This window comes from Paraburkholderia aromaticivorans, assembly GCF_012689525.1.
Classification (GTDB): domain Bacteria; phylum Pseudomonadota; class Gammaproteobacteria; order Burkholderiales; family Burkholderiaceae; genus Paraburkholderia; species Paraburkholderia aromaticivorans_A.
In genome coordinates this window covers 2,003,129-2,118,471 of sequence record NZ_CP051516.1, presented here as the reverse complement: position 1 = coordinate 2,118,471, position 115,343 = coordinate 2,003,129, and the positions used below count along the sequence as shown (strand labels likewise).

Annotated in this window: 95 protein-coding genes, 3 tRNA genes and 3 pseudogenes (2 of these 101 running past the window's edge); 37 read left to right on the top strand and 64 right to left on the bottom strand. The window is 63.3% G+C overall.

All coding sequences use genetic code 11. The features are described from left to right. The 8 genes from HF916_RS37620 to HF916_RS37585 form a co-directional block, all read right to left on the bottom strand. On the bottom strand, positions 1 to 633 hold the start of the coding sequence (locus tag HF916_RS37620) for a glucose-6-phosphate isomerase (protein WP_168793818.1). 837 nt of this gene lie to the left of the window's left edge; 633 of the gene's 1,470 nt are visible here — the first part of the coding sequence; its start codon is at positions 631 to 633; its stop codon lies beyond the left edge, outside the window. Between the two features lie 3 nt (positions 634 to 636). Continuing rightward, entirely contained in the window at positions 637 to 1,812 is a 1,176-nt protein-coding gene (locus HF916_RS37615; protein WP_168793817.1) for a glycosyltransferase, read from the bottom strand. Between the two features lie 106 nt (positions 1,813 to 1,918). Beyond that, on the bottom strand, positions 1,919 to 2,851 hold the full coding sequence (locus HF916_RS37610; protein ID WP_168793816.1) for a glycosyltransferase family 2 protein: 933 nt from the start codon (positions 2,849 to 2,851) through the stop codon (positions 1,919 to 1,921). Between the two features lie 50 nt (positions 2,852 to 2,901). After that, a complete protein-coding gene (locus HF916_RS37605; RefSeq protein WP_168795776.1) occupies positions 2,902 to 5,100 on the bottom strand; it encodes a polysaccharide biosynthesis tyrosine autokinase in 2,199 nt (732 codons plus the stop codon). 133 nt (positions 5,101 to 5,233) lie between these two features. Beyond that, on the bottom strand, positions 5,234 to 6,463 hold the full coding sequence (locus tag HF916_RS37600; RefSeq protein ID WP_168795775.1) for a polysaccharide biosynthesis/export family protein: 1,230 nt from the start codon (positions 6,461 to 6,463) through the stop codon (positions 5,234 to 5,236). Further along, positions 6,457 to 6,912: a low molecular weight phosphotyrosine protein phosphatase gene (locus tag HF916_RS37595; protein WP_168793815.1), complete on the bottom strand. Its 456-nt coding sequence runs from the start codon at positions 6,910 to 6,912 to the stop codon at positions 6,457 to 6,459. Before HF916_RS37595 ends, HF916_RS37600 begins: the two co-directional genes overlap by 7 nt. Positions 6,913 to 6,955: 43 nt before the next feature. Next, a complete protein-coding gene (locus tag HF916_RS37590; RefSeq protein WP_168793814.1) occupies positions 6,956 to 8,404 on the bottom strand; it encodes a UDP-glucose dehydrogenase family protein in 1,449 nt (482 codons plus the stop codon). 135 nt (positions 8,405 to 8,539) lie between these two features. Next, entirely contained in the window at positions 8,540 to 9,937 is a 1,398-nt protein-coding gene (locus tag HF916_RS37585) for an undecaprenyl-phosphate glucose phosphotransferase (RefSeq protein WP_168793813.1), read from the bottom strand. Between the two features lie 636 nt (positions 9,938 to 10,573). Here HF916_RS37585 and HF916_RS37580 point away from each other — a divergent pair. Further along, positions 10,574 to 12,127 (top strand): mannose-1-phosphate guanylyltransferase/mannose-6-phosphate isomerase, encoded by a 1,554-nt coding sequence (locus tag HF916_RS37580; RefSeq protein WP_168793812.1) that lies wholly within the window; start codon positions 10,574 to 10,576, stop codon positions 12,125 to 12,127. A gap of 141 nt (positions 12,128 to 12,268) precedes the next feature. Here HF916_RS37580 and HF916_RS37575 read toward each other — a convergent pair whose 3' ends face one another. Both HF916_RS37575 and HF916_RS37570 read right to left on the bottom strand, forming a co-directional pair. Continuing rightward, entirely contained in the window at positions 12,269 to 13,432 is a 1,164-nt protein-coding gene (locus HF916_RS37575; RefSeq protein WP_168793811.1) for a transposase, read from the bottom strand. A 592-nt stretch (positions 13,433 to 14,024) separates the two neighbouring features. Beyond that, positions 14,025 to 14,321 carry a YciI-like protein gene (locus tag HF916_RS37570; protein WP_168793810.1) on the bottom strand — a complete coding sequence of 99 codons (297 nt, stop codon included), beginning with the start codon at positions 14,319 to 14,321 and terminating at the stop codon, positions 14,025 to 14,027. Between the two features lie 447 nt (positions 14,322 to 14,768). Here HF916_RS37570 and HF916_RS37565 point away from each other — a divergent pair, with 447 nt between their 5' ends. The 3 genes from HF916_RS37565 (at position 14,769) to HF916_RS37555 (ending at position 16,774) form a co-directional block, all read left to right on the top strand. Next, positions 14,769 to 15,065, top strand: coding sequence for a PsiF family protein (locus HF916_RS37565; RefSeq protein WP_168793809.1), 297 nt, complete (start codon positions 14,769 to 14,771; stop codon positions 15,063 to 15,065). A 235-nt stretch (positions 15,066 to 15,300) separates the two neighbouring features. Next, complete coding sequence (locus HF916_RS37560; RefSeq protein ID WP_168793808.1) at positions 15,301 to 15,750, top strand: hypothetical protein; 450 nt, start codon at positions 15,301 to 15,303, stop codon at positions 15,748 to 15,750. A gap of 436 nt (positions 15,751 to 16,186) precedes the next feature. Next, complete coding sequence (locus HF916_RS37555; protein ID WP_168793807.1) at positions 16,187 to 16,774, top strand: BPSL1445 family SYLF domain-containing lipoprotein; 588 nt, start codon at positions 16,187 to 16,189, stop codon at positions 16,772 to 16,774. Positions 16,775 to 17,077: 303 nt separating this feature from the next. Here HF916_RS37555 and HF916_RS37550 read toward each other — a convergent pair whose 3' ends face one another. The 11 genes and pseudogenes from HF916_RS37550 to mltG all read right to left on the bottom strand — a co-directional run bounded on the left by HF916_RS37550 (position 17,078) and on the right by mltG (position 28,419). Further along, positions 17,078 to 18,145: a glycosyltransferase family 4 protein gene (locus HF916_RS37550; RefSeq protein WP_168793806.1), complete on the bottom strand. Its 1,068-nt coding sequence runs from the start codon at positions 18,143 to 18,145 to the stop codon at positions 17,078 to 17,080. Positions 18,146 to 18,427: 282 nt separating this feature from the next. Next, positions 18,428 to 19,195, bottom strand: a pseudogene (locus tag HF916_RS37545) (AAA family ATPase); the annotation flags it as partial. Between the two features lie 115 nt (positions 19,196 to 19,310). Further along, the gene (otsA, locus tag HF916_RS37540) at positions 19,311 to 20,723 is read right to left on the bottom strand and encodes an alpha,alpha-trehalose-phosphate synthase (UDP-forming) (RefSeq protein WP_168793805.1); all 1,413 of its coding nucleotides are present in this window, start codon (positions 20,721 to 20,723) and stop codon (positions 19,311 to 19,313) included. 212 nt (positions 20,724 to 20,935) lie between these two features. Continuing rightward, positions 20,936 to 22,159: a mechanosensitive ion channel family protein gene (locus tag HF916_RS37535; protein WP_168793804.1), complete on the bottom strand. Its 1,224-nt coding sequence runs from the start codon at positions 22,157 to 22,159 to the stop codon at positions 20,936 to 20,938. A gap of 400 nt (positions 22,160 to 22,559) precedes the next feature. Beyond that, a complete protein-coding gene (locus HF916_RS37530; protein ID WP_012432952.1) occupies positions 22,560 to 22,916 on the bottom strand; it encodes a Rap1a/Tai family immunity protein in 357 nt (118 codons plus the stop codon). 471 nt (positions 22,917 to 23,387) lie between these two features. Next, positions 23,388 to 24,113 (bottom strand): ankyrin repeat domain-containing protein, encoded by a 726-nt coding sequence (locus HF916_RS37525; protein WP_431311456.1) that lies wholly within the window; start codon positions 24,111 to 24,113, stop codon positions 23,388 to 23,390. A 67-nt stretch (positions 24,114 to 24,180) separates the two neighbouring features. Then, positions 24,181 to 24,972 (bottom strand): TatD family hydrolase, encoded by a 792-nt coding sequence (locus HF916_RS37520; RefSeq protein ID WP_168793802.1) that lies wholly within the window; start codon positions 24,970 to 24,972, stop codon positions 24,181 to 24,183. Positions 24,973 to 25,006: 34 nt separating this feature from the next. Then, positions 25,007 to 25,537 carry a GNAT family N-acetyltransferase gene (locus HF916_RS37515; RefSeq protein WP_168793801.1) on the bottom strand — a complete coding sequence of 177 codons (531 nt, stop codon included), beginning with the start codon at positions 25,535 to 25,537 and terminating at the stop codon, positions 25,007 to 25,009. A gap of 122 nt (positions 25,538 to 25,659) precedes the next feature. Then, on the bottom strand, positions 25,660 to 26,694 hold the full coding sequence (locus tag HF916_RS37510) for a DNA polymerase III subunit delta' (protein WP_168793800.1): 1,035 nt from the start codon (positions 26,692 to 26,694) through the stop codon (positions 25,660 to 25,662). A 94-nt stretch (positions 26,695 to 26,788) separates the two neighbouring features. Then, positions 26,789 to 27,409: a dTMP kinase gene (gene tmk / locus HF916_RS37505; protein ID WP_012432947.1), complete on the bottom strand. Its 621-nt coding sequence runs from the start codon at positions 27,407 to 27,409 to the stop codon at positions 26,789 to 26,791. Then, on the bottom strand, positions 27,409 to 28,419 hold the full coding sequence (gene mltG / locus HF916_RS37500; RefSeq protein ID WP_168795774.1) for an endolytic transglycosylase MltG: 1,011 nt from the start codon (positions 28,417 to 28,419) through the stop codon (positions 27,409 to 27,411). The genes tmk and mltG overlap by 1 nt, the downstream gene beginning before the upstream one ends. Before the next feature lie 78 nt (positions 28,420 to 28,497). Between mltG and HF916_RS37495 the strand changes: the two genes are divergently transcribed. Both HF916_RS37495 and HF916_RS37490 read left to right on the top strand, forming a co-directional pair. Next, a complete protein-coding gene (locus HF916_RS37495; RefSeq protein WP_168793799.1) occupies positions 28,498 to 29,571 on the top strand; it encodes a YgfZ/GcvT domain-containing protein in 1,074 nt (357 codons plus the stop codon). Positions 29,572 to 29,661: 90 nt separating this feature from the next. Next, positions 29,662 to 30,522 (top strand): NRDE family protein, encoded by an 861-nt coding sequence (locus HF916_RS37490; RefSeq protein ID WP_168793798.1) that lies wholly within the window; start codon positions 29,662 to 29,664, stop codon positions 30,520 to 30,522. Positions 30,523 to 30,664: 142 nt separating this feature from the next. On the opposite strand, the gene HF916_RS37485 is transcribed toward HF916_RS37490, so the two are convergent. The 6 genes from HF916_RS37485 to HF916_RS37460 all read right to left on the bottom strand — a co-directional run bounded on the left by HF916_RS37485 (position 30,665) and on the right by HF916_RS37460 (position 36,803). After that, entirely contained in the window at positions 30,665 to 31,624 is a 960-nt protein-coding gene (locus HF916_RS37485) for an alpha/beta hydrolase (protein ID WP_168793797.1), read from the bottom strand. Positions 31,625 to 31,705: 81 nt separating this feature from the next. Further along, the gene (locus HF916_RS37480; protein WP_168793796.1) at positions 31,706 to 32,599 is read right to left on the bottom strand and encodes an SDR family oxidoreductase; all 894 of its coding nucleotides are present in this window, start codon (positions 32,597 to 32,599) and stop codon (positions 31,706 to 31,708) included. Positions 32,600 to 32,656: 57 nt separating this feature from the next. Then, entirely contained in the window at positions 32,657 to 33,655 is a 999-nt protein-coding gene (locus HF916_RS37475; RefSeq protein WP_168793795.1) for an NADP-dependent oxidoreductase, read from the bottom strand. Between the two features lie 116 nt (positions 33,656 to 33,771). Next, positions 33,772 to 34,257: a PaaI family thioesterase gene (locus tag HF916_RS37470; protein WP_168793794.1), complete on the bottom strand. Its 486-nt coding sequence runs from the start codon at positions 34,255 to 34,257 to the stop codon at positions 33,772 to 33,774. Between the two features lie 408 nt (positions 34,258 to 34,665). After that, on the bottom strand, positions 34,666 to 35,055 hold the full coding sequence (locus tag HF916_RS37465; RefSeq protein WP_168795773.1) for a hypothetical protein: 390 nt from the start codon (positions 35,053 to 35,055) through the stop codon (positions 34,666 to 34,668). A gap of 251 nt (positions 35,056 to 35,306) precedes the next feature. Beyond that, positions 35,307 to 36,803: a PLP-dependent aminotransferase family protein gene (locus tag HF916_RS37460; RefSeq protein WP_168793793.1), complete on the bottom strand. Its 1,497-nt coding sequence runs from the start codon at positions 36,801 to 36,803 to the stop codon at positions 35,307 to 35,309. 178 nt (positions 36,804 to 36,981) lie between these two features. Here HF916_RS37460 and HF916_RS37455 point away from each other — a divergent pair, with 178 nt between their 5' ends. After that, positions 36,982 to 37,356, top strand: a complete 375-nt coding sequence (locus HF916_RS37455) for a hypothetical protein (RefSeq protein WP_168793792.1) — start codon at positions 36,982 to 36,984, stop codon at positions 37,354 to 37,356. 70 nt (positions 37,357 to 37,426) lie between these two features. Then, positions 37,427 to 37,930 carry an LEA type 2 family protein gene (locus HF916_RS37450; RefSeq protein WP_168793791.1) on the top strand — a complete coding sequence of 168 codons (504 nt, stop codon included), beginning with the start codon at positions 37,427 to 37,429 and terminating at the stop codon, positions 37,928 to 37,930. 111 nt (positions 37,931 to 38,041) lie between these two features. Here the strand turns inward: HF916_RS37450 and HF916_RS37445 are convergent, their stop codons facing one another. From HF916_RS37445 to HF916_RS37435, 3 genes are all read right to left on the bottom strand, one after another. Then, positions 38,042 to 39,220 (bottom strand): acetyl-CoA C-acyltransferase, encoded by a 1,179-nt coding sequence (locus HF916_RS37445; protein ID WP_168793790.1) that lies wholly within the window; start codon positions 39,218 to 39,220, stop codon positions 38,042 to 38,044. A 389-nt stretch (positions 39,221 to 39,609) separates the two neighbouring features. Further along, positions 39,610 to 41,694: a 3-hydroxyacyl-CoA dehydrogenase NAD-binding domain-containing protein gene (locus tag HF916_RS37440; RefSeq protein WP_168793789.1), complete on the bottom strand. Its 2,085-nt coding sequence runs from the start codon at positions 41,692 to 41,694 to the stop codon at positions 39,610 to 39,612. A 159-nt stretch (positions 41,695 to 41,853) separates the two neighbouring features. Beyond that, positions 41,854 to 43,539 (bottom strand): 3-(methylthio)propionyl-CoA ligase, encoded by a 1,686-nt coding sequence (locus HF916_RS37435; RefSeq protein WP_168793788.1) that lies wholly within the window; start codon positions 43,537 to 43,539, stop codon positions 41,854 to 41,856. Between the two features lie 191 nt (positions 43,540 to 43,730). Between HF916_RS37435 and HF916_RS37430 the strand changes: the two genes are divergently transcribed. The 5 genes from HF916_RS37430 to HF916_RS37410 all read left to right on the top strand — a co-directional run bounded on the left by HF916_RS37430 (position 43,731) and on the right by HF916_RS37410 (position 47,642). Then, a complete protein-coding gene (locus HF916_RS37430) occupies positions 43,731 to 45,287 on the top strand; it encodes a protein adenylyltransferase SelO (RefSeq protein WP_168793787.1) in 1,557 nt (518 codons plus the stop codon). A gap of 119 nt (positions 45,288 to 45,406) precedes the next feature. Further along, on the top strand, positions 45,407 to 45,829 hold the full coding sequence (msrB, locus tag HF916_RS37425) for a peptide-methionine (R)-S-oxide reductase MsrB (RefSeq protein WP_168793786.1): 423 nt from the start codon (positions 45,407 to 45,409) through the stop codon (positions 45,827 to 45,829). Between the two features lie 169 nt (positions 45,830 to 45,998). Beyond that, on the top strand, positions 45,999 to 46,529 hold the full coding sequence (locus HF916_RS37420) for a septation protein A (protein WP_091794362.1): 531 nt from the start codon (positions 45,999 to 46,001) through the stop codon (positions 46,527 to 46,529). A gap of 1 nt (position 46,530) precedes the next feature. Continuing rightward, positions 46,531 to 46,851 (top strand): BolA family protein, encoded by a 321-nt coding sequence (locus tag HF916_RS37415; RefSeq protein ID WP_106307434.1) that lies wholly within the window; start codon positions 46,531 to 46,533, stop codon positions 46,849 to 46,851. Positions 46,852 to 46,862: 11 nt separating this feature from the next. Next, positions 46,863 to 47,642 (top strand): peptidylprolyl isomerase, encoded by a 780-nt coding sequence (locus tag HF916_RS37410; RefSeq protein WP_168793785.1) that lies wholly within the window; start codon positions 46,863 to 46,865, stop codon positions 47,640 to 47,642. A gap of 143 nt (positions 47,643 to 47,785) precedes the next feature. Here HF916_RS37410 and HF916_RS37405 read toward each other — a convergent pair whose 3' ends face one another. The 3 genes from HF916_RS37405 to purL all read right to left on the bottom strand — a co-directional run bounded on the left by HF916_RS37405 (position 47,786) and on the right by purL (position 53,765). Then, on the bottom strand, positions 47,786 to 49,078 hold the full coding sequence (locus tag HF916_RS37405) for a HipA domain-containing protein (RefSeq protein WP_168793784.1): 1,293 nt from the start codon (positions 49,076 to 49,078) through the stop codon (positions 47,786 to 47,788). Next, a complete protein-coding gene (locus tag HF916_RS37400; protein WP_168793783.1) occupies positions 49,068 to 49,352 on the bottom strand; it encodes a helix-turn-helix domain-containing protein in 285 nt (94 codons plus the stop codon). The genes HF916_RS37405 and HF916_RS37400 overlap by 11 nt, the downstream gene beginning before the upstream one ends. Positions 49,353 to 49,685: 333 nt before the next feature. Further along, entirely contained in the window at positions 49,686 to 53,765 is a 4,080-nt protein-coding gene (gene purL, locus HF916_RS37395) for a phosphoribosylformylglycinamidine synthase (protein ID WP_168793782.1), read from the bottom strand. Between the two features lie 330 nt (positions 53,766 to 54,095). Between purL and HF916_RS37390 the strand changes: the two genes are divergently transcribed. From HF916_RS37390 to pgi, 4 genes are all read left to right on the top strand, one after another. Beyond that, a complete protein-coding gene (locus HF916_RS37390; RefSeq protein ID WP_168793781.1) occupies positions 54,096 to 55,640 on the top strand; it encodes a M35 family metallopeptidase in 1,545 nt (514 codons plus the stop codon). Positions 55,641 to 55,900: 260 nt separating this feature from the next. Continuing rightward, positions 55,901 to 57,199: an NAD(P)/FAD-dependent oxidoreductase gene (locus HF916_RS37385; RefSeq protein WP_168793780.1), complete on the top strand. Its 1,299-nt coding sequence runs from the start codon at positions 55,901 to 55,903 to the stop codon at positions 57,197 to 57,199. A gap of 119 nt (positions 57,200 to 57,318) precedes the next feature. Continuing rightward, entirely contained in the window at positions 57,319 to 58,908 is a 1,590-nt protein-coding gene (locus HF916_RS37380; RefSeq protein WP_168793779.1) for an NAD(P)H-hydrate dehydratase, read from the top strand. Between the two features lie 234 nt (positions 58,909 to 59,142). Continuing rightward, the gene (gene pgi / locus HF916_RS37375) at positions 59,143 to 60,765 is read left to right on the top strand and encodes a glucose-6-phosphate isomerase (RefSeq protein ID WP_168793778.1); all 1,623 of its coding nucleotides are present in this window, start codon (positions 59,143 to 59,145) and stop codon (positions 60,763 to 60,765) included. A gap of 132 nt (positions 60,766 to 60,897) precedes the next feature. On the opposite strand, the gene HF916_RS37370 is transcribed toward pgi, so the two are convergent. After that, complete coding sequence (locus tag HF916_RS37370) at positions 60,898 to 61,584, bottom strand: ABC transporter ATP-binding protein (protein WP_106307454.1); 687 nt, start codon at positions 61,582 to 61,584, stop codon at positions 60,898 to 60,900. 28 nt (positions 61,585 to 61,612) lie between these two features. On the opposite strand from HF916_RS37370, the gene HF916_RS37365 reads away from it, so the two are divergent. Next, entirely contained in the window at positions 61,613 to 62,287 is a 675-nt protein-coding gene (locus HF916_RS37365; RefSeq protein ID WP_206002043.1) for an arylesterase, read from the top strand. Positions 62,288 to 62,405: 118 nt separating this feature from the next. Continuing rightward, positions 62,406 to 62,750, top strand: coding sequence for a hypothetical protein (locus HF916_RS37360; RefSeq protein ID WP_168793776.1), 345 nt, complete (start codon positions 62,406 to 62,408; stop codon positions 62,748 to 62,750). A gap of 95 nt (positions 62,751 to 62,845) precedes the next feature. On the opposite strand, the gene HF916_RS37355 is transcribed toward HF916_RS37360, so the two are convergent. The 8 genes from HF916_RS37355 to tig all read right to left on the bottom strand — a co-directional run bounded on the left by HF916_RS37355 (position 62,846) and on the right by tig (position 72,030). Next, positions 62,846 to 64,783 (bottom strand): SurA N-terminal domain-containing protein, encoded by a 1,938-nt coding sequence (locus tag HF916_RS37355; protein WP_168793775.1) that lies wholly within the window; start codon positions 64,781 to 64,783, stop codon positions 62,846 to 62,848. An 86-nt stretch (positions 64,784 to 64,869) separates the two neighbouring features. Continuing rightward, positions 64,870 to 64,946 (bottom strand) — tRNA-Asp (locus tag HF916_RS37350). Between the two features lie 36 nt (positions 64,947 to 64,982). After that, positions 64,983 to 65,058, bottom strand: a tRNA-Val gene (locus HF916_RS37345). 85 nt (positions 65,059 to 65,143) lie between these two features. After that, positions 65,144 to 65,416 carry an HU family DNA-binding protein gene (locus tag HF916_RS37340; RefSeq protein WP_012432917.1) on the bottom strand — a complete coding sequence of 91 codons (273 nt, stop codon included), beginning with the start codon at positions 65,414 to 65,416 and terminating at the stop codon, positions 65,144 to 65,146. 341 nt (positions 65,417 to 65,757) lie between these two features. Then, the gene (gene lon, locus HF916_RS37335) at positions 65,758 to 68,181 is read right to left on the bottom strand and encodes an endopeptidase La (protein ID WP_168793774.1); all 2,424 of its coding nucleotides are present in this window, start codon (positions 68,179 to 68,181) and stop codon (positions 65,758 to 65,760) included. A gap of 202 nt (positions 68,182 to 68,383) precedes the next feature. Then, on the bottom strand, positions 68,384 to 69,655 hold the full coding sequence (clpX, locus tag HF916_RS37330) for an ATP-dependent Clp protease ATP-binding subunit ClpX (protein ID WP_007182009.1): 1,272 nt from the start codon (positions 69,653 to 69,655) through the stop codon (positions 68,384 to 68,386). A gap of 183 nt (positions 69,656 to 69,838) precedes the next feature. Next, positions 69,839 to 70,492 (bottom strand): ATP-dependent Clp endopeptidase proteolytic subunit ClpP, encoded by a 654-nt coding sequence (gene clpP / locus HF916_RS37325; protein ID WP_007182010.1) that lies wholly within the window; start codon positions 70,490 to 70,492, stop codon positions 69,839 to 69,841. Positions 70,493 to 70,683: 191 nt separating this feature from the next. After that, positions 70,684 to 72,030 (bottom strand): trigger factor, encoded by a 1,347-nt coding sequence (gene tig / locus HF916_RS37320; protein ID WP_168793773.1) that lies wholly within the window; start codon positions 72,028 to 72,030, stop codon positions 70,684 to 70,686. A 558-nt stretch (positions 72,031 to 72,588) separates the two neighbouring features. Between tig and HF916_RS37315 the strand changes: the two genes are divergently transcribed. Together HF916_RS37315 and HF916_RS37310 are read left to right on the top strand one after the other, a co-directional pair. After that, positions 72,589 to 73,734 (top strand): glycerate kinase, encoded by a 1,146-nt coding sequence (locus HF916_RS37315; RefSeq protein ID WP_168793772.1) that lies wholly within the window; start codon positions 72,589 to 72,591, stop codon positions 73,732 to 73,734. Positions 73,735 to 73,796: 62 nt separating this feature from the next. Then, a complete protein-coding gene (locus tag HF916_RS37310; RefSeq protein ID WP_168793771.1) occupies positions 73,797 to 74,246 on the top strand; it encodes a MarR family winged helix-turn-helix transcriptional regulator in 450 nt (149 codons plus the stop codon). Positions 74,247 to 74,272: 26 nt separating this feature from the next. On the opposite strand, the gene HF916_RS37305 is transcribed toward HF916_RS37310, so the two are convergent. Together HF916_RS37305 and HF916_RS37300 are read right to left on the bottom strand one after the other, a co-directional pair. Further along, a complete protein-coding gene (locus tag HF916_RS37305; protein ID WP_168793770.1) occupies positions 74,273 to 75,814 on the bottom strand; it encodes a DUF3999 domain-containing protein in 1,542 nt (513 codons plus the stop codon). Further along, complete coding sequence (locus tag HF916_RS37300) at positions 75,811 to 79,293, bottom strand: DUF2339 domain-containing protein (RefSeq protein ID WP_168793769.1); 3,483 nt, start codon at positions 79,291 to 79,293, stop codon at positions 75,811 to 75,813. The genes HF916_RS37305 and HF916_RS37300 overlap by 4 nt, the downstream gene beginning before the upstream one ends. Positions 79,294 to 79,743: 450 nt before the next feature. On the opposite strand from HF916_RS37300, the gene HF916_RS37295 reads away from it, so the two are divergent. Then, complete coding sequence (locus HF916_RS37295) at positions 79,744 to 80,031, top strand: hypothetical protein (RefSeq protein ID WP_012432910.1); 288 nt, start codon at positions 79,744 to 79,746, stop codon at positions 80,029 to 80,031. A 16-nt stretch (positions 80,032 to 80,047) separates the two neighbouring features. Here the strand turns inward: HF916_RS37295 and HF916_RS37290 are convergent, their stop codons facing one another. Beyond that, positions 80,048 to 80,728 carry an alpha/beta hydrolase gene (locus tag HF916_RS37290; protein WP_168793768.1) on the bottom strand — a complete coding sequence of 227 codons (681 nt, stop codon included), beginning with the start codon at positions 80,726 to 80,728 and terminating at the stop codon, positions 80,048 to 80,050. Positions 80,729 to 80,926: 198 nt separating this feature from the next. Then, positions 80,927 to 81,149 (bottom strand): annotated as a pseudogene (locus HF916_RS51180) (LysR family transcriptional regulator); the annotation flags it as partial. Here HF916_RS51180 and HF916_RS37285 point away from each other — a divergent pair. Beyond that, a pseudogene (locus tag HF916_RS37285) lies at positions 81,107 to 81,989 on the top strand ((2Fe-2S)-binding protein); the annotation flags it as partial. The pseudogenes HF916_RS51180 and HF916_RS37285 overlap by 43 nt on opposite strands. 92 nt (positions 81,990 to 82,081) lie before the next feature. Beyond that, positions 82,082 to 82,399, top strand: a complete 318-nt coding sequence (locus tag HF916_RS37275) for a RidA family protein (RefSeq protein ID WP_168793767.1) — start codon at positions 82,082 to 82,084, stop codon at positions 82,397 to 82,399. Between the two features lie 85 nt (positions 82,400 to 82,484). Here HF916_RS37275 and HF916_RS37270 read toward each other — a convergent pair whose 3' ends face one another. Next, the gene (locus HF916_RS37270) at positions 82,485 to 83,189 is read right to left on the bottom strand and encodes an SDR family NAD(P)-dependent oxidoreductase (RefSeq protein WP_168793766.1); all 705 of its coding nucleotides are present in this window, start codon (positions 83,187 to 83,189) and stop codon (positions 82,485 to 82,487) included. A 291-nt stretch (positions 83,190 to 83,480) separates the two neighbouring features. Then, complete coding sequence (locus HF916_RS37265) at positions 83,481 to 84,611, bottom strand: MBL fold metallo-hydrolase (protein ID WP_168793765.1); 1,131 nt, start codon at positions 84,609 to 84,611, stop codon at positions 83,481 to 83,483. Positions 84,612 to 84,696: 85 nt separating this feature from the next. On the opposite strand from HF916_RS37265, the gene HF916_RS37260 reads away from it, so the two are divergent. The 5 genes from HF916_RS37260 to HF916_RS37240 all read left to right on the top strand — a co-directional run bounded on the left by HF916_RS37260 (position 84,697) and on the right by HF916_RS37240 (position 88,520). Further along, positions 84,697 to 85,311: a TetR/AcrR family transcriptional regulator gene (locus HF916_RS37260; RefSeq protein WP_168793764.1), complete on the top strand. Its 615-nt coding sequence runs from the start codon at positions 84,697 to 84,699 to the stop codon at positions 85,309 to 85,311. 96 nt (positions 85,312 to 85,407) lie between these two features. Continuing rightward, the gene (locus HF916_RS37255; protein ID WP_168793763.1) at positions 85,408 to 86,094 is read left to right on the top strand and encodes an ureidoglycolate lyase; all 687 of its coding nucleotides are present in this window, start codon (positions 85,408 to 85,410) and stop codon (positions 86,092 to 86,094) included. A gap of 160 nt (positions 86,095 to 86,254) precedes the next feature. After that, positions 86,255 to 86,683, top strand: coding sequence for a cobalamin B12-binding domain-containing protein (locus HF916_RS37250; RefSeq protein ID WP_240975829.1), 429 nt, complete (start codon positions 86,255 to 86,257; stop codon positions 86,681 to 86,683). Between the two features lie 99 nt (positions 86,684 to 86,782). After that, entirely contained in the window at positions 86,783 to 88,039 is a 1,257-nt protein-coding gene (locus tag HF916_RS37245) for an aconitase X (RefSeq protein ID WP_168793762.1), read from the top strand. A 10-nt stretch (positions 88,040 to 88,049) separates the two neighbouring features. Further along, positions 88,050 to 88,520 carry an aconitase X swivel domain-containing protein gene (locus HF916_RS37240; RefSeq protein WP_168793761.1) on the top strand — a complete coding sequence of 157 codons (471 nt, stop codon included), beginning with the start codon at positions 88,050 to 88,052 and terminating at the stop codon, positions 88,518 to 88,520. Positions 88,521 to 88,588: 68 nt separating this feature from the next. Here HF916_RS37240 and HF916_RS37235 read toward each other — a convergent pair whose 3' ends face one another. The 11 genes from HF916_RS37235 to HF916_RS37185 all read right to left on the bottom strand — a co-directional run bounded on the left by HF916_RS37235 (position 88,589) and on the right by HF916_RS37185 (position 99,622). Then, positions 88,589 to 89,311 carry a GntR family transcriptional regulator gene (locus HF916_RS37235; RefSeq protein ID WP_168795772.1) on the bottom strand — a complete coding sequence of 241 codons (723 nt, stop codon included), beginning with the start codon at positions 89,309 to 89,311 and terminating at the stop codon, positions 88,589 to 88,591. An 88-nt stretch (positions 89,312 to 89,399) separates the two neighbouring features. Next, positions 89,400 to 90,635, bottom strand: coding sequence for a metal-dependent hydrolase family protein (locus tag HF916_RS37230; RefSeq protein WP_168793760.1), 1,236 nt, complete (start codon positions 90,633 to 90,635; stop codon positions 89,400 to 89,402). 46 nt (positions 90,636 to 90,681) lie between these two features. After that, a complete protein-coding gene (locus HF916_RS37225; RefSeq protein WP_168793759.1) occupies positions 90,682 to 91,680 on the bottom strand; it encodes a 4-hydroxyproline epimerase in 999 nt (332 codons plus the stop codon). Positions 91,681 to 91,737: 57 nt separating this feature from the next. Beyond that, complete coding sequence (locus HF916_RS37220; protein ID WP_168793758.1) at positions 91,738 to 92,640, bottom strand: dihydrodipicolinate synthase family protein; 903 nt, start codon at positions 92,638 to 92,640, stop codon at positions 91,738 to 91,740. 73 nt (positions 92,641 to 92,713) lie between these two features. Continuing rightward, complete coding sequence (locus HF916_RS37215) at positions 92,714 to 93,988, bottom strand: NAD(P)/FAD-dependent oxidoreductase (RefSeq protein WP_168793757.1); 1,275 nt, start codon at positions 93,986 to 93,988, stop codon at positions 92,714 to 92,716. A gap of 60 nt (positions 93,989 to 94,048) precedes the next feature. Further along, the gene (locus HF916_RS37210; RefSeq protein WP_168793756.1) at positions 94,049 to 95,197 is read right to left on the bottom strand and encodes a branched-chain amino acid ABC transporter substrate-binding protein; all 1,149 of its coding nucleotides are present in this window, start codon (positions 95,195 to 95,197) and stop codon (positions 94,049 to 94,051) included. Positions 95,198 to 95,359: 162 nt separating this feature from the next. Beyond that, a complete protein-coding gene (locus tag HF916_RS37205) occupies positions 95,360 to 95,881 on the bottom strand; it encodes a GAF domain-containing protein (protein WP_240975828.1) in 522 nt (173 codons plus the stop codon). 33 nt (positions 95,882 to 95,914) lie between these two features. After that, positions 95,915 to 97,324 (bottom strand): MFS transporter, encoded by a 1,410-nt coding sequence (locus HF916_RS37200; protein WP_168793755.1) that lies wholly within the window; start codon positions 97,322 to 97,324, stop codon positions 95,915 to 95,917. Between the two features lie 159 nt (positions 97,325 to 97,483). Further along, positions 97,484 to 98,098, bottom strand: a complete 615-nt coding sequence (locus HF916_RS37195; protein WP_240975827.1) for a porin — start codon at positions 98,096 to 98,098, stop codon at positions 97,484 to 97,486. A gap of 241 nt (positions 98,099 to 98,339) precedes the next feature. Further along, positions 98,340 to 99,353 (bottom strand): Ldh family oxidoreductase, encoded by a 1,014-nt coding sequence (locus HF916_RS37190; protein ID WP_168793754.1) that lies wholly within the window; start codon positions 99,351 to 99,353, stop codon positions 98,340 to 98,342. 182 nt (positions 99,354 to 99,535) lie between these two features. Continuing rightward, positions 99,536 to 99,622, bottom strand: a tRNA-Leu gene (locus HF916_RS37185). A gap of 402 nt (positions 99,623 to 100,024) precedes the next feature. On the opposite strand from HF916_RS37185, the gene HF916_RS37180 reads away from it, so the two are divergent. Then, positions 100,025 to 100,849 carry a squalene/phytoene synthase family protein gene (locus HF916_RS37180; protein WP_168793753.1) on the top strand — a complete coding sequence of 275 codons (825 nt, stop codon included), beginning with the start codon at positions 100,025 to 100,027 and terminating at the stop codon, positions 100,847 to 100,849. Positions 100,850 to 100,893: 44 nt separating this feature from the next. On the opposite strand, the gene HF916_RS37175 is transcribed toward HF916_RS37180, so the two are convergent. The 3 genes from HF916_RS37175 to HF916_RS37165 form a co-directional block, all read right to left on the bottom strand. Further along, a complete protein-coding gene (locus HF916_RS37175) occupies positions 100,894 to 102,138 on the bottom strand; it encodes a DUF1501 domain-containing protein (protein WP_168793752.1) in 1,245 nt (414 codons plus the stop codon). A gap of 92 nt (positions 102,139 to 102,230) precedes the next feature. Beyond that, complete coding sequence (locus HF916_RS37170; protein WP_240975826.1) at positions 102,231 to 103,868, bottom strand: DUF1800 domain-containing protein; 1,638 nt, start codon at positions 103,866 to 103,868, stop codon at positions 102,231 to 102,233. 180 nt (positions 103,869 to 104,048) lie between these two features. Continuing rightward, positions 104,049 to 104,378 (bottom strand): hypothetical protein, encoded by a 330-nt coding sequence (locus HF916_RS37165; RefSeq protein ID WP_168793751.1) that lies wholly within the window; start codon positions 104,376 to 104,378, stop codon positions 104,049 to 104,051. A 229-nt stretch (positions 104,379 to 104,607) separates the two neighbouring features. Between HF916_RS37165 and ompR the strand changes: the two genes are divergently transcribed. The 3 genes from ompR (at position 104,608) to HF916_RS37150 (ending at position 107,471) form a co-directional block, all read left to right on the top strand. After that, on the top strand, positions 104,608 to 105,342 hold the full coding sequence (gene ompR, locus HF916_RS37160; protein WP_006048917.1) for an osmolarity response regulator transcription factor OmpR: 735 nt from the start codon (positions 104,608 to 104,610) through the stop codon (positions 105,340 to 105,342). A 44-nt stretch (positions 105,343 to 105,386) separates the two neighbouring features. After that, complete coding sequence (locus HF916_RS37155; protein ID WP_054039512.1) at positions 105,387 to 106,736, top strand: ATP-binding protein; 1,350 nt, start codon at positions 105,387 to 105,389, stop codon at positions 106,734 to 106,736. Between the two features lie 186 nt (positions 106,737 to 106,922). Then, entirely contained in the window at positions 106,923 to 107,471 is a 549-nt protein-coding gene (locus HF916_RS37150) for a peroxiredoxin (RefSeq protein WP_168793750.1), read from the top strand. 83 nt (positions 107,472 to 107,554) lie between these two features. On the opposite strand, the gene ispF is transcribed toward HF916_RS37150, so the two are convergent. Together ispF and ispD are read right to left on the bottom strand one after the other, a co-directional pair. Beyond that, positions 107,555 to 108,034: a 2-C-methyl-D-erythritol 2,4-cyclodiphosphate synthase gene (ispF, locus tag HF916_RS37145; RefSeq protein WP_168793749.1), complete on the bottom strand. Its 480-nt coding sequence runs from the start codon at positions 108,032 to 108,034 to the stop codon at positions 107,555 to 107,557. A 51-nt stretch (positions 108,035 to 108,085) separates the two neighbouring features. After that, positions 108,086 to 108,802 (bottom strand): 2-C-methyl-D-erythritol 4-phosphate cytidylyltransferase, encoded by a 717-nt coding sequence (ispD, locus tag HF916_RS37140; protein ID WP_168793748.1) that lies wholly within the window; start codon positions 108,800 to 108,802, stop codon positions 108,086 to 108,088. A gap of 121 nt (positions 108,803 to 108,923) precedes the next feature. Here ispD and mfd point away from each other — a divergent pair, with 121 nt between their 5' ends. From mfd to mscL, 4 genes are all read left to right on the top strand, one after another. Further along, positions 108,924 to 112,406 carry a transcription-repair coupling factor gene (mfd, locus tag HF916_RS37135; RefSeq protein ID WP_168793747.1) on the top strand — a complete coding sequence of 1,161 codons (3,483 nt, stop codon included), beginning with the start codon at positions 108,924 to 108,926 and terminating at the stop codon, positions 112,404 to 112,406. A 153-nt stretch (positions 112,407 to 112,559) separates the two neighbouring features. Then, positions 112,560 to 113,786, top strand: a complete 1,227-nt coding sequence (gene argE, locus HF916_RS37130) for an acetylornithine deacetylase (RefSeq protein ID WP_168793746.1) — start codon at positions 112,560 to 112,562, stop codon at positions 113,784 to 113,786. Positions 113,787 to 113,840: 54 nt separating this feature from the next. Then, positions 113,841 to 114,863, top strand: coding sequence for a threonine/serine dehydratase (locus HF916_RS37125; protein ID WP_168793745.1), 1,023 nt, complete (start codon positions 113,841 to 113,843; stop codon positions 114,861 to 114,863). Between the two features lie 178 nt (positions 114,864 to 115,041). Beyond that, positions 115,042 to 115,343, top strand: the 5' portion of a protein-coding gene (mscL, locus tag HF916_RS37120) for a large conductance mechanosensitive channel protein MscL (protein WP_168793744.1). It continues 145 nt past the right edge of the window; only the first 302 of its 447 coding nucleotides appear in the window; it begins with the start codon at positions 115,042 to 115,044; its stop codon lies off the right edge, out of view.

The window sequence follows — 115,343 nt, the reverse complement described above, 5'->3', positions numbered from 1 at the left end:
GTCCCACTGCGGCATGATGAAGAACTGCACGAGGCCATAGCCGCCCATCACCAGCATGCCCCAGATGAACGTATTGACGATGGTGTCGCGGTACTTCGGATACTGGCGCGTGTGCGCCATGATGTGAAAGCCGATCAGGATCGGATACAGCCAGTTCGCGAGGTCGTAGGTGGCCGCGAGCGGCCCGCTCGACATTACGCCGACGAGGAACGCATAGATGAGGCCGAGCAGGACCAGCAGCACCGGCAGACCGCGCCGTTGCGCGAGCAGTTTGTAGTAGCGCAGCAGCGACAGCGCGCTGATCATCGTCACCGCGAGCGGCGCGACCTGAATCAGGCTGGTCGGCGTGAACGAACCCTTGGACCAGTCGGCCAGACGCCGCACTTCCGGGCTCAGGAACCACAGCCACCACATGAAGCCGATGTAGCGCGCCGGACTCTTGAAGTAGAGCCACAGGCCCGTCAGGATCGCGAGCACCGGAAACGCGAGCGTGAGCACGGTGCCCTGATGCGCGCCGATCAGCAGCGTCGTGACGAGCCACAGCAAAGCCTCCGGCAGCCATTCCTTGCGGGCGCGGGACGGTGCCCGTCCGGCGCCGTTCGCGCTAGCGGCGCTTCGCGGAATCGTCGACATCGTTCAGAGACCTCCGCGCGACTGGCGCGCCGGCCGCTCGGACTCGGACACGCTCGCCGCCGTCGCCATGCCGGTCGCCGAGCGCGCGCGCGCCGCAGCCCGCGCGCGCAGCATCTCCTGCGTGATCCGCACGTGCTGCATCGCGTAGTGCTGCGTCGTCAGATCGCGCGACAGCAGGCCGGCAGCGGCTGCCTGCGCCTGGCGCAGCGCGTCCAGCGGCGCGGCGGCGAGCTGATCGACCGCTTCACGCAACGCCTGCGGGTTGAACGGCGGGATATAGGACGCCTCGCCGGCCGGAAAATAATCCTGCAAGGCGCCGACATGGGTGACCACCATCGGCTTGCCGACCGCCGCCGCTTCGAGCATCACCGTAATGCCCGAAGCGTGCGAATTCGGCCGCAAAGGCACGACGATCACATCGGCCCAGTCGTACAGTTCGTGTTGCTTCTTGATGCCGGAAAACAATGCGATCTCGACATTGGGCGCGCGCAGCGACGCGGGAATCCGGCGACGTGTCGCGAGCTTGACGGTGTAGCGCGCGTCGTTGCCGAAGGCCTTGATGAGCGTCTCCCAATCGCGGTCGCGGTCGTTGCCGATTGCGGCGATGCGGATCGGCGTGTGCGGCGTCCATTCGGCCGGCGTCTTGACCGGGAAGTCGTGCGTGTTCAGGCCGTAGAGCAGCGGCTCGGCGTCGCGAGCGAAATAGCGCTGGCACAGTTCGGCGTTTTCGCTGGCGAGCGTGGTGAGCTGATCGGCGCGCGTCATCAGCTTGCGATACAGCCAGCTGCGCAACATGCCGTAGGAAGGCCATTTATCGAGCAGCCACACGCTTTGCGCGAGCAGCAAGGGCGCGGAGTCAGCGCCCGCCTTGCGGCCGCTCAGCAGCAGCATGAGGGCCGCTGACAGCCATTCCTGCTCCGTGTGCGTCCAGATCACGTCCGAGCGCAGCATCTCGGCGCGGTTGCGCCACGTATGGATGAAGTCGAACCCGAGCGCCGCCTTCAGCGCGCGGCGCAGCAGGCGCACCGGCTTGCCTTCGCGGGCATCCTGCGAATAGGTGAGCTTGAACGCGTCGGATTCCGCGTGGTGATAGCCGTACAGACAACCAATGTTGTCGCCCGGTCGATAAAAGCGCGGGTCAGCGCCGTAAAACAGATGAACGTGAACTTTCGTACTCATGCAGGCACTCCGCTCTGCCGGTGGAAAGGGGCATCAGCGGCCCGGACGCGGGCCGTGCACCGATGCGCGAACGTGCGGGACGTGGAGGATGCGGACGAGGTGGCGATCACGCGGCGCGTGACAGCGCGCGACGCGCCTCGTGTGCGCCGCCGCGCACGGCGCGCCAGCGTGTCAGCTTCAGGCCGGCCTTCTTCGAGAGCAGCGCGAGCGCCGCGTGCGTGAGGCCCGGATAGACCCGCGTGCCGACCAGCGTCCACCACCACCAGGCGGTTTCGCGATGCAGCGGCGGCAACTGGTCGCGCAGGATCAGATGGAAATTGAACGCGGCATTGCGCAAGGCGGCCATGGTTTGCGCGTCGCGCCGGTCGTCGTCGAAACGCTCGGCGGGGAAATGATCGACCGCCACGCGCGGGTCGTACATCAGCTTCCAGCCGGCGTTCTTCACGGCGAGGCTGAAAGCCATGTCGTTGTGGACCTGCGCGCCGGCGCCGCGCAGGCGCGCGTCGAAGCGGATGGTGCGCACCGCATCGCGGCGGTAGCTCATGTTGGCGCCCTTCAGAATGTCGACTTCGCGCGCGCCGCCGACACCCAGATGATGATTGCCGATGATCTTGCCGTGCGCCGTGACCTTGCCCACCAGCGGCCGCTCGCCGTCCAGCACGCGGCCTTTTTCATGCACCCAGTCGCGTCCGCCGAGGGCGCCGAGGCGCGCGTCGCCATCGAAGGCGGCCGCGATGCGCTCGACCCAGTCGGCGTGCGGCGCGGCGTCGTCATCGGTGATCGCGATCACGTCGCCGCGGGCCGCGTCCAGACCGCGATTCAGGGCCGCGACCTGGCCGGGCACCTCGACCAGCGCCACCGTGAGCGGCAGCGCGCCCGGCACGGCCGGATCGCGCAGGCACGCGTGGGTCGCTTCGTCGTCGGCGCGCGCCACCACCACCACTTCGTCAGGCCGCCGCGACTGCCGTTGCAGGGCTGCCAGGCAGCGCGCCAGATCGGCCGGGCGGCGGTAAGTCGGAACCAGTACCGTCACTTTCATCGTGATGTCCTTTGTTGTCGTCATTGCGCGAGGTTCGCTTCGCACCCGCCTCAGGTGCTCAAATATTCCTGCACCGCCGCGTAGCCACGGTCGTAGCCGCCGCGCGAGCGGGGCGGCATGCCGTTGAAAATACCGCCCTGCACGTGTACGCCGGCCGCGCGCAGACGCTTCAACGCATCGGCGATCTCGCCTTCGCTGTGCACCCCCGAGCGCATCACGAAGAAGGTCGAACCGGCATACGCGCCGATGATCGACGCATCGGTCACGGCCAGCACCGGCGGCGTGTCGATCATGATCACGTCGTAGCGCTTGGCGAGGCCTTCGAGGTACTGCGGCAGACGCGGCGACATCAGCAGTTCCGACGGATTCGGCGGACGGCGGCCGCACGAAATGAAGCTCAGGCCGTCGACCTGCGAATTGCGGATCGCTTCTTCCAGCGAGATCTGGCCGCTCAGCAATTCGGACAGGCCGTTATCCGGCGCGCCGCCCAGATAGCGTTCGAGCACGCCGCGGCGCATGTCGCCGTCGATCATCAGCACACGTTTGCCGGAATTCGCGAGCAGCACCGCGAGGTTGACCGTCAGGAAGCTCTTGCCGACGCCCGCCATCGGACCCGTCAGCATGACGATGCGGTTCTTCGCGTCCATCAACGTGAACTGCATGGAGGTGCGCAGACTACGCAGGCTTTCGACCGTGACGTCCTTCGGCCGCGCATTCGCCAGCACCGAGCGCAGACGTTCGCCGCCGCGCTGGAAGCTGGCTTCGAGCACGCCCTGCTCGGCGGAGAGCGGCACGAGGCCGAACACCGGCAGATGGAACGCGCGCTCGATGTGATCGGGGTCGTCGATACCCTTGAACATATTGCGGCGCAGGAACACGAAGCCAGTGCCCGCGATCAGCCCGAGAATCACCGCCGCCGACAGGATCAGCGCCTTCTTCGGCTTGACCGGCGCGCCCGGACGCAGCGCGGCGTCGACGATATGCACGTTGCCACCGGTGCCGGCCTTCTGCACGGACAGTTCCTGCACGCGGTTGAGCAGCAGCACGTAGATGTCTTCCGCCACCTTGGCGTCGCGCTGCAACTGCACCGCCTTCACTTCAGTGGCCGGCAGATCGCGGAAGCGGTCGGCGTATTTGGCGCGCTGCGCCTGCAATTCGGCCATCTGCTCGCGCGCGGCCACCAGCATCGGATGGTCGTCGCCGTAACGCTCGGTGAGCTGCGCCATCTGCAGGCGCAAACCGGCGATCTGCTGCTCGTACTGCACGCTGCCTTCAAGGTACACCTTGGCCTCGTCGCTCGCGTTGATCGAACCGGACTGGCGTTGATACGCGGTCAGGGCGGCCTCGGCGCGTTCCAGATCGGACTTCAGGCGCGGCTCCTCGCTCTTGAGGAAGTCGAGCATCTTGCTGGCGTCGGCCTGCTTGTTCAGCACGTGCTGGCGCACATACGACTGCGCGAGCGCGTTGGCGACCAGCGCGGCATGTTCGGGGCTCTTGTCTTCCAGCGAGATCTGGATCACGCCGGTCTGCTTGCCCTGCTCCTGCACCGTGATGGCCGACTGGAACGCGGAGATCGCGTCGAGGTCGTTGGCGCGCATCACCGTGAATTCCTCGCCCGGGCGCGCCACCAGTTTGTTGACCGTGATGGTCACGCCGCCGCCCTGCTCCTGCTGGCCGACGAGGCCGTGCAGCAGCAGCGAGCCGTTTTCGGCGTACAGGCTGTAGTGCTGGTCGTCGATCACCTTCATGGTCAGCTTCTGACCTTCCAGCGCGGGGATCACGTCGATCGAATCGACGTCGGCCTCTTCACCGCCCCATGCATACGACGACAGACCCAGCCACGGACGCGCCGGCTGACCCGGCGTCGCCATGCGCGCGGCGATGCTGCCGAGAAGCGGCAACGTCTTCGGCGTGACGCTGAAGTTCAGCTTCAGTTGCTGCACGACCGGGCCGACCACGCCGCGGCTCTTGATGATTTCGATCTCGGCGTCGGTCGGCAGCGAGGTCGAGCCGGTGGTGATGGCCGCGCCGGTCTGCGTCTGCGTGAGCGCCTGCGACGTGTTGTCGGATTGCTCGACCCGCACATGCGCATCGGCCGAATAGATCGGCTTGGCGAGAAAACAATAGGCGCCGGCGATCCCGACGATCACGGCGGCGATGGCGATGAGCCACCAGATGTCGTCGAGGATCACCTGCACCAGTTGTCCGAGGACGACGTCCTCTTCTTCGGTCTTGATCGGACCAGCCATGTGTGGAGAGATTTGGTTGCTCACGATTCGCTTCCCGTATCGGTTACAGCGGTATTTGCTTCGGTCCCGCGCCGCGTCCATCATGGACGGCGCGGCGCGGGCCTGACGACGGCCCAGACTGCGGTTCAGATGATCAACGCGTCAGCTGTTTCAGATAGAACAACGTCTGCACACTCGGCAACACCTGCTGCAACACACGGTTGAAGGTGGTCGACGCGGCGGTGCCCACATACACGACATCCAGCGGCTGCAACTGGAACTGCGAGGACAGCATGATGGCGTCCGGCTGCGTCATGTCGAGGCGATACACGTCCGGCGTGGTCGGGTGATCCTTCATGCCGCGCATCACGTAGATCTGGCGCGGATTGGCGTCGGTGTCGAGAATGCCGCCGCCTTGCGTCAGCGCGTCGGCGATCGTCATGCGGCCTCTGATGATCGGCAACTGGATCGGCGTCTTCACCTCGCCCATCACGAAGACGCGGCTGTCGGTGCGGTCCGGCACGTTGATCACGTCGCCGTTTTGCAGCATCACGTTCTGCGTGGTGTCGCCGCGATCGAGCATGCGGTCGGCGTCGAGCACGTAGAGTTTGTTGTTGCGCGTGAGACGCACGCGCTGAATGTCGGCGTCGGCGTTCGTGCCGCCCGAGCGCGTGATCGCGTCGACCAGCGTGAGCGGCACGTCGCTCATCGCGAGCGGGCCCGGCGTCTTCACTTCGCCGGTCACCTGCACCTTCTGGCCGCGATACGACAGCACGCGCACGTCGACCTGCGGATTGCGGATATAGCGCACGAGGCCGGTGCTCAACTGGTCGCGCACCTCGCCGACGGTTTTGCCGGCGGCCCTGATACGGCCGACGAACGGGAAAAAGATCGTGCCGTCGGCGGCGATGGTCTGGCCGTACGGATCGGCCTGGCCCGGCAGCGCGGCCGTGTACGGCTGCTGCAAGGCGCCGCCGATCGACTGCGTGGTGTTGCCGCCCGCCGACAGCGTGCTGCCCTGCGGCGTGGTCAATTCAGGGTGGTCCCACACGGTGATGCCGAGAATGTCCTGCGGCGAGAGCCGGTACACGTACTGCGACGGGTCGCTCAGGTTCGACGGCGGCAGCACTTGCGTCTTTGCGGCGGCGGCTTGCGCCTGCGCGGTCACGACGGCGGCATCGATCAGATGAACCGGATAGGTCTCGGCGGGCTGGCTGTCGTGCTGGCCGTCGTCTTTCAGACGGGACGTATCGAGGTAATTGCCAGGTGCGGTGGCGCAGGCCGACAGAAAGGACGTCAGCAAAAGCGTGGCGGCGAGCGTCGACTTGAAATTCGTGGACTTGCCGTTCGCGAATGAGTGTGCAGCGAGTTTTTTCATCAGCATATTTTCTTCAGCCATCCCATGACCAGATGTTCGATGAGCACGAGACTCTCCCTATAAGCGGTTTCCGCACCGCCGTGCGGATCGGCGACGTCGAAATCCGCTTCCCACTTGCCGAGCGGATAGACCTTGCCGCGTGAAGCCGGATCGAGCGCTTCGACGTCGCTCACCTGCGCGCGCTCGGTGACCAGCACCAGATCGGCCTTGCGTACGAGCTGCTTGTCGAGACGCCGCGAGTAGTGGATGCCCGAGGCAACGCCCTGCTCCGCGAGCAGGCGTTGCATGACCGGGTCCATGGCGTGGCCGTTCATCGCCCGCAAGCCCGCCGAATGAAACGCGATCGGCGCCGCCTGCGAACGCGACGCCGCGCGTTGCCGGGCCTTGAACAGCATTTCGGCGGCGGGCGAACGGCAGACATTTGCGTGGCAGACGATCAGAACGTTGGCGAACATGGCGGGCTCCGTGATGAAGGCTTGTCGGTACGTTAGTGACGGATCAGCGGCCGGCTTCGGCCGCGTCCGCCGTTTGCACTTGCGCGTGCGGCAAGCCACTCGTGCCGACCTTCGCCGGCGCGATGCGCAGCGCGTGCTGACGGCCGATCGCGTGATACTCGATACCGAGTTCGAGCAGCGCGTCCGGTTCGTACAGGTTGCGGCCGTCGAAAATCAGCGGCGTCTTGAGGATCCGCTTGAGCGAATCGAAGTCCGGGCTCTTGAACACCTTCCACTCGGTGAGGATCACCAGCGCGTCGGCGCCTTCGGCGGCGTCCATCTCTTCCTTCACGAATTCGAGGCGCGCGTGTTGCTGCGGCACGTCCTTCAGATCCAGCGCGAACACGCGCTTCGATTCGTCGATCGCGACCGGGTCGTATGCTTTCACGCGTGCGCCGCGGCGCAGCAGTTCGGCGATCAGCGGACGGCTCGGCGCTTCGCGCATGTCGTCGGTGTTCGGCTTGAAGGCGAGGCCCCACACGCCGAAGGTACGGTCCGACAGGTCTTCGCCCAGACGCGAGACGATCTTGTGCGCGAGCACTTTCTTCTGCGTGTCGTTGACCGCTTCGACCGCTTCGAGAATGCGTAGATTCGCCTTGTGGTCGGCCGCCGTGCGGATCAGCGCCTGCACGTCCTTCGGAAAGCACGAACCGCCGTAGCCGCAACCGGCGTACAGGAAGTCGTAGCCGATGCGCGGATCGGAACCGATGCCACGACGCACGGCCTCGATATCCGCGCCGACGCGATCGGCCAGATTCGCGAGCTCGTTCATGTACGAAATGCGCGTGGCGAGCATCGCGTTGGCCGCGTACTTGGTGAATTCGGCCGAGCGCACGTCCATGTACAGCGTACGTTCGCGATTGCGGTTGAACGGCGCGTAGAGGCGTTTCATCAGGTCGCGCGCTTTCTCGCCCGGCACGTCCTCGTCGCAACCGAGCACGATGCGATCGGGCCGCGTGAAGTCTTCCACCGCGGCGCCTTCTTTCAGGAACTCGGGATTCGATACCACCGAGAACATGTGCGTGGCGTTACGTTCGGCGAGTTCGGCGGCGATCACTTCGCGCACGCGCGAGGCCGTGCCGACCGGCACCGTCGATTTGTCGACGATCACCTTGAAGCCGGTCATATGGCGGCCGATATTGCGCGCGGCGGCGAGCACGTATTGCAGGTCGGCGGAACCGTCCTCGTCGGACGGCGTGCCGACCGCGACGAACTGGATATCGCCATGCGCGACGGCGGCTTCGACGTCGGTCGAGAACTTCAGGCGACCGGCCTTGCGATTGCGCGCGATGATCTCCTGCAGACCCGGTTCATGGATCGGCACGCCGCCGTTGTTGAGCACGTCGATCTTGCGCTGATCGACGTCGAGACAGAACACATCGTGGCCGATGTCAGCCAGACAAGCGCCCGTCACGAGGCCTACGTAGCCACTACCGATGATCGTCAGGTTCATGTATTACACCTCGCAGAATTGAGTTCGACAAAATAAGTCACTATGCGTGAACGGAGCCCGCAAGAAAACGCCGGGCCGCCCCAAGTTTTCTTGCACCCCCTCGGGGGGCTGGCGCGAAGCGACAGGTGGGGGCCGTCAATAGGCGTTGCTGCCCACGAAACCTTTCCACAGCGTCAGCACGACGATCTTGATGTCGAGCCAGAAGGTCCAGTGCTGCATGTAGTACAGATCGAGCTTGACGCGGCCCATCATCTTTTCGATGCGGTCGGTTTCGCCGCGATAGCCGTTGATCTGCGCCCACCCGGTGATGCCCGGCTTGATCCGGTAGCGGTGCATGTAGCCCTTCACCAGATCCTTGTAGATGTCGTCGTGTTCGAGCGCATGCGGACGCGGACCGACCACCGACATCTCGCCGCGCAGCACGTTGATGAACTGCGGCAGCTCGTCGAGACTGGTGCGCCGCAGGAACGCGCCGACCGCCGTGATGCGCGGATCGCGCCGCGTGGCCTGGGTGATCTTGCCGTGCTCTTCCTTGTGCATCTTCATCGAGCGGAACTTGTAGATCTCGAACTGATTGCCGTCGATGCCCTTGCGCTTCTGCCGGAAGAACACAGGGCCCGGCGAGTTCAGCTTCACCGCGGCGGCGATCACCAGCATGACCGGCGCGAGCGCGGTCAACGCGGCCAGCGCGAACAGGCGGTCGAACACGCGCTTGGGCAGCACGCGCAGATCGGTGATCGGCGAGGCGGCGAGGTTGATCGCCGGCACGCCGAGCAGATCGACCATCGGCTGATTGAAAAGCGTGAGGCTGCGCACGTCCGGAATGAAGCGGATGTTCACGAAGTCGTTACGCAGATCCATCACGAAGCGATGAATCGCTTTCTCCTTCGAAATCGGCAGCGCCAGCCACAGTTCGCGGATCGCGCGCTGGCGCACGAGCTGCAGCATGCGCTGGTAGTCGCGCTCGACCGGCACGCCTTCGATCGCCTCGCCGGCGTCCGGGTCTTCATAGGGATTGGTCGAGCTGTCTTCATCGAACACCACGACCGGCGAGAAGCCCGCGTCAGGACGGCTGCGCATCTGCTGGATCAGAAAGCGCCCATACGGCGCGCCGCCGACGATCGCCACCGCGCGCTGATTGAAGCCTTCGCGGCGCAGTCCGCGCAGAATCGAATAGACGATCACCTTGGTAACGATCAGCAGCACGATCGTAGCCATCGCCCAATAGACGAGCCACAGCCGCGACAGGCTGTCCGAGCGGTGCAGGCTGAAGCTGATCAGCACCCCAGTGACTTCCACCAGCAGCCAGCCGCCCGCCACACGGCTCAGCATGTCGTACAGCGGCTTGCCGCGCCACGACTGATAGATCCCGAGCGCGGGGAAAAACACCACCACCAGCAGGCAGTCGAACGCGAGCGAGACGCTTTGCATATCGTCCAGCCACACGACTTTCCCGCTGTGCACGGCCGCCGCGATGGCGGCGCCGAGCGCGACCATGGCGATGTCGATGATTCTCGATAGAACGCTCAGCATGCGCTGCCCCTCAGTTCGTCAGTCAAGTGCCATCCGTTGGTTGGTTGAAATGCAGTCCGGCGACGGGACGCACAACGCCGGTAACCGCGTCATGCAAATCCATGCGCGACGCGTAACTGTTTGAAGCGGTGCTAATTGCCCTTCTGTTTCCCATTCGAAAAAACTGCCTGAACAGCCGAATTGGTAAACGCGCGTCGGAATGAGTGAATACCCTTCTACAGGTATAGATAAAGCGATATTAAAATTCCCACTGCAAGACCGCAAAATATCTCAAATTGTATCGGTCAATGTTTCGGCATTTTTTCTGAATTTTGTTCGGCAATTGTTACCGGATTCGGCGTTTGACAATTCTTCTGCAAGCGTTGCTGTAAGCCAATCCTGTACCTTCTGAGCGTTTTCCTACGAAGCTTACGCCGCGCCTTCCGCCATCATTCTGAGGCATGGACGGCGGTAAAAAAATGGGCTGTGATTTTTTCGCGTAATTTTTTCTTTTTAAAAAAATTATCCGGACATTTTTTCTTCACGAAACCGATAAATTTATTGGGCGTTTTATATAGTTTCTATTTAACGCTCTTTTATTGATTCCTGAGTTCGTGATAAAACTCGACGCATTCACCCAGCCTCGAGGAGTCCATCATGACAGCTGCGGTTACGGCCACGCCCGCCGACACCCGGTCCACGCAAGTCAAGTCCCTGAACGTCAAGCTCAAGGTTCATCCCGTGATTCTGGCGGGCGGCTCCGGCACACGGTTGTGGCCGATGTCGCGCGAACAGCACCCGAAGCAGCTGATCGGCCTGCTCGGCGACGATTCACTGCTGCAATCCACCACCCGCCGTCTCGAGGGACTCGAGGCCGGCTATCCGCTCACCGAGCAACTCGTCGTGGTGGCCAATGAAGAACAGCGCTTCACCACGGCGGAGCAATTGCGCACGAGCGGCAAGCCCACCCGGCTGATTCTTGAACCCGTCGGCCGCGACACGGCGCCGGCACTCACCGTCGCCGCACTCTCGGTCGCCGCGCAGGACGAAGACGGCATCATGGTCGTGATGCCCGCCGATCACGCGGTCACCGACATCGACGGATTTCATGCGGCCGTGGCCGCCGGCGTACACCATGCAGCGGCCGGCCATATCGTCACGATGGGCATTGTGCCGACGCGTGCGGAAACGGGCTACGGCTATATCCGCATCGGCGCGGCGCTTGGCACGACTAATCACACGCAAGAGGCCGACGCGGAAGTGACCGGCAAGGTCGGCGCGCACAAGCTCGATCGTTTCGTCGAGAAGCCGCATCTGGAGTTGGCGCAGCGTTATATCGAATCGAAGGAGTACTGGTGGAATAGCGGCATCTTCATCATGCGCGCGTCCACCTGGCTGAAGGCAATCCGCCATTTCCAGCCGGCCATTTACGAAGCCTGCGATGCGGCCTTCGCGGGCGGCAAGGCGGACGGCGACTTCTTCCGTTTGCAACGCGACGCCTTTAGCGCCTCGCCGTCGAATTCGATCGACTACGCGGTGATGGAGCAGCTCAGCAATGATCAAAGCGCGGCCTCGGGTGTGGTCGTGCCGTTGCAGGCAGGCTGGTCCGACGTCGGTTCGTGGGACGCGATCTGGGATATCTCGGATAAGGACGCCGATCAGAACGTGGGGCGCGGCCGCGTGATGTTCGAAGGCGCGTCCTCGACCTTCGCGCATTCGGAAGGACGCCTGATTGCCTGCGTTGGCACGCAGGATCTCGTGGTGGTGGAAACGGCCGATGCCATTCTGGTCGCCGACAAATCGCGCGTGCAGGACGTCAAGAAGATCGTGGGCCGGATTCGCAACGACGGCGGGCTGGAAGCGGCCAACCATCGCAAGGTGCATCGCCCGTGGGGCAACTACGATTCCGTCGATACCGGCGAGCGTTTCCAGGTCAAACGGATCGTGGTGAAACCGGGTGCGCGGCTCTCGCTGCAAATGCATCATCACCGCGCCGAACATTGGATCGTCGTGCGCGGCACGGCGCTCGTCACGCGCGGTGAAGAGCGCTTTATCGTCTCCGAAAACGAATCGGCCTATATTCCGCTGGGTGTCACCCACCGTCTCGAGAACCCGGGCAAGATGCCGCTCGAAATGATCGAGGTCCAGTCCGGTTCGTATCTCGGCGAAGACGATATCGTGCGCTTCGACGACACCTACGGACGCCAGTAACGCGCGTCGATGAGGGGCGTCGGCGAACGGCGTCCTTCTGATAACACGGGTGAATCACTGCGAATGTCACAACGAATGAAGCGGGAACCTGCGGCGGTTGCTCCTACCGGCCGCGGGGCACTGCTGTGCTAGCCGCCGCGCTCACCCCGCGTGGGAGATGAGTTCTGTGTACGACGGATAACGATCGGATGCACTGCTCTCGGTCGCCGCGGTGGCAGCGGCCGGTTCGCCGGGATAACGGCGCAACGGACCACGGAGCGCGTTGAGCGGTCCATGCAAAGGCGCGCCGTGATTGGCCGCGACCGGCTCGGGCACATGGCGCAAGACAGGCAACGGACGCGCTGCGACGGGCGCCGGGTTCGCTGAAACATGAACCGATGCTTGCGCCGCTGCCGCCAACGTGAGGCACTCGCGGTCGATCCATTGCCGCGCCCAATCGAGCGCGTATTGCTCCGCCACCTCGGCTTGCGCGAAGCGCGGGCCGACGAGTCCGGAACGCTCGACGCGTTTGCCGTCCTTCATGATTTCCGTCCACGCGCGATACATGGCGTTCGGCACCTGCTCAGCCGAGACGTAAATCACGTAGCCGCGCCGGTCGGCGATTTCCGTGCCGCGTGGCGCGAGGCTCATCGACAGCGGGCTGCGCCGATCGTCGGGCGCAGATGTGCCGCGCGCCGACGCGATGGCGAAATCCAAAGCATGCATGGCCGCATCCACCGCGCGCGCTTCGTCCGGACGCGGCAGACCGGCCCGCACGATATGCCGTGCGGGCGCTGCAACGGGTGCCGCTGGCGCACGAGACACCGGCGGCACATTTGCGGCGCCGGACAACTGACGCGTGATGTCGGCGATCGGATCGGCCGAACGCCAGCTGCTCAGGCTGTTCGACATACCGCCGGGCGCTTGCCACGACTCGGGGCTTCTCCAGGACACGCCACGCAGATGCTCGTCGCGCACGCTGGAAGTTTCCGCTGCCGGTGCCGCGGGTTTGGCCGCGACGGGCGGCGCCGGTTGGGGGACGTACGCAAAGGTGCGCCCGGTTTGCGATAACAGCCGAACCATCTCAAGGAGCGTGCCGTTCAACTGCCATTCTTCAAAACGGCGCCGGCAAGTCGGACCCGACGGATAGCGCCCCGGCAGTTTCGACCAGGGTTCACCGGTTGTCAGAATCCACAGGACGGCATTCGCCACGATGCGCGGTTCGGCGCGGGGCCGGCCGCGTCGGTTTAGACGGACGGCTGGCTCATCTGAAACAAGCGCTGCCAGCAGCGCCCATTCGTCATTGCTTAGCTCATCGAAAAACATTGGGTTTTCTCCACGCAGCCTGGCCAGGCCGCGGCTTTGGACTGCCACGAATTCAACTTTCACGATTCGTGTGCAGGCCTCGGTTGCACAAATATGTTTTGTACGTTTTGTTGGCTGGTCAATACCGCCCCGACTTAGTGCGGTTTGTCCCTATTGCGAAGCACAAAACGTGGTCTCACTCGTGCATGGGAGAATTTGTGCACGAAGCATACCATCACCAGGGTTTGCGTGAATATGAATGAGACAAGTGTTACGGATTGAAACAATCTTGTCCTTTTTGCTGTGTCTTTCCTCGCAATGCCGTCACAAAAGTCCAGTCGCTTCTGGCAGAAAAATGACGCTATTGCATTGCACAACACGCAGGCATCACGGCGAATAACGTTTATGAATCGGCTGTCCGTCCGGCACGGGATTTCAATGCATTTTGGCTCGGCTTTAGCCGATCGACTGAAGAGCGCGAAGCAGCGCCGGGCAATCTATGTGCAGTGCATCAGCGCAAAGGAAATCGCACGATCTGTGCGGCGCGGTAGCACCCGTTAAGCGACGGGTTCCGCCGCTCGACCGTTTACCGATACAACCGATAGACCTGCTTTCAGCGCACGGGTTTCGCCGCGCCCTCGCCCACCACCGTCGACCATTCACGCACGCGCCAGCGTGTCACGAGACCGGCGAGCACATACGGATCGGCCTTGGCAAAGGCTTCGGCGGCAGCGGCCGAGTCGCCTTGAAAGAGCAGCATGGCAGCGTCCGTAGGCTCGGCCAGCGCACCGGCCAGCAACAACTCGCCGCGCGCCGTGGCGGCCCACGCAAGCTTCAGATGCTCATCACGATACGCTGCGCGCCGTTCGAGGTAGTCGGACACCAGTTCGTACATCAACAGATAGTGCATGACGAGCCTCCTCGGCCGGTGTGAGCGCGGACCAGCGACACAACTAGCGGCATGCATCGCGGTCAATATTACCCATATGTTGGGTAGCGGGATTTCCTGACGAATTACAATTCAATTGCATGTCCAGCAATGCGCAAAACATGCTTGAATTTTTCATCGATCTCATCGAATGGCTTAGTGCTAATTCGTTTGAATTCGCTTCATGAATTTAATGTGGAATGCATAACATCATTCCACACTCGCGCCATTCGCCATTTCATACTCCGATCCGCCGTCAGTCCCCGCCGCGTAAGGGAAAACCAGCGTGGGCACTTGTCAACCGGATTGCGCTTTTAGCCGTTCTGGCAGACAGCATTTGCCATAATGGACGTGCCGAGGGTCCTGGATACCGTTGACGCCCGCGCGCATGAACAACCAAAAACGTTTTCACCACCGATGGAGTGTCACATGAAAATCCAATCCGCTATCGCTACGCTGGTGCTGGGTGCTGTCCTCGTTTCGCCAGTGTTCGCGCAGAACAGCCAGCAAACCAAAATGGCCGACTGTAACAAGCAGGCCGCCGACAAGAAGGGCGACGACCGCAAGGCATTCATGAAGACCTGCCTGTCCGCGAAGCCGGCCGCCGCTGCGCCGATGAGTCAACAGGACAAGATGAAGGCGTGCAACACGCAAGCCACCGGCAAGAAGGGTGATGACCGCAAGGCGTTCATGAAGACCTGCCTGTCATCCACACCGGCCAATTAAACACAATGAATCGGCGCCGCGCGGCAGGCGCGGCGCCTGAGCGCGTTCAACTCGAACACAGCGGCGCTGTCGTCCGCCGCTCGCACTCCGCGCCCCGCCCCTTCCTGCGCAGTCCATCCGCCCGAACCCGCCATTTTTCTTCTATGATGGCTGCGGAGACGGCCCACCCCCCATACAACATTAGACGGGCCGCCATCTTGTCGTTGGTGCTGCAGAGCATCCATCGGAGGCAAGGATGGTATCGAAGCATAAAAACCGCTGGTTGAGGCGGTGGCTGGTCGTCATCATATTTTGGGCGGTGCCCGTGGCGATCGTGGCGGTGAGCGAGATCCGGGAGGAAATGGCGTACAACGCCGTCGACCTCGACCGTGCGCTGACCAGCTGGAATTTCACCGACGCGCAGCGCGCCGCCGGCGCCCCCGCGCGCTGCCACGGCAAGCCCGACGAAGCGCAAGCCGCCGGCTGTCCGGCCGATGTGCTAGCCGCCAATGCGCCGCGTCAACAGGACGCCCGCGACGAATACAGCGTGCGCCGCTCCACGCTGATGGCCTATCTCTGGCACGCGTTTGTCGGCTACTGGATCGTGCCGGCCGTGGCGCTGTTTCTGTTCGGCGTGCTGATCGGCATGGTGCGCCGCGCGCTGCGGCGTCCGCCGGCGGTCAAGAGTCCGGCGAACCACGGCTGAGCGCGCGCCCGGATCGAAAAGGCCAAATTCCGGGCCGAATTCCGGGCCGATCGACGGGCCGAACAACAGGCGATTTGTGGGCCGATTTGCGGCGTCAAGGCAACACTTTCAATTGGATTTCAAGGTCGATTCGCGCGGCGTAAATCGGTAAAAACGAATGGTCGAAACGGTCGCAGCCTTGCTCCTATTGGCTCCGGCGAAACCCGGCGCGATTCGCCCGAGCCCATTCGAACGCGCGCTGCGCGTAGCTTTCAGGTGTGCTCCGACGCCGGTCAAAATTACGGCCCCGCGCCTTACGATTAGCCCGAAACCCCCGCTGCACAAGGCTTTTCGCCTGACGAGGAAGTGCGCCTTTTGTGCTTGCGTGTGATATAACTCAAAGGCAACCTGGCTAATCAGATGAGGTTGCGCCCCGGAACCATGACGGAGAAAAACGATGCAAAGACGAAACTTCATGCTGAAGACTACCGCTGCGCTCGCTTTCGGAGGCCTTGCACTCGCTGGTTGTACGACCAATAAAGGCAACCCCGATACACCCGCCACCGATTCAGCCAAACGCCAGTCGATCGACGCTAGCGTCGAGGGCACCATGTCGCGGCTCTACACGACCGTGAAGGGTTCGCACGAACTGGTCTCGAAGGCGCGCGGCGTTCTCGTGTTCCCATCGGTGCTGCAGGTGGGCTTTGTCGTCGGCGGACAGTATGGCGAAGGTTCGCTGCGCGTAGGCGGCGGCACGGTCGGTTACTACAGCACGATTTCCGGTTCGTTCGGCCTGCAGGCGGGTGCGCAGTCGAAGGCAATCATCTTCCTGTTCATGACACAGGACGCACTGGACAAATTCCGCAGCGCCGATGGCTGGTCGGCGGGCGGCGACGCGTCCGTCGCGCTGATCAAGATGGGCGCCAACGGTGCGATCGACACCACCACGGCGACCGCTCCGGTCGACGTGATCGTGCTGACCAACGCCGGTCTGATGGCCGATGTATCGCTGCAAGGCACCAAGGTTTCGCGCCTGAAGATCTAGCCAGGCGCGCTAGCCGATGGCCGGTCTGCGGGGTGTGCGTCTGATCCGCCGGGTTCCGGAGCAGCGGTGGCCGGATCAGACGCAATCCTGCGCAGCCTGCCTTTGCAACGTGAGAAACGCGGCATGCGCCGCGCCGGTGAGCTTTTGTGGGCCGCAGCCGCGGGCCGCGGTCCATGACCACCGCCCGTTGCCTGATGCAAAAGCCCCCAATCGTCTCAAGTCGTACGCCAATAAAAAACGGCGATGCGCACCATGCATCGCCGCTCTTTATTCACCTTGCCGCGCGAGCCGAATCGCTTCAGCTCAGCCTCCCGATGTATCGATCACCTTGAAGCGCGAACGCTTCTGCGCGCGAATCACCAACTGATACGCATCCACATACTGTTGCGCCATGCGATGCGAGGTGAAGCGCTCTTCGAAGCGTTGCCGCACGCCCGCGCGCGGCATCTTGTGCAGGCGATTGACCGCCGCCACCGCGCCGATCTCGTCTTCGACGATAAAACCCGTCACGCCGTCTTCCAGCACTTCCGGCACCGAGCCGCGGTTGAACGCGATCACCGGCGTGCCGCATGCCATCGCTTCGATCATCACGAGGCCGAACGGCTCCGGCCAGTCGATCGGAAACAGCAGCGCGTGCGCGCCGGACAGGAATTCGGCCTTCTGATGATCCGCGATCTCGCCGATGAACTCCACGTGGGGCAAGTCCAGCAACGGCCGGATGTCGCGCTCGAAGTACTCGCGATCGGCGGCATCCACTTTCGCGGCGATGCGAATCGGCATACCGCAGCGGCCGGCAATCCGGATCGCGGTATCGACACGTTTTTCCGGCGAAATCCGGCCGAGAAACGCAAGGTACTTCTGCTCGACCGGCTGCGGCGTGTAGAGCTGCTCCGGCAAGCCGTGATAGACGGTGGTCAGCCACTTGGCCTGCGGCAGCGGATGCCGCTGCGAATTCGAAATCGAGATCACCGGCGCGGTGTTGAACGTGTCGAACACCGGCTGCTGCTCGGGCAAATCGAGGCGGCCGTGCATGGTCGTGACGAACGGCGTCTCCTGGCGCTTGAAGACCGAGAACGAGTAGTAGTCGAGGTGAAAATGCAGAACGTCGAAATTCTCGGCCTGGCGGCGCACCAGTTCCATCAGCAGCATATGGGGCGCCACGCGGTCGCGAATGCCCGGATCGAGACGCAGCGCGCGCGGCCAGACGGCTTCGAGCTTCGCGCTCGTGACGGAGTCGCCGCTCGCGAACAGCGTCACGTCATGGCCGAGATCGACCAGCGCTTCGGTGATGTACGACACGACGCGCTCCGTGCCGCCGTACAGCTTCGGCGGCACCGATTCGGTCAAAGGGGCGATCTGCGCAATCTTCATATGATGTCTCCGTGAGCTGACGGCTTGCGCCTTGAAGGCGGTGCGCGTCAGCGGCGCTGAGTATGACAGCGCCGATATCTCCGATCAATGCAACGACCCAATCCGGCCGCGTGCATCACCGGCATCGAAGCATTATTCACTACAGGACACCAAAAAGCCTCTGGTCTTGCATTTCCTCGGTGCTGTTACATTCAGCTTACATACGGCTCGGCGCGTGAACGGCTTCTTATGCTCAGCGCGTAGGCCATTTCCACGGCGGCAGATCGCGATCGTCCGCGTCGGTGATGCGGGTTGCGCGTCGATGGCCGCATCGAGCGCGACCGGGTCGCCGATCTCGCGGATGGTTTGCAAGGCCGCGGCGAGGGCCGCGCCGTCGTTCGCTAGCACGGGCGTGTGCGTGCCGATCTGCGGCAGACGCGCGGGCGCTTCGGCGTCGGTGCGGAAATGGTCGTAGAAGCGCCATGAGCGGATCTGCTCGCGCACCGTGATCATCTCGGGCGCGGTGCGCGGGTCGGAGAACTCCGTCATCATGCTGTCGAAGCTGGCGACGGGTTGCGGAATGGTTTGCCAGTCGCCGCGCTCATCGCGCGTGCGCAGCGCCGGGCCGTGGCGATCGACCAGCAAGGCCGACGGCCGCAGCACGGGGCCGCTCCAGATGCATTCGCGCTTGATGGTGGGATCGAGCGGAAAGCGCGTGGCGTGATTGACGAGCGGCAGACCGAGATCGATCGCGTAGCCGAATTGATCGCCGGAAAAACCGAGCCGCAGGCTGACCGGCTCCTTGCGGCGCAGCGGTTCAACCGCGAACTCGCCCGCCAGCACGGCCCGCGAAAAGCGCTCAGGACCAGCCCATAGCGTCGATGGCAAGCCGCCCTCGCGCGCGAGCGACGTAATCAACCCGCCGCGCGCCGCTTCGGCCAGCAGCCGCAGCGAACGATACACACTCGACTTGCCGCTGCCGTTTGGACCTGTGATCACGTTCAGCCGGCCGAGCGGGAGGATCAACTCGCGCAACGAGCGATAGCCCGCAATTGCCAAAGTGGTCAGCATGCGCTGGCCCGGCATTCGATCGCGCACACGCGCGCGTTCCGTAAAACCGCAGCGCCTGGACACGCGGTCACGCCGCCGCGCCCGAAGCCGGACAAGCACGGGTCGACACGCCCCATCACTTATGCCCGCCGCCCTTACCCGGTTTTTGCGCCGGCACGCTGCGCAGATCGCGCAGGAAGGTATCCCGCCACACGCCGAGATCGTTCTTGCGCAGCGCTGCCATGTTGATCTCGTGACGCCGCTGACGCGCGTCGAGCGGCATCTGCAACGCGCGCTGCAACGCCTCGCACATGCCGATCGCGTCATGCGGATTGACCAGCAGCGCGCCGGTCAACTCCGCCGCCGCGCCCGCGAAAATCGACAGCACCAGTACGCCGGGGTCGTCGGGATTCTGCGCGGCGACGTATTCCTTCGCGACCAGATTCATGCCGTCGTGCAGCGGCGTCACGAAACCGATCTGCGATTCGCGGAATAGCGACATCAGCTTCCAGCGGTCGTACTGCTGGTTCAGATAGCGGATCGGCGTGTAGTCGAGCCCCGAGTAGCGGCCGTTGATGCGCCCTGCTTCATACTCCAGATCCTGGCGAATCTTCTGATACGTTGCGACGTCCGAGCGGGTCGGCGGCGCGATCTGCACCAGCGTGACGTTGCCGCGCCATTCCGGCGAGCGCTCCAGCAGATGCTCGAACGCGCGGAACCGCTCGACGAGACCCTTCGAGTAATCGAGCCGGTCGACGCTCATGATCAGCTTGCGCCCTTCCAGGCTCTGCTTCAGGTCGAGCACGTGCTGACGGCTTTCGTAACGCTTCGCCTGCTCGGCGATTTCGTCGGGGAACACGCCGATCCGGTACACGCCCGTGCGCAGCTTGCGGCCGAATGCTTCGACGACGCCGTCCGCGCCGACCGTGCCGCGCGCGTGGCGCGTGACGTAGTCCTTGAAGGCGAGCTCGTCGGTGGCGGTCTGGAAACCCAGCAGGTCGTAGCACGACAGCGACTTCACCAGCTCTTCGTGCGGCGGAATGTTGAGCAGGATCTGCGGCGCGGGAAACGGAATGTGCAGGAAGAAGCCGATGCGGTTCGTGATGCCCTCGTTGCGCAGCGCCTCGGCGAACGGGATCAGATGGTAGTCGTGAACCCAGATCACATCGTCGGGTTCGAGCAGCTTGATCAGCTTGTGCGCGAGCCACGCGTTGACGCGCCGGTAGCCCGCGTACTCCTCGCGCTCGTAGCGCGCGAGGTCGTTGCGGTAATGGAACACCGGCCACAGCGTCGCGTTCGAAAAGCCGCGATAGTACTGGTCGTAATCCTTGCGCGTCAGCCCGACGGTCGCGAAGGTCACCGCACCGTCCTGCTCCAGCGTGGGACCGGCGTTGGCGACGGTCTCGCTGACCACGTCGCCGCTCCAGCCGAACCACACGCCTCCGGCATCCTTTAGCGCGCCGAATACACCGACCGCGAGGCCGCCGGCCGATCCCTTGGTTTCCGTCGGCGTTGCGACGCGATTCGACACGACGATCAGTCGGCCCATATTGCATGTCCTCCTTGGTTCGCGCGGCGCGCCCGGGTGCTTTGGCAGAGGTTCGAAGTGTCTCGCGCCTGAAGGCGCGGCGAGAACCGCAAACACCATGATGCACGCGATGCCGCGCCGGATTCGTGAGTGAGTGGACGGTTCGACCGTTTTGGTGCCCGATCAGTTGCATTTATCGGCACCGCGACCTCAAAGTATGCCGCTTTCAGCCGTCAAACTTTTTCCTTCACCTGCCCCGGCACGCCCACCGCCGACGGCCGTCCGGCGCGGCTTGCCACTGGATCCGCCTCGGTGTGCGCGGCGGTGCTGCCGGCCGGCGTCTGCGTGCCGCGCGGCACCCAGTCGAGCGGTTCGCCGTGGTCGGTTTCGAGTTCCGCCGACACTTCCGCGCGCGCCCGCGGCAAGTACTGCGGATAGTGCTGCTGAATGAAATCGAGCAGCCCCTCGCGCACCCGGCAGCGCAAATCCCAGTTCAGGCCGGAGTCGAGCGAACTGACGAGCGCGCGCAATTGCATGGAGCGCTCGGTGCCGTCCGTGACCTGCAGCACCTGCACGCGCCGATCCCACTCGGGCGCGTCCTCGACGATGCGCGCGAGTTCCTCGCGCAACGGCGCGAGCGGCATGCGGTAATCGACGTAAAGAAACACCGTGCCGATGATCTGCGAACTGCTGCGGGTCCAGTTGGAAAACGGGTTTTCGATGAACCATTGCAGCGGCACGATCAGCCGCCGCTGATCCCACAGACGCACCGACACATACGTGCCGGTGATTTCCTCGATACGCCCCCACTCGCCCTGAATCACGACGACGTCGTCGAGACGGATGGGCTGCGACAGCGCGATCTGCAAGCCGGCGATCAGATTGCCGAGCACCGGCCGCGCCGCGATACCGGCGACCAACCCCGCCACGCCCGCCGACGCCAGCAGGCTCGCGCCGATCTGCCGGACGCTCGGAAACGTCATCAACGCGCCGCCCACGCCGACGATCACGATCACGAACATCACCGAACGGGCCAGCACGCGCGCCTGCGTATGAATGCGGCGCGCCTGCAGGTTGTCGGCGGTATCGAGCGGGTGGGCCTGAATGATCGCCTCGCCGATCGCCGCCGCCGAGCGCACCGACAGCCACGTAATCCCGCCGATCAGCGTGATCGCGACAGCGTCGCGCAGCGGCGTGATGAAGGTCAGCGTGTCGGGCGCTTCCCACCACACCGCCTCCAGCGCGAGGATCACGAGCACGAACAGCGACGGCTTGTCGATATAGCGCAACACCACGCTGGTCAGCGGATAGGGTCGCGCGAGCCGCTTCACGATGCGCGCGCCGATCCGATGGGTGCCCACGGCCAGCACCATTGCGATGACCGAGACGATCAACGCGCCGAGCCACGTATGCAGCGGCGCTTCGGCCATGCGGCTGAGGTCGTCGAGAGTTGGCATGAAGGGGATTTTCCTCCTGGCTTGAGTGGGGAACACGACCCGCTCGGAACGGGCGCAGAACCGGCGAGCCTCGAACCTGGCCGCGGTGTTGCGTGACGCGCGGGCCGCCGGACGGCGCCGCTGGCGAAGCATCCGCCGTTGAAGCGGGCGCGAGCCGGACGACTGCGCGCCGTCGCGGCCTACCTACAGATATCTTAGGTCGTTCGTCAGCGCGATCGTTGAAAGGTGCCAGGGCCAGCCGCTTCTGCAAACGGACGGCCATGGTTTAAACCGGTTTTCAGGCAGGACTTCGAAGAAGTCCGCGGCGGGGTTTCGGTCGCTGAAACCCGAAACACACCCGCAAGCTGAAACGCCCCATGCGCCCGCTGCGGGGCGCGCGCGGCATCAGCCGTGATTCAATTCAACTGCCGCTCTTGCAGGGAAACGCTTTGCCGAGTCCCAGCGAGATCGCCGTGCTGGCGTTGTAGCCCGCGACGTTCGGATTCTCCGCAATATACTTGCGCACCGCGTCGGTCAACTGCGCCGAGCGCGCGTCCTGCGGCAAGCAGAAGTATTGGCCGACGCGCGGACCGGTCGTGCCGCCGATCGCGTCGATGGTGTTGAAGATGCCGTCAGCGGCGCCTTCGATATAAGCGGCGCACGCGCTACGCGATGCCACGTCCGTCTTGGTGCACAGCTTGTTGAGGTCGCCTCCCGTAAACGCGGCTGCCGATAGCGGTACGGCAAGCGCGCTGGCGAAAATCAAAGCCCGCAGCATGGTGTTCCTTTCCAGGGTCGTTTATCAGGCGGTCTTTCGCCGCGTCCGAACGGCGCGCCCAGGCGGCGCGCCAAAGTCGTCATTCTGCACTGTTTTGCGAAGCGCAAGCGTGCGCGGCGCCGCTATCTTCAGGCACTTTTTACTGCGATGTCAGGCGGCGGCCGCTGCGCCGGTATTTTTGCGCTTTGGCGGTAGCACGGCTAGTGCTCTGCGAGCGGCGCTCATGTGGCTGGCGACCGGGCTTGCCTGTGACCGACGCCCGAGCGGCGCGCAGACCGAGCTGGTCTGTGACCGACGCCCGGGCGGCGGCGAACCGAGCTGGTCTGTGACCGGCGCCCAAGCGGCCGGCACACCGGGCTGGTCCGTGCCCGACGCCCAAGCGAGCGGCAGACCCGCTTGGCCTGTGGCCGGCGTCCCAGTCATCCGGCAGACCGGCTGCCCGTCAACCGCCGGCTCGCGCCGCCGCGCGCATCACTTCTGTTGCATCTGCTGCAGGCGCGCGGTCAGCCCTTCGACCACGTCCGGCTCCTTGTAAGTCTTCGCGAAATCGAGCGCCGTCAAGCCGATCTGGTTCTTCACCGTCAGATCCGCCCCGTTGTCGAGCAACAGCTTCACCGTCGACACGTGGCCGCCGCGCGCGGCCATCATCAGCGGCGTGGTGCCGTTCGGCGAGCCGGCGTCGACGTACGCCGAATGGTCGAGCAGCACCTTGACGATATCGTCGTGACCGTTCGCCGCCGCGTAGTGCAGCGGCGCCCAGCCCTTCTTGTTGACCTCGGCATCTTTCGCGATCAGCAGGTTGACGAAGTCGAGATCGCCGTTCAGCGCGGCCATCATCATGGCGTTCTCGCCAGCCTTGTCCTGAATCTCGATGTTGGTCTTCGGATTGGCGACCAGCGCGGCGCCGACCTTGTCCGATTTCTCGCGCGCGGCCAGCACCAGCAGCGGAATGCCCTGGTTATCCACGCTGTTCGGATCCATGCCCTTGGCGAGCAGCTTGTTGACGCCGTCGACGTCATCGAACTTGACCGATTTGATCAGCGAATCTATGGGCGCAGCCTGAGCCGGCGACACCATCAACGAAGTCAGCGCGGCACAGGCCAGCGCGGCCGCGAATGCGACGCGCGAGGCGCCGCGCCGTGCCGAAGCCAGCGCGCCACGCGCCGCCGAAGTGTTCTGGTTTGCTGCAATCGACATCGAAATTTCTCTCATATTTAACTTTAGGAAACGTCCCTATCCTTTTGAGATTGATCGACTTTACGTCTCACGCGCCAGCCGGCGCGGGGATCTTGAAAAGGCGGAAAAAGTTCTGCGTCGTTGCGGCGGCCAGCGCCGCTTCCGTCATCTCGCGTTGCTGCGCGATGAACCGTCCGACATAACTCACGTACGCAGGTTCATTAGGCTTGCCGCGATACGGCACGGGCGCGAGGTACGGCGAGTCGGTTTCGATCAGCAAACGCTCGAGCGGCACGCGGCGCGCGACGTCCTGCACGTCGGTCGCGCTCTTGAACGTGACGATGCCCGATAGCGAGATGTAAAAATTTAGCGCCAGCGCCTGTTCGGCGACGGCCCACGGCTCCGTGAAGCAATGCATCACGCCGCCCGGCTCGCCCGCGCGCTCCTCGGCCATGATGCGCAGCGTGTCTTCCGACGACGAGCGCGTATGGATGATCAGCGGCTTGGCCGTAGCGTGCGCCGCGCGGATATGCGTGCGAAAGCGCTCGCGCTGCCATTCCATGTCGGCGATCGTGCGGCCTTCCAGGCGGTAGTAGTCAAGACCGGTTTCGCCGATCGCGACCACCTTCGGATGCGCGGCCAGTTCGACCAGTTCGGCGACGCTCGGCTCGCGCATGTCCTCGTGATCCGGATGCACGCCGACCGATGCGTACACGTTCTCGTACCGGTTGGCGATATCGAGCACCGACGGCAGCGTTTCCAGATCGACGGACACGCACAGCGCATGCGTGACCGAATGGCTGCGCATATTCTCGAGCACCTGGGGCAGGCGGTCGGCGAGTCCTTCGAAGTTGATATGGCAGTGCGAGTCGACAAACATGGTGATGTCCTGCTTAGGAAGTGCTCGGAGTGAATCAGGCGGCGACTGCGGAGGTCGCGGCGGCCAGGCGTTTGCCGAGAATCACCAGATCGCGCTCCACGCCGTCCAGCACAGCCACGCGCGGCAGCGAGCCCCACGTGTCGAAACCGAAGCTGCGGAACAGGCGCAAGCTCGCCTCATTGTGGCCGAAGATAAAACCGAGCACGGAGTCGATGCCGAGCGCCGGCGCCACCGCCAGCGAAGCCGCCAGCAATTGCTTGCCGAGGCCCCGGCCACGCGCGCTTTCGTCGAGATAGATGCTGACTTCGGCGGTGCGCTGATAGGCCGGACGGCCGTAAAAGTCCGAAAAGCTCAGCCACGCGACCACGCGGCCGGGCTGGTCCGCATCTTCCACCACCCACAACGGGCGCTTTTGCGGACCATGAGCATGAAACCAGCCCAGCCGGCTGTCGACGCTGACCGGTTCGAGATCGGCCGTGACTTGCCGCGACGGCACAGTCGAGTTGTAGATGGCGACGATGGCGGGCAGATCGTCGAGCGTGGCATCGCGGTAGGAAAGGCTCATGGTGCGTTGAACGTGAGATGGAAGGCAAATTCGGGAGGAAAGATGGACAGGCGCCGGCCGCCTGATGCGGTAACGCGCTGCAAAGCGCGCCCGCCGCTGCCGGCGTGTCCCGCGGACAGGGCTTACGCGAACAACTCGCGGTAACCGATAAACAGTTCCTCGAACACCAGCCGCGCATTCAGCGGATGGTTCTCGACCGCGCGCTGGCGCGTGACGTTGCGCATGAAGCGCGCGAACGCGCTGGCATCGGCCTGCGACGCGCAACGCGTCAACGCCGCCGACGCTTGTGGAAAGTACCGTGGCGCGCCCGCCGTGCGCTGCGCCAGCAAATCGTACATCCAGCGTTGCAGCCAGCCTAGCACCAGCGGCACGGGCAGCTTCTGCAACGCCTCGCCGCAGGCGAAAGCGTCGCAAGCGGGGCCGGCGGCGAGTTGCTTGAGCGTCCAGTCACGTAGCGCGCGGTTCTCGTCGCTGGCGAGCGCGAGCGCCGTGAGCGGCGCGCCGCCGGCTTCGGCGAGCAGCGCGGGCGCTTCGGCCACGCCTTGCGTGGCGAGCCACTTCGTCGCCGCGTCGGGCGCGGGCATGGTCATCGGCCATTGGCGGCAGCGGCTGATGATGGTGGGCAGCAGGCGATCGATGCGCGCCGACACCATCAGGAACACGACGCCCGCCGGCGGTTCTTCGAGCGTTTTCAGGAGCGCATTGGCCGCGGCGATATTCAGCCCTTCCGCCGGACACAGCACGACCACGCGCGCGCCGCCGCGGTGCGAACCCACGCCGACGAAGTCGAGCAAGCCGCGAATCTGCTCGATCTTGATTTCCTTGCTGGGCGCGCGGGTCTTCTTGCCTTCGTCGGCATCGGCTTTGTCGGCTTTTTCGTCCGCGGCGTTGTTCAGACCGGCTTCGGCGGCCAACGCCTCGGGCACGACGATCCGGTAGTCCGGATGATTGCCCTGCGCGAACCAGTTGCAGGCCACGCACGCGCCGCACGGCTCGCCGTTGGGCTGTTGCGCCTCGCACAGCAGCCCTTGCGCGAGATGCTGCGCAAAGCGCAGCTTGCCGATGCCGGCCTGTCCATGCAGCAACAGGGCGTGCGGCCAGTGGCCGCGCAGCTGCTGCAGGCGGTTCCAGTCATCGGCTTGCCACGGATAAATCATCTTTTCTCTTTAAAATCAACCGGCTGCATGATTTTCGTGAGACATGACACGAATTCTGCCAACCGTTATAAGATGCGGTTATATTCTTTTAAAATCAAAGAATTGCGATCAACTCTTCAAGTTTTCTCTGAATCTGCACAATGCTCTGCGCGGAGTCAATGATAGCGAACCGGTACGGCGCTTCTTCGGCACGGCGCAGATATTCGGCGCGGGTACGGTTGAAAAACGCCACCGACTCGCTCTCGAAGCGATCCGGATCGCGCGCGGCGCTGCGCCGTTCGTTGGCGATCTCGGGCGCGAGGTCGAACAGCACCGTCAGGTCCGGCTGAAAACCGCCCTGCACCCAACGCTCCAGCGTTTCCAGCTTGTCGCGCGGCAGCCCGCGGCCGCCGCCCTGATAGGCGAAGGTCGCGTCGGTGAAACGGTCCGACAGCACCCAGTCGCCACGCGCGAGCGCCGGCTCGATCACTTCGGCCAAGTGCTGGCGGCGCAGCGCGAACATCAGCAGCGCCTCGGTTTCGAGGTCCATTTTCTGATGCAGCACGATCTCGCGGATCTGCTCGCCGAGCGGCGTGCCACCCGGTTCGCGCGTCATCACGACCGAGCGGCCGGTGCTTGCGACTTTCTGTTCGAGGCGCTCCCGAAACCAGCTGAGATGGGTGGTCTTGCCCGCCCCGTCGATGCCCTCAAACGTAATGAATTTTCCCCGCGCCATCATTGCCCTCGAATGTATTTGTCCACGGCCTTGTTGTGATCGCCGAGGGTGTCAGAAAAAATACTGCTGCCGTCGCCGCGCGACACGAAATACAGCGCGGTGGTTTGCGCCGGATTCAGCGCCGCTTGCAGCGACGCCACGCCGGGCAGCGAGATGGGCGTCGGCGGCAGGCCCATCCGGGTGTAGGTATTGTAGGGAGTGTCGGTCTGCAGGTCTTTTTTCCTGATATGGCCGGCGTAGCTGTCGCCCATGCCGTAGATCACGGTCGGGTCGGTTTGCAGCGGCATGCCCACGCGCAGACGGTTCGCGAACACCGCGGCGACCATCGGCCGGTCGGACTTCTTGCCGGTTTCCTTTTCGATGATCGACGCCATGGTCAGCGCGTCGTACGGCGTCTTGTACGGCAGGTTCGGCGCGCGCGCGGTCCACGCTTCGTCCAGACGCAGGCGCATCAGGCGGTAGGCGCGGCGGTACACGTCGAGATCGCTGGTGTTCTTGTCGAACAGATACGTATCCGGGAAAAACAGTCCCTCGCCATTGCCGACCGACGCTTCCGGCGCGTTGATCGCGTTCATCAGATCGGTGTCGCTCATGCCGATCGTGTCGTGCTTGAGCGCCGGATTGGCGTCCAGCTCGGCACGCATGCGCTTGAAGGTCCAGCCTTCAATGATGGTCGCCACGTATTCGTTGACGTCGCCGCGGGCGATTTTCTGCAGCACCTCGTACGGCGTCACGCCCGTCTTGAATTCGTAGTTGCCCGATTTCAGCTCGCTTTGCAGCCCCAGCAGCCGCGTCATGATGACGAACAGTTCCGGCTCGACCGGCACGCCGCCACGATTGAGCTGCAGCGTGACGCTGCGCAAGCTGCTGTGCGGCTTGACGGTGACATCGAGTTGCGCCGGATTCAGGTCGAGCGGGCTGTTGGCCCAGTGGTATCCGCCAGCGATTGCGGCTGCGGCCAGCACAACGACGATTGCGCCGGCGACGAAACATTTCTTGAAAAGGGTCATGCGAAACGTGGCAGGGTTGGACTGCATATAATACTTGTTTGCCTTAGCTAAAGTCAGAATTGACTGTTCTCGGAATCCATGAACACACCGCTCGCTACCGCTTCAGGCACTCCCTCAGGCAACGCCGTTACGGCCGCTGCCACCACGCCCGCCGCTCTGCCCACGCTGCCGCGCCCTTCCGCCGATGAATTCGACGCCGTCATTCACCACGGCGCGTACATGCCGCTCACGCAGTTCGGCGTGATCGACGCCACCGGCGACGACGCAGCGAGTTTCCTGCACGGCCAGTTGACCAACGACACCCAGCACCTCGACGCCGCCAACGCGCGGCTGGCCGGCTACTGCTCGGCCAAGGGACGCCTGCTGGCGTCGTTCCTGACGTGGCGCAGCGGCGACACGATCCGCCTGCTGGCGTCGAAAGACGTGCAGGCTGCCGTGCAGAAGCGTCTGTCGATGTTCGTGCTGCGCGCCAAGGCCAAACTGGTGGATGCAAGCGGCGAGGTGGCCGTGGTCGGTCTTGCCGGCGACGTGCGCAAGGCACTCTCGGGCGTGTTCGACGCGCTGCCGGACGGCGTGCACGTGAAAGTGGACGGCGCGGCGGGCTCGCTGATTCGCGTGCCGGATGCGCTCGAGCGTCTGCGTTTTCTGTGGATCGGCCCGAAAGCACAGGTCGAGTCGCTCCTGCCCTTGCTCGACAAAAAGCTCAAACGCGTCTCGCCGGCCGTGTGGGACTGGCTCGACATTCGCGCGGGCGAGCCGCGCATCACCCAACCGGTGGTCGAGCAGTTCGTGCCGCAAATGGTCAATTTCGACGTGCTCGGCGCGGTGAATTTCCGCAAAGGCTGCTACCCCGGTCAGGAAGTGGTGGCGCGCAGCCAGTATCGCGGCACGATCAAGCGGCGCACCTCGCTCGCCAACGTGGCGGGCGAACTCGACACCGTGCGCGCCGGCGCGGAACTGTTCCATTCCGGCGATCCGGGCCAGCCGTGCGGCATGGTCGTGAACGCAGCGTCGGCGCCCGACGGCGGCGTCGATGTGCTGGTCGAGATCAAGCTCGCGGCGCTCGAAAACGGTTCGGTGCATCTGGGCGCGGCGGACGGCCCGGCGCTTCGGTTTCTCGCGCTGCCCTACGGGTTGCCGACTGAAGCTTAAAGTTCTCTCGCGGTACGGTGCGGCGCAATCAGGCGCCGCTTTTTACTGGCCTCTTCAACTGCAACGCCCCCAACCGGGAGACGCCCCCCGATGTGCCTGATCGTCTTCGACTGGCGACCCGACGCGGTCGACGGCCCGCTCTTCACGCTCGCCGCGAATCGCGACGAATTCTTTCGCCGCACGGCCGAACCAATCAGCTGGTGGCATGACGCGCCGGGCGTGCTGGCCGGCCGCGATCTTCAGGGCGGCGGCACATGGCTCGGCATGTCGCGCGACGGCCGGTTCGCCGCGCTGACCAATTACCGCGCGCCGCATGAAATGCGCGCCGACGCGCCGACCCGCGGCACGCTCGTCAGCGACTGGCTCGGCAACGCCGCGCGCGATGTAAATGGCAACCCCGAAGGCAAGCCGCACGACACGCCGCTCGCGTATCTGCAACACGTCGCGCAAACCGGCGACATCTACAACGGGTTCAATCTGCTGGTGGGCGACTGGACGCGCCGCGAACTCGCCTGGTACTGCAACCGAGGTGATCTCGCGCCCGCGCTGCTCGCACCGGGCACGCATGGCATCTCGAACGCGGTGCTCGATACCGCGTGGCCGAAGCTGGTGAAAAAGCGCGCCGAATTGAGCACACTGCTCGCGCGCGACGCCATGCCGCCGCTCGAACGCCTGATCGATCTGATGCGCGATCCGCGCCTCGCGCGCGACGACGAATTGCCGTCTACCGGCATTCCGCTCGAACGCGAACGGGCGTTGTCGGCCGCGTTTATCGAAACGCCGGAGTACGGCACGCGCGGCACGACCGCGTTGCGCGTGGCCGCGCATGGCGAAGTGATCAGCGTCGCCGTCGCCGAGCGTAGCGACGACAACGGCTCGCACCGGATCGCGCGGCCCGGCGATTTTGAGCGTAGCTTCGCGTTCAATATTGAACGCGAGATGGCGGGATGATTGTTGGGTGGCTCGGTGGCGGTTCGCGGTTCGCCGTTCGCCGTTCGCCGTTCGCCGTTCGCCGTTCGCCGTTCGCCGTTCGACATTAGCCGCTGACCACCGACCATGCGCCGCTAACCGCTAACCGCCTGACAAACCGCGCTCAATTTACGCCAAATACCGCCCGCAATGCCGCGGCGGCATCCGCGTGCGCTTGTGCGACCTCGGGTACGTAGCCACCCATCTTGAAGAACTCGTGGATCATGCCCGGATAGCGCTTGAGCGTGACCGCATTGCCCGCAGCGCGCAATTTCTCCGCGTAGGCATCGCCTTCATCGCTCAAGGGATCGTATTCGGCGGTAGCGATCCACGCCGGCGCAACGCCGCTGAAATCGGGCGCGCCACGTTGGCCGTCGAGCGGCGCGAAACGCCAGTCGTCGCGGTCGCTTGTATCGCGCACGTACTGCTCGAAGAACCATTGGATCGTGTCGCCCGACAACAGAAAACCGTCGGCGAGACGCGAGTGCGAATCGGTTTGCTGGTAGCCGGTCGTGCCCGGATAGATCAGCAATTGCAAGACGAGTTTGATGCCCGCGTCCCGTGCAAGGACCGCGCAAACCGTGGCCAATGTGCCGCCCGCGCTATCGCCGCCCACCGCGAGCCGGTCCGTATCCACACCGTATTCCGCGGCGTGCGTATGCAACCACGTCAAAGCGTCGAACGCGTCGTCGACGGCCGTGGGAAATTTGTGCTCCGGCGCGAGCCGGTAATCCACCGACAGCACCGTGCACTGGCCGCCGTGCGCGAACATCCGGCACAGCGCATCGTGCGTATCGACGCTGCCCACCGTGAAGCCGCCGCCGTGGTAGTACACCAGCGCGGGCGCGGGTTCGACCCAGCTCGGCTCGACCGGCTGATAAAGGCGCGCGCGAATCGTCGCGCCGTCGCGCGTTGGGATCCGCAGATCTTCGAGCGCGAACATCGGCGCGCTCGCGATCTCCAGAATCGGTGCGCTTTTTTCGTACGAGGCCCGCGCGTCTTGCGCGGTCAGTTCGTGAAGCTGCGGGCGTTTGGCCCGGGCGATCATGTCGAGCACCTGCTCGATCTTCGGATTCAGCGGCATGGTGCGTCTGATGGCGCATGAGCGCCGAAGGTTTAAAAAAAACGGCGCGATAGCGCGCCGGCGATCCGATGAAACTCGCCCCTAACCGGCGTTCTTCACTTCCGGCTTGAGCGACATGGGATCGGTGGGATTGCGCAACTGCTCGATGTCCTCGTGACGCAGCTCGACCGTCGCCATGATGCCCGGATGCGTGACGATATAGAAACGCCGCGCGGCGATCGCCTCGAAGGTGATGTCGGCGACATCGTCGGCACGCAGCTTGCCCGATTGCACCGCGCGCTGCAGTTGCTTACCCGCGGCGATCTGCGAGCGCGTCGGTCCGCTGTCGTTGCGCAGGTCCGCGGGGCGCGCGCGTTCCGCATCGGCGATGCCGGTCGGCACGAAAGCCGGGCACAGCAGCGAACAGCCGACCAGGCCGCCCGCCGTCCCCGCCTGGCCGGCTTGCGCCAACTGCAGATCGTGATACAGCGTTTCGGTGAGCGACACCACGGCATGCTTCGACGCGTTGTAGATGCCCATCGCGGGCGGCGACAGCAGTCCCGCGACGGACGCCGTGTTGACGATATGCGCCGGCTCGTTCTGCGCCAGCATGATCGGCGTGAAGATCCGCACGCCGTGCGCGACGCCCATCACGTTCACGCCGAACACCCACGACCAGTCGTTCGCCGAGCTTTCCCACAGGAAGCCGCCCGAGCCCACGCCCGCATTGTTGAACAGCAGATGCACGCGCCCGTAGGCGTCGAGCGCCGCTTGCGCGAGCGCTTCGACCTGCGTCGCGCTGGCGACATCCGTCGGCACGCCGATCGCCTCGGCGCCGTCGGCGCGCAAGGCCTCGACGGTTTGCGCGAGGGAGTCGGGATTGACGTCGGCGAGCACGAGCTTCATGCCGAGCGACGCTCCCTTCTGCGCGAACGCGCGGCCGAAACCGCTCGCCGCACCGGTGATCACCGCCACCTTGCCCGCGAATTCGAACATCGTTTGCCCCCTTGGATTGATCGGCGTGTTGTGTCATTCGCTTGACCGCCGGCGCGATCAGATCAGCTTGACGAGTTGCTTGCCGAAGTTCTTGCCTTTGAGCAGACCGATGAACGCCTCGGGCGCGGCTTCGAGTCCTTGCGCGATGGTTTCGCGATACTCCAGCTTCTTCTGCGCGACCAGCGTGCCGAGTTGCTTGAGCGCTTCCGGCCACACGTCCATATGCTCGCTGACGATAAAGCCTTGCACGAGCAGACGCTGCGTGAGCATCAGCGACGGATGCTTGAGCGGCAACGGCTCGCCGTCGTAGCCCGCGATAAACCCGCACAGCGCGATCCGGCCGAACGCATTCATGCGCGCGAGCGTCGCGTCGAGCACTTCGCCGCCGACGTTCTCGAAGTAGCCATCCACGCCGTTCGGCGTCACGGCCTTGAGGTCCTGATAGAGATTGCCGGCCTTGTAATCGACGCAGGCATCAAAGCCGAGCGTTTCGGTCACATAACGGCACTTGTCCGCGCCGCCGGCAATGCCGACCGCGCGCGCGCCGGCCAGCTTCGCCAGTTGGCCGACCACGCTGCCCACCGCCCCGCTCGCCGCGCTGACCACCACCGTCTCGCCGGCTTTCGGCGCGATGATGCGGTTCAGCCCGTACCACGCGGTGACACCCGGCATGCCGACCGGGCCGAGATAGGCCGACAAGGGCACATGCGTGTCGTCGACTTTCTGCACGCCGGTCCCGTTCGAAGTGCCGTATTCCTGCCAGCCGAACATCGCGAAGACCTTGTCGCCGACCACGAACTTCGGATTCTTCGACTCCACCACTTCGCCGACCGTGCCGCCGATCATCACTTCGTTCAGCGGCTGCGGCGCCGCGTACGACTTGCTGTCGTTCATGCGGCCGCGCATGTAGGGGTCGAGTGACAGGAAGTGATTGCGCACGCGCAATTCGCCGTCGGCCAGCGGGGCCAGCGGTGTTTCGACGAGGCGGAAATTATCGGGCGTCACGGCGCCTTGTGGGCGCGACGCCAGCACGAGTTGACGGTTGATCTGGGGCATGACGATCGTCTCCATGAATTGCCGATTGAATCGGCGAATGATTTGAACGGAGTTTGCGAAGTGAGAAACGGCGCGCGCGTGTCGTTCAGATGCGCGCGCGGTTCGCAAGGTTGCGCTCAGCCGTCGCTAGGACCGGGTTTCGCCGACGGGTCGCTGCGCAAGCGCTGTTGCGTGATGTCGCGCCCGACGGCGAGGCGCCGCATGTATTTGAAGGTGCCGAGCGCCTTGGCGACGAAGTGGCCTTCACTGTCGCGGATCTCGCCTTCGCAGTAGGCCATGGTGGTTGAGCGGTGCAGCACGCGGGCGCTCGCGCGCAATTCGCCGCGGCCCGGCTGCATGAAGTTGACCTTCATTTCGACCGTGACGACGCCGACGCCGTCGCCGGCCAGACTGCGCGCGGCCATCGCAAGCGCGATGTCGGCGAGCGTCATCGTGACGCCGCCGTGGGCGACGTCCCACGTGTTCATATGATCCTGCCGCAGCGGCAGCACGACTTCGCTGGCGCCGTCCGCGGCCGACAGAAGCTGCGCGCCGAGCCGGTCGACGAACGGGCTCTCGGGCATGGACGCAGTGCTCGCGTTAGATGAGGGCGAATCGGTCATGGCTGTTTGCAGATGGTGTAGTCGGTACGTTCATGAAATTGCTGCGGGGCGCGTGCGAAGGCTTCGGCATTTTGTTCGAGCTTGCCCATCGGCCAAGGCAAACAGCAAGCCTATCAAACTTACGCGTTTGGTGGAGTTTTATCAGGAGGTTCGGGCCGGCAGAAACGGGCCCTGCGATGCGGATGAAGGCTCGCTCGCGAGCATTGCACTCTGCGGCTAGATCTCTCTCGTGGGGCCGAAAGGAAAGGCATTGCGACAACCGGCTGGGCTGCTGCCCGATTGGGGTCGGCAAACGACGCCAATCGGGTACAGGCTGCGTAGGCGGCGAATGAGAAGAAGCCTACGAGACGTTCACAGACAAACCTTCAGGATCGGCGCGCGAGCGCGACGCCGAACCGTTCGGCGTTTTTAGTGGCTAAAGTCGGCCCCCAGCCAATCCGCTGCGGTGGTCTTCGCATAGCTGACGGCGTCTTGTGGATCGGGGAAAATGCCAAGCTGGTCCCAACGCTCTTCCGCGGCAAAAGGCCCCTTGATGCCAAGCGCTTTCTGAATACTCAACTGCGCCGCGTATCTTCCGTCCTCCAGGGGCCGGGCGGTGGCGACCACCTTGTGCGGAAGTCCTTGCCGCACGGGTTGAATAAGTTCCAGAGGACCGCCGGCAGCGCCGACATCGATCAGCTCGTTTCGTGTATTGCAGTCGGGACAAAAGAAGAAAAACGAATTGTGGTCCCGATTCGGTTTGACCTGTTTGCGGGCAAGTACAGCTCGGCACTCGACATTTTCACAAATGAATGGCATATCGTCTCCGTGGTGATCTTCGAGTGGTAACGCGGGGCAGATCGGCATTGCCTTCAAGAAACGATCTGCTAGAAGCAGCCGGTCAGCAATCAGCACATGACCGGATTGCTAATGATAGGAAGATGCCATTCGGAGTGCCTGGCCAGTCTTCCGCGACGCTTGCCGCGAACCGATGCGCTGGCAGACGATCCGCCAATGATGATCAAAGTAACGTGTTTCTTCAAGCACTTATGCATCGGCGCTGCACCGCATCAATCTGCATGCGCCGCCATCCGCGCGGCTAGCCGCCCTAGCCTGCGCACGGCTTCGTCGGCCAGATCGAGATCCGTGCTCGGCGAACTGAGCCGGATGAAATGATCGAAGCGCCCGGCATTCGAAAACACTGTCCCCGGCATCACGCGAATGCCGTCGTTTAGTGCGGCCTGGAAGAACACCGTCGACGATATGTCACGCGGCAGTTCGATCCAGAAAAACATCCCGCCGCGCGGTGGCGTGAAGCGCGTGCCGTCGGGAAACGAGGTAGCGATCGCCGCGGCCATCCGTTCGCGCTGAAGCCGCAACCGGTCGCGCAGACGCCGTAAATGCCGCTCATAGGCGTTCGTTTCAAGAAATTCGGCGAGCACGACTTGCGACAGTTGTTCATTGTGCCGCGACTGCGCGAACTTCAGCATGCCGATGCGCGGATGCCAGCGGCCGCCGTTGATCCAGCCGACCCGCATGCCGGGCGCCAGCACCTTGTTGAACGACGTGCAGTGAATCACGGTGCCGTCGGTGTCCCACGCCTTCAGCGATTTGGGTGGCTGCGCGGCGTCGGCCAGTTCGCGGTACGGATCGTCTTCGATCAGTGGAATGCCGGCCCGCGCGCACAGTTCGACGAGCCGCGCCTTGTGCGCGTCGGGCATCACGCTGCCGAGCGGGTTTTGCAGGTTCGGCACCACGACCACGGCCTTGATGTCGGGATGCGTGTGCAGCGCGAACGCCAGCGCTTCGATGGCGAGGCCGGTGGTCGGACTGGCCGGAATTTCGAGCGCGCGCAAGCCGAGGCTTTCGAGCGCCTGCAGCAGCCCGAAAAAGCACGGCGACTCGACCGCGACGGTGTCGCCCGGTTGCGTCACCGCCCGCAATGCGAGGTTCACGGCTTCGATGCCGCCGTGAGTCATGATGATTTCGTCGGCGCCAATCTGGATGCCGGCGTCGAGCGCGCGGCGCGCAATGATCGCGCGCAAGGCTGGATCGCCCTGGTCGTGTCCGGCGGCGGTCAGCAAGGTGGGCCGCTTGCGCAACGCGCGCAGCGCGGCTTTCTGCAACGCGTCCGTGGGATACAGATCGGGTGATGCGGTCGCGCCGCCGAGATTCAGCGCGTCCGGGTAGCGCTGGAATGTCGACACGATCGCGGAAATCACCGAGTGAATGCCGACGAACTGCGCGGCGCCCGGCAGCGCCGCCAGGTCGGGCTCGGACGCGGCCGGCAACGCCGCGGTCGGCGGCACCCGCACGAAGTAACCGGCGCGCGGCCGGGCATCGATCAGCGCGTCGCGCTCCAGCACGCGATAGCTCTCGGTCGCCGTCGCGAGACTGACGCCGTGCCGCTGCATGAAGGCGCGCATCGACGGCATGCGGTCGCCCGGACGCAGCACGCCGCTGCCGATCGCGCGGCGGTATTGATCGGCCAATTGCCGGTAGAGAGGCTGGCTATCCGGCAGCCGGTCCGCAGGCGCTGCCTGCCGCGTCAGGATGGATTGAGTCATGAGCCGATGGTCCGGACAGTTCGCGCGTTGCAACAGATACACATTCGTTCGATTCCGACCGATACAGCGCATTAAAATGCGTTGCTGTACCGGTTCACATTGTCGATGGCTGCGGCTGTTGTCACGTGAATGGACTCAATAAGCTGTGTGGCATGGAAACGCTTTAAAGGAAACGGCCATGTCAGCCTGTCAATCCCGCTTTGGTCCGGCACGCAGCGCTGCTGCTCGCCTCATCGCCGGCCAGTTGGCCGTGCGCGACTTGCGCGCCCGGACGTCGATCGTGGCAGTGGAAGGCGATCTGCGACTCGAGTTCCGCGATCACTCGCTCGCATGGCTGGGCGACGCCGTGCCGGTCACGTCGATCACCTTGCGCGAAGGCGAGTGCTTCGTGACGCCGCAACGCGGCGTCGTGTCGATCAGCGCCGCGCAGGCGAACGATGCTACGTTCGTCGTGCAGCCGTGGCGCGCGCAGAAGGACGGTCGCGGTCCGATTCGTGAAGCTGTTCAGCATCTGGCCAGTCTCGTCAAAACACGGCTGCGGCGCGCGGTCTGAAACGCCGCTCGGCGCACGACACGGCCCGGTACAATGCATGACCCAAGCCGCTCCTTGCGAGGTGCAGGTCATGTCCTTCTTCCGCGCGCTACTGTCCGGCCGTTCCGTTCGTCTGGCCGCGTTCCTCGCCATCGTCACGCTGACGCTCAACGGTTGCGCCGGCCTGTTCGGCGGCGATCCGGTGCGCGTGAACGTGGCCGGCATCGAACCGATCGACGGCCAAGGCCTCGAGATGCGTTTCAACGTGAAACTGCGCGTGCAGAATCCGAACGATTCCGCGGTCAGCTTCAACGGCGTGTCGCTCGATCTCGAACTGAACGGCAAACCGTTCGCGAGCGGTGTGAGCGACCAGGTCGGCAGCGTGCCGCGCTACGGCGAAACGGTCGTCAACGTGCCGTTGACCGTGCCCGCTTTCGCCGCGGTTCGCCAGGCCTTCGCCTTCGCGGGCGCCACCCAGTCGGGACAGATTCCGTACATTCTGCGCGGCAAACTCGCGGGTGGACTGACGGGCACGACGCGCTTCGTCGATCAGGGCACCTTGAGCCTGCCGTCGTCCGGCATGGCTTTGCCTTGAAGCGGGTCATCGAACCCAACATCACGCGCGAATAAAAAACGGGTGCCGTGTGGTTCGCCGCCCTCGCGCCGAACCACACGGCACCCGCCGTTCGCTACCATTCGAACCGGATCACACCACTTCGAACAGCCCCGCCGCGCCCTGCCCGCCGCCGATACACATGGTCACGACGACCAGCTTCGCGCCACGCCGCTTGCCTTCGATCAGCGCATGGCCGGTCAGCCGCGCGCCCGACACGCCATACGGATGACCGACCGCGATCGCGCCGCCGTTCACGTTCAGACGGTCTTGCGGAATGCCGAGCTTGTCGGCGCAATACAGCACTTGCACCGCGAACGCTTCGTTCAGTTCCCACAGGTCGATGTCCTCGACCTTCAGACCCGCCTGCTTGAGCAGCTTCGGCACCGCGAACACCGGGCCGATGCCCATCTCCTCCGGCTCGCAACCCGCCACCGCGAAGCCGCGGAAAATGCCAAGAGGCTGCAGCCCTTCACGCTCCGCGACCTTCGCATTCATCACCACGCAAGCCGACGCGCCATCCGAGAACTGGCTCGCATTGCCCGCCGTGATGACACCGCCCGGCATCGCGGTGCGAATCTTCGACACGCCTTCGAGCGTCGTGTCGGCGCGAATGCCTTCGTCGGCGCTGACGGTCACTTCCTTCGTGAAGAGACGCCCGCTCGCTTTGTCGGCGACACCGGCGAGCACCGTCAACGGCACGATCTCGTCCTTGAACTTGCCGGCTTCGAGCGCGGCCGCGGCGCGCTGCTGCGAACGCGCGCCGTATTCGTCCTGGCGCTCCTTCGAGATCGAATAGCGTTTCGCGACGTTCTCCGCGGTCTGCAGCATCGACCAGTAGATTTCCGGCTTGTTCTGACTGAGCCAGCCTTCGGTCAGCATGTGGTGGTTCATCTCGTTCTGCACGCACGAGATGGATTCCACGCCACCCGCCACAAACACGTCACCTTCACCGGCGATCACGCGTTGCGCGGCCAGCGCAATAGTTTGCAATCCCGATGAACAGAAACGGTTCACCGTCATACCCGGCACGCTGACCGGCAAACCGGCGCGCAGCGCGATCTGCCGCGCGATGTTCATGCCCGTCGCGCCTTCCGGATTGGCGCAGCCCATGATCACGTCCTCGACGCGCGCCGGATCGAGCTTCGCGCGCTCGACGGCGGCTTGCGTCACGTGGCCGCCGAGCGTCGCGCCGTGCGTCATGTTGAAACCGCCGCGCCATGATTTGGCGAGACCCGTACGGGCGGTCGATACGATTACGGCGTCAGTCATGCGTATTCTCCTGTGTCGACCAGAGTTAGCGCTTTAGCGCTTACTTTGGTCCCATGCAAAGCGGTCGACCAGAGTTAGCGCTTTAGCGCTTACTTTGGTCCCATGCAAAGCGGTCGACCAGAGTTAGCGCTTTAGCGCTTACTTTGGTCCCATGCAAAGCGGTCGACCAGAGTTAGCGCTTTAGCGCTTACTTTGGTCCCATGCAAAGCGGTCGACCAGAGTTAGCGCTTCAGTTGTCGACCGGGTTCGCGCTTTAACGCGCTACTCCAGTCCCATGAAGGCACTTACTCCGGTCCCATACAAATTGGTCGCTGCTTCCAGATGTCGATGGTGGCGCGCCAGCGAATCGCCGCGTAGCGCCACCTCAGTCAATTCACTCGCGCTGTGGCTCAGCCGTTGAACCCACGGCCCTTGGCCGCCAGTTCCGCGATGCTCGGCGCCAACTGCCAGGCATCGCCGTTCGGCCGCGCCGCGTAGCGGCGAATCGCGCGCTCGACGTTGTAGAGGCCGACCGTGTCCGCGTACAGCATCGGGCCGCCGCGATAGAGCGGGAAGCCGTAGCCGGTCAGATAGACCATGTCGATATCCGACGCCTTCGACGCAATGCCTTCTTCGAGAATCTTCGCGCCTTCGTTCACGAGCGCGAACACGAGCCGCTCGACGATTTCCTCGTCGCTGATCTTGCGGCGCTCGGCGTTGGCTTCCTTCGAGAACGCGATGATCATTTCATCGACCACTTTCGACGGATACGCGGTGCGGTCGCCCGCCTTGTAGTCGTACCAGCCGCCGCCGGTCTTCTGGCCGAAGCGCCCCGTCTCGCACAGACGGTCAGCGATCTTCGAGTAATGCATCTCCGGATGTTCCAGATAACGGCGCTTGCGGATCGCCCAGCCGATGTCGTTGCCGGCCAGGTCGCTCATGCGGAACGGACCCATCGCGAAGCCGAACTTCTCGATCGCACGATCGACCTGCGCGGGCAGCGCGCCTTCTTCGAGCATGAAGAGCGCCTGGCGGATGTACTGCTCGATCATCCGGTTGCCGATGAAACCGTCGCACACGCCCGAGACCACGGCGGTCTTTTTAATCTTCTTGGCGAGCTTCATGACGGTGGCCAGCACGTCTTTCGCCGTCTCCTTGCCGCGCACCACTTCGAGCAGCTTCATCACGTTGGCCGGGCTGAAGAAGTGCATACCGACCACGTCCTGCGGACGCTTGGTGAAAGCGGCGATCTTGTCGACGTCGAGCGTGGAAGTATTCGAGGCGAGGATCGCGCCTTTCTTTGCCACTTCATCCAGACGCTTGAACACCTGCTCTTTCACGCCGAGTTCTTCGAACACCGCTTCGACGATCAGGTCAGCGTTCTTGAGGTCGTCGTAGCAAAGCGTGGGCGTGATCAGCGCCATGCGCTGTTCGAGCGCTTCAGGTTTGAGCTTGCCCTTCTTGACGGTCGCTTCGTAGTTCTTGCGGATCGTGGCGACGCCGCGGTCGAGCGCTTCCTGTTTCGTTTCCAGCAGCATGACCGGAATACCCGCGTTGATGAAGTTCATCGCGATACCGCCGCCCATCGTGCCCGCGCCGATCACGGCCACCTGGCTGATGTCGCGCACCGGCGTGTCCGACGCCACATCGGGAATCTTGCTCGCCGCACGTTCGCCAAAGAACGCGTGACGCAGCGCATGGCTTTCCGGCGTCTGCACGAGCGCCATGAAGCAGTCGCGTTCGAACGCGAGGCCCTTGTCGAAGCCGTTCTGCACGCCCGCTTCCACCGCGTCGATACATTTCTGCGGCGCGGGAAAATTCTTGGCCATCGCGGCGACGGTATTGCGTGCGAACTGGATGAAACCGGCGGCGTTCGGATGCTCGATCTTACGGTCGCGTACCTTCGGATGCGGGCCTTCCTTCGCGCCGACTTTGCGGGCCAACGCCAGCGCGGCTTCGGCCAGATCGCCTTGCGCGAGTTCATCGAACAAACCGGAGTCAGCAAGCTTCTCCGACATGACAGGCGCACCGGAGACGATCATGTTGAGCGCCGCTTCGAGACCAATGGCGCGCGGCAGACGCTGCGTGCCGCCCGCGCCAGGCAGAATGCCAAGCTTTACTTCCGGCAGCGCGATCTGCGCGCCGGGCGCGGCGATGCGGTAATGCGCGCCGAGCGCCAATTCCAGACCGCCGCCCATCGCGACGCTGTGAATCGCCGCCACCACCGGCTTCGCGCTGCCTTCCACGGTCTTGATGACGGTGGCGAGCGTCGGCTCCTGGGTGGCTTTCGACGTATTGAATTCGGTGATGTCGGCGCCGCCCGAAAAGGCCTTGCCCGCGCCTGTCAGCACGATGGCCTTGATGGCCGGATCGTTCTGCGCGCGCTCGATCCCATCGACGATACCCGCTCGCGTCGACAGGCCGAGGCCATTCACGGGAGGATTGTTCAGCGTGATGACGGCCACGCCGTCATGAATTGTGTAGTCCACTGCCATCTGCCTGCCTCCATGCGATCCATGCGTTAGGGCGGCAATAGATGCCGCCCATCCGGTTCATCGAGTCGGATCAGCGATCCGACCCATTGTCTGACTTTCCGGGTTCAGCAGGCAGAATACACAAAAAAGCACGCTCGTTCAATTCTCCTTTTTTTATTTTCAGGCGGGGTTTCCCCTGGCGAGCGGCGTCAGCGGGCAGTCCTTTTCGTCTTCGAGCGCGGACGGCAGCACATGGTTGCGGAAAATATCGCGTAGCTTGAGCTTCTGCAGCTTGCCGGTCGCCGTGTGCGGCAGTTCGTCGACAAACGCGACATCGTCGGGAATCCACCACTTGGCGACCTTGCCGTCGTAGAAGGCGATCAACTCATCGCGCGTGACCTCGAAGCCGGGACGCTTGACGACCACCAGCAGCGGCCGCTCGGTCCATTTCGGATGCGCGCAGGCAATGCACGCCGCTTCGGCCACGGCCGGATGCGCGATCGCCACGTTCTCGACGTCGATCGAACTGATCCATTCGCCGCCGGACTTGATCACGTCTTTCGAGCGGTCGGTGATGTTCAGAAAACTGTCGCGGTCGATGGTGGCGACGTCGCCGGTGGGAAACCAGCCGTCCACGAGCGGCGAATCGTCCTTGCGGAAATAGCGGTCAATCACCCACGGCCCACGCACATGCAGATCGCCGAACGCCACGCCGTCCCAAGGCAGTTCGCGGCCATCCTCGCCGACGATTTTCATGTCGACGCCATACAGCACGTGCCCCTGCTTCTCGAGCAATGCGCGCTGATCTTCCAGCGGACGCTGGCTCTGTTCCCACGTCAGTTTGGACAGCGTACCGAGCGGCGACATTTCGGTCATGCCCCACGCATGGATCACCTGCACGCCGTAGTCGTCCTCGAAGGTGCGCAGCATGGCCGGCGGACAGGCCGAGCCGCCGATCACCGTGCGATTGAGCGACGAAAACCGCACTTTGGCCTCGCGCAGATGGTTGAGCAGGCCGAGCCACACGGTCGGCACGCCAGCCGAATACGTGACGCGTTCGCTCTCCATCAATTCGTATAGCGACTTGCCGTCGAGATCCTTGCCGGGGAAGACGAGCTTCGCGCCGGTCAATGGCGCGGCGTGCGGAATGCCCCATGCGTTCACATGAAACATCGGCACGACGGGCAGCACGCAGTCGCGCGCGGAGAGACTCATGGCGTCGGGCAACGACGCGCCGAACGCATGCAGCACCGTCGAGCGATGCGAGTACAGCGCGCCCTTCGGATTGCCGGTCGTGCCGGATGTGTAGCACAGGTAGGACGCCTGCCGCTCGTCGAGCGGCGGCCACTCGAAATGGCCGTCCTGCGCGGTGACGAGCGTTTCGTAACTGAGCGCGGGCGTCTGCATGGCGGGCCGATGCGCTTCGTCGGCGAGCGCGATCCAGCCGCGCACTTTCGGGCATTGCGGCGCGAGGACATCGACGAGCGGCGCGAATGTGGTGTCGAACAGCACGTAGGCGTCGTCGGCGTGATTGATGATGTAAGCGATCTGATCGGGAAAGAGACGCGGATTGATCGTGTGGCAAACGGCGCCGAAGCCGGTCGTGCCGTAATACGCTTCCAGATGGCGGTAGCCGTTCCACGCAAGCGTCGCGACCCGTTCGCCGGGTTCGACGCCGAGGGCGATCAAAGCCTGCGCGAGCTGCTTCGCGCGCTTCTCGCAATCACGATAGGTATAGCGATGCAGGTCGCCCTCGATACGCCGCGACACGATTTCGGTGCTGCCGAAATGCCGCGCGGCGTGTGCGAGCAACGAAGGCACAGTGAGCGGCACGTCCATCATCTGGCCAAGCAGCGGCGTCGTCATAAAGAGTGGTCTCCTCGGCTCGATCGTTTCAATTGGTTTTGCAGCTCGGGGGGCGCGCCTCGTCGCGCCTTCGGCGAAAAGCGCAAAGCCGGCAATCGATCTGGACAGGATCGGTACGGGACAGACGTACGGCCGGCCAGCAGCTCCGCGGGCGCGGACTTACAATATCGGTTAATCCAGAGGCGCTCAACATGTCGTTTTCCCCAAGCATTGCAGGGTTATCCGGGCCTTTGACGGCTCTATCCGATGCACTCACCACGTTGCACGAGAGCGCGTTCGCACGGCTCGGCAGCGTGTTTCTGACGCGTTTGCCGGCGGCGCCGCTCAATGCGCCGTACCTCGTCGGGTTCTCCGCCGAAACCGGCGCGCTGCTCGGTTTAGAGCCGGGCCTCGAGAATGATCCGGGTTTTGCTGAATTGTTTTCGGGCAACGTCACGCGCGAGTGGCCGGCCGAGGCGCTGCCTTATGCGTCGGTGTATTCGGGACATCAGTTCGGCGTGTGGGCCGGCCAGCTCGGCGACGGCCGCGCGCTGGGTCTCGGCGAAGTCGAACATGACGGCCAGCGCTTCGAGTTGCAGCTCAAAGGCGCGGGGCGCACGCCCTATTCACGCATGGGCGATGGCCGCGCGGTGTTGCGTTCGTCGATCCGCGAGTATCTGTGTTCGGAGGCGATGCATCACCTCGGCATTCCGACCACGCGCGCGCTGTGCGTGATCGGCTCCGATCAGCCGGTGCGGCGCGAGACGGTCGAAACGGCCGCCGTGGTCACGCGCGTGGCGCCGAGCTTCGTGCGCTTCGGCCACTTCGAGCACTTCTATTCGAACGATCGCACCGACGCGCTGCGCGCACTCGCCGATCATGTGATCGAGCGTTTCTATCCGCATTGCCGCGAAGCCGACGACCCGTATCTCGCGCTGCTGAATGAAGCGGTCATGTCGACCGCCGATCTGATGGTCGACTGGCAGGCGGTCGGCTTCTGCCACGGCGTGATGAACACCGACAACATGTCGATCCTCGGTCTCACCATCGACTACGGTCCGTTCGGTTTCATGGACGGCTTCGACGCCGGCTACATCTGCAATCACTCCGATTCGCAAGGCCGTTACGCGTACAAGATGCAGCCGCAGATCGCTTACTGGAACCTCTTCTGCCTCGCGCAAGGGCTGCTGCCGCTGCTGGGCGAAAAGCACGAGGAAAGCGTGCGCGGCGACAAGGCGATCGAAGACGCGCAACGCGTGCTCGGCGGTTTCAAGGATCGTTTCGCTCCGGCGCTGGAGCGGCGCATGCGCGCCAAGCTCGGCCTCGAAATCGAACGCGACGGCGACGACGCGTTGGTGAACCGTCTTTTCGAAGTGATGCACGCCAATCGCGCGGATTTCACGCTGACGTTCCGCAATCTCGCCCGCGTGTCGAAGCACGACACGAGCGGCGACGCGCCGGTGCGCGATCTGTTTCTCGACCGCGCCGCGTTCGACGCCTGGGCGAACGACTACCGCGCGCGGCTGTCCGAAGAAACACACGACGACGCCGCACGCACCATTGCAATGAACCGTGTGAACCCCAAATTCGTACTTCGCAATCATCTGGCGGAAACGGCGATCCGTCACGCGAAAGAGAAGGATTTTTCCGAAGTGGAACGACTGGCGGCCGTGCTGCGCCGTCCGTTCGACGAACAGCCCGAGCACGAAGCGTATGCGGGGCTGCCGCCGGATTGGGCGAGCTCGCTGGAAGTGAGCTGCTCGTCGTGACGCGCTGAACGCCTTCTGATCGCGCTGATTGTCCATATTGACGTAGTGAGCCGAATCCGCCTGAGCAACCAGCCGCCCCCAAAACAGACCCGAGCAAGCCCGAGACAGGAACCCCGACCATGAACAAACCCGACGAACTCAAGACCGACGCCCCCGCCGTGCAGAAAGACGACGCCGAGTGGCGCAAGCAGCTTTCCGACATCGAATATCAGGTGACGCGCCACGCCGCCACCGAGCGCCCGTTCACGGGCCGCTACCACGACCACTGGGACCGCGGCATCTATGACTGCGTCTGTTGCGGCACGCCGCTGTTCGAATCGGACACCAAGTTCGACGCCGGTTGTGGCTGGCCGAGCTACTTCAAGCCGATCGACGGCGAAGTGATCGCCGAGAAAACCGACCGCGCGCACGGCATGCTGCGCATCGAGGTGGAATGCAAGAACTGCGGCGCGCATCTGGGTCACGTATTCGAAGACGGACCCGCGCCGACCGGCCTGCGGTACTGCATCAATTCGGCTGCGTTACAATTCGAGCCCAAGTAACGCAGCGCGGAGTCCGGCGCGTTGCCGGCCGGCGTCTGCGACCATTCAGGCGCGCGCCGGCCGCGACACCCTTCATCCAGCTTGCGAACCGGTTGCCCCGACGCTTCGCACTGCGCCCTTATATTCTCCGGCTCACTCTCCGCTCAATTTCCGACCTCCCGACCAGATAATGAAATTCCTGTTCGATCTGTTCCCGATCATCCTGTTCTTCGTCGCCTTCAAGATCTGGGGCATTTTCACGGCGACGGCAGTGGCGATCGTCGCCACGCTGGTGCAGATCGCGTGGGTGGCTTTCCGCCACCGCAAGGTCGATCCGATGCTGTGGGTGAGCCTCGGCGTCGTCACCGTGTTCGGCGGCGCCACGCTCGTGCTGCACAACGACACGTTCATCAAGTGGAAGCCGACTGTGCTGTATTGGGCGTTTTCGGTGGCGCTGATCGTCTCGCAACTGGCCTTCAACAAGAACCTGATCGAAGCGATGATGGGCAAGCAGATCACGCTGCCGCACGCGATCTGGGGCAAGCTGAATGTCGTGTGGGCGATCTTTTTCGTGCTGCTCGGGCTAGTCAACCTGTTCGTCGCGTACAACTACACGACCGACCAGTGGGTCAATTTCAAGCTGTTCGGCGCCACCGGCTGCCTGGTGGTGTTCATCGTCGGACAGAGTTTGTGGCTGTCGAAGTATATGAAGGAAGAATGACATGACGAGCGACGCCGATGTATTCATGCACGCCACCACCGCCGAGCGCGCCGCGCTGATCGAGGCGCGCCTCGCCGCCGCGCTGGCGCCGGTCGCTTCGATCCAGATCACCGACGACAGCGCGCAGCACGCCGGTCACGCCGGCGCCTCCGCCGGCGGTCATTTCAGTGTCACGATCGTGGCGGCCGCATTCGCCGGCAAGGCCCGCGTGGCGCGGCATCGCATGGTGTATGATGCGCTGGCTGATGCCATGCAGCGCGGCATTCACGCCCTTGCCATCACGGCGTATACGCCCGAAGAATTCGCTTTGTTGCCCCGCTAGGAAAATTTTCGATGACCTTGAAGAAAACCCGCCTTTGGGTATTGCTGGCTGCATTTGCAGCCGCACCTGCATTCGCACAGAACATCGCCGTTGTGAACGGCACGCCGATTCCCAAAGCACGCGCCGATGCGCTGATCGACCAACTGGTTCATCAAGGCCAGCAAAATACGCCGCAACTGCAAACGGCCGTGCGCGAAGAGCTGGTGAACCGCGAGATCCTCATGCAGGAAGCGCTGCGCCGCGGCCTGCCGAATCGTCCGGACATCAAGGCGCAAATCGCCGTCGCACAGCAAACCGTCGTGCTGCGCGCGCTGATCGAAGACTTCGTGAAGAACAACGCGCCGAGCGACGCCGAAGTCACCGCGCGTTACAACGCGCTGATCAAGGACGCGGGCGGCAAGGAATATCACCTGCACCACATCCTCGTCGATAACGAACAGCAGGCAAAGGACCTGATCGCGAAGATCAAGGCCGGCGCAAGCTTCGAGGATCTGGCCAAGCAATTCTCGAAGGACCCGGGATCGGGCAAGAACGGCGGCGATCTGGACTGGTCGGACCCGAAGGCCTATGTGCCTGAATTCGCGGACGCGGCTACGCATCTGCAGAAAGGCCAGATGACCGACACGCCGGTGCATACGCAATTCGGCTGGCACATCATCCGTGTCGACGACGTGCGCAACATCACGCCGCCGCCGCTGGAGCAAGTGCGTCCGCAGATCGCGCAGCAGATCCAGCAGGAAAAGCTGCAGGCGTTCGAGGAAGGATTGCGTAAGAACGCGAAGATTCAGTAAACGGGTTGGCCGCTGGGGATCGAACGGCTCGCTTCGAGCGAACACATCGGTTCTTGTTTATCAGCGGTCCCGGCTTCTGCTCATGGCCCCACTCAGTCAATGACTGAATGGGGCTTTTTCATATGCGCCCGGCTACGCCGCAATCACTTGCGCAAGGCGCGGCTCATCTCCGCAAGCGGCATCGCAACGATCGAATCGAGCAGGCGGACTTCGCCGGCATTCGGCTGCGCGATTTCGCCGACGCTGCGCCGGGTGTCCGCCACGCGGGCGTCGAGTGTGGCCAGCATGTCATCCAGCAATCTTTCCGAACCCTTCGGCGAAAGACGAAGCGCTTCGCCGAAGGCCAGCATGTTCTTTCTGTTGATCTGCGCGAACTGCGTGGCGTCTCCAACAGGCATGGTCAGGTCGCAGTGCGGCCAACGGTCCCGCTGCTGCGGCTGGTAGGTCGGCGTGTGGTAGACGACCGTGCTCACCAGATCGTAGAACGGAGCCAGCCTGTAACCGCGAGCGGTGACGAAGAACGAGAGGTTTTTCAGATGCGAGTCGGCATTGCCGATGAGCACATTGAAGATCGCCCATCGGAATACATCGAGACGCGCCACTGCCCGCGTGCTCGTTTTCTCGATGGCATCCCTGAGCACCTGCGCGGTCGCGTTGTGATATTTAAAGCTGCGGTCGTAGTTCAACAACTGCATGGCGTCGACAGTATGCAGCCGCCGAGCCGGCTCACTGCTCGTGTCACGGTCGAATCGATCGATCACGTAGCAGGCCGAAGGCACACGTAAAAAATGCGTAGGCGGAACACGCACGCCCATCGCGTGCGCCAGTCGCATGCAGAAAAACTCGTTGATCGCCGAATGCGGATAGCCCGTGCTGCGCATGTCGGGCTTGAGCAGATGCATGGACGGTTCACTGCCCACGGGCTCCAGCAGTTCGTAGTCCGGCGCGTTGCCTCGCAAGGTCAGCAGCAGCTTCTGTTGGGCGCCCGCCGCGGACATGCGTTTGGGTGCCGTCGCGGTGAGCGCATGTTGCGGCATCGCCTGAATGCGTGCCTCCAGATTCGCGTACGACAACGGCTGCAGTCCGCCAGGTGTCTCCTGTTCGCCCTCGGCAAGCAGCGTCAAGGCGCCAGCCGACTCCCGGCCGTAATAGGCAAGCAGTCCCCACGCATCGCTCGCATCGACCTTGGCCTCACGGGCGAGCGCGCTGCGCATTTCCTCTTCAGGCAGCAGGTTGTCGAAGAACCATTGCACCGGCCGCTGGCTCGAGCCGTCGACGAAAGGCTGTGCATCCAGTGGGAAAGCGGGTGAAAGTGCAAACGCGTCTTCACGACCCAGCCAGTCCTGGTTGTAGGCAAATGACCAGACACCGCTGTCATCGCTCACGGCGCCCACGCGCCGGCCATTCGCATAGGCGACTAGCGTTCTAGCGGCCATGGGAGCTCCGTCGGCGATGGGATGCCTTGGTGGAGACGTCTGCGGGAATGTCTACGGAAACCTGGGCGCGCAGGGTGATGCCCAGTTCGCTGAGGAGATGCAGCACCTTGCCGATTTGCGCCGTTGGCTTACCTGCCTCGATGTGCGTGATGAACTTGGGAGACAGGCCAGTCGCGGTGGCGACGTCGTCGCGCGTCAACCCCTGCGCGAGCCTGGACGCCCGCACGAGATCGCCTAACTCCGTCATGTTGCCGATGAAAACGTTGGACTCCATCACTCGCCCCCGTGAACGTTCGTACCCGCTCGGGAACATTATGCCATGAGACTGCAGTTCGGATCCGATTTCGTACCCGAGCGGGTACGAATCGACGCGCCAAGCGTCAATAGAGACGTTTCGTACCTGATCGGGTACGAAAGATAGACAAATCTGGGAATATGACCGTTTACGTACCCGAGCGGATACGAACTGGATACCTTCAGTCTGGGAGCTGCCGCGCAGGCGGACCGGTGCGCTCACCATCCGCCATCCTTCGACCTCGCACAACCGCGCGGCCGCGGCACGAGTCGAGCTACCGCGTAGCACTACACGGCAGCCCGTCTCACGTCATCATCCCAACCAGCGGCGCGCGTTCTGGAATACCCGCATCCACGGGCTTGCGTCCGAGGCGCCTTCGCCCCAGCCTTCCGGATGCCAGCTCATCTGCACCGCGCGATGCACGCGCTCAGTGTGCGGCATCAGCACCGTGAAGCGTCCGTCCGGCGTCGTCACCGACGTGATGCCGTTCGGCGATCCGTTCGGGTTGAACGGATACTGCTCGGTCGCCTGACCACGGTGATCGACATACCGCATCGCCACCGCAACCTTCGACGCATCGCCTTGCTGCGAGAAGTCCGCGTAGCCTTCGCCGTGCGCGATCGCCACCGGAATGCGCGAGCCTTCCATGCCGCTGAAGAAGAGCGACGGCGAAGCCTGCACTTCGACCAGCGAGAAGCGCGCTTCGAATTTCTCCGACTTGTTGCGCGTGAACTTCGGCCATGCTTCGGCGCCCGGAATCATCGAAGCGAGGCTGCTCATCATCTGGCAGCCATTGCAGATGCCGAGCGCGAACGTGTCTTCGCGGCCGAAGAACGCAGCGAACATGTCGGCCAGTTGCGCATTGAAGCGGATCGCCTTCGCCCAGCCTTCACCGGCGCCCAGCGTGTCGCCGTACGAGAAGCCGCCGCACGCCACCGCGCCGGCGAAGTCCGCCAGATTGGCGCGGCCGGCCAGCAGGTCGCTCATGTGCACGTCGTGCGCGTCGAAGCCCGCGCGGTCGAATGCGTAAGCCGTTTCGAGGTGCGAGTTCACGCCCTGCTCGCGCAGGATCGCCACGCGCGGACGCGCGCTCTTGCCGATGAACGGCGCGGCGATATCTTCCGCCGGATCGAACGTCAGGATCGGTGAAATGCCCGGATCGGCCACGTCGGAGAGCGCGTCGTATTCAGCGTCGGCGCAAGCGGGGTTGTCGCGCAGACGCGCAATACGCCAGCTCACTTCGCTCCACGTGCGATGCAGTTCGGTGCGCGGCGCGTCGTAAATCTTCTTGGCGTCGCGATAGATTTCGATCGTGTCGCGCTCGTTGATCTTGCCGATCACATGCGAGCACGCCGACAGCCCATGTTCGCGCAACGACGCGAGCACCGCGTCGCGCTCGGAGGCGCGCACCTGGACGACGGCGCCGAGCTCCTCGGTGAAGAGCGCGCGGATCGTACGGTCCTCACGGCGGCCGCTGGTCTGCTTCGCCCAATCCTTGGCGTCGCCGTAATCGGATTCATGGTTCGGATCGAGCACCAGCATGTCGACGTTCAGCGACACGCCGACGTGGCCCGCGAACGCCATTTCGCAGACCGTCGCCCATAGGCCGCCGTCGGAACGATCGTGGTAAGCGAGCAGCTTGCCGTCCTGATTCAGCGCCTGGATCGCGGCGAAGAAACGCTTCAGATCTTCCGGATCGTCCACGTCCGGCACCGTGTCGCCGACCTGCTGCGTGACCTGCGCGAGAATACTGCCGCCCAAACGATGCTTGCCGCGGCCGAGGTCGATCGCGATCAGCACGGACTCGCCCACCTCGCTCGCGCGACGCAGTTGCGGCGTGAGGTGGCGGCGCACGTCTTCGACCGGCGCGAACGCCGAAATGATCAGCGAGACCGGCGCGACCACTTCCTTCGCGACGCCACGGTCTTCCCACTTGGTGCGCATGGACAGCGAATCCTTGCCGACCGGAATGCTGATGCCGAGCGCCGGGCACAGCTCCATGCCGATCGCCTTCACCGTGTCGTAGAGCGCGGCGTCTTCGCCCGCCGCGCCGCACGCGGCCATCCAGTTCGCCGACAGCTTGAGCTTGTCGAGCGACGCGATCGGCGCCGCCGCAATGTTGGTCACGGCCTCGCCGACCGCCATGCGGCCCGACGCCGGCGCGTCGATCACGGCGAGCGGCGTGCGCTCGGCCATCGTCATGGCTTCGCCGGTAAAGCCCGCGTAGTCCATGGTGGTGATCGCGACGTCGGCCACCGGCACTTGCCACGGGCCGACCATCTGGTCACGCGCGGTCGTGCCGCCCACCGAGCGGTCGCCGATCGTGATCAGGAACGACTTGCTCGCCACCGTGGGGTGACGCAGCACGCTGACCGCCACATCCGACAACGCGATGCCGGTGACATCCACCGGTTCGAGCTTCTGCTCGACGCGTTTGACGTCGCGATGCATGCGCGGCGCCTTGCCGAGCAGCACTTCCATCGGCATGTCGACCGGCTCATACGCGGTGTCGTCGTTCAGTTCGGAATCGATCAACTTGAGCTGACGCTCGGCGGTGGCCGTGCCGATCACCGCGAACGGGCAGCGCTCGCGCTCACACATGGCGGCGAAGGCCGGTAGATCAGCCGGCGCGATGGCCAGCACGTAGCGCTCTTGCGCTTCGTTCGACCAGATTTCGCGCGGCGACAAACCGCTCTCTTCCAGCTGGATCTTGCGCAGATCGAAGCGCGCGCCCTTGCCGGCGCCGTCGACCACTTCCGGGAAGGCGTTCGAGAGACCGCCCGCGCCGACGTCGTGAATGCTCAGAATCGGGTTCTTCTCGCCGAGCTGCCAGCACGCATTGATGACTTCCTGCGCGCGGCGTTCGATTTCCGGGTTGCCGCGCTGCACCGAGTCGAAGTCGAGTTCAGCGGTGTTGGTGCCGGTCGCCATGGAGCTCGCGGCGCCGCCGCCCATGCCGATGCGCATGCCCGGGCCGCCGATCTGGATCAGCAGCGAGCCTTCCGGCAGATCGTGCTTATGCGTGTGCTGGTCCGAGATATTGCCGATGCCGCCGGCGATCATGATCGGCTTGTGATAGCCGCGCACCAGACCCGCGACGTTCTGCTCGTAAGCGCGGAAATAGCCGCCCAGATTGGGCCGGCCGAATTCGTTGTTGAACGCGGCGCCGCCGAGCGGGCCGTCGATCATGATCTGCAGCGGCGAGGCGATGCGGTCGGGACGGCCGTACGCTTCGCGCTTCTCGTCCGGATTGCGGTGCGCGAGCGGCTGCGCGGCGTCGCGCGCGTTTTCCCATGCCTCGATGCCGTCCGGCAGTTCCAGATTCGACACCGTGAAGCCCGCCAGACCCGCCTTGGGACGCGCCCCGCGGCCGGTCGCGCCTTCGTCGCGGATTTCGCCGCCCGCGCCCGTCGCGGCGCCCGGGAACGGCGAGATCGCGGTCGGGTGATTGTGCGTTTCCACCTTCATCACGGTGTGCGTGAGTTCATTGCTGCGGCGGTAGTGCTCCGGCATCGCGCCGGGGTCGGCCGGCGTGCGCGGGAACCAGCGCTCGGCCATGCCGCCCGCCATGATCGCCGAGTTGTCCGAATACGCGACGATCGTGCCTTGCGGATTGAGCTTCTCGGTGTTGCGGATCATGTTGAAGAGCGAGATGTCCTGCTTCTCGCCGTCGATGGTCCAGTCCGCGTTGAAAATCTTGTGGCGGCAGTGTTCGCTGTTGGCCTGCGCGAACATCATCAGTTCGACGTCGGTCGGGTTGCGGCCGAGCTTCGTGAAGGCGTCGACCAGGTAGTCGATTTCGTCGTCGGCGAGCGCGAGGCCCAGTTCCGTGTTCGCCGTTTCCAGTGCGCCGCGGCCATTGCCCAATACGTCGACGGTTTGCAGCGGCTTGGCCGGCAGTTCGTCGAACAGATGCAGCGCGTGGTCACGCGACGGCGACACGCTTTCGGTCATGCGATCGTGCAAGGCTGCCACGACGGCTGCTCGGGCTTCGTCGGAGAGCGCCTTCTTGCCGCCCAGCAGGCCGCTTTTCAACGTGACCGTGTACTCGACGCCGCGCTCGATGCGGCGCACCTGCGTGAGGCCGCACAGATGCGCGATATCCGTTGCCTTGCTGGCCCACGGCGACACCGTGCCGAAACGCGGCACCACGAGAAAAGTCTCGGCCGCGCCGCGCTCTCTGGATTCTTCGAGCGGATCGCCGTAATGCATCAGCGCTTCGATCTTCGCGTTGTCTTCAGCGGAGAGCGGCGTCTGGGCGTTGACGAAGTGCAGATATTGCCCGCGCACGCCGGTGATGTTCGGATCGATGCGCGTAAGCGTTTCGAGCAGGCGGGTTTGACGGAAATCGGAAAGGGCCGAAGCGCCGGGGAAACACGAGAAGTGGGCCATGGACTTGACGTTGCGTCGCTAATGATGCCGATGAGTGATGCCGATGAGTCGCGCGTGAAGGCGACGTGAGGCGCAAAGGAAGTCCGGGATTATACCCCGGGAACGCGCTTCCGGCGGCCATGGGACGTGTCCGGGCGGCCGGCGGCCGCGTGCTCGCGAATGTGTTCTTCCGATACGACATCTTGTCGACATGCCGATGCTTTAATCGACGCGCAAGTGGGGCAATTCATTCGCCCGGACGCGTCGGCGGCGCGGCGCAACGCGGTGGCACCCCGCGCTGCGCGAATACGCCCGCAACGCGAACCGCAAACCCTTTCGAACAGGCATGCCATGAACATCAACTGCTGTGGCAGTACCGATCAGACTTCGTATCCGCTGGCTTTGATGCAGCCGCCGCCGGACATGGCCGACGCACTCGCGCAGACGACGCCTCGCATCCACTCGCCGGACGAGACGCCGCGCGCGCTGATTGGCAATGCGGCGGCCTGGCTCCCACACGGCGAGCCGGACGGCCGGGCGCCGAGGGCTGGAGGCGGAGTTCAGCCGCTTGAGCGCATCGGCGGCAAAGCGGCGCCGGATAGGCTGGACGATTCGGGTGAGCGGGTCCAGGACAGCAAGGACGGCAAATGCAATCCGGTTCGCGACACATGGGACCCGGATGGGCGGCACACTCGCGACAGCGTGGACGCCAACGGTACGCGTATTCACGACACGTGGGACACGGACGGCAAGCACACTCGCGACACCTTGGACGCCAACGGGGCCCGTATTCACGACACGTGGGACGCGGACGGCAAGCACACTCGCGACACCGTGGACGCCAACGGCGACCGTATTCACGACACGTGGGACGCGGACGGCGAATACATCCACGAGAGTTCAAACGAAAGCGGAAAACACGTTCGCGACCGATGGGATTTGAGCGGCAACCACATACGCGACGCGTGGGACGCGAACGGCAACCACATCCGTGACGTCTGGGACGCCAACGGCAAGCACAAACACATCGTCTGGCACGAAAAGGCCAACAACATACCTCCTTCGATGGACCCCGACGATCTCACGCCCGGCGCCGCAGCCCACAACGGACGCCCGATGCCTCGACCCGTGGTCGGCGACCCTCCGGCGTCATCGCCGCTCCCGGGCAATGGCGCCGGCAACGGCGAGCCGTCGGAACCTGTCGGCGGCGGGGATGGTGGGCAGCCTGCCGAGCCCACTGGCGACGGTGGCGGCCTTCCCTCCGCGCCCACAGGTGGCGACGGCGGTCAACCCTCCGCACCCATCGGCGACGGCGGTGGCGACATCCAGGCGCCCGACAACAACACCGGCTATACCGACTACGATCAACCCTCCCCCGGCTCCGCGCGTACCCCGGCGCTGATCGGGCTCACGTCGGAGCAACGCGGGATAGTGACCCGCGCCTATCAACACGTGAAGCGCATGATCGACAGCGCGCTCGACAAGCTCAAATCCGGTCATCCGGACGAAAACTTTTCGCGCTGGTTCGGCAGCCCGACTCAGCGGAATGTGCAGAAAGTCGAACAGGTTCTCACCCACATGCAGCACGCCATATCGCACGACCAGTTCACCTTCGTTCTCGGTGCGCCGCAAGACAACTGGGAACTGGCGCACGTGCAATTCAATTCGCCTCATGAGATCGACCTGAAGCCACACTTCTTCGATCACGCGTTCGGCAACAACACCCCGGAAGCGACGATCGCCCATGAGTTGAGCCATTTCCCGTACATCGGCAACACGAAGGACCACCTGTATGGCCCTGACGCCGTCTCCAGCCTCGCGGCACGGAACAGCGACGTGGCCACCGACAACGCCGAAAACTACGGCATGTTCATTCGCGCGCAGGAGACGGCATGAGCCTCGTGAGCGGCACCGGTATTCGCCGCGGCCACGACGGACCACGAAGGACGACGCCGCAACCCGTGCGCTCCCGTCCCCTCGAGATCCGCCCGCCGCGGCCGGGTCCCACGCCGCGCGTGGCAGGCGGGCCGGTTTGACTGCTATCATTCGCCCTTTCACCAGATCGGCGCGAGCGGCCTGAGAGGCCGCTCGCGCCGCATGTCACGCTCAACGGGAATGCGCCGCTTCGGCGTCCCGTCGGCAAATCGAATCAGAACATGGATGTCATCGTCATCGGCGGCGGGATTGCGGGCGTCGCCACCGCTTATCAACTGCGCGCGGCCGGCCACCGGGTCTGCGTCGTCGAGCGCCACGCCACGGTCGCGCAAGGCGCAACCTATGGACACGGCGGCACCGTCCTGCCGACCCCGCTCGACGTCTGGTTCGGCCCGACTTTCATGGCCAGCCGTCAAAACGCCAAAAACGGCGTCGTCAACAAGTCCGGCTTCAACGGATCGGCGCGCCAGTTCGTCAAGCAACTGGCCGAGTTGCAGGAACCCAACGCGTTCGGCCATCAATACGGACTGCTGCGGCCGCTGATCGAGCTGTCGCGCGACACCATGGCGGACATGGAGGCGCGCTTCGGCCTCGAGTTCGAACAGACCAGCGGCCTGCTCTATCTGGTGCGCTCCGAACAGGAGTGGCAGCAGATGCGGCCCGCGCGCAGCCTGCTCCAGCTTTTCGAAGTGCCGCACCACGAACTGACACCCGAACAATGCGCCGCGTTCGAGCACTCTGTGCGTACCGAGCCGGAATTCGCGGGCGGCGTGCTGTTCGACCAGGAGCGCACGGCCAATGCCCCGCTGTTCACCAAGCTGATCAAGCAGACGCTGGATACGCAAGGCGGCGTGCAATTCATGCTGGGCTGCGAAGTCTCGTCGATCCGCCTGGAAGGCCAGCGCGCCTCGGTGGAACTGGCGCCGCAGCCGGGCGCGACCTCCCGTTCGCGCGAAGTGGATGTGATCCACGCCGACGCGGTGGTCGTGGCGGCCGGCCATGGCAGCCTGCCGCTGCTCGACCGACTCGGCTTGCGGCTGCCGCTGCATCCGCTGCGCCTGCACACGCTGGTCGCACCGATCGCGCATGAGGAATGCGCGCCGCACGTCGCCATCGTGGACGCGGTGAAGCGGATCGCGATCAGCCGCATGAACCATCGCTTGCGGATTGCGGGCGGCGCGGTGTTGCAAAGCGCCGGCCAGATCGACAAGCCGTTGGGCGAAGCGGTGACAAAAGAAGCCCTCGCCCTGCTCGGCCAGGCCACGCACGACTGGATCCCGGGCGCCGCGCGAATCTCGGTGGCTTTGCCGTGGGAAGGCGTCAAACTGCTGTCGCCGGACGGCTTGCCGGTGATCGGCAACGCGCTGCATCCGCGTCTTTTCGTCAATGTGGGCCACGGCCCGGCCGGCTGGGGTCTCGCCTGCGGGTCGGGCAAACTGGTGGCCGACCTGATTTCGGGCGGCACGCCGGACGTCCCCGTGGACACACTGGCCGCCCTACGTCCGGATCGGTTCAGGTAAATCTCGCCGGCCCGTGTACGAACGGGCCGCAAGAGGTGCCCGCCGGGCGCTCATCGGCACTACCATAGCGATTCCCCAAGCTTTTTCGCCTGCCACCGGGCGAACCGCCAAGCCTCGCCATGCCAGAAGCCGACCACACGCCGCCGACGCTCATCAGCCCGCACAACCGGGCGCTGCCGCTCCTGACGCTCACCGACCTGCGGATCGCCGAATCCCAGGCGGCGGCCGCCTTGCCGAAACACACGCTGATGTCGCGCGCCGGAAAATCCGCCGCGAGCTTCCTGCGGGAGCAGATCACGCGCGATACGTCGATTGAGAAATCCAGGCAGAAGGTGTGGCTCATCGCCGGGCCGGGCAACAACGGCGGCGACGCGCTGATCCTCGCGACGGAACTGCACGAAGCCGGTATTGCCGTCGAGCTGTGCATGCCGGTCGAGGTGAAACCGGAAGACGCGCGCTGGGCGCTCGACACGGCCCGCGCGGCCGGCGTCGCGATCACCACCACGCCGCCCGCGTCGCTGGACGGCTACAGGTGGCTGGTGGACGGCATGTTCGGCATCGGCCTGACGCGTCCACTCGAAGGCGTGTTCGCGACCGTCGCCCGGCAGCTTTCGCAACGGGCCAAAGCGCGGCCGCGCAAAGGCGGCGTGCTGGCGCTCGACGTGCCGAGCGGCCTCGACAGTGACACCGGCACGGTCGTGGGCAATGGCGACGGCGCCGCCGTCCATGCCACCCACACGATCACTTTCATCGGCGCCAAACCCGGGCTCTTCACCGCGCAAGGGCGCGATCTCGCCGGCGCCGTCACGGTCGCGCCGATCGGCGTCGACACGAGCGGCCGCACAGCCGTGCAACTGAACGCGCCCCAACTCTTCGGCGCCTTTTTGCCGCCGCGCGATTTCGCGACTAACAAGGGCAGCTTCGGCAGCCTCGCCGTGGTCGGCGGCGACACCGGCATGTGCGGCGCGCCGATCCTCGCCTCGCGCGCGGCGCTGTACGCCGGCGCGGGCAAGGTGCACGTCGCGTTGCTGGGCGAAGGCGCCCCGCCCTACGATCCGCCGCACCCCGAGCTCATGCTGCATGCCATCGACGATCTGCCGCTCGACCAGATGGACGCGCTCGCCGTCGGCTGCGGCATGGGTCATCGCGAACGCGCCACGCGCGTGATGCACGACGTGCTGCAACTCGACGTGCCCAAGCTGTTCGACGCGGACGCGCTGAACCTGATCTCGAAGGACCCCGCGCTCGCCGCCGAAGTCACCGCGCGCGGCGTGCAAGGCGATCCGTGCATCCTCACGCCGCACCCGCTCGAAGCCGCGCGCCTGCTCGGCACCGACGCGCCGGGCGTGCAGCGCGACCGCCTCACCGCGGCGCGCTCGCTCGCCGCGCGCTACGCCGCCGTGGTGGTGCTGAAAGGCACCGGCACCGTCGTCGCGGCTCCGGATGGCCGCCTCGCGATCAATCCGACCGGCAACGCCGCGCTTGCGACGGGCGGCACCGGCGACGTGCTCGGCGGCATCATCGGCGCGCTGCTCGCGCAGCATCTGCCGCGCTACGAAGCGGCGCTCGCGGGCGTCTATCTGCACGGCCTCGCCGCCGATACGCTGAGCGCGCAAGGCCACGGTCCCGCCGGCCTGACCGCGGGCGAACTGGCGCCGATGGTGCGGACCTTGCTCAACCGGTTGTTCTATCCGGCGACGGAGTGCTGAAGCTGTCCGTCCCAACCTATGGATGGACCGCCCAAACCGCTGCCGTCTGTCACGCAACGCCGTTATACTGACTGACTGCGCCGCGCGTCGGAGCCACTACGGGTGACGGCGAATTTTCACCGCCGCCCACGGCGAACCCGGCCGCGCGGCATCGCTCTAACAGCATCGTTGCATCATCCTCGGCAGCGCTTCACGCGCGCGCCTTTCTTCGTGCCACTTGGTTAGACGGACGCTATGACCCAGAACTCGCTCCCCTCCTGGTCCTCGCTGCAAACGCATTACGAAAAGATTCGCGATGCGCACATGCGCGACTGGTTCGCCCCCGAGAACGATCCCGCCCCTACCCGTGCTGAGCGCTTTGCGTTCGCGGGCGGCGGTCTCGCGGCCGATTTCTCGAAGAACCGCATCACCGAAGAAACGCTGAAACTGCTCGTGCAAGTCGCGCGCGAAGCCGGCGTCGAGAAACGCCGCGACGCCATGTTCGCGGGTGAGATCGTCAATCCGACGGAAGGCCGCGCCGTACTGCACACCGCCTTGCGCGCCACCGATCCGAAAGCGCCGTTCTACGCGCAAGTGCAAGCCGAGCGCGCCAAGATGGCCGCGTTCGCCGACCAGGTGCGCAGCGGCGAGTGGAAAGGCTATACCGGCAAGCGGATCCGCTATGTCGTGAACATCGGCATCGGTGGCTCGGATCTCGGGCCGAAGATGGTCGTGCACGCGCTGCATCATCTGGCCACGCCGGAGATCACCACGCACTTCGTGTCGAACGTCGACGGTGCCGATCTGTACAACGTGATGCAGCAGATCGATCCCGAAGAGACGCTCGCGATCATCGTCTCCAAGACTTTCACCACGCTCGAAACCATGACCAATGCGCGCTCGCTGCGCGACTGGTTCATCGAGAAAGGCTGCCCGGAAAATGCGCTGGCGAAGCACTTCGTCGGCGTGTCGGCCAATCCTTCGGAAGTGGTCAAGTTCGGCATCGCGAAAGAGAACGTCTTCGAGATGTGGGACTGGGTCGGCGGACGCTATTCGTTGTGGTCGGCCGTGGGTCTGTCGATCATGATCGCGATCGGACCGCAGCAGTTCGACGAACTGCTTGCCGGCGCCAACGAGATGGACCAGCATTTCCGCGACGCGCCGCTCGAGAAGAATCTGCCGGTGCTGCTCGGCATGATCGGCATCTGGTATCGCAACTTCTTCGGCTCACAAAGCTACCTGGTCGCGCCGTATTCGCAAGCGCTGCATTTCCTGCCTTCGTATCTGCAACAGCTCGAAATGGAGAGCAACGGCAAGTCGGCGCGTCTGGACGGCGCGATGGTCGACTACCCGACCGCCGCGGTGACGTGGGGCGAACCGGGCACGAACGGTCAGCACGCATTCTTCCAGATGCTGCATCAGGGACCGACGATCGTGCCGATCGACTTCATCGCCGTGTTGACGCCGGAGCATCCGCTCGTCAGCCATCATCCGAAGCTGCTTGCTAATTGCTTTGCGCAAAGCGAAGCGCTGATGGTCGGCCGCACGCTCGAAGAAGCAAAGAAAGTGGCCGGCGCGGACAAGCCCGAACTCGCACCGCATCTGGTGTTTCCGGGCAACCGTCCGACTAGCACGCTGCTGGTCGACGCGCTTACCGCTCGTTCGCTCGGCGCGTTGATCGCGTTGTACGAGCACAAGGTGCTGGTGCAGGGGACGGTGTGGAACATCAACTCCTTCGATCAGTGGGGCGTGGAGTTGGGCAAGATCCTCGGCAAGGTGGTCGAAGCCGATCTGACGGCGCCGAGTGCTGATGTGAAGAAGCATGATTCGTCGACGTCCGCATTGATCGCGCGGGCGCGTGCGGCGTTGAAGAAGTGATGGTGAGCGGCGCGGTGGTTCGCGCCGCTGAAGTTACGCTGACGTGATTGGCGCATTCGCCTGCTGGCGAGGTGAGCCGAAAGGAAAAAAGCGGGCCCTCGCGGCCCGCTTTGCTTTTGTACCGACGCTCGGTCAGGCGAGACGTCCCGCCTCGATCGTCACCGTCGTATCGCAACGGCGCGCCAGCTCGATGTCATGCGTGACGAGAATCAACGTAGCGCCGTTCGCGCGGTTCATCTCGAACATCAGATCGATCACCGCGTGACCGGTGGCAGCATCGAGACTGCCGGTCGGCTCGTCGGCGAACAGGATCGCCGGATGTGTGACGAACGCGCGCGCGAGCGCCACGCGTTGCTGCTCACCGCCCGAGAGCAGTTTCGGATAGTGACTGGTGCGCTTGCCGAGACCCACCTGCTCCAGCAAACCGCGCGCACGCGTTGCGGCCTCGCGGGTGCCGATGCCGCCTTGCAGTTCCAGCGGCAAGGTGACGTTCTCGAGCGCCGTCAAATGCGGCATCAGTTGAAACGACTGGAACACGAAGCCGACCGAGCCGCTGCGCAATGCGGCGCGCTCGTCTTCGTTCAGTTCGCCAAGTTCGCGGCCGAGCAACCGAACCGAGCCCGAGCTCGCGCTGTCCAATCCTGCAAGCAAGCCGAGCAGCGTAGACTTGCCCGACCCGGATGCACCGACGATCGCCACACTGCTGCCGGCATCGATAGCAAGATCGATGTCGTCGAGAATCGTCAGTTCGCCCGTTGCATCCTTAACCTTCTTGCACAAACCCCGCACTTCAATGACTGGATCAGTTTTGTTTAGCATGGTGAAGCGTAGGTTGAAAGTGCATGCCATGACGTCTCGCGCCACGGGGCTGACAACGGCATGCGGCTTTGCCGTCGTGGCCGCCACCCTGTTTTCAGTGAGCCTCGCGGCCCGGGCCGCCAACGCGCCCGAACCGGCCAAGCCGGTGATCGTCGTGCTCGGCGACAGCATCTCCGCCGAATACGGCCTGCCCCGCGACACGGGCTGGGTTGCGTTGATGCGCCAGCGCCTCACCGACGAGCGAATCGATTATAGCGTCGCCAATGCGAGCATTAGCGGCGACACCACGAGCGGCGGACGAGCCCGCTTGCCGGCGCTCATGCAACGCCTGAAGCCGAGCATCGTGATCGTTGAACTCGGCGCCAACGACGCATTGCGCGGCGTGCCGCTCTCCACCACCGAAGACAACCTGCGCACGATCATCGAGCAGGCACAGCAAGGTCACGCGAAGGTCGTACTGGTGGGCATGTATGTGCCGCCTAATTACGGCCCGGACTACACGCAAAAGTTCCACGGTTTGTACGGCGATCTGTCGAAGCAACTGCGTGTGCCGCTCGTGCCGTTTCTGCTCGCCGGCATCGCCGACAAACCGGACATGTTCCAGGCCGATCAGATTCATCCCACCCAGCAGGCACAGCCAGTGCTACTTAACAACGTGTGGCCCGCAGTCAAGCCACTCCTTCACACAAGTTCGCCGCACTGAAAAGCCTGCTAACAACTTGTTTCCAGAACTTCGGGAACGCGGATCGGTAAGTTCTCTCTGACACTTTCGTAATCCCGTGTAACCCGGCTCGATTTTGAGCGACTTTAGAGGAGATAACGTGAAATATTTACCGTTAATCGCTTTGACCGTGGCAATTTCCGCCTGCGCCGCTCAACCGCCCGCTGGCGTTCAATCCGTCGGCGAAAGCCAACAGCCGCCGAAGGGTGTCGCTACCTGCATCGCGCAGAAGTGGGCCGACAACTCGCAGCAACAAGTAGTCTCGCAAGACACGCTGGCTAACGATCAAGCCATGGATGTCTATGTTCCGGGTCAGCAGCCGCCTAATGGCGCCGCCGCTGTCGTACGTCCGTCGTACTCCGGCAAGGGTACGTGGGTCGGCTTCCGCGCCGGTGGCGCTGCTGCGGGCAGCGACGCCACGAGTGCAATCAGCGGCTGCCTGTAACGCTCGCAACGTGCCGCAGCAAACCGTTTGACGAGTTTGCACTCGTCAAATGAAAAGCCCCGCAAATGCGGGGCTTTTTTGCGTCTGGGGCGGTCTTACTCGCCGCTCGCCTGGGCATTGCTGCTGTCGAGCGAGCCGTAGAATTTCACCTTCGAACGCGCGCGCAGCGCTTCGACATAGGCCTCTGCTTCGGACTGCGCATCGACCTGCGCGATCTGTTGCTGCGCTGCAGCCAGACGCTGCGGATCGACCGTCGTACCCGCCACCACCGCGTTCACGCGATAGATCGCATAGCCGTCGTCGCCAAGATCCACACCGACGTAAGCCGGCAATTTTTGCGCATCCGCTTTGTAGATTGCACTCAATGCAGCCGGCGGCACGCCTTGCGCGTCGTTGCGCGACACCTTCAGCGGCGACGAGAAGCCGGTGGTCGCCTTTGACTTTTCGAACTCGGCCAGTTTGGCCACGCCGTCCTTGTGTGCCGTCTCGTTCGACTGAACCGCGATCACCTTCTGACGCACGGCGTCCTTGACGGCGTCGAGCGCCGGCACCGCCGCGGCCTTGTAGTCGGTCACGCGCGCCGCGATCAACGTGTTGGCGCCGGCGTCGATGGCTTGCGTGTTGTTGCGTGCCGTCGTGGCGTCGTTCGCGAACACCGCGGCGAGGAACTTCGCGTTGTTCAGCGGGCTGTCAGGCGCGAGCTTCGGATCCGGCTGCGGCGTAACCGTGGCGGTCTGCACTTGCAGCTTGTACTTGTCGGCGGCCGGCTGAAGGCTCTTCGCTTTTTCATAGACGATCGACGTGAAGCCTTCCGAATCGTCGGTGAATGCCTTGCTGGCCAACTGCGTCTTCAAGTCTTTCGAGATCTGATCTTTCACTTCGTCGAACGGCTTCGTGACCGCCGGCTTCACGTCCGTCACCTTGACGATGTGATAACCGAAGTCGGTCTGCACGATGCCGCTGACTTCGTCTTTCTTCAGCGCGAACACGGCGTCGTCGAACGCCTGGCCGCCCGCGATCATGCCGGGGCCGAAGTAACCCAGATCGCCGCCCTTCGACGCCGAACCCGGGTCCTGCGAATTCTGCTGCGCGATCTGCGCGAACTGGTCCGGATGCGCCTTGATCTGCGCGAGCAACTCTTCGGCCTTCTGCTTGGCCTTGGCCTTGTCGGCCGCACTCGCGTCTTTCGGCGCCGCGATCAGGATGTGGCTCGCACGCACCTGACCGTCAGTCCGATAGTGCGCGATGTTGTCGTCGTAGTACTTCTTCAGATCGGCGTCGCTCGGCAGCGCGGATGCGGCGAGCGTTGCCGGCGACATGACGAGATACTGGATCGTGGCCGTAGCCGGCGTGGCGAATTCGTTGCGATGCGCGTCGTAATAAGCTTGCAGTTGCGCGTCGGTGGGCTGCACCTTCGCGGCGTAGTCGCGCGGATGGAACGCGATGCCCTGCACTTCGCGCTGTTGTTCCGCGAGTTCGGTCAGATGCTGTGCAAGCGTTTTCGACGTGAAGGCGCTGCCTTGAATGCTGGCCGGCAACTGCTGCGTGGCGATGCTGTAGCGCACGCGTTCGTCGTACTGGTCGGGCGTCATGCCCTGCATGGCGAGCAACTGCTTGTAGCGGTCGACGTCGATCGTGCCGTCAGGATTCTTCAGCGACGAGATCACCGGATCGTTCATCAGCACACGGCGCACAGCGTCGTCCGACGCGGTCAGATGCAGGCGCTGTGTTTCATCGGCCAGTACGCGTTGCTCGATCAGACCGTCGAGCATCTGAGCGCGGCGCGCCGGCGTGTCGAACGACTTCATGTCGAACTGCGCGCCGAGCATTTGACGGGCGCGGTCGAGTTGCTGACGCATCGCGTTGTCGTATTCAGCGCGCGTGATCTTGTGACCGTTGACGCTCGCGACGTTTGCGCTTTCGTCAAAGAAGCCGCGAAAGCCCTGAATACCCACAAAACCCAACCCCGGCACAATGACGAGGATGAGCATGAACATCATCAGGCGTTTGTGATTGCGGAAAAAATCGAGCATGCGTGAGGAGTGCCAAAAACAGAACGCCCGATCTTACAACAGCGGGCAATAAAAAAGGCGAACCGGAGTTCGCCTTTCGAGGATACTGGCGGAGTGGACGGGACTCGAACCCGCGACCCCCGGCGTGACAGGCCGGTATTCTAACCGACTGAACTACCACTCCTTATGTTGCGCTGAAACACTTGAAGGAATCTGAAACTGGTGGGTGCTGAGAGGCTCGAACTCCCGACCTACGCCTTGTAAGGGCGCCGCTCTACCAACTGAGCTAAGCACCCGTTTCACGATTCAGTGCTTCTTTCCTGCTTCTTTCAACCTGCCGCCTGATTTTCGTCAACTGACGTCCCTCAAGCAGCGAGCCAATTAGTTTAGCGCATCCTTCAGAGCTTTGCCAGGCCTAAATTTAGGAACCTTCGCCGCCTTGATTTTGATGGCAGCGCCAGTGCGCGGATTGCGCCCGGTGCGCGCGGTGCGCTTGCCGACTGCGAACGTGCCGAAACCGACCAACGTCACCGAACCGCCCTTCTTCAACGTCCCTTTGACACCATCGATCACAGCGTCGAGTGCACGGCCTGCCGCTGCCTTCGAAATGTCGGCTTGCTGCGCAACGTGATCGATCAATTCCGTCTTGTTCATCCCAACCCCCGAGAATGTTTATGGCAATCGTGACGGCGCTTTATTAGCGCCTGGCATCACGCGGCCGGCGGGCAACGCCGGGCGCAATCATTAGAATTGGCCGAAACCCTTGTGTCAAGCGGGGTTGAGCCTGATTTAGGAGGTTTTGGAGGGGGCTTCCTATAACAAAACGTTGCCGCGAATGGATGCACGCACAACCAGTCCGCAGGCGCACGCCGCTTTGCTCAAAAGGTGGGAAAACGCGCGTCGCCAGACGCTTGATGGAAATCGCATACGCAATAAAAAACCCGCGGCCGTGACCGCGGGTTTTCTTCAAGCAAACAGCTTCGTTGCTGACTGTCTTAGTGCTTCACGACTTCCGTTGCTGCGGCGTCTTTGCCCGGCTCCGCTGCGACCGGCGCAGCAGGCTTCGGCTCTTCTTCCTGCAACGCCGCCGGCACACGTTCGAGCGCCAGTTCGAGCACCTTGTCGATCCAGCGGACCGGCACGATCTCGATCGCGTTCTTCACGTTGTCCGGAATCTCCGTCAAGTCCTTGACGTTTTCTTCCGGAATCAGCACCAGCTTGATACCGCCGCGATGCGCCGCCAGCAGTTTTTCCTTCAAGCCACCGATCGGCAGAACTTCACCACGCAACGTGATTTCGCCCGTCATCGCGACATCGGCGCGCACCGGAATTCCGGTCAGTACCGACACCAGCGCGGTCGTCATCGCGACACCGGCCGACGGACCGTCTTTCGGCGTCGCGCCTTCCGGCACGTGGATGTGAATGTCCTGCTTCTCGAACGCTTCATCCTTAATACCGAGACGGCGCGAACGCGAGCGAACCACCGAGCGTGCTGCCTCGACCGACTCCTTCATCACGTCGCCGAGCGAACCCGTGCGGATCACGTTGCCCTTGCCCGGCATCACCGCGGCTTCGATGGTCAGCAGATCGCCGCCCACTTCCGTCCACGCGAGACCCGTGACCTGGCCAACCTGATTTTCCTTCGCGGCCAGACCGAAGTCGTACTTGCGCACGCCGAGGAAGGTGTCGATATTCTTGCCGTCGACCCTTACCGCGCCTTCCGCCTTCTTCAGCAAAAGCATCTTCACGACTTTGCGGCAGATCTTCGAAATTTCACGCTCGAGCGAACGCACACCCGCTTCACGCGTGTAGTAACGAATGATGTCGCGAATCGCGATTTCCGCCACATCGACTTCGCCATCCTTGAGGCCGTTGTTCTTCTTCTGCTTGGGCAAAAGATAACGTTGCGCGATGCTGACCTTCTCGTCTTCCGTGTAGCCCGACAGACGGATCACTTCCATCCGGTCGAGCAACGGCGGCGGAATGTTCAGCGAGTTCGACGTCGCGACGAACATCACGTCCGACAGATCGAAGTCGACTTCGACATAGTGATCGGCGAACGTATGGTTCTGTTCCGGATCAAGCACTTCCAGCAGAGCCGACGACGGATCGCCGCGGAAATCCTGACCCATCTTGTCGACTTCGTCGAGCAGGAAGAGAGGATTGCGCACGCCGACCTTGGTCAGGCTTTGCAGAATCTTGCCGGGCATCGAACCGATATACGTACGACGGTGACCGCGAATCTCGGCTTCGTCGCGCACGCCGCCCAGCGCCATACGCACGAACTTGCGGTTCGTGGCGCGAGCGATCGACTGACCCAGCGACGTCTTACCGACACCCGGAGGCCCAACGAGGCACAGAATCGGCGCTTTGACCTTGTCGACACGTTGCTGGACCGCGAGATACTCGAGAATGCGTTCCTTCACTTTCTCGAGACCGAAGTGGTCTTCGTCGAGCACGCGTTCCGCATTCGAGAGGTCGTTGTTGACCTTGCTCTTCTTGCGCCACGGCAAGCCGATCAGCGTATCGATGTAGTTGCGCACGACCGTCGCTTCAGCCGACATCGGCGACATCAGCTTGAGCTTCTTCAACTCGGCGTCTGCCTTCTTCTTGGCTTCCTTCGGCATGCGGGCTGCCGTGATGCGCTTCTCGAGTTCTTCGAGGTCCGCACCTTCTTCGCCTTCGCCGAGTTCCTTCTGGATCGCCTTGACCTGTTCGTTCAGGTAGTACTCGCGCTGGCTCTTCTCCATCTGGCGCTTCACACGCCCACGGATGCGCTTTTCGACCTGCAGGATGTCGATCTCGGCTTCGAGTTGCGCGAGCAGATGCTCGAGTCGCTCGATCACCGGGAACATTTCGAGGATGTGCTGCTTCTGGTCGAGCTTGAGCGGCAGATGCGCCGCGATCGTGTCGGCCAGACGACCCGCTTCGTCGATACCCGACAGCGACGTCAGGATCTCCGGCGGAATCTTCTTGTTCAGCTTCACATACTGGTCGAACTGCGACACGATCGCGCGGCGCAGCGCTTCAGTTTCAGCGCTGTCGGCGTGGTCGGGTTCAAGCGGCATGACTTCGCACGAGAACTGCGTTTCCTGTTCTTCGATGGAAAGCGTTTTCGCGCGCTGCAACCCTTCGACGAGCACCTTCACGGTGCCATCGGGCAGCTTCAGCATTTGCAGGATGTTGGCGACACACCCTACTTCGTACATGTCCTTTTCGGTCGGCTCATCTTTCGCAGCCGTTTTCTGGGCGACGAGCATGATGTGCTTGCCGCCTTCCATCGCTGCTTCGAGAGCCTTGATCGACTTCGGGCGGCCTACGAAGAGCGGAATCACCATGTGCGGGAAGACGACTACGTCACGCAGCGGGAGCAGCGGGAGCGTAATGCGTTCCGGCGGAAGGAGTTGGGTTCCTGACATTTCATTTCCCCATGAGTGGAATCAGTTCGTTCGATAGGTGAGGCCAGCAGAAAAGATTGCAAGCCTCCGCGTGTGGGAAAAGTTCAGTGACTCCGAAGGTTCAGTGACTCCATAGTGAAAACAACCAACCTGACCACACGATAAACGAAAAAAGCCGTTCACGTTGCCATGAACGGCTTTTTTTGCAGAACCCGAAAGCCGATCAGTTCGAACCCGCCACTTTGGGCGCGTCTTCATAGATCAGTAACGGTTTGCCGTCGCCGTCAATCACGTTGTCGTCGATGATGACCTTGCTAACACCTTTCATTTGCGGTAGGTCGTACATCACATCAAGCAACGCCTGTTCCAGGATGGAGCGCAGACCACGCGCGCCCGTCTTGCGACGAATTGCCTTACGCGCGACAGCTTGCAATGCGGCCGGGCGAATTTCGAGCTCGACGCGTTCCATGTTGAACAGCTTGTGGTACTGCTTCACCAGCGCATTCTTCGGTTCGACGAGAATTTTCATCAACGCAACTTCGTCGAGCTTGCCGAGCGTAGCCACCACCGGCAGACGGCCGATCAGTTCGGGAATGAGACCGAACTTGATCAGATCCTCCGGTTCCACTTCGCGCAGCACTTCGCCGGCGTCGCGGTCCTGCTTGCTCTTCACGCTCGCGCCAAAGCCAATGCCGGTCTTCTCGGTACGATCGACGATGACCTTTTCGAGGCCGTCGAACGCGCCACCGCAGATGAACAGAATGTTGGTGGTGTCGACCTGAATGAAGTCCTGATTCGGGTGCTTACGGCCGCCCTGCGGCGGCACCGACGCCATCGTACCCTCGACCAGCTTCAGCAAAGCCTGTTGCACGCCTTCGCCCGAAACATCGCGGGTGATCGACGGGTTGTCGGACTTGCGGCTGATCTTGTCGATTTCGTCGATGTAGACAATGCCGCGCTGGGCCTTGTCGACTTCGTAATTGCAGTTTTGCAGCAGCTTCTGAATGATGTTCTCGACGTCTTCACCGACATAGCCGGCTTCCGTCAGCGTGGTTGCATCGGCAATCACGAACGGGACGTTCAGGAGGCGCGCGAGCGTCTGCGCGAGCAGCGTCTTGCCGGAACCGGTCGGGCCGATCAGCAGGATGTTGCTCTTGGACAGCTCGATCTCATCTTTCTTGTCGAGATGCTTGAGGCGCTTGTAGTGGTTGTACACCGCGACCGCGAGAATTTTCTTCGCGCGTTCCTGACCGATCACATACTGGTCGAGGATTTCACGGATTTCCTGCGGACTCGGCAGATCGGACTTCGACAAGCCCGCCTCGATGCCCGCACCTGCAGCCTCATCACGGATGATTTCGTTGCACAGGTCGATACATTCATCACAGATGAACACCGACGGGCCGGCAATCAGTTTTTTGACTTCATGCTGGCTCTTGCCGCAAAAAGAGCAATACAACAGCTTTTCGCTGTTAGAACCTTTCTTGTCCGCCATAGATGTGTGAGCCTCCGGACACTCGATTACATGATACGCCGTTTGCCCTGGCCTCGCAGTTTGGGCGGGGCCGGGCTTGAGCCAAGGTGACGGCGTTTGCCGCAGGCACTCGGACGAAGTTTGATTATTTCACAACCGATCCGGCGACGTTTTTGCCCCATTTCGGGGCAAAAACGCACCATCTCAAGGACGCTTGTGCGCCACCTGGTCGACGAGGCCGTAAGCTTGCGCGTCGTCGCCGGACATGAAGTTGTCGCGGTCGGTGTCGCGCGCGATACGCTCGACCGGCTGGCCGGTGTGATGCGCGAGCAGATGATTCAGCCGTTCCTTCAAATACAGGATCTCGCGCGCCTGAATTTCGATGTCCGACGCCTGACCGCGGGCGCCGCCCAGCGGTTGGTGAATCATCACGCGCGAATTCGGCAGAGCAAAACGCTTGCCTTTCGCGCCGGCCGCCAGCAGGAATGCGCCCATACTGGCCGCAAGACCCATGCACAGCGTGGAGACATCCGGCTTGATGAACTGCATCGTGTCATAAATCGCCATACCCGCCGAAACCGAACCGCCCGGGCTGTTGATGTAGAAACTGATGTCCTTGTCCGGGTTCTCACTTTCGAGGAACAGCATCTGCGCGACGACGAGATTGGCCGTCTGGTCGTTCACTTCGCCGACCAGGAACACGATCCGTTCCTTCAGCAGACGCGAATAGATGTCGTACGAACGCTCGCCCCGGCCGCTCGTTTCCACGACGATCGGCACCAGTCCGAGCGCCTGCGCTTCGAGATCCCGCGACGACTGGGAGGTCAACGTGTCCAGCATTTGAGCGCGAAAGGTCATGCAGTGGATCCTTGTCTGAAATATTCTAAATATTAGATGCTGGACAGGTGTGGTCGACAACCCCGTATTCAAGTGCGCGATCAGTGCGGCGCGATGCGTGACACCCGTGCAAAACGCAACGCACATTCACAGCACAAAAAAACGGCGTGCGGGCCGTCGCTCCGACAGCCGGCACGCCGTTGCAGCGACGCTTACGCTTGCGCCGTTGCGCTTGCCAGTTCTTCGAAGCTCACTTCCTTGTCCGTCACCTTGGCCTTGCTGAGGACGAACTCGACGACGTTGGCTTCAACGACGTACGCTTCCATTTCGGCAAGACGTTGCTGATTGGAATAATACCAGCGGACGACTTCCTTCGGGTCTTCGTAGCTTTTCGCGAACTCGTCCACTTCGGCACGAATCTGCTCCGGCTTGGCTTGCAGTTCGTTGGCCTTGACCAGCTCGGCCAGCACGAGGCCCAGCTTGACGCGGCGCTCAGCCTGTTCCTTGAACATCGCAGCCGGGATCGGTGCATCCTTGGCGTTCGGCACGCCGCGTTGCTCCAGATCCTGACGCGCCATGCCGACGAGGCGTTCCTGATCCTGTTCGATCAGTGCGTTCGGCACGTCCAGGTCGGAAATCTTCAGCAGCGCGTCCATCACCTGGTTCTTGACGATGGCTTGCGTGCGGCGCTTCGCTTCGCGTTCGAGATTGTCTTTGATCTCAGCGCGCATCTTGGTCAGGTCGCCGTCTTCGATGCCGAGTGACTTGGCGAATTCAGCGTCGATTTCCGGCAGATGCGGCCACTCGATCTTCTTCATCGTGATCGTGAATTGCGCGGTCTTGCCGGCGACTTCCTTGCCGTGATAGTCCTCAGGGAATGCCAGGTCGAATTCCTTCGATTCGCCGACCTTCAGGCCCGTGGCGGCCTTTTCGAATTCCGGCAGCATGCGGCCTTCGCCCAGCACGAACGCGAAGTCGTCCGCGCTGCCGCCCTGGAACACTTCACCGTCGATCTTGCCGACGAAGTCGACCGTCACGCGGTCACCTTCCTTCGCGGCAGTGTCGTCGCCGCCGTCACCGTGCTCGCCGGCTTCGCCGCGAGCGTGGAAGTGCACGCGCTGCTTGCGCAGAATGTCCAGCGTGCGGTCGATTTCCGCTTCGCTGATGGTGGTCGTGGTGCGCTCGATCTCAGCCGTGGCGACGTCGCCCAGCTTCACTTCCGGATACACCTCGAACGTCGCGTCGAACGCGTAGTCGCCTTCCGTGACGTCGACCTTCGGTGCAAAGCTCGGCTGGCCGGCGACGCGCAGGTTTTCGGCGCGGCTGATGTCGAAGAATTCCTTGCCGACCTTGTCGCTCAGCACTTCGGCTTCCACCTGGCCCGAATACTGTTGCGTCACCATCTTGAGCGGCACCTTGCCCGGGCGGAAACCCGGCATGCGCACGTTCTTCGCGAGTTGACGGATACGCGAGTCCACTTCCTTCTGCACGGTGTCCTTCGGCAGGGAAATCGTGACGCGGCGTTCGAGCTTGCCGAGGTTCTCAACAACGTTAGCCATGGCTTCAATCGTCCTAAAATTATTCGAGCGAATCAGTTATCTTCTCCGTGCCGCTTGTCGATGTCGTGCGATGTCGCGTTTTTTGGTCGCGTTTGGTTCGCTTCGCATCGATTGCGCGCCTGCGCCGCGGGCTTGCAGGCCGCCGGCAGCACGGTTGGGTCCAAAGAGCCGAATATTTTAGCAAACTATTTGCGCGCCTAGCCGGGATTCGATGAATGCGCGCGTTTTTGTTGGCGTTTTGATCGGATTCCGACCTCTTTCCGCGCTGTTTCAGGCCCGTTTGCGCACTGTTCCAGTGCGCTCGCGGTGCCGCGCCGCCGTTACGCCGCGCCTGCCCACACCCAATTTTCTCGACGGCTCCGCATCAATCAGCGGGCGCCCAAATAAGCAAATGCACCCACCGCGCGTGCGCGCTCTGCCTCTGTCAATGCCGGCTATGCCATTCGACATATTCAGTCGGCGCGCCCATGCTGATAAGCTAATGCACGAACTCGGGGCTGCGCCCGCATCTCGCCGTTTCACCCGCCCTCGCAACGATTCCAACCACTCAGAGACACCATGCCGAATTCGCCGTCCTCGCCCGTCGTCGTCATTGCTCCCGACTCCTTCAAAGGCTCGCTCAGCGCGGAACAGGTCGCGCAAGCGATCGCAGCGGGCATCCGCCGCGCCCGTCCTGGCGCGGAAGTGCGCATCTGCCCGATGGCCGACGGCGGCGAAGGCACGCTCGACGCCATGCTCACGAGCGGCGGCGAACGCCGCACGCTCAGCGTGCGCGGCGCGGCCGGTCCGGTACGCGAAGCGCTCACGGGCCTGCTCGCCGACGGCAGCGCGATCATCGAAACGGCGGAGGTCGTCGGCATTACGGATCCGGTGGGAATGGGCGTGCCCGTCGAGGCGCGCAGCACACGCGGCATGGGCGAGGCGATTCGCGCGCTGTTGGACGCCGGCGTGCGGCGCTTTTTCGTCGCGCTGGGCGGCAGCAGCACCAACGACGGCGGCGCGGGCCTGCTGGCCGGCCTCGGTCTCAAACTGTTCGACGCCCAGGACAATGAACTCGACGCCACGCCGGAACAACTCGCGCGTCTCGCACGAGTGGACGTGTCGCAACTCGACGCGCGTCTCGCGGACACGCAGTTCGTCGGCATGTCGGACGTGGACAATCCGCTTACCGGCGAACACGGCGCAACCGCGGTATTCGGTCCGCAAAAGGGTGTGAAACCGGAGCAGGTTGCCACGATCGACGCAGCACTGGCCCGCTTCGCCGATCTGCTCGAGACGGCGCTCGGCCGCACGGCGCGCGAACTGCCTGGCGCGGGCGCGGCCGGCGGCCTCGGCTTCGCGTTGCATATGCTCGGCGCGCAGTTCGAACCGGGCGCGGAAACCGTCGCGCGACAAATCGGACTGGACGCCGCGCTCGAAGGCGCCGATTGGCTGATCACCGGCGAAGGCCGTTCGGATGTGCAAACGCTGCATGGCAAGGCGCCCTTCATCGCCTGCCGTCACGCACAGGCAGCAGGCGTGCCGGCCACGCTCCTCTCTGGCGGAGTCGACTCAGCCGCCTTGCCGCGCCTCGCCGAATATTTCAGCGGGTGCTTCTCGCCGGCGCCCGGGCCGATCACGCTCGAAGTCGCGATTCGCGACGCGGCGCGTCTGCTGGCGGACGAAGCCGAACAACTGACGCGCCTGAAATACGGCACGCGTTGACCGGCAAGACGGTTGCGGCAACAATCACAGCGCCGCGACCGCTCACACACTACGGGAAGACCATGAAGGACGCCAAAGCCGGGCTCGAACAGTTCCTGACGTACCGTCTGCATGTCCTCAACAAACTCGCCGAACGCGGCATCAGCGAACGCTATCAGAACAAGCTCGGCGTGACCTTGCCTGAAGCGCGCGTGATTGCGTCGGTGGGATCATTCGGGCCGTTCTCGATCATGGAACTGGCAAGGCATGCCAATCTCGACAAAAGCCAGGCAAGCCGCGCCGCCGAGGCGTTGATCAAGCAAGGACTCGTGAAACGCGAGGCGAGCGCCGAAGACGGCCGCGTCGTGCTGGTATCGCTGACGCCCGAAGGCCGCGCGCTGTATCGAAAGGTCATGCCGATCGCGCGCAAATGGAACGGCGATATGTTCGACTGTCTCGACGAGCAGGAGAAGCTCGCCTTCGGTCACGCGCTCGACAAGATCATCGGCACGATGACGGCGCGCGAGGAATGACCTGCACGTCGTAAGCGGCGCTGAATTTAGCTCTTGCCTTCGCCCTGCCCGTTGGCGTCGCCCGTGGTGGAATCGTCAGCCGCCGCGCCCGCTCGGCCGGATCCCGCCGACGTACCCACTGCGCCGGATCCCGCCGACGTACCCGCTGCGCCAGATCCCGCAGACGTACCCGCTATGCCAGATCCTGCAGACGCGCCGGGCACAGCACCCGGCGCAACGCCCGCCTGCGCATGAGCACCACGTGCGAGCCGCCACGCGATCGCTGCAAGCGAGCCCACGGCCAGCAGCAATGCCGCCCATAGCAAATAGCGGCGCATCGCATCCGGATCCCTCGCGGACTGCGCCTTGGCGGCCTGCTCGGGTGATAGCGCCTCACCCAGGCGCGCCGTCGCGGGGACCGCCGAGGCGCCCATCAACAGATCGTCCCGGCTCACCGCCGACGACACCGTCGTCGCACTACCCACCGCCAGGGTGAACGGCGCCGTACCACGCGCGACGAACGTCAGCATCGCCGGACGCCAGCCCGCGGCAACGGTCAGTGTCCCGCTGCCGAGTCCGCCGTTGCGCGGGTCGACCACCACGCGCCATTGTCGATCCGTGTCGGGCGTCAATTCGAGCGAAGGGTTGCTCTGCTCCACGTCGCCATTGTGCAAGCGGAATAATGTCGCGCCCGCGACCTGGCGCCACGGCGCATCCAGCCCCGTGCGCGAATAGACGACCGCGGGCGCGACGGTATTCGGTTGAGGCAGGTTCAGGCGCAACCGGTCGACGGGATACGGGCCGCCCGAGCTGAAGAAATACTCGCCGGGCTTCGGCCCTGCGTGCGCGACGATGCCCTCGCGCCACGCCCGATCCGCGCGCTGCGCCCCGTCGGCGGCAAGCGCCTGACTCTCCATGTCCATCGAGTCGACATACGGCACACCGTCGAGCCAGCGCAAACGCAGGTAGCGCGCGCGATTGCCGTCCAGTTCGATCCGGTCCTGACTCAGCGTGCTGCCGTTGTAGCTGACCTTGAGTAGCTGCGCATCGCCGGCGGGTTGCCAGTGACGCAAATCGTCGCTCGATTCGACCGTGACGCGCCCCTGGTAATTGTCATCGCGCAGGTGCACGAGCAACGCGGTCACGCGACTTGCATGCGACGCGCGTCCGAGGTCGATCAGCTCGGTGTCGTGTTGCGCGCGAGCCGGCGGCGCCGCGGTCGCGCGCAGCGAACCGTCGGCGCCAATCGTCACGCCGAGCGGCGCGCCGGAACTGCCGGCGGTCGCGGGCGGCAATGGAAACCAGCGCACCGGACGTAAAGTAGGCGGCGTGCGGGCGGCCTCGCGTGGCGCATCGAGCGAATACGGCACGGGTTCGCCCGAGCCGTTGAAGACGCGCACGTCGCCGAGATCGTGACGCTGGCTCGCCGCATAGACGGCGGCCGGCAGCGTCACGCTGTAGTACGCGGCGCCTTCTTCGAGTTGCAGCGCGAAATGCTGCGCGAAGTCGTCGTCCGCGACCGCGGGCGCGGACGCCCACATCGCCACGATCGCAAAACACCAGCCGGTCAATGTAAAGACACGCTTCATTGCTTAGTTTCCACGACCAGAGCCTTAGGCGGTAACGGCGAGAAGTAGCCGATCAGCAACAACATCAAACCGATGCCGATAAACGAAACGATCCGCTCGATCCCGGTGACGTGAGACAGATCGAACAGGAACAGCTTGACCACGGTCGCCGCCAGCAGCGCGCCGCCGATGAACCAGAACATCCGGCTCGCCCGCCGCGTCGCCCAGATCATCATGGCAAGCGCACACACAGTCCAGAATACCGATATTGACGCCTGGACGAGCATCGAGTGTGACATGGTCTCGAACTCGTACGGCACGCCGGTCCAATGATGCAGCGTACGCAGCAGCATCGCGTTCAGCCAGATGAATCCGGTCGTGCCCGCCACCACTTGCAACGGCACGCGATATTCGCCGATCGGCACACCGAGCCGGTGAATCCGCACGAGCCAGAACGCCGCCAGCGCGAACACCACCGCCTGCACCAGGTCGAGCGGATTGAGCAACGGCAGACGCGCCCATGTGCCGCCGTCCTGCGTCAGGTTCGCAAAGAACGTCCATACCCACATCACCAGCACGAGCGGCGTCGACGCGATCGCGCACAGCCGCACGATACTGTCGCGGCGCGCGAGCCACAACCCGGCAAAAGCAAACGCGCTCCAGCCGACCAGAAACACCTGCTGCAGACTGAACGACGCGAGCACCGCACCGACATCGTACGCCGCGTGAAAGTGATGATGCAGCGTGCGCAAAAGCAGCGCGTTGAACCACAGGAACAGCGTGGCGAGCACCAGATAATCGAAGGCGCGCGGATGCCATTGCACACCCAACGCGCGCAGTCTGCGCAGCCATACCGCGCAGGCGACGAACGCGAGGATCTGCGCGACGTCGAGCGGATTGAGGATCGGCAGCCACATGAGCGGCGCGGCGCTGCCGTCGCTCGTCACACTCGCGATATTCCACGCCCACAGCAGCACAGCGAGCGGCGCGGCGGCCCACACCTGATATGCCTGCATGAAGCGCGCGACCGGCCAGCGCAGACGGTGCGCGGCACCCGCCAGCAACAGCAGCAGCACACCGAAGCCATACGCCCACGCGCTCCAGCTCCATGCGCCTTCGGGCACGTAGGCTCGCAAACCCCAGTAGCCTTCGAGCGCGGCGAGCGCGCCGGCCGTCCAGAACATCAGCGTATGCAGCGGCGCGAGCAGGATATCGCTGACGTCGCGCTGCTGGCGCCACAACAGTCCATACGCCGAGAGTGCGGCGAGCGCGCCAACCAGCCAGCCGTAACCGCTCACTGGCGCCATGCCCAAGGTGAAGAGCTCGGCGGTAAGCAGCGCGAGAACCGGCACGAGCGCCAGCGCCGGCCATTCGGCAAGCGGCCAGCGCAGCGCGCGGCGCGCGCCGTGTGCGAGCCACGCCGTCAGCACGGCGAAGAGTGCGACGGCGGCCGTATCGAAGCGGGCGTGTTCATAGCCAGGATGAGCGCTCGTGTATGCATGGATTTCGTACAGGCCGCCAAAGGTCCACCACAACAAACCCCACACGCTGGCGACGAGACCGATTTGCGGCATCCACAAATGCCACTCGCCTGCTTCGCTGCGGCCGTGCAAACGCCATCCTGTGAAAATGCCCGCGACCGAGATCAGCACGGAGGCGATGTAGGCGCCGTTCAGGACCGGCCAGACGCTCGCGTCGTGGCTCTGCGTGATCGTGCCGACCGCGTAGGCGCCCGCCGCGGCGAGTTGCAGCAGCAGGCCGAAGCCGAACGCGGTCAGGCGCCGCTGACGCACGGCGAGCCAGGTGATCGCGGCGCCCTCGATGGCCCAGGTCGCGCTCGTCGTCGGTCCGGTGAACGCGAGCGGCACGGCGAGCGTGGCGAAGATCACCGCCAGCGCGAGCATGGCCTCGAACATCATGCCGAGGCGCTCGCGGCGTCGCGAGAGCCAGCCCGCGATCGCAAGGTAGAACGCGGCCAGCGCCACCGCGCTCCACGCCAGACCGAACTCGGTGTTCTTCATCAACGCGGCTTGCAGGCCGATCGCCACTAGCGGCGTGCCGAACACCAGCGTGCCGTCGACGTAATGCTTGAGGGCGATTTCGCGCCGTACCGCGTAGAGCAGCGCGATGCCGACGTACATCAGGAAAAACAGAATCAGGAACGGCTCGGTGCTGGCAAGCAACTCGGGGCGGTAGGCCATCACGCCCCACGCGGCGCCGATCGAAAACGTGAACACGAAGCCGAGCAGATTCAGCGGGCGCCACGCCTTGAACCAGGCGATCGCGAAGATGCCCGCGTTGAGCAGCGCGTAGTAGCTGAACAGCATGACGTGACTGCCGCCGCCCGTCGACAGCAATATCGGCGCGAGAAAACCGCCCGCGCTGCCCATGAAGGCCAGCGACGAAGCAATCTGCCGGACCGCCAGGAATGCGCTGAGCGCGCAGATCGCAACCATCAGCGGCAAGGCTGCGCCCGCCGGTAGCAAATGGTAGAGCCTCGTGGCCGCGAACACGGTCAGATACAGCGCGCCGACGCCGCCGCCTTGCAGGACCAACCCATACGCGCCGCGTCGCTCGCCGATGCGCCAGCCGAGCACGAGCAAGGCGGTCGCGGCGAACGCTACACCGGCGAGGCGGAATTCGATCGGCAGCAGGCTGTTGTCGGCGGCGTATTTAAGCAGGAAGGCAATGCCGAAAAACAGCACGATGATGCCCACCCGCACGACCGCGTTGCCACCTAAAAGCCAGTCGCGGCCCGCTTTGAGGAGGCGCTCGGCAAGATCGGGGCCGCTTGGAGGCGCGAGTGGTGAAGGTGGAACGGGAGGCTGCGGCGCTGACACTGTCGGCTGGGCGGAAACGGGCTGTGCGGCTGAGGCGCCGAGAGTGGCGCTTGGTGCGCTTGGTGCGTTTGGTGCGCTCGGTGCGCTTGGTGCGCTCGGTGCGCTTGGTGGGCTTGACGCACTTGATGCACTTAGTGCACTTGGAGCGCCCGTTGCACCGGCTACGCTCGCCGCACTCGGAGCGGCCAGCACCATCGCTTCGGCGCTTGTCGATGAGCGCGCAGCGGCGAGTTGCGTCGCCGGCACCTCAAGCTGCGGACGTACCGTCCGCTCATTGGCCGGCGGGATCGCATAGGGACTCGACGCGGCGTCCGATGGCAACCGCCTGAACGCCGCAGTATCAGCGGCCTGCGCATGAGCATCCGTAGCATCCTCGACGCCTCCCGCTCGCAACTGACGAATCTCGCCGCGCAACGCGACGATCTCCCGTTCGAGCCGCTCGACCCGCGCCGCCAGTTCGCCCGGAGGATTCCAGCCATCAGTCGTGGCCGCTTTGGCCGCGGATCCCGTCGCGGCATCCGAAGACTTCTTTTGCAGCAGACGCGAAAACGCAAAGCCGGCCGCGGCGCCCAGCACTGCACCGAGGCTGATTGAGAAATCGTTCGACAAGGCGGCCAGCATGCCGACCACCGCGCCAAGCACGGTCAATATCACGCTCATCGCATCCCTCTTTTTTATTGTGTTCTATAGCGAGATTTGTTTGGTCACGCACGGATTAATCCGCGAGTATTACGTCAACGATACGGCGAAAATCGGCGCGGAGAATACCATGTAAGTCGCGCTTTCGAGCCAACTATGAAGTGAATGGCGCATGTGCAACGATGTTTAATGATTTTTCCGACGACATTCCGCCATTAGTCTCCACCGGATCGATTTCCGCGGCCGCGCAGTCCGCACTAGCGAATACTTCGATTAGATCAGCCGGCGAATTAGCAAACTGTGGCAATGACCACTACCGGAGCGCATCTCATAGGGGCATCGGTCGGATCGCGTGGGGTCGTCAATACAGTCCCGTACCGGCGGACGCTCACGACAAGCCGCCAACCATGTCAAAATTCGCCACCGGCCATTGGGCCATCCCTCTCCCACATTTCATCCAAGGAAGTTGCAGTGGACATCAACAAACAGGTCGCGGCCCTCACCGCTTCGGAACTCCAGACGGCCGGCGCGAGCCAGGCCACGGCGATTGCGGTCAGCGTGCTGCTGCGTCATCTGCGCTCGCCTGAGCTGGCGAAGCTGTTGTCGTCGGCGTTCGAAAACCATCAGGCGGTCATGCTGCAAACGCCGTGGCCCGAGCCGATGCTGCAGGCGTTCGAGTCGACCCGCCGGTTCCTCGAAGGCGCCACGCAAGCAGACCTGCCGGGCACGCAAGCGCCTGCGCAAACGCCGGACGCCTGAGCGCGGCCGGGACACTTCAGGAAGACGCCGCGAGCAGCGTGCCAAGCCAGGCGCGCAGCGCCGATATCTCCTCCGCGCATACTGAATGCGGCATCGGATACGCGCTCCAATCGACCTTGCAACCTCGTGTGATCGCAAAGTCGCGCGCGGCCTCCCCTAACTGGATCGGTAACACGTCGTCGTCTATGCCATGCGCGGCAAAGATAGGCGTGCCACGGTTCGCGGCGCTCAAGCGGCGGTCAATAAAGCCCGGCGACGGCACATAACCCGACAACACGATCAAGCCGGCAAGTGTCTCAGGGTGCGTCAGCCCTGCTGAATAGGTCATCGCCGCGCCTTGCGAAAACCCCGCGAGAAAGATGTTCGAAGTGGGAATGCCGCGCCGGTTCTGCGCTTCGATCAATTGCCGCACGGTTGCACAAGACGATTCGATACCCGCTTCGTCAACTTGCTCATGGATGCTCTGAAACGACCGGATGTCGTACCACGCGCGCATCACGTAGCCGTTGTTTGCGGTAACGGCAATCTCCGGCGCATTGGGAAACACGAAGCGCACGGCAGGCGCATCGCCGAGACGCAGTTCGGGCACGAGCGACACGAAGTCGTTGGCGTCGGCGCCGAGACCGTGCATCAGGATCACGGCGAATCCGGGATTCGGCGCACTTTCAATTTCAATTGTTGGCGGTTGCTCGGTCATATTGCGACTACTCGGTTTTAAGAAGCGTTCAGAGGATCGGGAGTACACGCAGGATACCGCCAAGCGAGACAAGCCACATCAGTCATATCGATTGTCATCGTGTCCAGCCGTCAAGTCGCAGGCGGGGACGGCTCGCCTCCTTCGCCTGTTTCCCCAAGAGCCCCCGATACTCCGATTGTCGATCGCAGGACGTTCGATTCAAAGCCTATCTCCTCCCGCCTCGGCCCGCGACCGCGACCGCCCGCGTCCTGCCGCACTGCGCGCCGGCGCCACGACCTCGGCGAGCAGTTCCTCGTGCAGCGCTCGCAAGGACCTCGACGAACGCCGACGCCAGCCGCTCTCGCGGCCGGTGCGGCGGAAACAGCAGGTAGGTCTGACGCCGGTGTGCCGATCCGCGCGCTGGTCGATACGACGCGTCAGGAAGATCGCTGGCGCGCGAAGCGTCACATGTTGGCGGCGCTGCGCGCGTGGCCGTTTCTGAGCAAAAGGCTTGCAACTGATCCGCACGCTGCGCGAAGCGAACGTGCCGATCTTCGAGGCCGCGGACGATCTGCGCGCGGAAGCGCGCATCGGCACGGATCACGTCGAGCGTGCCGCCGCGCTTCACTTCACGACGCAAGGCACGGCGCATCGTCTCGAAGCCGATGTGATCCTGCTGCATCAGGGCGTCGTGCCGAACACGCAATTCACGCAGGCGCTGCGCGCCGCGCACCGCTGGGACGACGCGCAACTGTGCTTCACCCCGACAGTCGATGCGTGGGGCGAACTGAACGTGCCCGGCCTCTTCGTCGCGGGCGATGGCGCGGGCATCGGCGGCGCGCAGGCGGCCGCCTTGCAGGGCACGCTCGCGGGTCTCGCGGCTGCCGCGCAACTCGGCGCGCTCACGTCTGAGGCGCGCGATGCCGAAGCCGTCGCGCATCGCAGCGCGCTCGCGGGCGTCATGCGCGTCCGGCCATTTCTCGACAGCCTGTATCGTCCGCGCGACATCAACCGCATTCCGCGCGACGAAACCATCGTGTGCCGTTGCGAGGAAGTCACCGCGGGCGAGTTGCGCAAGTTCGTCGAGCTCGGCTGTGTCGGGCCCAATCAGGCGAAGTCGTTCGGACGCTGCGGCATGGGTCCGTGTCAGGGACGCATGGGCGGTCTCACGGTGACCGAACTGATCGCCGACGCGCGCCATGTCTCGCCCGCCGAAGTCGGCTATTACCGCATCCGTCCGCCGATCAAGCCGCTCACGCTCGGAGAACTCGCCGGTGAGTGACGCGAACGACATCCAGGGAGCCGATGTCCTCGTGATCGGCGGCGGGCTGCACGGCACGAGCAGCGCGTTCCACCTGGCACGGCGACCAACGTATGAGCCGCGTCGTCAAAGCCGGCGGCCTCGTGTTCGTCGGCGGCCAGACTTCCGCCGATCCCACCCCTGACGTAAAGCTCCAGACCGCGAAGGTGCTGGAAAAAATCGACGGCTATCTGGAGAAGGCCGGCATCGACAAGACGCGCCTCGTTTCCGCACAAGTCTGGCTCGCGGACATTGCCCGCGATTTCGCAGGCATGAACGAAGTGTGGGATGCGTGGGTGCCGCAAGGTCACGCACCGGCGCGCGCGACGGTGCAAGCGAAGCTCGCCGCGCCCGAGTTGCTCGTCGAGATCGCGTTCGTGGCACTGGGTTAAGCGGCGCCGTTAGCGCGTCCGCGCCGCGCTGATCTCGGCGTGTCGATGCCTGGCCGCCCAATCCATGAGCTTTGCAAGCGGCCCGTCACCAGGGAACGGCCCGTCCGAGATAGTCAAGGTAATGCAAGCCGGCGCGCCCTTCATAAGCCTCGATCGTATTGACCAGGTTCGGAATGCTTTCTTCGATGGTCAAGCGCGCCGTGGGACCGCCCATGTCTGTCTGGACCCATCCAGGCGCCATGAGCAGGAGGCTCCGCGGATAGCTGGCGCTGCGAGCCGTGAAGGTACGCATGAACATATTCAGTGCGGCCTTGCTCCCTCTGTAGACTTCATAGTTCGCGTTAGTGGCATTGGTGATACTGCCCTGCCCCGAAGACATGACACCGATCGTTCCAGTCGGCGGGACAAGGTCTTGAAACGCCTCGATGACCCTCATCGGACTCAGCGAGTTCGTTACCATGACCCGGACGAATTCCTCGGTCGAGACGTCCGCTAGCGTTTCACGATCGTCGTTCTTGACGCCTGCGTTCACGAAAAGCACATCTATCCGACGACCTTCAAGACGGGTGCGCAGCGCGGCGATCTGCTCGGGAATGGTGATATCGACAGTGTCTACTTCGAGCGCGCCAGCGAAGGCTTCTGCTACGTGCCGAAGCTTTTCTGTCGAAGCAGCTCGCCCGGTGGCGATGACTCGGTAGCCGCGCTTCAAAAACTCCTCGACCATCGCCAGGCCAAGGCCGCGCGAGGCGCCGATAAGGAGAACGGTTTTCTGCGAAGGGGTGTCTTGCATGGCATCCTCGATAAACAAAGCCGCTCTCGAACCTGAAAGTAACGAGAGCGATCCTTTCGGGTCAATCACGCAGACCAATGTAGCGGTTCATCAGGGATGGCGGAAGCCGCACTGAATGCAACTAATATATGCATCGGACGCCATACCTCACCTTGCTTACTGCGATCAAGCGATGCCTGAACCGGACCTCAATCTACTTTTCGCGCTCGATGCGTTGCTGCCCGAGTGAAGCGTCACACGTGCCGCTCGGTCGTTGTATCTCAGTGCCTCAGCAATGAGCCGCACGAAAGATCACGAAGACTTCGCGTCTCCGGCATTGCGCGCGGGACACAGGCGCCATGCGGCCTTTGGTGCAGCGACGGTCCCGCCGGCGTGACGCCACCAGCGTTCGCCGCGATGCGGCGCGCTCAGATCCAGCCGCTCGCCCATGCGGGGCGTCGACAGCGCGACGCCGCGCGCGAGGGCCAGTGCCATCACCCTTTCGAATGGCTCCTGCCAGCGGTGCATCGCGAGGTCGAAGGTGCCGTTGTGAATCGGCACGAGCCAACGGCCACGCAGATCGATGTGCGTCTGCACGGTTTCTTCGGGCTGCATATGAACGTACGGCCACTGCGCGTCGTAGGCGCCCGTCTCGACCAGCGTGACGTCGAACGGCCCAAGGCGCTCGCCGATCGTCCTGAAGCCATCGAAGTAGCCGGTGTCGCCGCTGAAGAACACGCGCAGATCATCGTCGAAGATCACCCACGACGCCCATAACGTACTGTTACCGTCGAACAGGCTACGGCCGGAAAAATGCTGCGCGGGCGTAGCCGTGAATTGCACCCCGTCCACCTTGGTGCCCTGCCACCAGTCGAACTGCCGAACCTTCGACGCGTCGATGCCCCATTCGATCAGCCGGTCGCCGACGCCGAGCGGCGTCAGAAACACGCCGGTTGTCTCCGCGAGCGCGAGCACGGTCTCGCGGTCCAGGTGGTCGTAATGGTCGTGCGACAGGATCACGCCGCGCAACGGTGGCAAATCGGCGAGCGCGATCGGCGGCGCATGGAAGCGCTTCGGGCCAAGATGCCGGAACGGAGAGGCTCGTTCGGCGAACACGGGATCGGTCAGCCAGAACTGGCCGCGCAGCTTCAGCAGCATCGTCGAATGGCCGAGCCGGTAGAGACTGCGGTCGGGCGCCGCATCGAGCTGCGCACGCGTCAGCGCATCGACGGGCAACGCTTCCGTCGGCACGGTGCCGCTCGGCTTGTTGAGCAACACGTTCCACACAATGCCGAGCGTCTTGCGCAGGCCTTCAGTGGGACGCGGCTTGACGTTGCGAAAGCGTTCCCCGTTATGCTGCGGCGAGGTGCTGGACAACGCGCGACCGCGACGCGCGGCGGTAAAGCCGAGCACGCGGCTCACAAGAGCGGGAAGCGACGTCATGAGGTAGGCCGTCCAAAGAGAAATGTACACTCGGCAGTGTAGTTTATTTTCGAGAAAAGTAAACTGCCCGGTGTAAAATCCGTTGATGGATCCAAGTGCCACCCATCAACGCCTGACTGACCGCAAGCGTGTCGCCATCGTCGGCGCCGCGATCGAGGAATTCCTCGCGGCCGGCTACGACGCGACCAGCATGGACCGTATCGCCGCCCGCGCGAACGTCTCGAAACGTACGGTCTATAACCATTTCCCAAGCAAGGAAGTCCTTTTCGCGGCGATTCTCCATCAGTTGTGGGACGCGAGCCAAACGGGCGATGCGCCCACCTACCGCGCCGAAGAACCGTTGCGCGCGCAGCTGCTCGACCTGTTGGGCCGCAAGCTGCGGCTGCTGAACGACGAGTCCTTCCTGTCGCTGGCACGTGTGGCGATCGCGGCCGGCATCCATTCACCGGAGCGAGCGCGGGACATGGTCGCCCGACTCGGCGAACGCGAGGAGGACCTGACCGTGTGGATCCGGGCGGCCGTCGCCGACGGCCGTCTGAAGACCGACAATCCGCTCTTCGCGGCGCTGCAGCTGCAGGCGCTGGTGAAGTCCTTCGCCTTCTGGCCGCAGGTGACGATGGGCCAGGCGCCGCTCGGCGAACTGGAGCAAAAGCAGGTCGCGGAATCGGCCGCTGACATGTTCCTCGCACGCTATGCATGAGCGGACCGCCGGGCCGCATTCATGTGCATGAGGGTCGGCCAAGCGCCCTGTTCGAGCGACTACAATCGATATTTTCGACTCGTTCAAACTGTGCCGATGTCCCAAAAGATCGACTACCTCAACCCCGCCCTTCCTGCCGGCCTCCGGCGCGTGTCGATGCCCGTGGTCGACGCGACCCCAACAACGCTTGACGGATTTGGCCGGCTCGTGGCCGACCCGAGCGAGTGCACGATCGAGATCGTGCAGTGGCCGGCGGTGGGCTCGCGGCCCATCGACCCCGGAACCGGCGATGAGGCCGGCACCACCGAAGGCACGTTCGTGAGCGAATGGCGCGGGGACATTCTCTACGGTCGAAACGAGGCGGTGGGCGGTCACTACGTTCTTGCGTACGCAACGGAGCCTGAAGCTGCCCGCGACGACCACGCCCATGCACCGGAACGGATGTTGCTGTGGCACGCGAACTACCACCCGGATGGCGGACAACTGTTCTTTCCTCTCGACCATCGGCCGTTCTACGTTCCCCTGGCATTGCCCGGCGACGACATTGCGCCGGAGAAGTTCGTGTGCTTTCGCTTCGATGGAAAGCAAGGGCTCTACATCCATCCGAACATCTGGCATGAAGGGGTGTTCACTCATGAAGGCACGCAGCGGTTCTTCGATAAGCAGGGCGCCGTCCACGCACGGGTCTCTGTCGACTTTGCCCGCGAGTTTGGCTGCCTTCTCGAGGCGCCGATCGCCCGTGACGCCCGACTGTCTGGCCGAGGCGGCGACCTGCAGCGGTAGGGAGCACGCCGCGGCGACGGGCAGTAGAATCGCAAGAAGCCACGCGCGTTGACGTCGCCAGGACGCATGGCGCGGCAGCCAACCGTATCAAGGATTTCTGCAGGAAAGCCCGGCGCGCACCGACGGGTCTCGGACGCGCCCTTTCTGCCAGGGAGATCTCATGAAGGTGCTCGCCGTACATCCCAGCGGCCTGATGTACACCCGCGTGTTCCTGCGACTCGAACCGCTCGGCCTGGAGACGGTCGCGGCCGTCCTCCGCGCGGCTGCGCACGAGGTCCGGTTGCTCGACTCGCAAGTCGAATCGCATCGCGATCTGGAGCGGCTGATCCGCAAATGGCGTCCTGATGCCGTCTGTTTCTCCGGCAACTACCTCGCCAATATTCCCGAAATCATCGATCTGTCGAAAGCGATCAAGGCGCAATGGCCCGACTGCTTTGTGTTCGTCGGCGGACACAGCGCGTCGTTCACCGCAGCCGATATGCTCAGGCACTATGTGCACGGGCCGGCGGGACGCAAGGGCCGCAAGGGCCGCAAGCTCGACGATGCAACGGGGAGCTTCGTCGACGAAACCCGCATGGGTACGGGCTGATGTTTTAGTCTAGCCTCGCCCTGGTACATCGAACCGAGATAAACGCCATTCGGGTATCCTCAATACTGATACGAGAGTGACCACAACGAAGAGGCGACAGTGCTTGAACTTTCGGTTCGTGACAAAGCAATGCTGAGTGGTGAATTGGGTGATGGTGCAGCACTCGCAATGCGAATAGTTGCCGCCACAGCGCATGTGATGGACGCCCAGGAACTCGTCGACATTTCCTCCGCGCACATCGACGGCTGCCTATATCACGGATCCGTCAGTCTCGATTTCGTCGAACGGTTTGTCGCGTCCGGAACGCGGGTCTCCGTTCCGACCACACTCAATGTCGGGTCGCTCGATCTGATTCATCCGGAGCTGTATCGCGGCAAAGCGGACATCGCGAGTGCCGCGAAACGCCTGATGGAAGCGCATCTGGAACTCGGGTGCGAAGCGACCTTCACCTGCGCGCCGTACCAGCTCAAGCACCGTCCACGACTGGGCGATCAGATCGCATGGGCTGAGTCGAACGCGATCGTTTTCGCCAACTCCGTGTTGGGCGCCCGTACCAGTCGCTACGGCGATTTTCTCGATCTTGCGGCGGCGATTACCGGCCGCGTGCCCAACGCCGGACTGCATGTCACCGAAAACCGGGCCGCCCGCATCGTGCTCGAAGCGCCCAGCTTTGGCGATTCTCCGCGGCGCGACGCCTGCTTCGCGGCGCTCGGTTTTCTGCTCGGCCTCAATGCTGGCGCAACCGTGGCCGCAATCACCGGACTCTCTCTCGACACGACGGAGGACGAGCTCAAGTCTCTGGGCGCGGCAGCCGCTTCCAGTGGCTCCGTAGCGCTCTTTCACGCGGTCGGCATCACGCCGGAGGCGCCGACACTCGACCACGCGCTGCAGGGCGGCGAGCCGGAGCGGACGATCGTGGTCACCGAGGCGGATCTCGTCGGCATCCATCGAAAGTGGAACACTGCTAGTGCTGGCGATCCACTCGCCGCGATCAGTCTGGGAACCCCGCATTTTTCTGTCGATGAGTTCCTCAAACTGGGCAAATTGTTCGAAGAACACGATGGCTCGCCGCGCTGCGACTTCTATGTCAACACGAGCCGTTTCGTTCTGTGGCAGATCGAAGCGGAAGGGCTCGCCCAGCAACTCGCTTCCCGGGGCGTTCAGATCGTGGTGGACACCTGCACCTACATCACGCCCGTGATGAAACAGATCAGTGGACTGGTGATGACCAACTCAGGGAAATGGGCCCATTACGCACCTGCGAACATCGGTGTCACCGTTGCGTTTGGGAGCATGTCCGAGTGTGTTCGCTCGGCCTTCGAAGGGAGAGTTTGCATCGATGAACTGGCCGGCTAGAGCGACGACCATGATTTCGCCCACTACCGTGCTCGCCGGGCAAGTACTCGTTCCGGGCCGGGCAAGCGGCCTTGCAATCGCGTTGCCTCCCTTGAGTTTTTGGGGCGGCTACGACGCCGAAAGCGGGATGATCATCGACAAGACCCATTCCGGTTACGGACAAAGCCTGAAAGGCCGGATACTCGTGATGGCGCGAGCGCGCGGGTCGAGTTCCAGCAGCAGCGTGCTGGCCGAAGCGTTGCGCAATGGGACGGGCCCGAGCGGCATCATCCTGGCGGAACGCGACCTGATTCTCGCCATTGGTGTGATTGCCGCCAATGAACTCTACGCCCTCAACGTGCCAGTGGTGAGCGTCGACGAAAACGTGTTCGCGCAGATCACGTCTTTCACCGCGACGCTGGAGATCGATGCGTGCGATGCTGACCGGCCCGCGCGCATTTATGCCGCAGACGGTGAACGCGAAGCAAGCCGCAACGCGTAGCGATTTTCCGCTGCGTTCCGGTCATACGGAATCTGTTTGGAAACCCGGATAGCGACCGGCCGGCGCAATCAGCGTGTCACCACCGCCTCGACAACGGACATGATCTGGTGCGCAGCCGTCTTGACGTGTTGCTCCAGCAGTTTGGCTCCGAGCTTCGCGTCGCGTTTCCTGCATGCCTCGACCAACGCCATGTGTTCGTCATGCGACTGTTCTCGGATCGGCACCTGGACGGCCTGAAAACGGAAATACCGATCGCAGCGGTCATGCAGCACCCGCAACAACTGCAGCGTGATATCCCGCTGCGCAGGCAGATAGAGCGTTTCGTGCAAACGCCAGTTCAGTTGCCCCCACACTCCCGAGTCCGCCTTGTCCATTTCCTTGACGAGCCGCTCCGCCTTGCCCATCTCGGCCTCGGTGATGCGCGGAATAGCTTCCGAAAATATCCACGGTTCAAGACGCAACCGAATGTCGAAGGTCTCCTTCACCTCGTCGATCGACAACTCGGCGACATACGCACCCTTGTGCGGCACATTGATCAGCAGCCCCTCGGCCGTCAGGCGGGTGATAGCCTCGCGGATAGGAACACGGCTGACGCCGAGTTCCTCGGCGAGCGCCTCCTGCCGCAATACTTCACCCGGTGCCAGGTCGCCGCTCAGGATTCGCTGCCGAACCGCCGTGGTGACGAGTTCGACCGTAGTTGGCCGGACGATTTTTCGCGTGCTTTCGTCCGCGATCGCTTCGCTCGTCGCGGGGGCCTCTTTGGTACGACGTTTGGCGGCTACCGGTGGCATGGTCAGGTTCAATGGAGGATTCAGGATACAGTGAACATGCTATCACGCCTCCGGCTTTCGGATACAAAATCCAATGAGCGGCGCTGCGTCACTGCAACGTCTGCCGTACCCACGCGCCGTTCTTCATCACGCCGGCGATGCGCTCACCTTGCCCGGTCAGGGCACTGATGTCCGTTAGCGGATCACCATCGACTATCAGCAGATCAGCGAAGGCGCCCGCGGACACGACGCCCAGACGGCCCTCCTGCCCGACGATCTCGGCACCCACGGCGGTGGCCTGACAGATCGTCTCGAAAGCACCGAGAAGGGCCGAACGGATCGTCAGTTCATCGCTTTGATACTGATGCATGTCGCCCAGCAGATCGGTGCCGAGACCCATTTTCACTCCGTTGCGTTTGAGAAGCTCAAGTGCCCTCAGGCCCTGGATACGAACGTTCTCGTTTTTCGCCAGCGCGCTTTCCGCTACACCGGCTTTGGCACCGACCTTGTTCATCGCGTCATAGGTGACGAGCGTCGGCACCGCAAACGCGCCAAACTCCGCCATGACGGCCGCCGCCTCGTCGTCGATCAGGTTGCCGTGCTCGATCGTACGCACGCCGAGCTTCACGGCGCGAGCGATCGCTTTGCCGGTGTAGGCATGTGCCATGACATAGGTCTGATGCGACGTGGCTTCCTCGACGACAGCCTTGATCTCGTCGACGGAAAACTGCAGATTGCCGATCGGATCCGTCGGCGACGCAACGCCACCCGACGCCATGATCTTGATGTGGTGCGCGCCAGCGCGCATCTCTTCTCGCACGGCCTTGCGCACGTCGTCCACGCCGTCGACGATCCGTCCGATCGCCCCGAGGTTACGATGGCAGCCACAAGGGTCGGGATCGGAGTTGTCGAAGCGCTCGCGAAAGTCGCCGTGGCCTCCCGTTTGTGAGAGTGCCTTGCCGGCCACGAATAACCGCGGCCCGGCGATCACGCCTTCCTCGATGGCGCGCGAGAGCGCGTAGTCGGCGCCGCCCGCGTCCCGCACGGTCGTGAAGCCCCGGTTGAGCATGCCGCTCAGGATCGGCACGGCCCGCAAGACGGCAAAGGTATTCGGCAAACGCCCATTGTTCCCAAGGTGCGCCACCGAGGCAATGACGTGCGCATGGCAATCGATCATGCCGGGCATGACTGTCTTGCCCCCGACATCGATCACCTGCGCGCCATCTGTCGACACCGGCTCGCGGGTCACTTCCTTGATGACCTCCCCGTCCACGACAATCGAATAGCGGGCCGTGTCGTTTTCGTGATTCACGTCCAGGACACGTGCGTTTTTCAGGATCAACATTTCGATTCCTCAACGGATTGTTGAGCGGCCCGCGGGCCGCGGTAGATCACTTCAGCAAAAAGCCTTTGGCGAGCGGATCACGGTCGTCGACAAAGATCGTGTTGTGTCCGGTCACCCGCGCCCACCCTTCGATGCTCGGAATAATCGCGTCGAATTCACCGACCCGGGTCGCTTCTTCCGGAACACCATTGAAAAGCGTGCCGATAATGCTTTCGTGAACAAAACGCTCACCGATCTTGAGTTTGCCCTTGCCGACCAGCTGTGCCATCCGGGCGGAAGTCCCCGTGCCGCAGGGTGACCTGTCGATGGCCTTGTCACCGTAGAACACCGCATTGCGTGCGTTTGCACCTTCGACCGTCGGTTCACCTGTCCACATCACGTGGCTTAGACCACGGATCTCTGCCTTTTCGGGGTGAACAAACTGATACTTCTCGTTCGCTTTCTGACGCAGGATCGGACTCAGACGCTGGATATCCGAAGGCTTGAGCGTGTGGAGGCCACCGAAGTTTTTCTGCGGTTCGACGATCGCATAGAAATTTCCGCCGTAGGCGACATCGAAGCGGATTTCGCCGAGCCCCTCGACGTCGACCGTCAGGTCCGTGGAGTGAAGGAATGACGGAACATTGATGAGCTGCACGGAATCGACGTTGTCTCCGTCCATCTTGTAGCGCGCAACCACGAGACCGGCTGGCGTGTCCAGATGCAGCACACCGGGTTCACGCGGACGCACCAGACCGTGTTCGATGGCTGTTGTCACCGTCCCGATGGTGCCGTGACCGCACATGGGCAGACAGCCGCTCACCTCGATAAACAGAATGGCAACGTCACAATCGGGACGGGTCGGCGGATAAAGGATACTGCCCGACATCACTTCATGGCCCCGAGGTTCGAACATGAGCGATGTCCGGATCCAGTCGAACTCGCGCTCGAAATGCGCGCGCCGCTCGATCATGTTCGCGCCTTCCAGCCGCGGTGCACCTACTGCGACGACGCGGACCGGATTGCCACAAGTATGTCCGTCGATGCAAAAGAACGTCGATTTCATAGCCCTGCTCCATCCAGAATGACCTGCAAAAAGTAGCCCGGTCCAGGCCCATCCGCATTACTTCGACAGGCCGCGCACGTCGGCGAGCGTCTTCTCCACGATCGCAACGACCTTCTCGCGTTCTTCGCCTTCGAGTTTCAGTCGCGGAGCCTTGACGGTTTCCGGGTAGCCCGCCGTGATGTTCTCCGCCAGCTTGATGTACTGAACGAGCTTCACGTGCGTATCCAGGTGGAACAGGTCGATCAGTACACGGTACAGCTTGCGGGCCGATTCATAGTCGCCGGCAACCGCCAGATTCAGCAGTTCAACCGATTCCTTCGGCACGGCGTTAGCCATGCCCGAGACCCAGCACTTCACGCCCAACGCCGCCGACTCGAGCACCAGATCGTCGACACCGCACACGACCGCAAGCCGATCGCCGAACCGGCCAATCAGATCCGTGACGCGCGTCGTGTCATACGACTCTTCCTTGATGGCTTCGATCGTCGGCTCTTCCAGCAATTTCGCCACGAGGTCCGGCGTGAGGTCCACGCCGTAGCCGCGCGGGTTGTTATAGAGCAGGATCGACAGCTTCGACGCTTGCGCGATCGTCTTATAGAAGGCGACAGTTTCGCGCGCGTCGGACTTGTACGTCAGTCCCGGGAAAACCATCAGACCCTGAACGCCGAGCGCCTCCGCTTCCTTCGCGTACTGGACCGCGCTTGCCGTATTGGTTTCGGCGAGACCGGCAATTACCGGCACGCGGCCGTTCACGGTCTCGACAGCAAGCCTGATCACTGTGCGCTTCTCTTCCGGCGTGAGCTGGGCGTTCTCACCGACCATGCCCATCATGACGACGCCACCGACGCCGTTCTCGATGAGGCGATTCAGACCTGCCTTGATCGCGTCGCGATCAAGGGAACCGTCGTCCTTCAGCTTCGTGGTGACAGCGGGGAACACACCTTTCCAGTTGACTTGCATGGCTACACCTTTCCAAAAAAATGATAATCAGAGGCGGGATGTCCCGCGGGTCGATCGAGGTCACGGGGCCCCGTTAATTCCGGAAGCGGCTGATCGAGTACGGCTCGAGACCGATTCCGGGTGTTCGATTGGCAAGCAGGTCCGCAACCAGCGCACCTGTCGTTGCCGATTGCGTCAGCCCAAGATGACCGTGGCCGAACGCATAAATGACGGACGGTGTGCGTGGCGACCGCCCAATGACGGGCAACGAATCCGGTGTGGCAGGCCGGTGTCCCATCCACTTCACTGCGCCCTTGTCGTTGATGCCGGGCAGGAAGCGCTTGCCGAGCGCGAGCAGCGCGTCACTGCGCTTGTAGTTTGGCGGCGCCTTGAGGCCGGCGAACTCCGCCGCACCGCCAATGCGCACGCCGATATCAAGCGGGGTGGCGACAAACTTGCGCTCGGCAAAAATCACTTCGCGCGACAGGCTGATGCCATGCGCGGGAAGCGTCGTGTTGTAACCGCGCTCGCTGTCCAGCAGGACGCGGTCGCCGATCGATCCGGCCAGCGCGGCGGACCACGCACCCGTCGCCACGACGAGGCGGCGCCCCTTCACCCGTTCACCGGTCTCGGTGACCGCTGCTGGCGCGAGCGCGTCGGCGAGATCAAGCGCCTTCACGGTGCCGACGACAAAAGTAGCGCCGAGTTGCTTCACGCGCTCACGCAGCTGAGTCACGAGACGCTTCGGGTCACCGATGTGCGACCAGTCGTCGAGAAATACACCGTGGCGGAAAACCGGCGCGAGAGACGGCTCGCAGTCGCGAACTTCGTCGGCCGACATGGCGTGCCAGCGCACGCCCAGATCCCGCTTGAATTCCCACTCATGCTGATCCGCGGCGAAGGCTTCGTCGGTCTCGTAGACCGTCAATGCGCCGCGGCGATAGAAGCTGTCCATCGCTCCGATGTCCTCGAACATCGGGACGATGTCGTCGTAGACACGGTTGTTCAGCCTGGCGAGAGCCAGCGAGATTTCGCGGAAACGGTCCTTGTTGCCTGAGCGCTGAAACTCCATGAACCAGGGCAACGCGGCCGGCACATGTTTCCAGTCGAGCGCCAGCGGCCCCAGCGGATCGAACAGCCACTTCAGCGCCTTCATGTACAAGCCGTTCACTGAAATGGGCGTGCTCTCCGTCACGGCGATACCGCCCGCGTTTCCGTGCGACGTACGGTCGCCTTCGAAGTCGCGGTCGATGATGGTGACGGTCGCGCCGTCGCGCAGCGCGGACCACGCGCAGGCAAGACCGACGATTCCGCTACCGATAACCACGACCTCGGGGGTCGTCCGTGAGGTTTGAGCTTGCTGGGTCATTTCCGTGAGTGGAGGTATTGCATGGGCGGACAGCAGACCTGCCGTTCGCCGTTGCGTCAGTTACTTGGATCCGAGTACCGTAAGCGGCTTCCACTGTCCGCTTTCACACTTGTAGACGGTGATGATGGCGTCACGCAGATCGCCGAACTTGTCGTAGGCGAAGTGCTCACTCGTGACACCCTTCATGTCGGTCTTCGCGAGCACCGGCAGGTAGACGGCCGGGTCCGACGAATTGGCTTTCTGCATGGCCTGCATCATGGCCATCGCGCCGTCGTACGTGTACGGCGCATAGGTTGTCGGTTCAGCGCCGAACTTGCTCTTGTAGCGTTGCGTGAAGCCCGCGCCGCCTGGCATCCTGTCGAGCGGCAGTCCCGCGAGCGAGACAATCGCGCCATCCGCTGCCGATCCGGCGATCTTGATAAAGTCTTCCGTCTTCGACATTTCACCCGAAGCAAACGTTGCCTTCATTGCCAGCGAGCGCGCCTGCTTCACCAGCGGTGCGGACTGCGCATCGGCTCCTGCGTAGTAGATGAAATCGGGATTCTTCGACTTGATGCCGGTCAGAATCGCCTTGAAGTCGACGGCCTTGTCGGACGTGAACTGATGATCGATGATGTTGCCGCCAGCCGCCTTCACCGCCGTCTCGAACTGCTCCGCAAGACCCTGGCCGTATGCCGTGCGGTCATCGATGATTGCAATGCGCTTCGCGTGCAGCGTCTCGACGACGTACTTGCCCATCACGCTGCCCTGCTGCGTATCCGACGTCATCATCCGGAACGTAGTCTTGAAACCCTGACGCGTATAGGCGGGCGCGGTTGCCGTCGAAATCTGCGGAATGCCCGCGTGTGAGTAGATCGCCGAAGCGGGGATCGTCACCCCGGAATTGAAGTGGCCGAGCATGCCCTTGATGCCGTCATCGACCAGCTTCTGGGCGACGACCGTGCCCGTCTTCGGGTCGGCCTGGTCGTCGAGCGCCTCCAGTATGAACTTCGTTTCCTTGCCGTCGACCTTGGGCTTCGTGGCATTGAAGTCGTCGATGGCGAGTTGCACGCCCGATTCAAAATCCTTGCCGTACTGCGCCTGCGCGCCTGTCATCGGAGCAGCCAGGCCCAACTTGACCGTTTGTGTTTCGGCGGCCTGGGCGGCGCCGAGGGACAGCGCGAGGAATCCCGAAGCAGCGGCTGCCAATGCGGTCGTGCGAACTTTCATACCAGTCTCCTTACTACCCGGAAAAGCCGCGTTGAGAGCGTCGAGAACATTATATTGGATCCAATATACAAATGTTCTGCGTATGATGCGCCCCTTCAGCGGGTCTGTCAAATGCGTCCGAAAAATTGGCGGAGCGCGGTGACTGCCGCCCCGCCCCTGGTCCTACACCTGTTCCATGAAGTCAGGATCCTCGAGCCCGCGCAGCCTTTGAACCTGATCTTCGAGCGGCGAAACCGCCAGTTGTGCGAACACCAGCGCCAGTCCGATATCAGCATGGTCATACAGCCCGGCGTCTCCAAGCAGATTCATGGTGCCCAACGTGACGCCGTTCTTGCGCACGGGGATGTTCAGCACGCTTTCACACCCGATCGACCACAACACCTCGTACTCCGAAAACACGGCCTTGATATCTTCGCGCGTTGAGCCGACAAAGATCTCACCGCGGCGAAGAACATGGTCCGACCAAGGGCTTTGTGTGACCCGCTTGAGGCCGCCTACCGGATTGATATCGAGGCGGTTGCTATGCAGACGCCCCAAGCGGCTCGACGCCTCGTCATACGCCAGCACCGTGAAGAGTCGCTGGCCGAATACCTCCGTAAGGGAGCGCTCGAACTCGGACCACACGATGTCGGCGTTGCCATCTTTCTGTTGAATCTCGGCTAGACGCTCGATCGCCTGAAACATATGTGCGCGATTTGTGTTCGTCACGAAAACTCCTTATTTCGCGGTTCGAAGCGCGGCGCCTTGCGCGCCGGGACGCATTGAGCCGTACTCTTCCTCGGAAATTTGTTCAAGCGTCTTCCCGGTCGTCGAGACGCCCAGGAAAATCACGGCGAGCGCGCCGATCAGCAGAATGACCGTGGTCATGCCAAACACGCCGGCAAAACCCCACAACGGGTAAATGTAGCCCACCAGCATGGGTGAACAGATCGCGCCGATACGGCCGAACGCCGAAGCCGTGCCCATCCCCGTCGCACGCAGATGCGTCGGGAACACTTCAGGGGTATAGGCATACTCGCCCGCGTTGACGCCGTTCATCGCGAAGGACATAAAGATCGAAGCAAGGACGATCAAGGTGTCGCTGCCCGCATTGGCCAGCCAGATACCTGCGACGCAAGCCAGTCCCATGTACGTGACGATCGTTGTCTTGCGTCCCAATTTTTCGCAAAAATACGCCGACGAGTAGTAACCCGGAATCTGCGCGAGGTAGATCAGGATCGAGACGGAGAAGCTCTTCGTAATGGTCATGCCATGCTGAACGAGCAGGCCGGGAATCCAGACGAAGAATGCGTACGAGCAGAACGTCACCGACAGCCACAGACACCAGGTCATCAACGTCGTCTTTGCAAGAGGCGGCTTCCACAGCAGCTTCAGGTTTCCAAAGAAGGAACCCGAGTGTTCATAGCTCGCGGCAGCGCCTGTCACAGGCACGACGGGAGGCAGCGTTACGCCTGTGCGTTCGATCTGCCGCTCGATATCGGACACCACGGCTTCGGCTTCAGCATGGCGGCCCCGAATCTCCAGCCACCGCGGCGACTCGTGCAGCGAACGCCGCCACCAGAGCAGCACGACGACAGGCACGGAAACGATCACCAGCGCGATACGCCAGCCTTCCGGGTTCAACGGGATCACGAAGTAGCCGATCAGCGCCGCAGCCACGAAACCGAACGAGAAGAAGCCGGCCAGCGCGCCGGTGAAGGCACCCCGATAGCGGTTACTGACGAACTCCACCAGGAACGGCGCGATGATCGCGCCCTCGGCGCCCATGCCGATGCCGGCTATGGCTCGCAGCAGAGCGAACGTGTGCCAGTCGTTCACAAACGCATTGGCAAACGTCAGCACGCAGAAGAAGGTCAGCGCCCACATCATGACGACGCGGCGGCCGAAACGGTCGCCCAGCAGGCCGGCGAATAACGCGCCGACGAGAAAGCCAACATAGGTGCTGCTGCCGAGAAGCCCGGTTTCGAAACTCGTCAGGTGCCATTTGGTACGAACAACGGGCAGGATAAACGCGATGATGGCGGCATCGACGGCTTCGAACATGAAGCCCAAACCGCCCATGATGAGCAGCTTGAAGTGGAAACGGCTGAACGGAAGGCGTTCGAGCCGGGCTGCAATCGGTGACATGTAGTTGCTCCCGCAAGGAGGGATCGACCAGTCCGGAAGCCCGGACCGAAGTGCGATAACAATATCCTGTATCCAAAATCCAGCGTCAAGGGCGGGTAAACCTCTGCGCGCGCTTCCGTCGCCCGCGACGCGGCAGACGGGATCAGAACCGGGAAACCCTTAAAACGTATGGCGGATGCCCGCGCGGACGGCGACCTGACTAGTCGTGGACGACGGCGTCAGAAAGGACAATGCGGCGACGGCAGACTTGCCCGTCGAATCGATGCCTGTCGCCCGCTCCCAGGAGGTCGTCGCATAGAGCAACGTGCGCCGCGACAGGCTGTACTGGGTGCCCACGTTGAGCTGCAAATATTTCGCCGACTCAGCCTTCGTATAGTCGTATGAGACGCCCAGCAGAAGTGCCGGCGTGACGTTGCAGGTTGCCAGCGCCTCATAGTTATTGAAGGTCGCCGTGCCCGAAAACGGCGTCGACGACGTCCGCACCACGTCTTCAAAACGGGTATTCGTGTAGGTGAACCCCAGCAGCGCCGCACCGATACGGTAGTTGATGCCGGCGCCCGCCACCTGCAGAGTCCGGGCCGACGTGTACCCGCTGTACGTCGGATTGGTGATCGGGTCCACGAACGTGCCGCCGGCCACGGGGTTAACCGTCGCATCGTAGATGGACGTCGCGGGGTTGTCGATTCGCGAAAATACAGCGCTGGCGCTGAGCGCGTTGTTCGCGTAGCTGAGGCTGATCGCCTCTTTTTTGCCGTTGGAGAAGTCCCCTGCCACGCCGCCCAGGCTGAAAAAGCCCCGACAGTTTCAAACCATCGTATGTCGGCGAGATGTACTTGATCGAATTGCTCAGCGAGTAGTTGCCCCAGACGTTATCGACGTCTGCTGCATGCGTGGCCAGAATGCCATTGAACCGGTCAAGCAGTTCCCACAGCGTTTCAGTTGATGCTGTGAAGCTCGGGCGTGCGCCTATGGCGGGAACTGCCCGAACATGCTGAACGCGACTACAAATCCGCCGTTAGTCGCGGATCAGCGCCTTGACGTCGGCGTAGAGCTGGGCATCGACTTCGATGCCGTTTGCTTCGCTTCGAACCCTTGCCTCGAATCGCCGTTGCGACGGCAGCCGCGCGCCCTGCCCGGCAATCGCGTCGAACATCGCTTCGGCGTACCTGTCGCCTTCCGTGCGCTTGCCCGCCGCGAACATGTCCGGATTGAAGGCGAGCACAAGTTCGCCATGGCAGGGCGTGGCACCCACACCTTCATCGAATTTCTGCGATTCGAGGCTGGTCAGATCCCCAAGCAGAGGGCCGGCAAGCAGTTCGACCATCGCCGACAGGGCCGACCCTTTATGGCCGCCGAACGTGAGCATGGCACCTTTCATCGCTGCAGCCGGATCCGTCGTCGGCTGCCCCGCCTCGTCGACGGCCCAGCCGAGGGGGATTTCCTTGCCGGTTCTTCTGTGCAACTCGATGTCGCCGCGGGCGATCGCGCTTGTCGCAAAATCGAAAACGAATGGAAACTTGCCTGCCCGAGGCCACGCAAAGGCGATCGGGTTGGTTCCGAATACCGGCTTGGTGCCGCCCGCCGGGGCGACCCAGCTATGACTTGGGGTCATCGCTATCGCGGCGAGTCCCTCGCTCGCGATGGCCTCCACCTCGGGCCACAGAGCCGAAAAGTGGAAGCAGTTGTTGATCGAGAGTGCCGCGATGCCCACGCTCCGCGCCTTTTCGACGAGAACCTTGCTGCCCAGTTCGAAGGCGAGCTGTGAATATCCGAAGCCGGCATCGACACGAACAATCGCGGGCGAAAGCTCACTGACCTGCGGCCTTGCATCGCCCACGAGTTTGCCTTCCCGAAGAGATCTGACGCAGACAAGCAGACGATAAATTCCGTGCGAGTGACACTCATCCCGTTGACCTGCCGTGATCACCCGCGCGATGGCGCGAGCGTGATCTTCGGCCATTCCATTGGACGTCAGTACTCGCAGGGACAACGCGCTGACCTCGTCGAGAGACAGATGTACCTTATCCATTTATGAACCCTTTTTTGGATACAATATTCACGGATTAAGGATAGTCTGCTGCGGCTAGCGGAGTCAAACGAAGACGCGTGGCGAACCGGCCGCACTTGAGCGCGCAGCGGAATGCGTCTAAGAAACCAGACTGTGGAAGTGAAAAAGGCCACGTCCCTTTTGGGAACGTGGCCTTATTTCTTTGGTGCGTGAGGCCGGACTCGAACCGGCACGAGATTGCTCCCGTCAGGACCTAAACCTGGTGCGTCTACCAATTTCGCCACTCACGCGAATTTAAACCTGGCAGGCAGGACCGCTACGATATCGCAAGCGATACAGACCTCTGCGAGACAACTTCTGCGATACCGGCAACAGCCCTTATTCTACGCGGGTTCCCGCGACTTCAGCCCTGCTGCCGACTGTGGAGCGTCGGACCTAAACACGGTGCATCCACCCGTTTCGCCACCCGCGCAGGCGGGCATGACACGATACGCCTGCCTGTTGTCCCGCGTGCTGTCAGCCGCGTCAAAAACACGCGCCCGAAAGCGTAAGCGCGAGATTCTAACCGATTGATTCGCGCTTGTCTGCATTTGCCCGGCATCTGTCCGGGCGGCGCCGATGCTACAATTTTTGGCTTGATGCACGCACGGCGTGCTCCCTCTTCGCCTGCCCTTCCCCACATTCCCAATCCCGTGAATTTCGACGAATATTGCCAGCAGAAAGCGGCACCGCCCGGATCCAGTACTTACTATGCGCTTCGGCAGGCACACGCGGCCAGCCAACCGCTGTTGACCGCGCTGTTCGCGCTGCGCCGCGAGTTCGAGGAAACGGTCAAGGAGACCAGCGATCCGGCCATCGGCCGCACGAAACTCGCGTGGTGGCAAAACGAACTCGCCGCGCTGGCTTCGGGCTCGCCGTCGCATCCGGTGTCCAAGGCGCTGGCCGCCTATCTGCCCGATGTGAAGGCCGCGTACCCGATGCTGCAGGCGCTGCTCGCCGGCTTCGAAATGGACCTCGACCAGGCGCGTTACCTCGACTACCCGAATCTGCGGCGCTATGTGCAAGGCGTCGGCGGCACGTTCGCGTCGCTGGTCGCGCGCGCCACGGCGAAACATGCCACGCAGGCGTCGAACTGGTCCGCGGCGCTTGGCGAAGCGCTGCTGCTCGCGCAGTTCGTGGTCGAAACGGGCAATGACGCGCGCCACGGCCGCATCTATATTCCCGTCGACGAAATGCAGCGCTTCAATGTGACTGCCGCGGATCTGATCAATCGAAAATATAGCGACGCGTTCACCGAGTTGATGCGCTTCGAGACGAAGCGTGCCCGGGACGCGTTGCAGACCGCGCTCGGTGCCGTGCCCGCTAGCGAGCGCCGCTCGCAGCGCACGCTCGTCGCGCAGGCGGCATTGGCGTTGGCTTTGCTGGATGAAATCGAACGCGACGGCTATCACGTTCTGCATCAGCGCATTGCATTGACGCCGATTCGCAAGCTTTGGATCGCGTGGCGCGCCAAGTGAACCACCGGCGTGTCTGCTTCACGCCAGTCGCGTTCAGCACGTCGTCAGACGCGTAACAACGGCAGCGGTTCGAACCGCTGCTGCAGGATCGTCGACGCGTCGAGTCCCCACCACGGCCCGAGCACGGTGGCATAAAGCTGCCGGAAATCGACGCCGACCGGCAAGTTGCCATTGCCATCGAGCCGCGCCAGCACCGGCGGCACGCCATATAGGCCGCCGCGCACGCGTCCGCCCATGACGAAATGCGGCGCCACGGTGCCGTGATCGGTGCCGTTGCTCTGATTCTCACGCGGACGCCGGCCGAACTCGGCATAGGTCATCACCAGCGTATCGTCCCAACGGCCGAGTTCGACGAGCGCCGACTTCATCGACATCAATCCTTCCGCGAGTTGCTTGAGCAGCGCCGCCTGCTGACCTGGCTGGTTCTGGTGCGTGTCGAAACCGTTCAGCGTGAGGCGGATCACCGCGACGCCGGGGCCACCCTGCGGATGTTCTTGCTGCGCGTTACGCGACGAAACTTCCTTCGGAACCCCACCCGCCGCCAGCACCTGCATCGCCGTTTTGATCGAACTGCCGAACGCGCCACCTGGAAACGCGGTCTTCAACGGCGCCTGCCCTTGCGCAGGACGCAGCCGGTCGGCGGCTTTCACAATGTCGTTTTCGACGTCGAGAATATGCGCCAGCTCGGGATTGCGCTCGTGCAGCGATACCGGCGTGGCAAGCCGCGAAGCCTTGACGAACTGCGCCGGATTGACCAGCGCAATTGCGCGCGCGCCGTTCGCGAGCGGCCCCATCTCGGCGCTGCCGATCACCACACCGTCGGCGGCAAAACCTGCGGGCACCGGCGTCTGCGCAAACGCGCGCGTCAGCCATCCTTCGCGCAAATACTGGTCGGAACGCGACGCGGTGTCCCAGATCTCGATCGAGCGGAAATGTGACAGGTTCGGTTGCGCATAGCTCACACCCTGCACGATCGCCAGTTGCTGGTCACGCCACAGCGGCATCAACGGTTGCAAGGACGCATGCAGCGCGGTGCGCTCGTCGAGTTGAATCGCCTGCTCGCGTTTGATGCCAATGTTCTTGCGCAACGGGTAGTACATGGGATCGGCAAAGGGAATCACGGTATTCAAACCGTCGTTGCCCCCCTTCAGTTCGACGAGAATCAACAGGTTGTCGTAGCCGCGTGCCGAAGACGCGCCCGGCGACGCCATCTGCGCGCCGAATGCGCGGGGCAGCCAGAGTGTCGCGCTCGCGGCCGCGCTCATCGAGAGAAAGCTGCGTCGTTTCATCCTGCACCTCGTTCGATTGCCGCGGCGCGAGTCGTATCGCCGTCGACAGACACATTCTTTTTAGCTGCTTGGCGCGTGCCTACTTCAGCTACTCACTTCAATTGATACGCCGGGTCCATCAGCAATGCCTCTAAATACGCACTCGCAGTCGAACCGGTTTCGATCGCATCGACCGGCGTGAGCGGCAGGACCGCATGCTGCAACTGCAACTCGGCCGACAACCCCGGCCTGGCCGTCGGCGCGGTGTTGTAGTGCGCGAGCCATGTCTCGATGTCGAAGCGTACGCCACCTTTGCCGCCTTGAGCGGCTCGCGCCATCGCGCGCTGCAACGGCGGAGCCGCCTGCATGTCGGTCGTCGTGCCGCTTGCCGCGATCCTTGTGTTCATCGGATTGGTCATGCGCCGCGGACCGGCGGCCTCGGTCGCGCGAAACAGTTGCTCGACGAATTGCTTGCGGGCGAGCAGCGTGGAACTGTTGATCCATGTCGTGCCGCCCGGCCATCCTTTGACGTTCGGCGGATAGAACAGGTTCTCGCCGAGCGTGCGGATTTGCGAGGCGAACGGCGCAGTGTTGTCGTAGCCGATGTCGAACGCGCGCAGCGTGCCGACCACGAACTCCGCCGGCGATTTCACGAGGACGCCGCGATTGTCGTCGTCCCAGAACGCGTCGCTCAGGAAGACTCCGCGCAACGCGACCTTGATATCGTAGTGGCTCGCGCGGAACCGCGCCGCGATCGATTCGATGCGCAACGGGTCCGGCGTATCCGAGACAAACTCGCGCCACAGCTTGGTGGTCACGAACGTGGCCGTTTCCGGTCGCGCGAGCAGGATATCGAGCACCTGATCGCCGTCGAACGGGCCCGTCTCGCCGAGCACGGTCTTCTCGCCGTCGTCGTGCTGGTTGGCACGCCACACGTAGGCCTGCGTGTCCGGATCGAGGCTCCAGCCGGTGTACGCGCGCGCGGCCTCCGACACGTCACGCTGCGTGTAGTGTCCTTCGCCGAGCGTGAACAGCTCCATCACTTCACGGGCGAAATTTTCGTTGGGCTTGCCCTTGCGATTGGCCGCGCCGTCGAGGTATTGCAGCATGGCCGGATCTTTCGCGACGTCGTGCAATAGCTCGCCGAAGTTGCCGAGCGCGTCTCGCCGCAACAGCATGTTCTGCAGCGCCATCTGCTGCGGATACGGCACCTTGTCCCGACCCGAGGTGAAGTGGTTATGCCAGAACAGCGTCATGCGCTCGGTGAGCGGCGACGGCGTGGTCAACATCTCGCGCACCCACCATGAGCGTAATAATTCGTAACGCTGCGCGCGCAGTCGCTGCTCTTCGCGACGTTGATCGTCGGTCCACGCCTTCTTCGTCTCGCGTGTCGGGATCGGTTCGAGGACCCAGTCGGGCAACGGCGTGACCGCCTCGGTTCGCGCGCTCGCGAGTAGCTGGTCGACGGCCTGCGCTCGCGTGAGTCCAACGTATTGCGCGAGCTCGGCGCTATCCGGCGCAAAGCCGACGCGCGTCAGGAAGAAGCGCGCATCGTCGGCATCGAGGATGCTCTGTTCACGCTCCGAAGCTGCATGCTCATCGGCGATCGGCGCAGCGTGCTTGATGTGTGGAACACGAGTCGCGCCCGGCTGCACTGCGGCGCCCGGCCCACTCAATGTCACCACCGCCAGGGCAATAACCGATGCCGCGAACCTGCGGCCATGATTACCACGCGCGTGCAATTTCATCATCGATCATCAAGGTTGGCGCGACGTCGTCGAAAAGGCGTGGCGCGTGCAATGCATGCATCGCGCGCTTCGCTGTGACGACTCAACGGCAGACTGAACGGGGAAGTTGACGGGGAAGTGCAACGAATTCTTTCACGCAGGGGAGAAACGTGAAACACGTGCCGAGGGCTGGCACGATAATAGCTACCTCTTATAGAGCTCGCGGACAGCGTCTTCGATATGCTGCCGCAACAGACGCCGTTCGTCGGGCGTCATATGACCATCACGACGACGTTGATCAAGATCGGGAGGAACTGCGGTGCGCAACATGACGTCTGATGCGGGATGGTCGGTGTTCGGGTCGTGGCGGTTGGCCTTGCCCTGCTTGGGCGCGCGCTCGCCGCGCTCACTCGCAACTCTGTCGGCGGAAGGCTGGGCATGGGCGAGCGTTGGTCCTAGTGAGCCTGCAAGCGTACCGGCTACCGCCAGTGCAATCACGCTTAGGCGCACATTCGGCCAAACCCCTCCCTTCATGTTGTTCCCTTCGTGGCGCGGCAACCGGCTACCTCAAATGCGTATGCAAACCCCGATAACGAGCCGGGTGCGAGAGTTTTAGTCGTGTGAAGTATCCACCGAACAGCCGCATTCAGTAAAGGAGTCTACCTGCCCCCGCTTTACGTCGTGCCACAGTGCGGGTAAATTTTGTAACTGACTGTAACCCGTTAAATGATGCAAACGCGCACCACTTTCTAATCGCGCTAAGATGCCGACCATGGAAACCAAAAACCCTTCGAAAATCCTCGTCGTCGACGACGATCCGCGCCTGCGCGATCTGCTGCGCCGCTACCTCGGTGAACAGGGCTTCAACGTCTATGTCGCCGAGAACGCGCCGTCCATGAACAAGCTCTGGGTGCGTGAGCGCTTCGATCTGCTGGTGCTCGATCTGATGCTGCCAGGCGAAGACGGTCTGTCGATCTGCCGCCGCCTGCGCGGCAGCAACGACCGTACGCCGATCATCATGCTGACGGCCAAGGGTGAAGACGTCGACCGGATCGTCGGCCTCGAAATGGGCGCCGACGACTATCTGCCCAAGCCGTTCAACCCGCGCGAGCTGGTTGCGCGCATCCACGCGGTGCTGCGCCGCCAGTCGCCTTCGGAGTTGCCGGGCGCGCCGTCCGAAACCACCGAGGTGTTCGAGTTCGGCGAGTTCGCGTTGAACCTCGCCACCCGCACGCTCACCAAGGCCGGCCAGGAAATTCCGCTGACCACGGGCGAGTTCTCGGTACTCAAGGTGTTCGCGCGTCATCCGCGCCAGCCGCTGTCGCGTGAAAAGCTCATGGAGCTCGCACGCGGCCGTGAGTACGAAGTGTTCGACCGCAGTCTCGATGTGCAGATCTCGCGTCTGCGCAAGCTGATCGAACCCGATCCGGGCAGCCCGCGTTTCATCCAGACCGTCTGGGGCCTGGGTTACGTGTTCATCCCCGACGGTGCAGCCTGAGTTTGTTCTCAGCTCCAGTTTTTGATTTCAGATAAGAAGGGCCCATGCGGATCGACCGGCGCCTCCTGACGCTCGCGTTCGGCGGCCTTTTCTGGCGGACCTTTCTGTTGATCGCGCTGTTGATCGCAGTCAGTCTCGCCGCGTGGTTCCAGAGCTTCCGGGTGATCGAACGCGAGCCGCGCGCACAGCGCGTGGCGTTGCAGCTCGTCGCCATCGTCAAGCTCACGCGTACCGCACTCCTCTATTCCGATCCCGACCTGCGGCGCGCCCTGCTGCAGGATCTGGAAAGCAATGAAGGGGTGCGCGTGTACCCGCGCGAAACCACCGACAAGTACAAACTCCAGCCCGACGAGTCGCTGAACCGGCTGATCGAACACGACATTCGCGGCCGCCTCGGCGACGACACCGTGATTGCCCAGAGCGTGAACGACATCCCCGGCGTCTGGATCAGCTTCAAGATCGACGACGACGACTACTGGGTCGCGCTCGACCGCGATCAGCTCGACAACGCCACCGGTTTGCAATGGGCCGGCTGGGGCGTGTTCGCGCTGGCGCTGTCGCTGTTCGGCGCGGCCTTCATCACGAGTCTCGTGAACCGTCCGTTCGCGCGCCTCGCCATGGCCGCGCGCAAGGTCGGCTCCGGCCAGTCGCCGGAGCCGCTGCCCGAACGCGGCATGGGCGTGGCCGCGGAAACCAATCGCAGTTTCAACCAGATGGTGCAGGACCTCGAACAGCTCGAGGCGGACCGCGCGCTGATGCTCGCGGGCATCTCGCACGATCTGCGCACCCCGCTCGCACGGCTGCGGCTCGAAACCGAAATGAGCCCGTCGGACCAGGCCACCAAAGACGCGATGGTCGACGACATCGAGCAGATGGACATGATCATCGGCCGGTTCCTCGATTACGCGCGGCCCGTGCAACGCGTGCCGGAGCCTGTCGACCTGTCCGTGATCGCGGGCGAGTTGGCCGCGCGCATGCAGAGCGAAGACAGCATGCGCCTGATCACGCGGCTCGCGCCGTCGGCGGTGATCGAGGCCGACGAGACCGACATGCGCCGGGTCGTCGGCAATCTGCTGGAAAACGCGCGCAAGTATGGTCTGAGCGACGGCGACGGTATTCCGCACGTGATCCTGGAAACGCGGGTGTCGCACTCGCGGGTCGAGCTCTCGGTGGTCGACGAAGGCCCCGGCATTCCGGAAGACCAGTTGGCGCTCGTCACACGGCCGTTCTATCGTGTCAATTCGGCGCGCACTCAGGCGAACGGCACGGGCCTTGGCATGGCCATCGTCCAGCGCCTCGTGGGCCGTTACCGCGGCGCGCTGCGCTTGCGCAATCGCACGCCTGGACCGGGTCTCGAGGTCACCATCGAGTTTCCGCTGGCCAAGGGCGCCTGAGCGGAACGGGCATCATCCGCCCTTCGTGAGGATTTGCCGCTTCGACTGATAACTACCCAAATATCAGTCAAAAACTATTGGGATAATTTTTCAATAGAGACACGGCGCATCACGTGTAACGCGTTCGTTGCGACGAGTTGGTCGCTTTAAACATGCAGTTTTTCCGACGCAAGAAGGAGCATTCGCATGAAAACTGTCGGCGATAAAGTTGAAGCGTTCACCGTCACTGCCGCGAAGCCGGGCTTCAACCATCATGAAGAGAACGGCATTTCGGCGTTCGAAGAGATCACGGAGCAGTCGTTCCCGGGCAAGTGGAAGATCATCTACTTCTACCCGAAGGATTTCTCGTTCGTGTGTCCGACGGAAATCGTCGAGTTCAGCAAGTTGGCCAAGGACTTCGAAGAACGCGACGCGGTGTTGATGGGCGGCAGCGTCGACAACGAATTCGTGAAGCTGGCATGGCGCCGCGAGCACAAGGACCTGAACAAGCTGAATCACTATGCCTTCGGCGACGTGAAGGGCGAGTTGATCGACCAGCTCGGCGTGCGTGACAAGGAAGCGGGTGTCGCCTTGCGCGCCACCTTCATCATCGATCCGGACAACACGATCCAGCACGTGTCGGTGAACAACCTGAACGTGGGCCGCAACCCGGAAGAAGTACTGCGGATTCTGGACGGCCTGCAAACGGACGAGCCGTGTGCTTGCAACCGCTCAGTCGGCGGCGGCACGCTCTGAGCCGTGCCTGTCAAAAGCCCGCCTGGCTTGAATGCGCGCAGCGCGACGAGGCTCCTGCCGCTGCGCGCGTCGTAAAACCAATCTCAGTTCTTGATCAGCAGAACCGCAGCCTGAGCTTCAATGCCCTCGCCTCGGCCGAGATAGCCGAGCTTCTCGTTGGTCTTGGCTTTGACGTTGACCCGTTCGACCGGCAGACCGAGATCGGCGGCGATATTGGCGCGCATGCCCTCGATATGCGGCGCCAGCTTCGGCGCCTGCGCCACCACGCTGCTATCCACGTTGGCGATCGAAAAACCCGCCGCCGTCACGCGCGCGAAACATTCACGCAGCAACACGCGGCTGTCAGCGCCGGCGAACTTCGCATCGGTATCGGAAAAATGCCGGCCGATATCGCCCATCGCGGCGGCGCCGAAAATGGCGTCGGTAATGGCGTGCAGCAGCACGTCCGCGTCCGAATGGCCGAGCAGCCCGCGCTCATAAGGAATCGTCACACCGCCGATAATCAACGGACGTCCCGGCACCAGCGCATGCACGTCATACCCTTGCCCAATTCTGAAATCCATATGCGTCAAGTCCTCAAGTCCGCTCATTAAAATTGAAATCGCTCGTCTCGCTCACGACGAAGCCGCCGGCCGGCTCAGAATCGCCTCGGCCAGATCGAAGTCTTCCGGATACGTCACCTTGAAGTTACGCAAGCTGCCCTGCACCAGCTTCGGGGCATGGCCCAGCCACTCGATCGCGCTCGCTTCGTCGGTCAGGTCGTGACCGTCGGCCTGCGCGCGCAGGATCGCCTCGCGCAGCATGCCGATGCGGAACATCTGCGGCGTCTGCGCCTGCCACAAGCCGTCGCGCGCCTCGGTGCGGGCGATCCGCCCATCGGACGAGTTCGCGTCGATCCGTTTCAGCGTGTCCGCCACGGGCAGCGCCATGATGCCGCCCACCGGGTCGTCCTTCAGCGCGCCGATCAGCGTGCGGATCAGCGCGGGCGTGATGCCCGGCCGCGCCGCGTCGTGCACCAGCACCCAGTCGTCGTCATGCGCGCCGAACTCGGCGAGCGCATGCAGACCGTTGAGCACGGACGCCTGGCGCGAGGCCCCGCCGCTGCGGCGCACGGCGAAACGCAAGCCGCCGAAGCGGCGGCCGTCGAAGTGAGCGTCGTCCGGAGCAATCACGACAAGGGTTTGCGCAAACTCGCTGCAGGCGTCGAAAGCCGCCAGCGAGTAATGCAACATGTCGCGGCCGGCGACAGTGCGATATTGTTTGGGCATCGCGGCGCCGGAACGGCTGCCGGTGCCAGCGCACGGAATCAGGGCAAATAGACGGGAAGTCACGAGTGCGGATGCCGCGAAGTCAAAGTAAAAGACGGATTTTATAATAGGTCCTTCGCATCCACGCCCCGACACGCGTAAACTTGCCGGTCACGTGTGAGCCTGAGGCCGCTTTTTCTCTTCTATGCCAGACATCGCCGCATCATCGCAGTACTCCCCGCCCGTCGCGCTCGTCAAGGCCGGCCAGCGTTTCGCCTTCGACGGCACGCACGGCTCGTCCGACGCGCTGCTGATCGCCCGCTACCATCTCGCCTATCGCGAGAAGGTGCCGCTGCTGGCGGTCGTGTGCGAAAGCGCCGTCGACGCGCAGCGTCTGTCGCAGGAAATCGGCTTTTTCGCGCCCGAGGCGCGCGTGCGCCTGCTGCCGGACTGGGAAACGCTCCCTTACGATACCTTTTCACCGCATCAGGATCTGGTCTCGGAGCGGCTCGCCACGCTGCACGATCTCGGCGAAGGCCGCTGCGACATCCTGCTGGTGCCCGCCACCACGGCGCTGTACCGCATGCCGCCCGCCTCGTTCCTGGCGGCCTACACGTTCTCCTTCTCGCAAGGCGAGCGTCTCGACGAGGCCAAACTCAAGGCGCAGTTGACGCTGGCCGGCTACGAGCACGTGAGCCAGGTGGTGCGTCCGGGCGAATACTGCGTACGCGGCTCGCTGCTCGACCTCTATCCGATGGGCTCGCCCTTGCCCTACCGGATCGACCTGTTCGACGACCAGGTCGACTCGATCCGCGCGTTCGACCCGGACACGCAGCGCAGTCTGTACCCGGTGAAAGACGTGCGCCTGCTGCCCGGCCGCGAATTTCCGTTCGACGAAGCCGCCCGCACCGCATTCCGCAGCCGCTGGCGCGAGACCTTCGAGGGCGACCCGAGCCGCGCGTCGATCTATAAGGACATCGGCAACGGCGTGCCGTCGGCGGGGATCGAATACTATCTGCCGCTCTTCTTCGAAGACACCGCCACGCTGTTCCACTATCTGCCCGAAGGCGCGCAACTGGCGTTCGTCGGCGATCTCGAAGCAGCGATCCGGCGCTTCAGCAACGACACGAAGCAGCGCTACAACTTCCTCTCGCACGACCGCGACCGGCCGATTCTGGAGCCGCAGCGCCTGTTCCTGTCGGACGAGGACTTCTTCACACTCGCCAAACCGTTCGCGCGGCTCTCGCTGCCTGCGAACGCGGGCGGCGGCTGGTCGACGCCGCTGCCCAATCTCGCGATCGACCGTCATGCGGAAGATCCGGTCTCGGCCTTGCGCGCGTATCTCGACACCACGCCGAACCGCGTGCTGTTCGCCACCGAGTCAGCAGGCCGGCGTGAAACGCTTTTGCAGTTGCTCGCCGACAATCATCTGCGGCCGGTATCGAGCGATAGCTTCCAGGACTGGCTCACGAGCGACGAGCGCTTTTCATTGGGCGTCGCGCCGCTCGCCAACGGTTTTGCCGTGCCGGTCGACGGCATCGCGATCATCACCGAGACCGAGCTGTATGGTCCGCTCGCGCGTCGCTCGGGGCGCCGCCGCCAGGAACAGGCGAGCAACGTCGATTCGATGGTGCGCGATCTGTCCGAGCTCAAGGTGGGCGATCCGGTCGTGCATTCGCAGCATGGCATCGGCCGCTATATGGGACTCGTCACCATGGATCTCGGCGAGGGCGAGACTGAGTTCCTGCACCTCGAATACGCAGGCGACAGCAAGCTCTATGTGCCGGTCGCGCAGTTGCATGTGATCTCGCGCTATAGCGGCGCCGATCCCGAAAGCGCGCCGCTGCACTCGCTCGGCTCCGGCCAGTGGGAAAAAGCCAAACGCAAGGCCGCGCAGCAGATCCGCGACACCGCGGCCGAACTGCTGAATCTCTACGCACGCCGCGCGGCACGCGAAGGCCATGCGTTCACGCTCGAACCGAAAGACTACGTGAAGTTCGCGGAGAGCTTCGGCTTCGAGGAAACGCCTGACCAGGCCGCGGCGATTGCCGCCGTGATCGGCGACATGACGAGCGGCAAGCCGATGGATCGCCTCGTGTGCGGCGACGTCGGCTTCGGCAAGACCGAAGTGGCACTGCGTGCGGCATTCATCGCGGTGATGGGCGGCAAACAGGTCGCCCTGCTCTCGCCCACCACGCTGCTCGCCGAACAGCACACGCAAACCTTCAGCGACCGCTTCTCCGATTGGCCGGTGCGGATCGCCGAACTGTCCCGCTTCAAATCGACCAAGGAAGTCAACGCGGCGATCCAGCAGATCAACGAAGGCACGGTCGACATCGTGATCGGCACGCACAAGCTGCTCTCGTCCGACGTGCAATTCAAGCGGCTGGGACTCGTGGTCATCGACGAGGAACACCGTTTCGGCGTGCGTCAGAAAGAGGCCCTGAAGGCCTTGCGCGCTGAAGTGGACGTGCTCACGCTCACCGCCACGCCGATTCCGCGTACGCTCGGCATGGCGCTCGAAGGCCTGCGCGATTTCTCCGTGATCGCCACCGCGCCGCAAAAGCGCCTCGCGATCAAAACCTTCGTGCGCCGCGAGGAAGACAGCGTGATTCGCGAAGCCATGCTGCGCGAGTTGAAGCGTGGCGGCCAGGTCTACTTCCTGCACAACGAAGTCGAGACGATCGAGAATCGCCGGCAGATGCTCGAAGCGTTGGTGCCGGAAGCGCGCATCGCAGTCGCGCACGGGCAGATGCATGAACGCGAACTCGAACGCGTGATGCGCGACTTCGTCGCACAACGCGCCAACGTGTTGCTGTGCACGACGATCATCGAAACCGGCATCGACGTGCCGAGCGCGAACACGATCCTGATTCATCGCTCCGACAAGTTCGGCCTTGCGCAATTGCATCAGTTGCGTGGCCGGGTGGGCCGTTCGCATCACCAGGCGTATTCGTATCTGCTGGTTCACGATCCGCAAGGGCTGACCAAACAGGCGCAACGCCGCCTCGAAGCGATCCAGCAGATGGAGGAACTCGGTTCGGGCTTCTATCTGGCCATGCACGACCTCGAGATTCGCGGCACGGGCGAAGTGCTCGGCGACAAGCAGTCGGGCGAGATTCAGGAGATCGGCTTCCAGCTCTACACCGACATGCTGAACGACGCCGTCAAGGCGCTCAAGGAAGGCAAGGAGCCGGACCTCACCGCGCCGCTCGCCGCGACCACCGAGATCAACCTGCACGCGCCGGCGATTCTTCCCGCCGACTATTGCGGCGACGTCCAGGAGCGTCTGTCGCTCTACAAGCGGCTGGCTAATTGCGAACACAACGATTCGATCGACGGCATTCAGGAAGAACTGATCGACCGCTTCGGCAAGTTGCCGCCGCAAGCGCATGCGCTGGTGGAGACGCATCGTCTGCGGCTGGCGGCGAAGCCGTTGGGCATTTCTAAGATCGATGCCGGCGAAGCGGTGATCGGCTTGCAGTTCATCCCCAATCCGCCGATCGACGCGATGCGGATCATCGAGATGGTGCAGAAGCACAAGCACATCAAGCTCGCGGGCCAGGACAAGCTGCGTATCGAAACGCGCAGCCCCGATCTCGCGGTGCGTGTCGCCACGGTCAAGGAAACCTTGCGCGCGCTCGGCACGCCTAGCCGCGGCACCGCGGCCAGCGCTGCTGCGCGATGAATTCATGCAGTACGCCGCGCTAACGCGGCGTTAAAAAAACGGGGTACGTCTAGCGTTTTATCCGTTCATGCTGCGGTGCGCAAACGCGCACCGCAGCATACGAACGTCTTTTTTTTGGGTATGATCGAAAGACTCAAATGCCGGAGTCTTGTCATGTCTCATGTCGCTGAAACAGCGCAGTCCACGCCGCAGTCCACCTCGTCTGCTCCCGTTTCGCTCCCGTGGGTCACTCGTCTCGTGTCGATGGACACGGTCAGCCGTAATCCGAACCTCGGCCTGATCGAAACCGTGCGCGACGAACTACGCGCCGTCGGCATCGAGGCCACGCTCACGCACGACGAAAGCGGCAAATGGGCCAACCTGTTCGCGACGATTCCCGCACACAACGGCGAAACGAACGGCGGCGTGGTGCTGTCGGGCCACACCGACGTCGTGCCCGTGGACGGCCAGCAATGGGACAGCGATCCGTTCAAACCGGAAATTCGCGGTGACAAGCTGTACGGCCGCGGCACCTGCGACATGAAAGGCTTCATCGGCGCGGCGCTAACGCTTGTGCCGGAGATGCAGCGCACAAGACTCGCCAAACCGATTCACTTTGCGCTCTCCTTCGACGAGGAAGTGGGCTGCGCGGGCGCGCCGCTCCTGATTGCCGACCTGATGAAACGCGGCGTGAATCCGGACGGCTGTATCGTCGGCGAGCCGACCAGCATGCGGCCGATCGTGGCGCACAAAGGCATCAATGCTTACCAGTGCTGCGTGCGCGGTCAGGCGGCGCATTCGTCGCTTACGCCGAAGGGTTTGAACGCGATCGAATACGCCGCGCGTCTGATCTGCTACATCCGCGATATGGCCGACCAGTTCCGCGAACAGGGCCCGTTCGACGAACTGTACGACGTGCCCTTCACCACCGCGCAAACCAGTACGATCGTGGGCGGCAATGCGATCAACACGGTGCCGGCCGAATGCAAGTTCCAGTTCGAATTCCGCAACCTGCCCACGCTCGATCCCGAACCGATCTTCGCGCGCATCGATCAATACGCACGCGAAACGCTGTTGCCGAAAATGTTGCGCGAGCATCCATCGGCGGCGATCGAGATCACGAAGATCGCCGCGGCGCCCGGACTCGATTCGTCTGAACAAGCTGCCATCACGCAACTGGTGCGCGCGTTGACCGCCGATCAGGACAAGCGCAAGGTCGCCTACGGCACGGAAGCCGGCCTGTTCTCGCTGGCGGGCATTCCGAGCATCGTATGCGGCCCTGGTAATATCGAGCAGGCGCACAAGCCCAACGAATTCGTCGCGCTGGATCAACTGGTGGCGTGCGAGCGCTTCCTGCAGAAATTCATTCACAGCATGTCGGTCGACGCGCACGCGCGCTGAAACTGTCGCACGTAGAAAGAGTCTTACGCATATCGACCCACGCACGCCCACGCCATGTCAACTGCCACGCCGCAACACACCGACCATACGATCGACGGCGAGCCGATTCCCACGCTCGACGACATCGCCGCACAGCACTTTGCGTTGACGCCGTGGGTGACGCGAACGCCGGTGTTCGACAGGCCGGATTTTCCGTCGCTGGAAGGCACGGTGGTGAACTTCAAGTTCGAATTGTTGCAGGCGGGCGGCAGCTTTAAGGCGCGCGGCGCGTTCACCAATCTGCTCGCACTCGACGAAGCCCAGCGCAGCGCGGGCGTCACTTGCGTGTCAGGCGGCAATCATGCGGTGGCCGTCGCGTATGCGGCCATGCGCCTCGGCATCAGCGCCAAGGTCGTGCTGTTTCACGCGGCCAATCCGGCGCGCGTGGCGCTGTGCCGGCAATATCGCGCCGAGATCGTGTTCGCGCAAGACATTGCCGAGGCATTTGAACTGGTGCGCCGTATCGAGGCCGAAGAAGGCCGCTATTTCGTGCATCCGTTCAATGGCTATCGCACCGTGCTGGGTTCAGCCACGCTCGGCTACGAGTGGGCCACGCAAACGCCCGATCTCGAAGCGGTGATCGTGCCGATCGGCGGCGGCGGCCTCGCGGCGGGTGTCGCGACCGCCATGCGGCTCGCGAATCCGAACGTGCATGTATACGGCGTGGAACCCGAAGGCGCGGACGTCATGGGCAAGAGTTTCGCCGCCAATCACACGGTCAAGATGCGCCAGATGCACGGCATTGCCGACTCGCTCATGTCGCCGCATACCGAGGAATACAGCTACGAATTGTGCCGCCGTCATATCGATCAGCTCGTCACGGTATCCGACGACCAGTTGCGCGCGGCCATGCTGACCTTGTTCGGACAACTGAAGCTCGCCGTCGAACCGGCCTGCGCCGCGGCCACCGCCGGCTTGCTCGGCCCGCTGCGCGAACAGTTGCAAGGCAAGCGCGTCGGCGTTCTGCTGTGCGGCACCAATACCGACCCGGTCACATTTGCCGCGCATATAGAACGCGCGCGGCATAGCGAGTCATAGTTTCACTTTCAAGACAACGCCCGGCCGCCCCAAGTTTTCCGGTCCTGTCGGGGGCTTGGTGGGGAGCGCCAGGTTGGGGACGCTCGTTAGTCAACAATCCCCGCGTTCCTGGCCAAAAGACTAGCCTATCCTCCTCAGGTTGGTATCATTCGATTATCGACTTCTGGGAGAAACCTCTATGAGCATGGTCAAGGAATTCAAGGAATTTGCCCTCAAGGGCAACGTGATGGATCTGGCGGTCGGTGTGATTATCGGCGGCGCCTTCTCCACCATCGTCAATTCAATTGTTAAAGACCTGATCATGCCGGTTGTCGGGCTTGCCACCGGCGGCCTCGACTTCTCCAACAAGTTCGTTCGCCTTGGCGACATTCCGCCTACCTTCAAAGGCAGCCCCGAGTCTTATAAAGACTTGCAAACGGCGGGCGTTGCCGTATTCGGTTATGGCTCGTTCATCACCGTGCTGATCAACTTCGTGATTCT

Coding starts and splice junctions, on each gene's coding strand:
- clpP (WP_007182010.1), bottom strand. CDS start 70,492: ATGACCTTTCGCGCTCAAATGCTGGACACGTTGACCTCCCAGTCGTCG.
- HF916_RS37430 (WP_168793787.1), top strand. CDS start 43,731: ATGTCGTTTTCCCCAAGCATTGCAGGGTTATCCGGGCCTTTGACGGCT.
- HF916_RS37550 (WP_168793806.1), bottom strand. CDS start 18,145: ATGAAGATTGCGCAGATCGCCCCTTTGACCGAATCGGTGCCGCCGAAG.
- HF916_RS37260 (WP_168793764.1), top strand. CDS start 84,697: ATGGATCCAAGTGCCACCCATCAACGCCTGACTGACCGCAAGCGTGTC.
- HF916_RS37610 (WP_168793816.1), bottom strand. CDS start 2,851: ATGAAAGTGACGGTACTGGTTCCGACTTACCGCCGCCCGGCCGATCTG.
- HF916_RS37455 (WP_168793792.1), top strand. CDS start 36,982: ATGTCAGCCTGTCAATCCCGCTTTGGTCCGGCACGCAGCGCTGCTGCT.
- argE (WP_168793746.1), top strand. CDS start 112,560: ATGTCTCATGTCGCTGAAACAGCGCAGTCCACGCCGCAGTCCACCTCG.
- lon (WP_168793774.1), bottom strand. CDS start 68,181: ATGTCAGGAACCCAACTCCTTCCGCCGGAACGCATTACGCTCCCGCTG.
- HF916_RS37300 (WP_168793769.1), bottom strand. CDS start 79,293: ATGAGCGTGATATTGACCGTGCTTGGCGCGGTGGTCGGCATGCTGGCC.
- HF916_RS37190 (WP_168793754.1), bottom strand. CDS start 99,353: ATGGATAAGGTACATCTGTCTCTCGACGAGGTCAGCGCGTTGTCCCTG.
- HF916_RS37475 (WP_168793795.1), bottom strand. CDS start 33,655: ATGCCCCAGATCAACCGTCAACTCGTGCTGGCGTCGCGCCCACAAGGC.
- HF916_RS37275 (WP_168793767.1), top strand. CDS start 82,082: ATGAGCCGCGTCGTCAAAGCCGGCGGCCTCGTGTTCGTCGGCGGCCAG.
- HF916_RS37520 (WP_168793802.1), bottom strand. CDS start 24,972: ATGTTTGTCGACTCGCACTGCCATATCAACTTCGAAGGACTCGCCGAC.
- HF916_RS37310 (WP_168793771.1), top strand. CDS start 73,797: ATGAAGGACGCCAAAGCCGGGCTCGAACAGTTCCTGACGTACCGTCTG.
- HF916_RS37175 (WP_168793752.1), bottom strand. CDS start 102,138: ATGAAACGACGCAGCTTTCTCTCGATGAGCGCGGCCGCGAGCGCGACA.
- HF916_RS37560 (WP_168793808.1), top strand. CDS start 15,301: ATGGTATCGAAGCATAAAAACCGCTGGTTGAGGCGGTGGCTGGTCGTC.
- HF916_RS37230 (WP_168793760.1), bottom strand. CDS start 90,635: ATGTTGATCCTGAAAAACGCACGTGTCCTGGACGTGAATCACGAAAAC.
- HF916_RS37600 (WP_168795775.1), bottom strand. CDS start 6,463: ATGCTGATGAAAAAACTCGCTGCACACTCATTCGCGAACGGCAAGTCC.
- HF916_RS37265 (WP_168793765.1), bottom strand. CDS start 84,611: ATGACGTCGCTTCCCGCTCTTGTGAGCCGCGTGCTCGGCTTTACCGCC.
- HF916_RS37340 (WP_012432917.1), bottom strand. CDS start 65,416: ATGAACAAGACGGAATTGATCGATCACGTTGCGCAGCAAGCCGACATT.
- HF916_RS37410 (WP_168793785.1), top strand. CDS start 46,863: ATGACCTTGAAGAAAACCCGCCTTTGGGTATTGCTGGCTGCATTTGCA.
- clpX (WP_007182009.1), bottom strand. CDS start 69,655: ATGGCGGACAAGAAAGGTTCTAACAGCGAAAAGCTGTTGTATTGCTCT.
- HF916_RS37205 (WP_240975828.1), bottom strand. CDS start 95,881: ATGTTTCAGGCGATCGAGCGTCTAGCCGAGATTCAACAGAAAGATGGC.
- HF916_RS37575 (WP_168793811.1), bottom strand. CDS start 13,432: ATGTTTTTCGATGAGCTAAGCAATGACGAATGGGCGCTGCTGGCAGCG.
- HF916_RS37220 (WP_168793758.1), bottom strand. CDS start 92,640: ATGCAAGTCAACTGGAAAGGTGTGTTCCCCGCTGTCACCACGAAGCTG.
- HF916_RS37535 (WP_168793804.1), bottom strand. CDS start 22,159: ATGCCAACTCTCGACGACCTCAGCCGCATGGCCGAAGCGCCGCTGCAT.
- HF916_RS37415 (WP_106307434.1), top strand. CDS start 46,531: ATGACGAGCGACGCCGATGTATTCATGCACGCCACCACCGCCGAGCGC.
- HF916_RS37290 (WP_168793768.1), bottom strand. CDS start 80,728: ATGACCGAGCAACCGCCAACAATTGAAATTGAAAGTGCGCCGAATCCC.
- HF916_RS37445 (WP_168793790.1), bottom strand. CDS start 39,220: ATGACTGACGCCGTAATCGTATCGACCGCCCGTACGGGTCTCGCCAAA.
- HF916_RS37515 (WP_168793801.1), bottom strand. CDS start 25,537: ATGAGCCTTTCCTACCGCGATGCCACGCTCGACGATCTGCCCGCCATC.
- HF916_RS37225 (WP_168793759.1), bottom strand. CDS start 91,680: ATGAAATCGACGTTCTTTTGCATCGACGGACATACTTGTGGCAATCCG.
- HF916_RS37495 (WP_168793799.1), top strand. CDS start 28,498: ATGAACACACCGCTCGCTACCGCTTCAGGCACTCCCTCAGGCAACGCC.
- mfd (WP_168793747.1), top strand. CDS start 108,924: ATGCCAGACATCGCCGCATCATCGCAGTACTCCCCGCCCGTCGCGCTC.
- HF916_RS37270 (WP_168793766.1), bottom strand. CDS start 83,189: ATGCAAGACACCCCTTCGCAGAAAACCGTTCTCCTTATCGGCGCCTCG.
- HF916_RS37365 (WP_206002043.1), top strand. CDS start 61,613: ATGACGTCTCGCGCCACGGGGCTGACAACGGCATGCGGCTTTGCCGTC.
- HF916_RS37590 (WP_168793814.1), bottom strand. CDS start 8,404: ATGAACCTGACGATCATCGGTAGTGGCTACGTAGGCCTCGTGACGGGC.
- HF916_RS37255 (WP_168793763.1), top strand. CDS start 85,408: ATGTCCCAAAAGATCGACTACCTCAACCCCGCCCTTCCTGCCGGCCTC.
- HF916_RS37315 (WP_168793772.1), top strand. CDS start 72,589: ATGCCGAATTCGCCGTCCTCGCCCGTCGTCGTCATTGCTCCCGACTCC.
- HF916_RS37165 (WP_168793751.1), bottom strand. CDS start 104,378: ATGAAGGGAGGGGTTTGGCCGAATGTGCGCCTAAGCGTGATTGCACTG.
- HF916_RS37615 (WP_168793817.1), bottom strand. CDS start 1,812: ATGAGTACGAAAGTTCACGTTCATCTGTTTTACGGCGCTGACCCGCGC.
- ompR (WP_006048917.1), top strand. CDS start 104,608: ATGCCGACCATGGAAACCAAAAACCCTTCGAAAATCCTCGTCGTCGAC.
- msrB (WP_168793786.1), top strand. CDS start 45,407: ATGAACAAACCCGACGAACTCAAGACCGACGCCCCCGCCGTGCAGAAA.
- HF916_RS37390 (WP_168793781.1), top strand. CDS start 54,096: ATGAACATCAACTGCTGTGGCAGTACCGATCAGACTTCGTATCCGCTG.
- HF916_RS37370 (WP_106307454.1), bottom strand. CDS start 61,584: ATGCTAAACAAAACTGATCCAGTCATTGAAGTGCGGGGTTTGTGCAAG.
- ispF (WP_168793749.1), bottom strand. CDS start 108,034: ATGGATTTCAGAATTGGGCAAGGGTATGACGTGCATGCGCTGGTGCCG.
- HF916_RS37570 (WP_168793810.1), bottom strand. CDS start 14,321: ATGCACTATCTGTTGATGTACGAACTGGTGTCCGACTACCTCGAACGG.
- HF916_RS37465 (WP_168795773.1), bottom strand. CDS start 35,055: ATGCCATTCATTTGTGAAAATGTCGAGTGCCGAGCTGTACTTGCCCGC.
- HF916_RS37385 (WP_168793780.1), top strand. CDS start 55,901: ATGGATGTCATCGTCATCGGCGGCGGGATTGCGGGCGTCGCCACCGCT.
- HF916_RS37170 (WP_240975826.1), bottom strand. CDS start 103,868: ATGATGAAATTGCACGCGCGTGGTAATCATGGCCGCAGGTTCGCGGCA.
- HF916_RS37485 (WP_168793797.1), bottom strand. CDS start 31,624: ATGCCGCTGAATCCGAAGATCGAGCAGGTGCTCGACATGATCGCCCGG.
- HF916_RS37435 (WP_168793788.1), bottom strand. CDS start 43,539: ATGACGACGCCGCTGCTTGGCCAGATGATGGACGTGCCGCTCACTGTG.
- pgi (WP_168793778.1), top strand. CDS start 59,143: ATGACCCAGAACTCGCTCCCCTCCTGGTCCTCGCTGCAAACGCATTAC.
- HF916_RS37460 (WP_168793793.1), bottom strand. CDS start 36,803: ATGACTCAATCCATCCTGACGCGGCAGGCAGCGCCTGCGGACCGGCTG.
- HF916_RS37155 (WP_054039512.1), top strand. CDS start 105,387: ATGCGGATCGACCGGCGCCTCCTGACGCTCGCGTTCGGCGGCCTTTTC.
- HF916_RS37400 (WP_168793783.1), bottom strand. CDS start 49,352: ATGGAGTCCAACGTTTTCATCGGCAACATGACGGAGTTAGGCGATCTC.
- purL (WP_168793782.1), bottom strand. CDS start 53,765: ATGGCCCACTTCTCGTGTTTCCCCGGCGCTTCGGCCCTTTCCGATTTC.
- tmk (WP_012432947.1), bottom strand. CDS start 27,409: ATGGCGCGGGGAAAATTCATTACGTTTGAGGGCATCGACGGGGCGGGC.
- HF916_RS37215 (WP_168793757.1), bottom strand. CDS start 93,988: ATGACCCAGCAAGCTCAAACCTCACGGACGACCCCCGAGGTCGTGGTT.
- HF916_RS37150 (WP_168793750.1), top strand. CDS start 106,923: ATGAAAACTGTCGGCGATAAAGTTGAAGCGTTCACCGTCACTGCCGCG.
- HF916_RS37595 (WP_168793815.1), bottom strand. CDS start 6,912: ATGTTCGCCAACGTTCTGATCGTCTGCCACGCAAATGTCTGCCGTTCG.
- HF916_RS37355 (WP_168793775.1), bottom strand. CDS start 64,783: ATGCTCGATTTTTTCCGCAATCACAAACGCCTGATGATGTTCATGCTC.
- mltG (WP_168795774.1), bottom strand. CDS start 28,419: ATGACCCTTTTCAAGAAATGTTTCGTCGCCGGCGCAATCGTCGTTGTG.
- HF916_RS37240 (WP_168793761.1), top strand. CDS start 88,050: ATGATTTCGCCCACTACCGTGCTCGCCGGGCAAGTACTCGTTCCGGGC.
- HF916_RS37565 (WP_168793809.1), top strand. CDS start 14,769: ATGAAAATCCAATCCGCTATCGCTACGCTGGTGCTGGGTGCTGTCCTC.
- HF916_RS37380 (WP_168793779.1), top strand. CDS start 57,319: ATGCCAGAAGCCGACCACACGCCGCCGACGCTCATCAGCCCGCACAAC.
- HF916_RS37510 (WP_168793800.1), bottom strand. CDS start 26,694: ATGATTTATCCGTGGCAAGCCGATGACTGGAACCGCCTGCAGCAGCTG.
- HF916_RS37470 (WP_168793794.1), bottom strand. CDS start 34,257: ATGACCGATTCGCCCTCATCTAACGCGAGCACTGCGTCCATGCCCGAG.
- HF916_RS37250 (WP_240975829.1), top strand. CDS start 86,255: ATGAAGGTGCTCGCCGTACATCCCAGCGGCCTGATGTACACCCGCGTG.
- HF916_RS37200 (WP_168793755.1), bottom strand. CDS start 97,324: ATGTCACCGATTGCAGCCCGGCTCGAACGCCTTCCGTTCAGCCGTTTC.
- HF916_RS37490 (WP_168793798.1), top strand. CDS start 29,662: ATGTGCCTGATCGTCTTCGACTGGCGACCCGACGCGGTCGACGGCCCG.
- HF916_RS37480 (WP_168793796.1), bottom strand. CDS start 32,599: ATGTTCGAATTCGCGGGCAAGGTGGCGGTGATCACCGGTGCGGCGAGC.
- HF916_RS37440 (WP_168793789.1), bottom strand. CDS start 41,694: ATGGCAGTGGACTACACAATTCATGACGGCGTGGCCGTCATCACGCTG.
- HF916_RS37420 (WP_091794362.1), top strand. CDS start 45,999: ATGAAATTCCTGTTCGATCTGTTCCCGATCATCCTGTTCTTCGTCGCC.
- HF916_RS37210 (WP_168793756.1), bottom strand. CDS start 95,197: ATGAAAGTTCGCACGACCGCATTGGCAGCCGCTGCTTCGGGATTCCTC.
- HF916_RS37555 (WP_168793807.1), top strand. CDS start 16,187: ATGCAAAGACGAAACTTCATGCTGAAGACTACCGCTGCGCTCGCTTTC.
- HF916_RS37125 (WP_168793745.1), top strand. CDS start 113,841: ATGTCAACTGCCACGCCGCAACACACCGACCATACGATCGACGGCGAG.
- HF916_RS37530 (WP_012432952.1), bottom strand. CDS start 22,916: ATGCTGCGGGCTTTGATTTTCGCCAGCGCGCTTGCCGTACCGCTATCG.
- HF916_RS37525 (WP_431311456.1), bottom strand. CDS start 24,113: ATGTCGATTGCAGCAAACCAGAACACTTCGGCGGCGCGTGGCGCGCTG.
- HF916_RS37405 (WP_168793784.1), bottom strand. CDS start 49,078: ATGGCCGCTAGAACGCTAGTCGCCTATGCGAATGGCCGGCGCGTGGGC.
- HF916_RS37305 (WP_168793770.1), bottom strand. CDS start 75,814: ATGAAGCGTGTCTTTACATTGACCGGCTGGTGTTTTGCGATCGTGGCG.
- otsA (WP_168793805.1), bottom strand. CDS start 20,723: ATGGGCCGACTGATCGTCGTGTCGAATCGCGTCGCAACGCCGACGGAA.
- HF916_RS37450 (WP_168793791.1), top strand. CDS start 37,427: ATGTCCTTCTTCCGCGCGCTACTGTCCGGCCGTTCCGTTCGTCTGGCC.
- HF916_RS37605 (WP_168795776.1), bottom strand. CDS start 5,100: ATGGCTGGTCCGATCAAGACCGAAGAAGAGGACGTCGTCCTCGGACAA.
- tig (WP_168793773.1), bottom strand. CDS start 72,030: ATGGCTAACGTTGTTGAGAACCTCGGCAAGCTCGAACGCCGCGTCACG.
- HF916_RS37580 (WP_168793812.1), top strand. CDS start 10,574: ATGACAGCTGCGGTTACGGCCACGCCCGCCGACACCCGGTCCACGCAA.
- HF916_RS37235 (WP_168795772.1), bottom strand. CDS start 89,311: ATGCCACCGGTAGCCGCCAAACGTCGTACCAAAGAGGCCCCCGCGACG.
- HF916_RS37585 (WP_168793813.1), bottom strand. CDS start 9,937: ATGCTGAGCGTTCTATCGAGAATCATCGACATCGCCATGGTCGCGCTC.